Raw genomic sequence first — 115343 nt, 5'->3', positions numbered from 1 at the left:
GGTTCGGCGCGGCCTTGGACAGGGAGACGTTGCCCCCCTTGGCGAGCGTGACGCCCATGATGCTGGTCCTCCCCTGGATGGTGCTTCTTCGGTTGTCCTGCACGTCCGGCGCCGACCGTGTGCAACGGTCGGCGCCGGTCGGGTGAGGGCGTCGGCTCAGACGTTGACGCCGAAGTCCTGCGCGATGCCGCGCAGGCCCGAGGCGTAGCCCTGGCCGATGGCGCGGAACTTCCACTCCGCGCCGTGCCGGTAGAGCTCACCGAAGACCATGGCGGTCTCGGTGGAGGCGTCCTCGCTGAGGTCGTAGCGGGCGATCTCGGCGCCGCCGGCCTGGTTCACCACGCGGATGTAGGCGTTGCGGACCTGGCCGAAGGACTGCTGGCGGTTCTCGGCCTCGTAGATGGAGACCGGGAAGACGATCTTCTCCACCTCCGCCGGGACGCCGGCCAGGTTGACCTTGATGACCTCGTCGTCGCCCTCGCCCTCACCGGTGAGGTTGTCACCGGTGTGCTCGACCGAGCCGTCGGGGCTCTTGAGGTTGTTGAAGAACACGAAGTGCTGGTCGCTGGCGACCTTGCCCGTGTTGTTCAGCAGCAGCGCGCTGGCGTCGAGGTCGAAGTCGGTGCCGGTCGTCGTGCGGGCGTCCCAGCCCAGGCCGACGAGCACCGCGGTCAGGCCCGGGGCCTCCTTGGTCAGCGAAACGTTGCCGCCCTTGCTGAGGCTGACTCCCACGGGGTCCTCCATTGGTGTTCGGGGGCGGGAGCCCCGTCGTGCGTCGGATATCGGATCAACGCGTCGATCCTAGTGACGGGTTCCCGCCCGTCGCAGGCCCTGACGCCGAAGAATCAGAGGGTGTCGAGCGCCGTGACGTACTCGTCCAGGTCCCGGGCGTCGGGCAGGGCGTTGACGACGGTCCAGCGGACCACGCCCTCCTTGTCGATGACGAAGGTGCCGCGCACCGCGCAGCCCTTGTCCTCGGCGAAGACGCCGTAGGCGCGGGAGACCTCGCCGTGCGGCCAGAAGTCGCTCAGCAACGGGTACTCCAGGCCCTCCTGCTCTGCGAAGACGCGCAGGGTGTGGATGGAGTCGTTGGAGACGGCGAGCACCTGGGTCTCGCGGTCGGCGAACCGCGGCAGGTTGTCCCGCACCTCGCACAGCTCGCCGGTGCACACGCCGGTGAAGGCGAAGGGGTAGAAGAGCAGGACGACGTTCTTGCTGCCGTGGAAGTCGGACAGCTTCACGGTCGCGCCGTGGTTGTCCTTGAGCTCGAAGTCGGGGGCCTTGTCGCCGACCTGGATGGCCATCGTCGTGGGATCCCTTTCGTGGGCTGTCCGGGTGAGAACACGCTGGAGGACAGCCTACGGAGCGATCAGCGGGACCCCGCGACCGGACCGCCGCGACGGGACCGGGCCGGACCCGGGAGGGTCCGGCCCGGTACGCGGGGGTGGCGGGGTCACCGCTTCTTGGCGGCACCCTTCGGCGTCGCCAGCCGGCTGCCGCTCCAGTCCTTGCCGACACTGACGCTCTTGGACGCCGTCAGGCCCGCCGTCGTCGAGGCCTCCGAGATGTCGCTCGGCTCGACGTAGCCCGGACGGCCGGTCTTCGGCGTGAGGAGCAGGATCGCGCCGCCCTCTTCGATGTACGTGGTGGCATCCACCAGCGCATCCGTCAGGTCGCCGTCGTCGTCACGGAACCAGAGCACGACGGCGTCGGCCACGTCGTCGTAGTCCTCGTCCATCAGGTCGCCCTCGATGGCTTCCTCAATGGCCTCGCGGAGCTCCTGGTCGACGTCGTCGTCGTAGCCGATCTCCTGGACCACCTGCCCGGGCTGGAACCCCAGCCTGGCGGCAGGGTTCGTCCGCTCCTCCGCGTGGTCCGCGGTCGCGCTCACGGGTTGCCTCCTGATCATGTTTTGGGAATGTCTCAGCCACGCGCGTGCGCGAAGCATTGGCCGTAGTCCACACGGGCGGGGCGGATCGCGCAAGTACCCGGCGATCCGGACCGCCGAAACGGTGACGATACCGGCCGTCTCGCCCCAACTTCAGGCACCCGCCGTCCACCGAGCGTGACACACCCCACACCTTTCTGCCCTGTTTGCGTGTTTGGGAACCGCCTTCGGGTACGAGCTCCTGGTTACCCCACAGTAGAGATGCCGTTCGGCCGCCCGGAGGTACACGATGGGGGCGGTGCAGGCATACCGGAATGTGGCCCCCAGCGGTGCCCTCTGACAGGTAAGGAACAGCGTGGCTTCCGGATCCGATCGCAATCCGATCATCATTGGCGGCCTTCCGAGTCAGGTTCCTGACTTCGATCCCGAAGAGACCCAGGAGTGGCTCGACTCCCTCGACGCCGCCGTCGACGAACGCGGCCGGGAGCGGGCGCGCTACCTGATGCTCCGGCTGATCGAGCGGGCCCGCGAGAAGCGCGTGGCCGTGCCCGAGATGCGCAGCACGGACTACGTCAACACCATCCCCACCAAGAGCGAGCCGTTCTTCCCCGGCAACGAGGAGATCGAGCGCAGGATCCTCAACGCCACCCGGTGGAACGCGGCCGTGATGGTCTCGCGCGCCCAGCGCCCCGGCATCGGCGTCGGCGGCCACATCGCCACCTTCGCCTCCTCCGCCTCCCTCTACGACGTGGGCTTCAACCACTTCTTCCGGGGCAAGGACGACGGGCTCGGCGGCGACCAGGTCTTCTTCCAGGGCCACGCCTCCCCGGGCATCTACGCGCGCGCCTACCTGCTGGACCGGCTGAGCGAGCAGCACCTGGACGGGTTCCGCCAGGAGAAGTCGAAGGCGCCGTACGCGCTGTCGTCGTACCCGCACCCGCGCTCGATGCCGGACTTCTGGGAGTTCCCGACGGTGTCGATGGGCCTCGGCCCGATCGGCGCGATCTACCAGGCGCGGATGAACCGCTACCTGCACGCGCGCGAGATCGCCGACACCTCGAAGTCGCACGTGTGGGCCTTCCTCGGCGACGGCGAGATGGACGAGCCGGAGTCGCTCGGCCAGCTGTCCATCGCCGCGCGCGAGGGCCTGGACAACCTGACCTTCGTGGTCAACTGCAACCTCCAGCGCCTGGACGGCCCGGTGCGCGGCAACGGCAAGATCATCCAGGAGCTGGAGTCGGTCTTCCGGGGCGCCGGCTGGAACGTCATCAAGCTGATCTGGGACCGCACCTGGGACCCGCTGCTGGCGCAGGACCGGGACGGCATCCTGGTCAACAAGATGAACACCACGCCGGACGGGCAGTTCCAGACGTACGCGACGGAGTCCGGCGGGTACATCCGCGACCACTTCTTCGGTGACGACCACCGGCTGCGCGCCATGGTCGAGAACATGACCGACGACCAGATCCTGCACCTCGGGCGCGGCGGTCACGACCACCGGAAGATCTTCGCGGCGTTCAAGGCGGCCGTGGAGCACAAGGGCCAGCCGACGGTCATCCTGGCCAAGACGATCAAGGGCTGGACGCTGGGCCCGAACTTCGAGGGCCGCAACGCCACGCACCAGATGAAGAAGCTGACGGTCGACGACCTCAAGCGCTTCCGCGACCGGCTGCACCTGCCGATCGCCGACAAGGAGCTGGAGTCGGGCGCCCCGCCGTACTACCACCCGGGGCGCGACTCCGAGGAGATCCAGTACATGCACGACCGGCGCAGGTCACTGGGCGGCTACGTGCCCACCCGGGTCGTGCGCGCCGAGCCGCTTCCGCTGCCGGAGGACAAGACGTACGCGACCGTGAAGAAGGGCTCCGGTCAGCAGTCCATCGCGACGACCATGGCCTTCGTGCGGCTGCTGAAGGACCTCATGCGGGACAAGGAGATCGGTCGGCGGTTCGTGCTGATCGCGCCGGACGAGTACCGCACGTTCGGCATGGACTCCTTCTTCCCGAGTGCGAAGATCTACAACCCGCTCGGTCAGCAGTACGAGTCGGTGGACCGCGAGCTGCTGCTCGCCTACAAGGAGTCGCCGACCGGCCAGATGCTGCACGACGGCATCTCCGAGGCGGGCTGCACGGCGTCCCTGATCGCGGCCGGCTCGTCGTACGCCACGCACGGCGAGCCGCTGATCCCGGTCTACGTCTTCTACTCGATGTTCGGTTTCCAGCGCACCGGCGACCAGTTCTGGCAGATGGCCGACCAGTTGTCGCGCGGTTTCGTGCTGGGCGCGACCGCGGGCCGCACGACACTGACCGGCGAGGGCCTCCAGCACGCGGACGGCCACTCCCAGCTGCTGGCCTCGACGAACCCGGGCTGTGTCGCCTACGACCCGGCGTTCGGCTTCGAGATCGCCCACATCGTGCAGGACGGCCTGCGCCGGATGTACGGCGAGACGGCCGACGGCAAGCCAGGCGAGGACGTCTTCTACTACCTCACCGTCTACAACGAGCCGATCCAGCACCCGGCCGAGCCGGCGAACGTGGACGTCGAGGGCATCCTCCAGGGCATCCACCGCTTCAGTGAGGGCACCGCCGGCGAGATCCCGGCGCAGATCATGGCGTCCGGCGTGGCCGTGCCCTGGGCGGTCGAGGCGCAGCGCATCCTCGCCGAGGACTGGAACGTCCGGGCCGACGTGTGGTCGGCGACCTCCTGGAACGAGCTGCGGCGCGAGGCCGTCGAGGTCGAGCGGCACAACCTGCTGCACCCGGAGGAGGAGCAGCGGGTGCCGTACGTGACCCGCAAGCTGAGCATCGCGCAGGGCCCGTTCGTGGCGGTGTCCGACTGGACGCGCGCGGTCCCGGACCAGATCGCGCGCTGGGTGCCGGGCACCTACCAGTCGCTGGGCGCCGACGGCTTCGGCTTCGCCGACACCCGCGGGGCCGCCCGCCGGTTCTTCCACATCGACGCGCAGTCGATCGTGGTCGCGGTGCTCACGGAGCTGGCGCGGGAGGGCGCGCTGGACCGGTCCGTGCTCAAGCAGGCCATCGACCGGTACCAGCTGCTGGACGTCACCGCGGCCGACCCGGGCGCGGCGGGCGGGGACGCGTAGCCGCTCCGGGGCCGGACGGGCCGACGGGGGTGGCGGGGACCGGATCCCCGCCGTCCCCGCCGTCCCCGCCGCCCCCGCCGTCCCTGCCACCCCCGCCGCCCCCGCGCCCCCGGCGGCCGCCTCGCGGTCCCTACGATGCCCGCATGGACCGAGAGACGGCACAGGCCCGGTGGGAGCAGGCCACCCAGCGCCCGCTGTTCGTGCTGGCGGTGCTCTTCGCCGTCGCCTACGCCGTGCCGATCGTCGACACCTCGGCGGGGCACGCGCTCACCCGCGTCTGCACGGTCGTCGAGTGGGTGGTGTGGGGTGCCTTCGCGGTCGACTACCTGACCCGGCTCGGCCTCGCCCCGCGCCGGTGGGCCTTCGTCCGGTCGCACTGGACGGACCTGTGCGCCGTGGTGCTGCCCATGCTGCAGCCGTTGCGGCTGCTGCGGCTGGTGTCGACGCTGATGCTGGTGGGGCGGCGCGCCCGGATGGCCTCGCAGATCCGGCTGACCACGTACGTCGCCGGGGCCGTGGTGGGACTGCTGATGTTCGGCTCGCTGGCCGTGCTGTCGGTCGAGCGGGACGCGCCGCACGGGAACATCCGCACGCTGGGGGACGCGGTGTGGTGGTCCTTCACCACGATGACCACCGTCGGCTACGGCGACCACGCCCCGACCACCGGCCTGGGCCGTGTCCTCGCCGTGGGGCTGATGCTGTCCGGGATCGCCCTGCTCGGTGTGGTGACCGCGAACATCGCCGCCTGGTTCATCGCGCGCTTCGAGAAGGACGACGTGGAGGAGCGGCGGCAGACCGAGGCGATCGAGGCGCTGACCGAGGAGGTGCGCCGGCTGCGGGCGGAGGTCGCCGCGCTGTCCGGGCCGCTCCGGCCGCCCGTCCCGGCGTCCCCGACGGCCCCGGTGGTTCCGACGGTTCCGACGGTTCCGGCGGCTCCGGCGGTCCTCGGCCGGGAACGGGGTCTCGGCCGGGAACGGCCGGTGCTACAGCAGGCCGCCGCCCGGGCCGGCCGCGCCGGCCAGCCAGATGACGGCGAGCAGGGTGTCGATGGCACCCAGGACCACGGCGACCAGGGCCGGCACGGGGCGGGAGCCCGCCCAGGTGCGGCCCATGGCCAGCCAGCCGCAGACGATCGCGGCGGGACCGAGGACGATCCCGAGGGTGAAGAAGCCCGCGACCGCACAGACGAGCCCGATGATGCCGAGCGTCGCGCGATCCGGCCCGGACCGTGACCCCATCCGGCCACGCGTGCGGGGGTACCTGCGCGTCCCGTGCTGCCCGAAGCCCGTCATCGTCAACTCCCAGAACCAGAGGACCAGTTCACAGAAGCGGGTAACCGCACGGGCCCGGATCATGCGCCCCCGGGGCCGGGGCGTCGGCGCGCTGTCCCCCTCCGGCAGCGCGCCGCGGCCCGGTCCGCCCTGCGTTCCGTAGGGCGTGACCCACTGTGACCTGCGGCGCGCGCCGGGAGCGAGCGGCCTTGAGCGTTCTCACCCTGATGAGGGAAATTGCGGCGCCGGCCCCGTCAGTCGGGACCGGCGCCGGGCCGGGAGGCGTCAGGTGTGGCCGGCGCCCGGCCGGGAGGCGTCAGATGTGGCCGACGCCCGCGCCCGCCTCCGCGTTCACGCCGCGCTTGGTCAGCAGCGCGACGAACACGGCGACGACCGCCACCCCGGCCGCGACGAGCGAGGCGAGGCTCATGCCGGAGATGAAGGTGTCGTGGGCGACGTCGGTGATCTTCGCGGCGATCGCCTCGGGCATGTTCGGCTGGACCGGCGCGACACCGACCTGGACCGCCTCGGACGCCTGGTCGAGCTGGCCCGGCGTCAGCGGGGGCAGGCCCGCGTCCTTCCAGTTGCCCGGCAGGTCGCCGTCCACCTTGGAGGCCATCACGGCGCCCAGCACGGCGGTGCCGAGGCTGCCGCCGATCTGCATGGCCGCCTGCTGGAGGCCGCCGGCCACGCCGGACAGCTCCATCGGCGCGTTGCCGACGATGACCTCGGTGGCGCCGACCATGACCGGGGCGAGGCCCAGGCCCAGCAGGGCGAACCAGAGGGACATCAGGGCGCTGCCGGTGCCGGTGTCCAGGGTGGACATGCCGTACATGGCGACGGCGGTGCAGAGCATGCCGCCGGCCAGCGGGACGCGCGGGCCGAGTTTGGTGATCATCGCGCCGGCCAGCGGCGAGCCGACGATCATCATGCCGGTGAGCGGGAGCAGGTGCAGGCCCGCGTCGATGGGGCTCATCCCGTGGACGTTCTGGAGGTAGAACGTCACGAAGAACAGGCCGCCCATGAAGGCGATGGCCATGAGGACCATCAGCACCACGCCCGCGGACAGCGGGACGGAGCGGAACAGCTTCAGCGGGATCAGCGGCTCCTTGACCCGCGTCTCCCAGAAGGCGAAGAGGGCGAAGCCGACCAGGGACACCACGATGAACAGCCAGGTGGTGCCGTCGCCCCAGCCCCAGGTCGGCGCCTTGATCAGGGCCCACACCAGGCAGAACATCGCGCCCGACAGCAGGGCGATGCCCAGCAGGTCGAAGGAGCGCGGGGCGTTCTCGGCGCGGTGGTCGAGCAGGATCAGCACGCCGAGGACCAGCGCGAGGGCGCCGACCGGGACGTTGATGAAGAACACGGACTGCCAGCTGACGTGCTCGACGAGGACGCCGCCGAGGATCGGGCCGCCGGCGGTGGACGCGCCGATGACCATGCCCCAGATGCCGATGGCCATGTTGAGCTTCTCGGCCGGGAAGGTGGCCCGCAGCAGGCCGAGGGCGGCCGGCATGAGCAGCGCGCCGAACAGGCCCTGGAACACCCGGAAGGTGACGACGAGCGCGATGCTGTCGGACAGGCCGATCGCGCCGGACGCGGCGGCGAAGCCGACCACGCCGATCAGGAAGGTCTGGCGGTGGCCGAAGCGGTCGCCGAGCTTGCCCGCGGTGATCAGGGAGACCGCGAGGGCCAGGAAGTAGGCGTTGGTGATCCACTGGACCTCGGCGAAGGTGGCGCCCAGGTCCTTCGCGATCGCCGGGTTGGCGATGGCCACGATGGTGCCGTCGAGGGCCACCATCATGACCCCTACGGCGACGGTGATCAGCGTGAACCAGGGGTGACCGCGCAGGCCCGCGGAGGGCCCGTGGTCCGAACGGCCCGCGGGTGCCCCGTCCCCCGGCCCCTTCGCGTCGATGGTGGTCTGACTAGTCATACCGCGAGGCTAGTGACAGCCGCTGACAATTGACAAACCAATTCACAAGTCGGTTACTGACACATTATGGAAACCCTGCGTGAGCGCAAGAAGCAGCGCACCCGGGAGGCGTTGCTGCGCGCCGCGCTCGAACTGTTCACCACCCGCGGCTACGAGCGCACCACGATCGACGACGTCGCCGACGCGGTCGGCGTCTCGCAGCGCACCTTCTTCCGCTACTTCGCCGGCAAGGAGGAGGCCGCCTTCGCGGTGCAGGACCTGGTCGAGGAGCGGTTCGTGGCGGCCGTGCGGGCGCGCCCGGCCGGTGAGACGCCCCTGGAGGCGCTGCGGCACGCCCTGACGGAGGGCTGGGACAGGCTCAGCGAGGACGTCGAGGACGTCGTACCGGTCGAGCTGTACCTGCGCATGTACCGGCTGATCGAGTCGACGCCGGTGCTGCTCGCCGCCCACCTGCGCCGCTCGGCCGACACGGAGGACCGGATCGCGCGGGTGCTCGCCGAGCGGGAGGGGCTGGACGTGGACGCCGACCCGCGCCCGCGCATCGCGGTGGCCGCGTTCGGCGGGGTGATGCGGGTGACCGAGCGGCAGTGGAGCCTCGGCGAGGACTTCAGCCTGGCCGCGATCCGGGCGCTGACGACGGCGTACCTCGATCAGGTGGGGCCCGCGCTCACGGGGAACTGGCGCGCCCTCTGAGAAGGTGGGCCCCGAAAGCGTTTATCCAAACGTGATCCCTGTCACTCGGGTCTCCCGAGACCCGCCCGTTCTCCTAGTGTGTCCTCCCAGTGACTTCTTTCGACACCTCCCCGCAGCTCAACGTCTGGCGCGCCCTGCTCGCGCTGGCCGTGGTGTTCGTGATGCTGACGACCAGCGGCTGGACCGCCCTGCGCCACCACCGCACCGCCACCGCCCTGCAGACCTCGCTCAGCTCCTGGCAGCACGGCCGGCTGGCGGACCACGCCCTGCCGGACCCCGGCGCTTCCCCGGCCCGCCTGACCCGCTTCTTCGCCTCGCTGAGCGACGCCCAGCGCGCCACGCTCGCCCACCGTTACCCGCTGGCCGTCGGCAACATGAACGGCGCCCCCGTCACCCTGCGCTACCAGGCCAACCGCCGTGCGCTGGCCGAGGCGGTGCGCGCCGAGCGGGCCCGGATGCACGACAGCCGGCTCACCCCGGCCGGCCAGCACGAGGCGGGCCGGCGGATGCACCGCTTCGAGGCGATGGCCGCCCCCGGGCGGCAGATCCTCGCCTTCGACCCCGAGGGCTCCGGGCGGGCCGCCGAGGTCTTCGGCGACCTCGACCGCGCCCAGCGGATCTCCGTGGTCGTCCCGGGCGTCGACACCGACCTGCTCACCTTCCAGCGCACCTCGCGCCGCTGGTCGGCCCCGGTCGGCATGGCCGAGGCGCTGTACGCGGCCGAGCGCACGGCGAGCCCGGGCACCCGCACCGCCGTGATCGCGTGGGCGGACTACACCTCGCCCGACGGCCTCGGCATCGACTCGGCCACCGGACTGCGCGCCGAGAACGGGGCGGTGCGGCTGAACGCGCTGCTGCGGGCCCTGCCGGACACGTCGCCGACCGCACCGGCGGCACCGGTTTCGTTGTTCTGCCACAGCTACGGCTCGGTGGTGTGCGGTGTGGCCGCGCACGCGATGCCGCGCCGGGTGGCCGACATCGCCGTGGCGGGCAGCCCCGGGATGCGGGTGCAGAAGGCCGCCCAGCTGCGCACCGGCGCCCGGGTGTGGGCGATGCGGGACGCCGACGACTGGGTGCGTGACGTTCCCTACCTGGAACTGGGCGGGCTCGGGCACGGCGAGGACCCGGTGTCCCGGGCGTTCGGCGCCCGGGTGCTCGCGGCGAAGCAGGCCCGCGGCCACGGCGGCTACTTCGAGCCCGGCACCGACAGCCTGCGCAACTTCGCCCGCATCGGCGTTGGCGCGTACCCGTCGGTCGTGTGCGCGCGCGAAGACGACGCCTGTCGCACGGGTTTGTCCGCCGCCACGCCGGTCGGACGCGCGTAGAAGAGGAGGAACTGCGGCATGCGCGGGGAGGGTGCGAACGGGCGGGTCCCGCTTACGATGAGCCGCATGGGTGACGTACTGGCCGGATTCCATGCCGCCTGGGAGTTCGATTCCGACTCCGTCCTCATCCGCTACGAGCGGGGTCTGCGGGCCCCGAAGCTGTTCTCGGCGCTGCGCGAGCGGCGGGTGCCCTTCTCGGCGCTGGAGCGCGTCACGCTGGAGCAGGGCAAGCGCGGCACCGTGGTCCTGCGGGCGGTTCCCCGGCCCGGCGCCGACCCGCTGACGGAGGCCGCCGACGGGCAGCTGAAGGAGGCGTGCGACCCCTACAAGCTGGTGCTGCCCGGCGACCGCGAGCTGCTCGCGGAGTACTACGCGGACGAGCTGAAGGGGCTGCTGACCGAGTCGGGGCCGACGGACCGGTTCCTGGTCGAGGCGCCCGAGGTGCCGCTGTCGTTCAAGGCGTACGACGGCAAGGCGTCCTTCGACGGGCGCACGGTGCGCTTCCGCTGGTTCTGGACGGGCGCGTCGTCGGCGAAGTGGAAGGCCGGCGACCAGAGCTTCCCGGTGTCCGAGCTGTGCGGGGTGGAGTGGCGGTCGCCGGAGCTGTTCGAGGGGTACCTGCGGCTGCGGCGCAAGGGCGCCGACGAGCGGCCGGGTCCCGCCGATCAGGACCCGGCCGCCGTGGTGTTCGGGCTGGGCTACGGGGTGGTGCACGAGTCGCTGCCGTTCGCCGCGGCCGTGCTCGCCGCGGTGCGCGGGGCGCGCTGACCGCGTCCCCGGGCCGCTCGCCCCGGACTCCTCGCGCCCGCCCCGGCTACTCGCGCCCGGCCGAGGTGAACGACATGTCGGCGTACCGGTCGCCCGCCACCCGGCCGGCGATCGGCTCCAGCAGGGCGAGCTCCTCGTCGGTCAGGACGATCGCCGTGGCCGCCGTGTTCTCCTCCACCCGGCCGGGCTTGCGGGTGCCCGGGATCGGCACCAGCGGCAGGTCGTGCACGCGGGCCCGCTGGTGCACCCAGGCCAGGGCGATCTGGCCGGGGGTGGCGCCGTGGGCGTCGGCGACGGAGCGCAGCGGCGCCAGCAGGGCGGCGTTCGCCTCGGCGTTCGCGCCGGTGAACCGGGGCTGCCGGCGGCGGAAGTCGTCGGCGGTGAGGTCCGTGTCGGCGTTGGCGAAGGAGCCGGTGAGGAAGCCCCGGCCGAGCGGCGAGTACGGCACCACGGTCACGCCGAGCTCGCGGGCCGCCGGCACCACCTGGCGCTCGATGTCCCGGCTGAACAGGGACCACTCCGACTGGAGCGCGGCGATCGGGTGGACCGCCTGGGCCGCGCGCAGCTCGTCGGCGGTCACCTCGCTGAGGCCCAGGTGCTTCACCTTGCCCTCGCGGACCAGCTCGGCCATCACGCCGACGGTCTCCTCGATCGGCACGTTCACGTCGCGCCGGTGCATGTAGTAGAGGTCGATGACGTCGACGTCCAGGCGCTTCAGGCTCGCCTCGACGGCGTCGCGGACGTAGGGGGCGTCGTTGCGGATGACGCGCCGGGTCGGGTCGTCCGGCGGGATGCTCAGGGCGAACTTCGTCGCGATGACCAGCTCGTCGCGGTGGGCCCGGACGAACGGCGCGAGGAAGCGCTCGTTCTCGCCGGCGCCGTACGCGTCGGCCGTGTCGTACAGGGTGACGCCCAGCTCCAGGGCGCGTTCGAGGGTGGCCCGCGACTGGTCGGCGTCGGAGGGGCCGTAGCCGAAGCTCATGCCCATGCAGCCCAGGCCCTGGACGCCGACCTCGGGGCCGTCGTCGCCGAGCCGGGTGGTGGGGATCCTGGAGTCGGTCATCGGGTGGGGGTCCTCTCGGCTTCGTACGGGCGCGTGGCCCCGGAGTAGAAGGTGATCTTTCGGTCGAGCACCGCCAGCGTGTCCTGGAGCTCCGCGATGCGGGCCTGGACGTCGCGCCGGGTGGCCTCCAGCAGGGCGCGCCGGGCGCCGTAGGTGCTGTCGCCCTCGCGCACCAGCTCGGCGTACCGCACCATGTCGGCGACCGGCATGCCGGTCAGCCGCAGCTTCCCGACGAGGTCGAGCCAGTCCAGGTCGCGGTTGCTGTAGCGGCGCTGGCCGGTGTGGGAGCGGTCCACGTGGGCCATCAGGCCGATCCGCTCGTACCAGCGCAGGGTGTGGGCGGTGAGGCCGGTGAAGGCGACGACCTCGCTGATCGTGTAGCTGTCCTCCCCGTCGGGGCGGGGGTGCCGCGGGGGCGGGGCGGAGCAGACGTCCGCGGGGCGGGTGGTGTGCTCGAGGGGAACGGGCGTGGACTGCATCACCGTCATGGCCCCCACGCTAGGGCCTTGGAGTGCACTCCAAGCAAGGCAGGAGGGTGACCGTCCCGGAGGTAGGCTCGGCCGCATGTCGCTGACGAGCCTCGCGCTGATCGAGAACTGGCCGGTCCCCTCCGCCGCGGCGGGCGTCGTCCGGGCCGACGGGACCGTCCTGGGCACCCACGGCCCGGTGGCACAGCGGTTCCCGCTGGCCTCGGTGACCAAGCCGCTCGCCGCCTACGCCGCCCTCGTCGCGTACGAGGAGGGGGCGGTCGAGCTGGACGAGCCGGCCGGGCCCGCCGGGGCGACCGTACGCCACCTGCTCGCCCACACCTCCGGGCTGGCCTTCGACGAGCACCGGGTGACGGCACCGCCCGGGGAGCGGCGGCTGTACTCCAACGCCGGGTTCGAGCAGCTCGGCGACCACATCGCCAAGGCGACGGACATCCCGTTCGCCGAGTACCTGCGCCAGGCGGTGCTCGAGCCGCTGGGGATGACGGCCACCTCGCTGGAGGGCTCGCCCGCCAAGGACGGAGTGTCGACCGTGGAGGACCTGCTGCGGTTCGCCGCCGAGGTGCAGGCGCCGCGGCTGCTGGACCCGCGCACGGTGGCGCAGGCGATGACCGTGCAGTACCCGGGCACCAAGGGCGTGCTGCCGGGCTACGGCCACCAGAACCCCAACGACTGGGGGCTCGGTTTCGAGATCCGCGACAGCAAGGCGCCGCACTGGACGGGGAGTTCGTCCTCGCCGCGCACCTTCGGCCACTTCGGCCAGTCCGGCACCTTCCTGTGGATCGACCCCGACGCCCGGCTGGCCTGCGTGGCCCTGACGGACCGCGCGTTCGGGCCGTGGGCGGTCGAGGCCTGGCCGCCGTTCACCGACGCCGTGCGGGCAGAGGCCCAGGGGTAGGCCGCAGTTGGGGGTGCGGCTCGGATAACCTCCCTGTGCGTACGCACACTTGCGCGGTACGACACGCGCGGATTCTCGGGGGAGAGCGATGGCAGTCGGGGGACCGGGCGGGCAGTTCCGTCCGCTGGAGAGCGGCGATCCGGCGTCGGTGGCGAGCTACCGGCTCGCGGCGCGGCTCGGCTCGGGCGGCATGGGCACGGTGTACCTGTCGTACACGCCCGGCGGGCACCCGATCGCGCTGAAGACGATCCGCCCCGAGCTGAGCGAGGACCCGGAGTTCCGCCGGCGGTTCCGCCAGGAGGTCGAGGCGGCCAAGCGGGTGCAGGGCCTGTACACCGCCCCGGTCATCGACTACGACGTGGAGGGCACCCGGCCCTGGCTGGCCACCGCCTACGTGCCCGGCCCCTCGCTGGCCGCGGCGGTCGCCGAGCACGGCCCGCTGCCCGCCCCGTCGGTCCTGCTGCTGCTCGCCGGCATGGCCGAGGCGCTGTCGGTGATCCACGGCGCGGGCATCGTGCACCGCGACCTGAAGCCGTCCAACGTGCTGCTGGCCTCCGACGGCCCGCGGGTGATCGACTTCGGCATCGCGCGCGCCGCCGACGCCACCGCGCTGACCGGCACCGGCGTCTCCGTCGGCACGCCCGCGTTCATGTCGCCGGAGCAAGCCGCCGGCAAGGAGATCACGCCCGCCTCGGACGTGTTCGCGCTCGGCCAGGTGGCCGCCTTCGCGGGGCGCGGCCAGGGCGCCTACGGCGACGGCCCGTCGCACGCCGTGCTGTACCGGATCGTCCACGAGGAGCCGGACCTGGAGGGGCTGCCCGAGCAGCTGCGCTTCGTGCGGGAGTGCCTGGCCAAGGACCCGGCCCGGCGGCCCACCCCGGCGCGGATCGTCGAGCTGTGCCAGGAGGCCTCCCCGACGCCGCTGCGCCAGTCCGGCACCTGGCTGCCGGAGGCCATCGCCGCGGACATCACCCAGCGGGTGTCGGCCTCCGCCGCCCTGGCCGCCGCGCCGAAGCCCGCCCCGGCCGGCCCCCCGCCCACCGCGCCGCTCACCCACCTCTCCTCCGCGGCTCCCGCGTCCCCTGCGTCCCACACGCCCCCGCCGCCCGCGCACGCCGCGCCCACGGCGACCGCCGCGCACGTCCCGTCGACCCCCGTCCCGGGCTACGGACCGCCGCCGGTGCCGCACGCCCCCGCCCCCGGGTACGGGCCCCCGACCGGGCCCAGGCCGCCGTACGGCCCGCCGACCGGGCCGCAGCCGCCCTTTGGGCAGCAGCCCTGGCGCCCCACGCCCCTGCCGCCCAGGAGGAACCGGGCCGGCAAGTGGATCGGCATCGGCGTCGCCGCGGTGGCGGCCTTCGTGTGGCTCAGCAGCTGCGCCTCGGTGCTCCTCGACATCACGGGCAAGGCCGACGACGGCGACACCACGAGCTCCTCGTCCTCCTCCCCGGTCGCCGGGGACGGCACCCGGCCGCGGCCAGACCCGAAGCCGGTGACGTACCGGGGGATCAACATCCCCGAGGGCTACTACGTCCGCTTCGCCGACTCCCCGCCCAAGCCCCTCTACGACGACGTCGGCGCCGCCTACGCCGAGGGCTCCGACTTCTACTACCAGGGCGGCGACTTCGGCGGCCCGGCCACGCTGGGCAGCCCCGGCGAGAAGATCGTGCTCCTGAACAACGCCGAGGACGCGTCGCTGACGACGTGCCGGGAGGACACCCGGTACGCCAAGAGCGTCACCCTCACGCAGGTCAGCACCGGCTCGCACCTGTGCGTGCACACCACGTCCGGGCACATCGCCCTGATCACCTTCAAGGGCACCGCGCCCAAGGGCGACCCCAGCGACTACGTCTCGGTCGACCTCACGATCTGGCGCAACGCGGAGGAGCCCACCGACGGCTGATCAGGCCGACAGCTCCCACACCAGCACCTCGGCCGGGCCCTCGGACGCGGACAGCTCGCGGCCCTTCTCGTCGGTGGCCCGCACGGCGTCCCCGGGGCCCAGCTCGTGCGGGCCGAGCCGCACCGTGCCCCGCACGACGTGGACGTACAGCCGCGGCGCGTCCGGCAGCGCGGTCCGCTCCCCCGCCACCAGCCGCCGCACGTGCAGCATCGCGCCCGCCTCCGGGACGGCGTAGGGCGTGGCGTCGGCGATGCCGCGGACGACCTCGTACACCGGGTCGCCGCCCGGGTCCAGCGGGGCCAGCCACATCTGCACGAAGGTCAGCGGCCCCGCGCCGTCGTTGCGCTCGACGTGCCGCACCCCGGCGGCCGCGCTGAGCCGCTGGACGTCGCCGGGCCGCACCAGCGTCCCGTGGCCGCGTGAGTCGCGGTGGGTCAGCTCGCCCTCGACCACCCACGTGACGAGCTCGGTGTGGCTGTGCGGGTGCTCGTCGAAGCCGGCGCCGGGCGCGAGCCGCTCCTCGTTGCAGGCGATCAGGGCGCCGAAGCGGAGGTTGTCCGGGTCGTAGTGGGGGCCGAAGGAGAAGGCGTGACGGGTCTCGATCCCGGCCGCCGGGTCCCCGCCCCTGTAGCGCCCGCCGGCGCGCCGCACGTCCATCACGCACCCCACGGTAGCCGCGCGACCGGCGGGCGGAGGTGCACCGGCACACCCCGGCACCCCACGCCCGCGGACCGATGAGGCAGTCTTGTCCCCGTGCCCGAACCCGAAGCCAGCAAGCCCCCCGCCGCAGCGCACGTCGTCCACCCGCACTCCGCGACCCTGAAGCGGCTGGAGAAGTCCTCCGGGGCGCTCGCCGCGCAGGCCATCGCGCGCATGGACGAGACGCTGCCGTGGTACCGGGCGATGCCCCCGGAGAACCGTTCCTGGATCGGCCTCGTCGCGCAGGCCGGCATCGCCGCCTTCACCGAGTGGTTCCGGCACCCCGACGCCCCGCAGGCCATCTCCACCGACGTCTTCGGCACCGCCCCGCGCGAGCTGACCCGGGCCATCACGCTGCGCCAGACCGTGGAGATGGTGCGCACCACCATCGAGGTCATGGAGTCGGCGATCGACGAGGTCGCCGCGCCCGGCGACGAGTCCGTCCTGCGCGAGGCGCTGCTCGTCTACGCCCGGGAGATCGCCTTCGCCACCGCCCAGGTCTACGCCCAGGCCGCCGAGGCACGCGGTGCCTGGGACGCCCGGCTGGAGTCGCTGGTGGTGAACGCCGTGCTCAGCGGCGAGGCCGACGAGGGCGCCGTCAGCCGGGCCGCCGCCCTCGGCTGGAACGCGCCGGAGCACGTCTGCGTGGTCCTCGGCACCGCCCCGGACGGCGACTCCGAGCTGACCGTGGAGGCGATCCGGCGGGCCGCCCGGCACGCCAAGCTCCAGGTGCTCACCGGGGTGCTCGGGGCCCGGCTGGTGGTCATCGCGGGCGGCAGCGACAACCCGCTGGCGGTGGCGAAGTCGCTGATCGGGCCGTTCGCCGCCGGGCCGGTCGTCGCCGGGCCCGTGGTCCCCGACCTGCTGGCCGCGACCCGGTCCGCGCAGGCCGCCGCGGCCGGGCTCAAGGCCTGCTCGGCCTGGCAGGACGCGCCACGCCCGGTGCTGGCCGACGATCTGCTGCCGGAGCGCGCCATGGCCGGGGACCCCGGCGCCCGGCACCAGTTGGTGGAGGAGATCTACAGACCGCTGGAGGAGGCGGGCTCGGCGCTGCTGGAGACGCTGTCCGTCTATCTCGAACAGGCGAGCAGTCTGGAGGGCGCGGCGCGCATGCTGTTCGTCCATCCCAACACCGTGCGCTACCGGCTCCGACGTGTGACTGACGTCACCGGTTGGTCGCCGTCCGATGTACGCTCGGCCTTCACGTTGCGCATCGCGCTGATCCTGGGGCGCCTGGCCGACGGTGATCCTCAGACCTAGCCTTTTGTCGGGGGCCCACAAATCCCCCTGCCGTTCTTCGTCCTTGTCCCCACGGGCGGCCGTGCCCGTCCCCAAGAGAGAGTGTGAGAGTGCTCGTACTCGTCGCTCCCGGCCAGGGCGCCCAGACGCCCGGCTTCCTGACTCCCTGGCTCGAACTGCCCGGTGCCGCCGACCGCGTCGCCGCCTGGTCGGACGCCATCGGCCTGGACCTCGCCCACTACGGCACCCAGGCCGACGCGGACGAGATCCGCGACACGGCCGTGGCCCAGCCGCTGCTGGTCGCCGCCGGGATCCTGTCCGCCGCGGCACTGGGTGACATCGCGCCCGGCGCCGTCGCCGGCCACTCCGTCGGTGAGTTCACCGCCGCGTCCTTCGCGGGCGTCCTCGACGACACCGACGCGCTGGCCCTGGTCCGCAAGCGGGGCCTGGCGATGGCCGACGCGGCCGCGATCACCGCGACCGGCATGTCGGCGCTGCTCGGCGGCGACCCGGACACCTCGGTCGCCCACCTGGAGAAGCTGGGCCTGACCCCGGCGAACATCAACGGCGCGGGCCAGATCGTCGCCGCCGGCACGCTGGAGCAGCTCGCCGCGCTGGCCGAGGACAAGCCGGAGGGCGTGCGCAAGGTCGTCCCGCTGAAGGTGGCCGGCGCGTTCCACACGCACCACATGGCCCCCGCGGTCGACACGCTGGCCGCGGCCGCGAAGGCCGTCGCGCCGGGCGACCCGAAGGTCACCTACGTGTCCAACAAGGACGGCCGGGCCGTCACCGCGGGCACCGAGGTGCTGGAGCGGCTGGTCGGCCAGGTCGCCAACCCGGTCCGCTGGGACCTGTGCATGGAGACGTTCAAGGAACTGGGCGTCACCGCGCTGGTCGAGGTGTGCCCCGGCGGCACCCTGACCGGCCTCGCCAAGCGTGCCCTGCCCGGGGTGCAGACCCTGGCGCTGAAGACCCCCGACGACCTCGACACGGCCCGCGCGCTCATCGCCGAGCACGCCTGAGACGCCAAGGAGCCGATTCGAACATGGCGAAGATCAAGGCCAGCAAGGGCGCCCCGTACGCGCGCATCATCGGCGTCGGCGGCTACCGCCCGACCCGGGTCGTGCCCAACGAGGTCATCCTGGAGCGGATCGACAGCTCCGACGAATGGATCCGCTCGCGCTCGGGCATCTCGACCCGGCACTGGGCGAACGACGAGGAGACCGTCGCCGCGATGTCCGTCGAGGCGTCCGGCAAGGCCATCGCGGACGCCGGGATCAGCGCCGGGCAGATCGGCGCGGTGATCGTCTCCACCGTCTCGCACTTCAAGCAGACCCCGGCCGTGGCGACCGAGATCGCCGACAAGCTGGGCACCGGCAAGGCCGCCGCCTTCGACATCTCGGCCGGCTGCGCGGGCTTCGGCTACGGCCTGACCCTCGCCAAGGGCCTGATCGTCGAGGGCTCGGCGGAGTACGTGCTGGTCATCGGCGTGGAGCGGCTGAGCGACCTGACCGACCTGGAGGACCGCGCCACGGCCTTCCTGTTCGGTGACGGCGCGGGCGCGGTCGTGGTCGGCCCGTCCCAGGAGCCGGCGATCGGCCCGACGGTGTGGGGCTCCGAGGGCGACAAGTCGGAGACCATCAAGCAGACCGTGCCGTGGACGGACTACCGCTCGGGCACCGTCGAGAAGTTCCCCGCCATCACCCAGGAGGGCCAGGCGGTCTTCCGCTGGGCCGTGTTCGAGATGGCGAAGGTCGCCCAGCAGGCGCTGGACGCGGCCGGCGTCGACCCGGCCGACCTGGACGTCTTCATCCCGCACCAGGCCAACGAGCGGATCATCGACTCGATGGTGAAGACGCTCAAGCTGCCGGAGTCCGTCACGGTCGCCCGCGACGTGCGCACCACGGGCAACACCTCGGCCGCCTCGATCCCGCTCGCGATGGAGCGGCTCCTGGCGACCGGCGAGGCGAGGAGCGGCGACACCGCCCTCGTGATCGGTTTCGGGGCGGGTCTCGTGTACGCAGCGACGGTCGTTACTCTCCCCTAGGCACTCCGTGCCGGACCACGCGTCCGGGACGGGACAGCAACGGCCTGCCGCTGCCGCGGTCAGCGCCACCCCTGAAGAACACCCAGAAGAACACCAACGAAGGAGCGCCGACATGGCCGCCACCCAGGAAGAGATCGTCGCCGGTCTCGCCGAGATCGTGAACGAGATCGCCGGGATCCCGGTTGAGGACGTCCAGCTGGACAAGTCCTTCACCGACGACCTGGACGTCGACTCGCTGTCCATGGTCGAGGTCGTCGTCGCCGCCGAAGAGCGCTTCGACGTGAAGATCCCGGACGAGGACGTCAAGAACCTCAAGACCGTCGGCGACGCGACCGACTACATCCTCAAGCACCAGGCCTGAGCCACTGCTTGGGCCGGAGCCTTCCGGCCCGCCCCGCCACCCGGCGGTGGCGCCGCTGATCCTCGTAAACGTTGGAGAAAGAATTCCCGTGAGCCCGACCAATCACACCGTGGTCGTCACCGGTATCGGCGCAACCACACCGCTGGGTGGCGACGCAGCCTCTACCTGGGAGGGCCTGGTCGCCGGTCGTTCCGGCGTCAAGCCCCTGGAGCAGGAGTGGGCGGCCGAGCAGGCCGTCAAGATCGCGGCCCCGGTCGCCGTGGAGCCCGGCGAGGTCATCCCGCGGCCGCAGGCCCGCAAGCTGGACCGCTCGGCGCAGTTCGCGCTGATCGCGGCCCAGGAGGCCTGGAAGGACGCCGGGTTCGAGGGCCGTGCCGGTGAGGACGGCTCCGTCGACCCCGACCGGCTCGGCGCCGTCATCGCCTCCGGCATCGGCGGCGTGACCACGCTCCTCGACCAGTACGACGTGCTCAAGGAGAAGGGCGTCCGCCGCGTCTCCCCGCACACCGTGCCGATGCTGATGCCCAACAGCCCCTCCGCCAACGTGGGTCTGCTGGTGGGCGCCCGCGCGGGCGTGCACACGCCGGTCTCGGCGTGCGCGTCGGGCGCGGAGGCCATCGGCTACGCCATCGAGATGATCCGCACCGGCCGCGCCGACGTCGTCGTCGCCGGCGGTACGGAGGCGGCCATCCACCCGCTGCCGATCGCCGCGTTCGGCAACATGATGGCGATGTCCAAGAACAACGACGACCCGCAGGGCGCCTCGCGCCCCTACGATGTCGCCCGCGACGGCTTCGTCCTCGGCGAGGGCGCCGGCGTGGTCGTCCTGGAGTCCGCCGAGCACGCCGCCAAGCGCGGTGCGCGGGTGTACGCCGAGGCGGTCGGGCAGGGCATCTCCGCCGACGCGCACGACATCGTGCAGCCGGAGCCGGAGGGGCGGGGCATCTCGCACGCCCTGCAGAACCTGCTGGACCGCACCGACCTGGACCCCGCCGAGGTGGTCCACGTCAACGCGCACGCGACGTCGACGCCGGCCGGTGACATCGCCGAGCTGAAGGCGCTGCGCAAGGTGTTCGGCGACGACACGGACCACATCGCGGTCTCCGCGACCAAGTCCATGACCGGGCACCTGCTCGGCGGCGCCGGCGGCGTGGAGACGGTCGCGACCGTGCTCGCGCTGTACCACCGGGTGGCCCCGCCGACCATCAACGTGGAGAACATCGACCCCGAGGCCGAGGCCAGCGCGGACATCGTGCGCGGCGAGGCGCGGAAGCTGCCCGTGGAGGGCCGCATCGCCGCGCTGAACGACTCGTTCGGCTTCGGCGGGCACAACGTGGTGCTGGCGTTCCGTACGGTCTGACAGTCCCGTGAGCATGCTCGGAGGGCCCCCACCGCAGCGGTGGGGGCCCTTCGGGGTGTCCGGGGTGTTCGAGGTGTCCGGGCTCGGGGTGGCTCAGACCACCTGGTGCAGCCAGCGGACCGGTGCGCCCTCGCCCGCGTAGCGGAAGGGCTCCAGTTCGTCGTCCCAGGGCTTGCCGAGGAGCTTGGCGATCTCGGCCTCCAGGTCCGTCTCACCGCGCTGGGAGCGCTGCAGGGCGGCGCGCAGCCGGTCCTCGGGGATGAGGATGTCGCCGTGGATGCCGGTGACGGCGTGGAAGATGCCGAGGTCGGGGGTGCAGCTGTAGCGCTCGCCCTCGGCGGTGGCGCGGGGCTCGGCGGTCACCTCGAAGCGCAGCAGGTGCCAGCCGCGCAGCGCGGAGGCCAGTTTGGAGGCGGTGCCGGCCTCGCCCTGCCAAGAGAACTCCGAGCGCCAGGTGCCGGGCGCGGCGGGCTGCCGGATCCAGTCGAGGTTGACGCGCGTGCCGAGCACCCCGGCGACGGCCCACTCGACGTGCGGGCACATCGCGCGCGGCGCGGAGTGCACGTACAGAACTCCACGTGTCGTCACCGGGACCTCCGGGCAGGCGGGTCGACTTGCAGGCGGGCACAGGGGCGGCGGCCGGACGGCCGCGTTGAGGGCGAGGCTACCGTGCGGCGGCGCAAGGAGTGTGACGTACCGTCGGTCCCGGTGCCGTGAAACGTCCGCCATTCACCCGGCAGGACGCCTGTACGGGTGGGATGCGCCGTGTCGTGCGGGGTGGTGCGCGCGTCCCGGGAACCCTCGCACGTTGTGAGGGGTGGACCGGTGCGCCGCCCGGGCGGGGTGGACGGGGGCACGGGCGGGCGGGAGCAGGAGTCGAGCAGCGAGGGGACCGGCGAGGGATGCGGATGCGAAGCCGACGGGTGCGGGCCGTGCTCGCGGTCACGACGGCGGCCGTGCTCGGCGTGGCGGGCTGTGACGCGATGGGCGGCGACGCGCACGGCACGTCGGGCACCCAGGCGCGCCGGGCGACGCCGACGGCGCCGGTGTGGGACGTGAGCCCGGCCTCGGTCGCCGCGGTCGGCGACTCCATCACGCGCGGCTTCGACGCCTGTACGGTCCTGCAGGACTGTCCGGCGGTGTCGTGGGCGACGGGCAGCGCCCCGGAGGTGAACAGCCTCGCGGTGCGGCTGCTGGGGCGGGCGAAGGCGGCGACGCACAGCTGGAACTACGCGGTGTCGGGGGCCCGGATGGCCGACCTGCCGGGCCAGATGGCGCAGGCGGCGGAGCGGCGGCCCGCGCTGGTGACGGTGATGGCCGGGGCCAACGACGCCTGCCGGGACTCGGCGGACGCGATGACGCCGGTGGCGGACTTCCGGACCGGTTTCCAGGAGGCGCTGCGCACGCTGCGGCGGACGGCGCCCAAGGCACAGGTGTACGTGGCGAGCGTGCCGAACCTGAAGCGGCTGTGGTCCGAGGGGCGCACCAACCCGCTGGGCAAGCAGATCTGGCGGCTGGGGATCTGCCCGTCGATGCTGGGCGACGCGGACGCGCTGGACGCGGCGGCGACCCGGCGGCGCGAGACGGTGCAGCGGCGGGTGGAGGACTACAACGCGGTGCTGCGGGAGGTCTGCGCGCAGGACGCCCGGTGCCGGTTCGACGGCGGGGCGGTCTACGCGTACCGGTTCGGCACCGACCAGTTGAGCCACTGGGACTGGTTCCACCCGAGCAGGAACGGCCAGGCGAGGCTCGCGGAGATCGCCTACCGCCAGGTCGTCGCCCGGGGCGCGTGACTTAGGGTTCCGCTCATGAGCGAACACTTCGGAACACTTTCCGATGGCACGGAGGTCCACCGCTGGACCCTGGAGCGGGCGGGCACCCGGGTGCGGGTGCTGTCGTACGGGGGGATCGTGCAGTCCGTGGAGGTCCCGGACCGGGACGGGCGGACGGCGAACGTGGTGCTGGGGTTCGCGGACCTGGACGGCTACCGGGACCATCCGGAGCCGTTCCTGGGCGCGTTGATCGGCCGGTACGCCAACCGGATCGCGCGGGCCCGCTTCGAGCTGGACGGTGTGCGGTACGCGCTGGAGCCCAACGGCCCGCCCAACTCGCTGCACGGCGGGTCGCGCGGCTTCGACAAGCGGGTGTGGGACGTCGAGCCGGTCGAGCACGGGCTGCGGCTGAGCCGGGTCAGCCCGCACGGCGAGGAGGGCTTCCCGGGCCGTCTGGAGGTCACGGCGACGTACACGCTGGACGCGTCGGGGGCGCTGCGGTTCGCGTACGAGGCGGTCACGGACGCGCCGACGGTGGTGAACCTGACCAACCACAGCTACTTCAACCTCGCGGGCAGCGGTACGGCGACCGGGCACGAGCTGCGCCTCGCGGCCTCCCGGTACACGCCGGTCGACGCCGACCTCATCCCCACGGGTGACCTCGCCCCGGTGGCGGACACCCGCTTCGACTTCCTGACGTCCCGCAAGCTCGGCGCGGGCTACGACCACAACTACGTGCTCGACAAGGGCGTCACGGCGGCCGCCGAGGAGGTGGCCGAGCTGCACGACCCGGCGTCCGGGCGGGTGCTGACGGTGGCGACGACCGAGCCGGGCCTGCAGCTGTACACCGGGGACCACCTGCCCGCGCCGTTCACGCCGGGCGAGGGCGTGGCCCTGGAGACGCAGCACTTCCCCGACTCCCCCAACCGGCCCGCCTTTCCGAGCACGGTGCTGCGGCCGGGCGAGGTGTACCGCTCGGAGACGGTGTACGGCTTCTCGGCGCGCTAGCGCGGCCTGGGGCCGGGTGGCCGCTGCCGGTCGCTGCCGGTCCCGGCCGGTTTCCTCCCCTCCCCTCCCCTCCCTTCCCCGGAACGGGAGGAGCCCCGGTCCGGGGTCAGGTCCGGGCCGGGGCTGCTCCTGGGGTGTCAGGTCCCTGGTCAGACGGTAATCCCCGGTGCCGGCCGGTGACCGGCGATCGGGCGGCCGGCCCGGATTCCGTACGAACCCTTCACAACCGCCCGGACCGTCCCGGCCCGCCCGTCGCCGCGGCCGTCGCGCCGGGGAGGCACCGTGGCGGGGGCCGCTTCCGTCACGGGATACTTCCGCCGTCCCGCACGCACCCCACTGCGACGGAAGGACCCCTCCCCCCATGGCCCTCGTACGCCTTCGCACCGGCGCCCTCGCCGTCGGGCTCACCCTGGCCACCGCCCTCACCACGCCGGCCGCCACCGCCACCGGGGCCACAGCCACCGGGGCCGCGCCCACCGTCGAGGAGCAGCGGCTCGACCGGACCGTGCCGCGGGAGATCCTGCTGCGGTCCGGGTTCGACGCCCTGGCCGAGCGGTTCGCCCGGCGGCTGGCGGACGCCGACTCCCCCGCGCGGGCCCGCCGGGTCGTCGTGCAGGAGGGGACGGCGCTGTGGCGGCGGGCCGTGGACCGGGCGCAGGGGCGCGGTCCGGCGGGCGGTGACCTGAGCCGGGACGACGACCGGCCGCTGTACTGGGCGCGGCTCGCGATGACCCGCCAGCTGCGCGCCTGGCAGCCCGGCTTCGCCCTGTCGGACGCCCGGCGGGCCGCGCTGCTGGACCAGTTGGAGCGCACTTCGCGGGGCCACACCGACGTGCGGCTGGACGGGGGCGGCAAGGGCGTCCGGCGGGTCCTGGTCACCGGGTTCGACCCGTTCACGCTGGACCGGGACGTGCGCACCTCCAACCCGTCCGGGGCGGCGGCCCTCGCGCTGGACGGCACGGTGATCCACACGGCGGCCGGGCCCGCCCGGGTCGAGACGGTCGTGTTCCCGGTGCGCTGGGAGGACTTCACGCGGGGCACGGTCGAGCGGGCGCTGCGCCCGTACCTGCCGCGGGCCGACCTCTTCGCCACGGTGAGCCAGGGCCGCGTCGGCCGCTTCGACGTCGAGCGGACCAACGGGGCCTGGCGGGGCGGCTCCCCGGACAACGAGAACACCGGCCGCGCGGAGACCGTCCCGGTCGGCGACCCGGCGTCCCAGCCGCAGTGGACGTCGACGACCCTGCCGTACCGGCCGGTCACGGCGGCGGACACGGGCCGCTTCCCGGTGTACGACAACACGAGCGTGACCGAGGTCCCCGCCGGGGGCACGGAGGCCGTGGTGCGCCCCGACGGCCCGACCCCGGGGTCGACGGCGCGCGCCGGGGGCGGCGGGAACTACCTCTCCAACGAGATCGCCTACCGGGTCACGCTGCTGCGCGACCGCCTCGGGCTGCACGACCGCCTGCCCGGCGGCCACCTGCACACCCCGGTCCTGCAGTTCGGCACCGGCAACACCGACCCGGCGACCGGCACGGTCACCGACCCGGAGTTCGTCCGCAACCGCCTCGACATCGTCGCCCAGGTCCGCTCGGTGCTGGCGGTGGCGGTGGCCGCCGGTGCGAGGGAGCGGGCGGGGGGCTGACGCCGGGGCCGGCCGGTCAGGCGGTGACGCCCTGGGCCGTCTGCTCGCCGTCGGTCCCGTCGCCGTCCGCGCGGTCCTCCTCGCCCAGCAGGTCGCGGGCCATCAGCGTGGCGCCCGCGACCGCGCCGGGCATCAGGAACACCGCGACGAACGGCACCACGAACGCCACCGCGAGCGGCGCGCCGAAGCCCCAGACCAAGGTCCGGCGGGAGCGCAGCAGCGCGAGCCGGGCCCGCAGTTCGACCCCGCGGCGCTGGAGGGCGACCGCGGTGAGCTCCTCGGTGAGGAAGAAGCCGGTGACGAAGAAGCCGATCACCGGCACCGCCGTCTGCCCGACGAACGGGACGAACCCGGCGGCGAACAGCAGCACGCCCCACAGCGCGGCCCGCACCACGATCCGCAGGCTGTCCCGCGCCGAGATCCACAGCTCGCGCCAGAGCGGCAGCCCCGACTCGGGCGCGGTCCCGTCGGGCGAGACGTCCCGGTCGACGGCCTCCGAGAGGCTCTCGTAGAAGGGCTGGCCGATCAGCAGGGTCACGGCGGTGAAGGTGACGACGGCGAGGAGCAGTCCGAGGGCGAACAGCACGGCGGTCAGGAGGCCGCGGAACACGCCGTCCCAGGGGCTGGACCAGTCGTCGGCGAACGGGGTCGCCCAGGTCACCACGTCCTCGCCCCACACGCCGAGCGCGACGAGCGCGCCGACGTAGAGGACCAGCGTGATCAGGCCCGGCAGCAGGCCGAACCCGTACTGCCTGCCGTGCCGGCCCACCCACTTCTGGCCCCGCAGGAGATAGCGGAGGCCCGCCCCGAGATCGCGCATGCCGGAACTCTATCGGGCGTTCGATCGCCTGTGCGGGCCCGTCGCGCGCTCCCCCCGGGCGCGGGGGCACACCCGTCCGGTCCTACGCCATCCGGGGCAGGGGCGACACCGACCGCCTGCCGCCGCAGTTGAGTCGAAGGGGTGCGCCCCGCCGTACCGATCTCCGGGGTACTGGCTGTGACGCAGGAGACACTGGCCCCCACGGGTCGTGGGTGAGGAGAGCGGGATGACGACGCAAGCGGTCCAGGGCACGGTCGCCGAGGGGTTCGAGGCGGTGCGCGAGGAGTTCGCCGCGTTCGTGGCGACGGAACGGCCGGACTACGAGGGCCAGCTGTGCGCGTACGTGCACGGCCGGCGGGTGGTGGACCTGTGGGCCGGCGAGGTGGCCGGGCCCGACGCGCTGTACGGGGTGTTCTCCTCCACCAAGGGCGCGGCCCACCTGGTGGTGGCGCTGCTGGTGCAGGACGGCACGCTGGAGCTGGACCGCAAGGTGACCTACTACTGGCCGGAGTTCGCGGCGGAGGGCAAGGGGCAGCTGACCCTGCGCGAGCTGCTGGCCCACCGGGCGGGCCTGATCGGCACCGACACCGGCTTCTCCCTGGCGGAGCTCGCCGACGACCGGCAGATCGCCGAACGCCTCGCGGACCAGCGGCCGTTCTGGCGTCCCGGCACGGCGTTCGGCTACCACGCCCTGGTGATCGGGGCGTTGACCGGCGAGGTGGTGCGCCGCGCCACGGGCCGCACGCTGCAGGAGGTGTACGAGGAGCGCGTCCGGGCCCCGCACGGGCTGGACTTCCACCTGGGCCTGGCGGCAGCCCACGAGCCGCGGTTCCGCCCGACGCAGCCGATGGAGCCCACGCCGAAGCAGCAGGCGCTGCTGGACGCGCTGCCGCAGGGGCCGCACACGCTGGCCGCGATCGCCTTCAACCGGCACGTCGAGGTCCCGACCGACCTGGAGCTGCTGCCCAACGACCCGGTGGTGCGGGCCAAGGGCCCGGCGTCGGCGGGCGGGGTGGCCTCCGCGCGCGGTCTGGCGGGCATGTACGCGGCCGCGCTCAGCGAGCTGGACGGCAAGGCGCCGCTGCTGAAGGAGGACACGGTGGCGGAGTTCGGCCAGATCCACGCGGCCGGCTACGACCTGGTGGCCCGCGGCCACAAGTCGTACGGCCTGGGCTTCCAGGCGACCGCCGACACCTGGCACCCGTTCCTGGGCGCCGGGTCGTTCGGGCACAGCGGCGCGGCCGGCAGCCAGGGCTTCGCCGACCCGCGCAGCGGTCTGGCCTACGGCTACACCCGGCGCCGGTTCGCCTTCCCGGGCGGCGCGGCCCCGGAGAACGGGCGCCTGGTCAAGGCCGTCCACAAGGCGGCCCTGGCCCGGTGAGCGGCCCCGTCGCCGGGTGGGCCGGGGCGGGTCGGTGCGACCGCGCCCCGGCATCCGTCAGCCGAGGGTGACGGTGATGTTCCCGCGGGTCGCCCGGGAGTAGGGGCAGACCTCGTGGGCCTTCTTCACCAGGGCCGCCGCCGTCTCGGCGTCGACGCCCGGGATGTCGGCCGAGATCCGCACGAGGAGCCCGAAGCCCTCCTCGTTCCGGCCGATGCCGACCCGCGCGGTGACCGTGGAGCCGGAGACGTCGGCGCCCTCCTGCCGGGCGACGACGGCGAGCGCGCCCTGGAAGCAGGCGCTGTACCCGGCGGCGAACAGCTGCTCCGGGTTGGTCCCGGCGCCGCTGCCGCCCATCTCGACGGGCGGGTTGACGACGACGTCGAGCCTGCCGTCGTCCGTGGCGACCCGGCCGTCGCGGCCGTTCTCGGCGGTGGCGACGGCGGTGTACAGGACGTCGGACTCGGTGAGGGGCATGCGGGTGTCCTTCGCGTCGGTCCGCCGCGACTCGCGCCCACGATCGCCGACGGATTTCGGAAAGAAGTTACCGCAATCCGGAAACCCTAGGGAAGATCCGGGGGCCCGGGACGCCCTACAGCTTGACGATCATCTTCCCGGTGTTGTCGCCGCGCAGGACGCCGAGGAACGCCTCGAGGTTGTGCTCGATGCCCTCGACCACGGTCTCGCGGTACTTGAGCGCCCCCGAGGCCACCCAGGGGCCCACCTCGGCGACGAACTGCGGCTGGAGGTCGTAGTGGTCGCCCACCAGGAAGCCCTCGATCCGGCCCCGCGTCTGGATCAGCCGGGCGAGGTTGCGCGGGCCGGGGGCGGGCTCGGTGTTGTTGTAGACCGAGATCATGCCGCAGACGGCGATCCGGCCGCCCTGGTTCAGCGAGCCGATGGCCGCCTCCAGGTGGTCGCCGCCGACGTTGTCGAAGTAGACGTCCACGCCGTCGGGCGCGGCGGCCCGCAGCTGCTCGCCCACCGGCCCGTTCTTGTAGTTGAACGCGGCGTCGAAGCCGTACTCCTCGACCAGCAGCTCGACCTTCTCGTCGGAGCCCGCCGACCCGATGACCCGGGAGGCGCCCTTGAGCTTGGCGATCTGCCCCACCTGGCTGCCGACGGCGCCGGCCGCGCCGGAGACGAAGACCGCGTCGCCCTCCGCGAAGGCGGCGGTGCGCAGCAGGCCGGCGTAGGCGGTGAGGCCGGTCATGCCGAGGACGCCGAGGTAGGCGGACAGGGGCGCGGCAGCCGGGTCGACCTTGACGGCGTTCTCCGCGCGGAGGACGGCGTACTCGCGCCAGCCGAGGAAGTGCAGGACGTGGTCGCCGACCGCGAAACCCTCGGCGTTGGAGGCGACGACCTCGCCGACGGCGCCGCCCTGCATGGCCTTGCCGAGCTCGAAGGGGGCGACGTAGGACTTGGCGGCCGACATCCTTCCGCGCATGTACGGGTCCACCGAGAGGTAGGCGTTCCGTACCAGCACCTGACCCTCGCCCGGGGTGGGGACCTCGGCCTCGACCAGGGCGAAGTCCTCGGGCTTCGGCCAGCCGACGGGGCGGCTGAGCAGGTGCCATTCGCGGTTGATCATGGGTGGAGCCCTTCCATTTAGTTCAGTACCTGAAACAACCATGCGACTGAATATTTCAGGATGTCAAGCAAACGGGTACCCTGGTGGACATGGCCACACCCCACCGGACGCGCCGCCCCGACCCCGTGAGCCTGGAGGTCGTCGAGCTGATCGCCGAGGTCGTCGCCCGCTACCACGCGGACTACGAGGAGGCGGCGGCCGAGCACGCCCTCACCGGCGCCCAGGCCAAGCTGCTCGGCCTGCTCTCGCTGGAGCCGCTGCCGATGCGCAAGCTGGCCCACCGGCTCAAGTGCGAGCCGTCCAACGTCACCGGGATCGTCGACCGCCTGGAGGCGCGGGGCCTGGTCGAGCGCCGCCCCGACCCGGCGGACCGGCGCGTCAAGCTCGCCGCCGCCACGGACGACGGCCGCCGCGTGGCCCGCGAGCTGCGCGAGTCCCTGCGCTTCGCCCGCGAGCCCCTGGCCGCCCTGGCCGACGACGAACGCCTCGCCCTGCGCGACCTGTTGAGCCGCATGCTGGAGGCCTGAGGCGAGCACGCCCGCCACTTCCCCGGCGCTTTCAGGGGGACGAGGCTCCGGCGGTCACCCGTACGGTCCACTCCCGGCGGGCGGGCCCCCCGGGCGCCACCCAGGATGGCGGTACCGGGCACGCGCCGCCCCCGGCGTGCCCTCCCCGACCTGGAGGTCCCGTGGTGAGCACCGCCGACAGCGCTCCCGACTTCGCCGACCGCACCGACTTCGAGGACGCCGACCGGGGCCTGGTGGCCGGACCCGCGCACCCGCACATCACGGCGGAGGACGGGCGGGTGGTCTGGGACTTCGGGGCGACCGCGTTCCTGCGGGAGGACTGCCCGGACACGGCGAACCCGAGCCTGTGGCGCCAGTCCCAGCTGTGCGCCCGCGCCGGGCTGTACGAGGTGACCGGGGGCGTCTACCAGATCCGGGGCTTCGACCTGTCCAACATGACCCTGATCGAGGGCCGGCACGGCGTCGTGGTGGTCGACCCGCTCGTGTCACGGGAGTGCGCCGCCGCGGGGATCGCCCTCTACCGGGCCCACCGGGGCGAACGGCCGGTGACCGCGGTGCTGTTCACCCACTCCCACATCGACCACTTCGGCGGCACGCTGGGCGTCATCGGCCCCGACGACGACGTGCCGATCGTCGCCCCCGCGGGCTTCATGGAGAACTCCGTCGCCGAGAACGTCTACGCCGGCACCGCGATGCTCCGCCGCGGCATGTACCACACCGGCGGCGAACTGGAGCCCGGCCCGCGCGGCCTGATCGGCGTCGGCCTCGGCTTCGCCGCCTCCCACGGCCTGCCCAGCCTCCTGCCGCCCACCCTGGACGTCACCCGCACCGGCCAGGAGGAACGCCTGGACGGCGTCCTGTTCCGCTTCCAGCTCACCCCGGGCACCGAGGCCCCCTCCGAGCTGAACTTCCACCTCCCCGAGCTGCGCGCCCTGTGCATGGCCGAGAACGCCACCCACAACCTGCACAACATCCTGACCCTGCGCGGCGCCCTGGTCCGCGACGCCCGGATGTGGTCGCGCTACCTCACCGAGGCCATCGACCTGTTCGCCGCCGACTCCGACGTCCTGTTCGCCTCCCACCACTGGCCCACCTGGGGCACCGAGCGCCTCACCGCCTTCCTGTCCGAACAGCGCGACCTCTACGGCTACCTCCACGACCAGACCCTGCGCCTGCTCAACCAGGGCCACACCGGCACCGAGATCGCCGAGCTGATCGAGCTGCCGCCACGCCTCGCCCGGGCCTGGCACACCCGCGGCTACTACGGCTCGGTCAGCCACAACGTCAAGGCGATCTACCAGCGCTACATGGGCTGGTACGACGGCCACCCGGCCTCCCTGTGGGAGCACCCGCCCACCGCGTCCGCCGAGCGCTACGTCGACTGCATGGGCGGCATCGACTCCGTCCTGGCCAAGGCCCGCTCCTACGTGGACGCCGGTGACCTGCGCTTCGCCGCCCAGCTCCTCAAGCACGCCACCTTCGCCGCCCCCGACGACGCCCGGGCCAGGGAACTGCTCGCCGAGACCTTCGAACGCCTCGGACACGGCGCCGAGTGCGGCACCTGGCGCAACAACTACCTCATGGGCGCCCAGGAGTTGCGCACCGGCGTCCGGCCCGTCCCCATCGCCGCCACCAGCATGGCCACCGCGCTCTCCGTCGACCAGGTCTTCGACTCCCTCGCCATCCGCGTCAACGGCCCCCGGGCGTGGGACCACACCCTGACCGTGCTGTGGCGGTTCACCGACCTCGACCGGACCCACCGGACGAGCCTGCGCAACGGCGTCCTCGTCCACCACCCCGTCACCGGCACCCCCGCGGGCGGCGCCGACCTCACGGTCACCCTGACCGAGCCCCAGCTCCTGGCCGCGCTCACCGGGCAGGGCCTCGACGGCATCGACCACACCGGCGACCCGGCCGTCCTCAGCACCCTGATGTCCGTCCTCGACGAACCCGATCCCGGCTTCGCCATCGTGACTCCCTGAGGCCCCGGGCCGGTTACGGATGCCGTGGGGCTACGTGCACCACCACAGGAAGCGGTCGCAGGACTTCGTCGGGGACGGGGACGGTTTCGGGGTGGGGTCCGCGGTGGTCGGTGCGGTGGTGGGGGTGGGGTCGGGGGCGGGGTCCGTGCCCTGCTCCGGGTCCGTGCCGGGGGTGTCCGGGACCGTGCCGGGGGCCGTCGCCGACTGGGGGTCCGGGGCGGTGCTGCCGGACGGGGACGCCGACGCACTGGCCGACGCGGAGGGCGAGGCCGACGTGGAGGCGGAGGCGGAGGTGCTCGGGGAGGCCGAGGGGCCGTCGGTGCCGCGGGGGCCGTCCTCGGGGTGGTCCGAGCCGCCCGGGGACGGGCCGGCGCCGTCGGTCAGTTCCGCCGACTCGCCGCCGGCCGCCGCCGGGTCGGACGAGGAGAAACCCGGGGCGTCGATGCCGAGTTCCGCGAGGCTCAGGCCCCCGGCCGCGAGGACGAACCCGGCCACGACCAGCACCGTGCGGCGGCGGCGCCTGCGGTGCACGGCGGCTTTGCGGTCGCGACGGCTGAGCCGGGCGGACGCGCTCTCGGGGGGCTCCTCCGCCGTGCCGGGCAGCGCGGGGGCGGGCGCGGTCGCGGGGGGCTCCTCGAAGGCGGCGTCCCCGGGTGCGGTCTCCTCGGGGGCGGGCCGCTGGTGCGGGACGCGCACGACGGGCGCCGTGGGCTCGGGGGCGGGGCCGGCCGGGTGGGCCTGCCCCTCGTACGCCTGGCCCTGGTACGCCTGGCCCGCGTACCCCTCGGGCGCCCGCGCGTACGCGTGGGTCCGGTCGGCGGGGGCGCCGCAGCCCGGGCAGGCGAGGGCGCCGTTCAGGTGCCGTCGGCACGGGGTGCAGTAGTCCATGACGCCGGAAGACTAAGTTCCCGGAGGGTGACGTTCCTAGGGTCGCCTGTGAAAGTTGTGTGGGAGAGCGGCCGTTCAGGTGCAGGAACGGGTGCGAGCCACCCCCCAAGCCGCAGGGAACCACCAACCGGCCCGAAAGCCGCCGTCGAAACTGTCGAAACCGTTCTGCGTTCTCTGCGTTCGACCCATTGACACTCCCGGCACCCCGTCCTTACTGTCACGCCAGCATTTCGAACGTGTGACGAAATCTCGAACAGCTGAGGGGCAATCACCGTGCGCATCACCGGAATCAGCACCCACGTGGTGGGAACGCCGTGGCGGAACCTGACCTACGTCCAGGTGCACACCGACGAGGGCATCACGGGAGTCGGTGAGACCCGGATGCTGGGCCACACCGACGCGCTGATCGGCTACCTCCGGGAGGCCGAGGCCAACCACATTCTCGGCTCGGACCCGTTCGCCGTGGAAGACCTCGTGCGCCGGATGAAGTACGGCGACTACGGCCGCGCGGGTGAGATCGTGATGTCCGGCATCGCCGTCGTCGAGATGGCCTGCTGGGACATCAAGGGCAAGGCCCTGGGCGTGCCGGTGTGGCAGCTGCTCGGCGGGAAGGTCCGCGACAAGGTCAAGGCGTACGCCAACGGCTGGTACACCACCGAGCGGACCCCGGAGGCGTACCACAAGGCCGCGCAAGGGGTCATGGAGCGCGGGTACCGGGCGCTGAAGATCGACCCGTTCGGCACCGGGCACTTCGAGCTGGACCACGAGGAGACGCTGTACGCCGTCTCCCTCATCGAGGCCGTGCGCGACGCCATCGGGCCGGACGCCGAGCTGATGCTGGAGATGCACGGCCGCTTCTCCCCCGCCACCGCCGTCCGGCTGGCCAAGGAGATGGCGCCGTTCAAGCCGGCCTGGCTGGAGGAGCCGGTGCCGCCGGAGAACCTCAAGGCGCTGGAGAAGGTCGCCGCCAAGGTGGACCTGCCGGTCGCGACCGGTGAGCGCATCCACGACCGGATCGAGTTCCGCGAGCTGTTCGACAGCCAGTCCGTGGACATCATCCAGCCCGACGTCGGCCACCTCGGCGGCATCTGGGAGACGCGCAAGCTGGCCGCCACCGCCGAGACCCACTACGTGCTGGTCGCACCGCACAACGTGGGCGGGTCCGTGCTGACCGCCGCCTCCCTCCAGGTCGGTTTCACCGCGCCGAACTTCAAGATCCTGGAACACTTCAACGACTTCGCGGACGCCGAGATCAAGAAGGTGGTCAAGGGCGCCCCGCAGGTCGACCCGGAGGACGGCTGCTTCCACCTGTCCGACGCCCCGGGCCTCGGCGTCGAGCTGGACGTCGACGCGGCGGCCGAGTTCCCGCAGCAGCAGGCCCGGTTCGACCTGTGGGCCGAGGGCTGGGAGCAGCGCAAGCCGAAGGCCGGCCGGTGAGCACGGCGGTCGTCGTCGAGGCACCCGGCGCGCACCGGCTCGTCCCGCACGAGCCGCGCCGTCCGGAGCCCGGCGAGGCCCTGGTCCGGGTGCACGCGGTCGGCATCTGCGGCAGCGACCGTGAGCTGTACCAGGGCAACCGGCCCGAGGGGTACGTCCGTTACCCGCTCACCCCCGGCCACGAGTGGTCGGGCACGGTGGAGGCGGTCGGCGCGGGGGTGCCGGGTGCGCTGGTGGGCCGCAAGGTCGTCGGCGAGGGCTTCCGCAACTGCCAGGTCTGCGACCGCTGTCACGCGGGCGAGACCACGCTGTGCACGGACGGGTACGAGGAGACCGGGTTCACCCAGCCGGGGGCGATGGCCCCGACGCTCACGCTGCCGGCCCGGCTGCTGCACGTCCTGCCGGACGACGCGGACCTGACCGCGGCCGCCCTGCTGGAGCCCGCCGCCTGCGTCGCGGCCGCCGCGGTGAAGGCCCGCGCCCTGCCGGGCGAGCGGGTCGGCGTGGTGGGCACGGGCACGCTCGGGATGTTCGCCGTGCAGTTCCTGAAGGCGGGCTCGCCGGCCGAGCTGCTGGTGGTGGGCACCCGCCGGGACCGGGAGGAGCTGTCCAGGCGGTTTGGGGCGAGCGACTTCCGCACCCGGGACGAGGAGCTGCCCCACGACCTGGACGTGGTGATCGAGACGGCCGGGTCGGCGTCGGCCGCCCGCACCGCCGCCTCCCTGCTGCGCCGTGGCGGCCGGCTGGTGCTGACCGGCATCCCCGCGCCGGGCGCGGACGGGCTGGACCCGACCGACCTCGTCGTACGGCAGCTGGAGGTGCACTCCGTCTTCGGGGCGCCGCCGGACGCCTGGTCGCACACGGTGCGGGTGTTCGGCGCCGGGCTGCTCGATCCGCTGCCGCTGGTCACCCACGAGCTGCCGCTCGCCGGCTTCACCGAGGCGATCGAGCTGGTCGGGTCCGGCGATCCCACGGTGGGCAAGGTGCTGCTCCGCCCGTAGACGTGCGCCGGGGCGACCCGGCGGTTTCCGTACCGGCGCACCCCGAGCCCCCCACGCCTTGAGCCGCGAACTCCGTCCGACATCTCGAACACTAAGGACAGCTTGTGACCGACGCTTCCGCCACGGCAGCCCGCAGGCCCGGTGAGCAGGCCCTCGCCGCGCTCGGCCTGGGCGCGCCCGCCCTCGACCCCTCCGACGCCTCCGCCCACTCCTTCCCCGGCGGCGGCCGCTGGCGCACCGAGATCCCCTCGTGCGAGGGGCCCGAGGCGCTGGCCGTCGTCCTGAAGGAGTCCTCGCGGCTGGACGTGCCGATCCACCGGATCAGCCAGGGCAGCGGGGTGTGGATGCTGACCGACGCCGAGATCACCGAGATGGTCGAGGCGACGGCCGCGCGGGACATCGAGCTCTGCCTGTTCACCGGCCCGCGCGGCACCTGGGACATCGGCGGCTCGGTGCGCAGCGACTCGCGGGGGGCCGGTCTGCGCGCCCGTGGCCACGACGCCGTGGCCGGCTGCGTGGAGGACGCCCTGCGCGCCACCGAACTGGGCGTCAAGTGCCTGCTGGTGGCCGACGAGGGCGTGCTGTGGACGCTGCACCGGGCCCGCGAGGCGGGCATCCTCCCGGCCGACACCACGCTGAAGGTGTCGGCGCTCATCGGGCCCGTGAACCCCGCGAGTTACGCGGTGTACGAGCGGCTCGGCGCCGACTCCGTCAACGTGCCCAGTGACCTGACGCTGGACCACCTCACGGAGATCCGGCGGGTGTCGGCCGCCCCGATGGACATGTACATCGAGGCCCCGGACGACCTGGGCGGCTACGTGCGGATGTACGAGGTCGCCGAGCTGATCCGGCGCGGCGCCCCGCTCTACCTGAAGTTCGGCCTGTCCAAGGCGCCCGGCATCTACCCGTGGGGCACCCACCTGCGGGACGTGACCCTGGACACCGCCCGTGAGCGGGTGCGGCGCGGCCGGCTCGCCCTGGACCTGCTCGCCCGGCACGGCGCGGACGCCGACATGGCGCCGCTCGGCTCCCGTTCGCCGGGGACCCTGAACCGGTTCCCCACCGGGAACGCCACCGACTGACCGACGCGGCAGCGGGCCCCCCGGGACCGCTCGCGCCGCTCCCCCGCCCTCCGGGGCACCTCCGCCGACCCCGCCAGCCATCTCGACGAAGAGAAGAACAGGGACGATGACCATGCGCACTCGCAGAAGCGCCCTCGCCGCCATAGCCGGAGCCGCCTCCCTCGCGCTCACCCTGACCGCGTGCGGTCAGAGCGGGGAGGGCGGCAGCAAGGAGGACAAGGACTCCGGCAAGGGCGGCACCATCGGCATCGCGATGCCGACGAAGTCCTCCGAGCGCTGGATCGCCGACGGCAACAACGTCGTCAAGAACCTCCAGGCCAAGGGCTACAAGACCAAGCTGGTCTTCGGCGAGGACGACCCCGACCAGCAGGTCTCGCAGATCGAGAACCTGATCACCCAGGGCGTCAAGGCGCTGATCGTCGCCGCCATCGACAACAAGTCGCTGAACAACGTCCTGCAGCAGGCCAAGGACGCGGACATCCCGGTCATCGCCTACGACCGCCTCATCCTGGGCACGCCCAACGTCGACTACTACGCGTCGTTCGACAACGAGAAGGTCGGCGAGCTCCAGGCCAACTACATCGTCGACAAGCTGGGCCTGAAGAGCGGCAAGGGCCCCTTCAACATCGAGCTGTTCGCCGGCTCCAACGACGACAACAACACCAAGTACTTCTTCAACGGCGCGATGACCGTGCTCAAGCCGTACATCGACAGCAAGAAGCTGGTGGTGCGCTCCGGGCAGACGCAGCTCAACCAGGTCACCACCCTGCGCTGGGACGGCGCCACCGCGCAGCGCCGCATGGACGACATCCTCACCAAGTCGTACAAGAGCGAGAAGGTCGACGCGGTGCTCTCGCCGTACGACGGCATCTCCATCGGCATCCTGTCCGCGCTGAAGTCGGACAACTACGGCTCCGCGAACAAGCCGCTGCCGGTGGTCACCGGCCAGGACGCCGAGCTGGCCTCGGTGAAGTCGATCATCGCGGGCGACCAGACCCAGACCGTCTACAAGGACCTGCGCGAACTGGCCAAGGTCGCCGCGAACATGGTCGACGCGGTGCTCAACGACAAGAAGCCCGAGGTCAACGACACCAAGACCTACGACAACGGCAGCAAGGTCGTCCCGGCGTACCTGCTGGAGCCGGTCAGCGTCGACAAGACGAACTACGAGAAGGTCCTGGTCGGCGGCGGGTTCTACACGGCCGGTCAGCTCAAGTAGCGGACCCGGCCCCAGCAACCGTCGAACCTCACGGATTGGAAGGCACGACCATGGCGGGACCCGTCCTGGAAATGCGCTCGATCGTCAAGACCTTTCCCGGTGTCAAGGCGCTGTCGGACGTCACGCTCACCGTCCGGCAGGGCGAGGTCCACGCCATCTGCGGGGAGAACGGCGCCGGCAAGTCCACCTTGATGAAGGTGCTCTCCGGCGTCCATCCGCACGGCACCTACGAGGGCGAGATCCTCTTCGAGGGGGAGGTCTGCCGCTTCCGGGACATCCGGGCGAGCGAGCAGCACGGCATCGTGATCATCCACCAGGAGCTCGCCCTGGTGCCGTACCTCTCCCTGGCGGAGAACATCTTCCTCGGCAACGAACACGCCCGGGGCGGGCTCATCGACTGGAACCGGACCCTGCGGCACGCCTCGGAGCTGCTGCGCCGGGTGGGGCTCGCGGACCACCCGGAGACCCGCGTCGCCGACATCGGCGTGGGCAAGCAGCAGCTGGTGGAGATCGCCAAGGCGCTGTCCAAGAAGGTCAAGCTGCTCATCCTGGACGAGCCGACGGCCGCGCTGAACGACGAGGACAGCGGCAAACTCCTGGACCTGATCCTGGAGTTGAAGAAGCAGGGCATCACCTCGATCATCATCTCCCACAAGCTGAACGAGATCCGCAGGGTCGCCGACTCGGTGACGATCCTGCGCGACGGGCGGACCATCGAGACGCTCGACGTGACGGCGCCGGAGACGACCGAGGACCGCATCATCAGCGGCATGGTGGGCCGCGACCTCGACCACCGCTTCCCGGAGCGCACCCCGCACCGGGCCGAGGAGGGCGCGGCGCCGGCGCTGGAGATCCGCAACTGGACCGTGCTGCACCCGATCGACCAGCAGCGCAGGGTGGTCGACGACGTGTCGGTCCACGTGCGGCGCGGGGAGATCGTCGGCATCGCGGGCCTGATGGGCGCCGGCCGCACCGAACTCGCGATGAACGTCTTCGGGCGGGCCTACGGCCGGTACGCGGGCGGCACGGTCCTCAAGGACGGCCGGGAGATCCGCACCCGGACCGTGTCCGAGGCGGTCCGGCACGGCATCGCCTACGTCACCGAGGACCGCAAGCACTACGGCCTCAACCTCATCGACACGATCAACCGCAACATCTCGCTGACGGCGCTGGACAAGGTGGCCCGGCACGGGGTCGTCGACGAGCACGAGGAACGCCAGGTCGCCGAGGGCTACCGCACCTCCATGAACATCAAGGCGCCGACCGTCTTCGAGCCGGTGGGCAAGCTGTCCGGCGGCAACCAGCAGAAGGTCGTCCTCAGCAAGTGGATCTTCGCGGGTCCCGACGTGCTGATCCTGGACGAGCCGACGCGGGGCATCGACGTGGGCGCCAAGTTCGAGATCTACACGGTCATCGACCAACTGGCCGCCCAGGGCAAGGCGGTCGTCTTCATCTCCTCCGAGCTGCCCGAGCTGCTCGGCATGTGCGACCGCATCTACACCATGGCCGCCGGGCGGCTGACCGGCGAGGTCCCGCGGGCCGAGGCCACGCAGGAAGTGCTGATGCGCCAGATGACGAAGGACAAAGAGGTAACGCGATGAGCACCGATGTGACCGACAAGAGCCCGGCCGCCGCCCCGCCGGGCAAGGGCGGCGGCGCGGCGGGCGACGGCCTGCTCCGGCTGGTGCTGGACGGCCTGCGCCGCAACATGCGGCAGTACGGCATGCTGCTCGCGCTCGGCCTGATCGTCGCCGTCTTCGCGGTGTGGACCGACGGCGACCTGCTGCTGCCGCGCAACGTCTCCAACCTGGTCCTGCAGAACAGCTACGTGCTGGTCCTGGCGATCGGCATGATGCTGGTGATCATCGCCGGGCACATCGACCTGTCGGTCGGCTCGGTCACGGCGTTCGTGGGCGCCTTCGCGGCCGTGCTGACCGTCGAGCACCACGTGCCCTGGCCGGTGGCGGTGGTGCTGTGCCTGGCCGCCGGGGCCCTGGCGGGCGCGGCGCAGGGCTTCTTCATCGCCTACCTCGGCATACCGTCGTTCATCGTCACCCTGGCCGGCATGCTGATCTTCCGCGGCTTCACGGAGATCCTGCTCCAGGGCCAGACCCTCGGCCCGTTCCCCGACGGCCTGCAGAAGATCGGCAACGGCTTCCTGCCGGAGGCCGGCCCGAGCACCAACTACCACAACATCACCCTGCTGCTGGGCCTCGCGCTGATCGTGTTCGTGGTGGTGCAGGAGTTCCGGGACCGCAAGCGCCAGCAGGAGTTCTCGCTGGACGTGGTGCCGCGCAACATCTTCCTGCTGAAGCTGGTGGCGATCGTCGCGGCGATCCTCGTGGTGACGATGCTGCTGGCCAGCTACAAGGGCGCGCCGATCGTGCTGCTGGTCCTCGGCGCGCTGGTCGTGGGCTACGGCTACGTGATGCGCAACTCGGTGTTCGGACGGCACATCTACGCGATCGGCGGCAACCTGCCGGCGGCCAAGCTGTCCGGCGTGAAGGACAAGAAGGTCACCTTCTTCGTCTTCCTGAACATGGGCGCGCTCGCGGCCCTGGCGGGTCTGGCGATCGCCGCCCGGCTGAACGCGGCCTCCCCGAAGGCGGGCCTGAACTACGAACTCGAGGCGATCGCCTCGGCGTTCATCGGTGGCGCGTCCATGAGCGGCGGTGTGGGCACCGTCCTCGGCGCGATCATCGGCGGTCTCGTCCTCGGTGTGCTGAACAACGGCATGAACCTCCTCAGCGTCGGTACCGACTGGCAGCAGGTGATCAAGGGCTTCGCCCTGCTCGCGGCGGTCGGCTTCGACGTGTGGAACAAGCGCAAGTCCGGTTCGTAAGTCAGCTGGGCCCCACCGGACGGTGGGGCCCCTTCCCTTCCGGGAGCCGCACATGGAACTGAACAGACGCACGGTCATCGCGGGCGCCGCGGCCGCGGGGGTGGCCGCCACCGCACTCGGCGGCACGGCCCGAGCCGCCACGGGCAGGGGCCCGGTCAAGGAGCTCTTCGGCACTCTCGCGGACGGCACCAAGGTCCACCGCTGGTCCCTCCAGAACGGCGGCACCCGCCTGAAGGTGCTGTCCTACGGCGGGATCGTGCAGTCCCTGGAGATCCCCGACAAGCACGGCCGCTACGCCAACGTCTCCGCGGGCTTCGCCGCCCTGGAGGACTACGTCGCGAGCAGCCCGTACTTCGGTGCGCTGATCGGCCGCTACGGCAACCGCATCGGCAAGGGCCGGTTCACCCTGGACGGCACGGCGTACCAGCTGTCCGTGAACGACGGCGAGAACAGCCTGCACGGCGGGGCCAAGGGCTTCGACAAGCGGGTGTGGGACGTCGAGCCGTTCACCCACGGCTCGGACGTCGGGCTGCACCTGTACTACACCAGCGTCGACGGCGAGATGGGCTACCCCGGCACGCTGCGCACGAAGGTCACCTACACGCTGAACCGGCACGGCGACTGGCGCATCGACTACACGGCCACCACCGACAGGGCCACGGTCGTCAACCTCACCAACCACACGTACTGGAACCTCGCGGGTGAGGGCAGCGGCAGCATCGAGGACCACGAACTGACCATCGCCGCCTCCCGCTTCACGCCGACCGACGCGGGCCTGATCCCCACCGGCGAGCTGGCCGGGGTCGCCGGCACGCCCTTCGACTTCCGCCGGGCCAAGCCGGTCGGCCGGGACATCCGCGCCGGCCACGAGCAGCAGGTGCTGGCCAAGGGCTTCGACCACAACTGGGTCCTGGACAAGGGCGTCACGGCCACCCCGGTGCACGTGGCGACGCTGCGCGACCCGCGCTCCGGCCGCACCCTGAGGATCGCCACCGACCAGCCGGGGCTGCAGTTCTACTCCGGCAACTTCCTCGACGGCACGCTGACCGGGACCAGCGGGCGCACCTACCGGCAGGGCGACGCGCTCTGCCTGGAGACGCAGCACTTCCCGGACTCGCCGAACCAGCCGTCGTTCCCGTCGACCGTGCTGCGGCCGGGGCAGACGTACCGGACGTCGACGGTGCACACCTTCGGCCGCTGACCGCGCGCCGTCCGACCGCGGGTTGAACACGGCTCCACCCGCGTCCGTATGGAAGGGCGGCCCGCGCTCCCCCGCGCGGGCCGCCCACACACGACGGGCCCGGCCCTCCCCACCGGGCCCGCCTCATACGGAGGTTCGATGGCCGACAACGTCACCTCGTTGTTCCGCAGCACGGCGGCGCACAGCCCGTCGATGGCGGCGCTGACCCGCGAGGGCGGCGACGGAGCCGGCCCGGTGGACTTCTGCATCCCCTGCAACCCGTACTTCCCCACCCCGGCGATGTTCGAGGAGATGGCCGCGCGGCTGCGGGACATCGTCACGTACTACCCGAGCAGCGCCGACACCATCACGGCCGAGCTGTGCACCCTGCTGCAACTGCCCCCGCAGGCCGTGGCGATGGGCAACGGCTCGACCGAGCTGATCACCTGGATCGACCACCTGCTGGTCCGGGAGTCCCTCGCGGTCCCGGTGCCCACGTTCGGGCGGTGGACCGACCAGCCGATGGAGACCGGCAAGCGCGTCGACATGTTCCCGCTCCAGGAGTCCAGCGGCTTCGCCCTGGACCTCGCCGCGTACGCCGAGTTCATCCGGGCCCGCGGGACGCGCGTCGCGGTGGTCTGCAACCCGAACAACCCCGACGGCGGGTTCCTGCACCGGCACGCGCTCGTGCAGTTCATGGACGCGATGGCCGACCTGGACCTCATCGTGATCGACGAGTCGTTCCTGGAGTTCGCGGACGCGGAGGCCGAGCCCAGCGTCGTGCAGGAGGCGATGCTGCGGCCCAACGTGATCGTGCTGCGCAGCCTCGGCAAGAACTTCGGCCTGCACGGCATCCGTTTCGGTTACCTGGTCGCCAACCCGGCGCTGGCCGGGCGGGTGCGGTCCATGCTGCCCAAGTGGAACCTCAACTCCTTCGCCGAGCACGTGGTGTTCATGCTGAGGGAACACGGCGAGGAGTACGCCCTGAGCCTCCAGCAGGTGCGGCGGGACCGGCTGGACATGGCCTCGCAGCTGTCGGCGCTGCCGGGGCTGACCGTGTACCCCTCGCAGGGCAACTTCCTCTTCGTACGGCTGCCCGTCGGGGCGGAGGGCACGGTCGTGCGGGACCGCCTGCTGACCGAGCACCGGATCCTGGTGCGGGAGTGCGGCAACAAGATCGGTTCGTCCAGCCGCTTCCTGCGGCTCGTGGTGCGCCCCCAGGTGGACGTGCGTCGCCTGGTGTCCGGCCTGGAACAGGTGCTCTACGGGACCAGGAGGGGAGCCGCCGTGCCCGAGCCGGGGGCCGTGACCGGCTACAGCTCGGGCACGGCGGCGGTGGACCGGCTGGTGGGCGCGACGAACGGGGCGGGGGTGCGGGGGCTGGCGGCGCAGGCGATGGCCACGCCGGCTCCGTCTCCGGCGTCGGCTCCGGCGTCGGCTCCGGCGTCGGCTCCGCTGCCGGCCGCCGCGTCGCACGGCGCGGGCGTGCCGCTGCCCGCGGCGGCCGCCGCGCAGTCGTACCCGCAACCGGTGGCGGCATCCATACCAGCACCAGCACCGATACCGGCCCAGATACCGACCCCCGCTCCTCCCCCGATCCCGGCGCCGATGCCGCAGCCGGTCGCGGCGCCCGTGCCCCCGATGGCCCCGGCCGCCGCGATGCCGGCGGGCCCCACGCCGCCCGGTGTCCCGGCGCGGGGCGGCCTGACGGCGGCGCAGGTCCGCGGCACGAACGGCCTCACCCCGGCCCCGGCGACGGGCTGGCCGAACGCGGGGGCGTGGCCCGCGGCGGCGGGCTGACGGTGCGGCGGGCGGGGATCATGGACGCGTGAACAGGTGGACGAGGAAGACGGGGCCGGGCGGGCAGCCGGAGCACGGTCCCCTGCCCGAGCTGACGGAGTACCAGCGGACCCTGCGGGACCGGCTGCTCGCTGCACCCGTGGTGCCCGCGCCCGACCCCTGGCAGCCGGTCTTCGAGCACACCCGCGGCGCCGCCGTCGGCGGTCTGCTCGGGATCGGCTTCGCGACGCACCCCGACAGCGGCCGTGACCTGGTGATGGTCGTCTCCTCCGCCGGTCACGGCCTCTTCGACGCCGTCACCGGGGACCGGATCGCCAGGGAGCGCGACCCCGACCCCGAGGACAGCACCCCCGACGCGGTGCCCGACCTGTCCTGCCCGGGGCTCGGACCGGTCGCCGGGAGCCGGGTGCGCATCGCGGGGCTCTTCGGCGGCGGGCTGCACACCACCACCGGGGACGGCTGGACCCTGGAGGTCGTCACCCCGGCCTGGCCGCACGAACGCGTCCTGCTGTCCCGCGACGGCGGACTGCCCCACGCCGGCCCGCACGCGGAGCAGTGGTGGCACGTCCACCACTGCTCGTACTCCACGTTCCGCGCGGCGGGTTTCTCGCCCTCGGGACGGACCCTGGCCGTGGCGACGAGCAGCGACCTGGTCCTGTGGAGGCGCGAGCCGGACGACGGGAGCGGGCCGGTCCGCGCGGCGTAGGTGCGCGCGCCCGTCACGTGCGCGGCGGGCACTCCTTCCACGCCAGGTGGTAGACCGTGCTGATGTCCCCGTCCGTCGAGTCCATCGTCATGAAGCTGACCTTGCCCGGTGACTGGCTGCCCGCCGTCACGCGGAGTTCCGTGTTGATGTTGAAGTTGCGCTGGACCCCGCAGGGGGCCCAGACCAGCTGGGCCCAGTCGGTGGTGTCCGTGGCCTGCCAGTTGTCGTTGAGGGCGCCGGTGAAGGTGTGGCTCTTGTACGCCGTCTGCGAGGAGCCCTGGAAGTAGTACGAGGCCCGTTGCAGGCCGGTCGCGCCGGGCTGGAGTGCGGCGAAGCCGCGGTAGTCGGCGCTGGCGACGGCGTAGGTGAAGCCCTGGGGGACGTGGACGACCAGGTTGAGCTGGCAGTTGCGGCGGAAGGCGGTCGGGTCGGAGGTACCGCCGGCCTGCGCGAGGTAGTCGCTGTAGGTGACGGTGAAGGCGGTGTTGTCCTCGGAGACGGCGACGGCGGTGGTACCCGCGGGACAGCCGGAGCCGTTCACGGTGGCGAGGTTGATGACGATCTTGTCCGGGGGCGGGTCGTCGAACACCGGCGACGACGGGTTCGCGGGTGTCACGGCCGTGGCGAGCAGGGCGGCGGTCGCGCCGCTCAGCAGGAGTCCGGCAGGCATGGCCCCTCCAGGGGGTGGGAGTGGGGGGTGGACCTCTCGCCCGGCGGCCTGTGGAGGACGTGTGTGCTTCCTGTGGAGGCCGGGGCGTTGGCATCGTAGGAAGGGCCCCGCACCCCGGTCAGGGGGAACTCAAGCCATTCGCTTCCCGCCTTTCACATCCCAACTCCGTTGAAAACGAAGTGAGTTGGGGGCTGAATGCCCCGCGCGTGGGTCAGGGGTTCTCCCAGGCCGCCGGTTCCGCGGCCAGGGCACGGACCGGCTCCGGGAGGGCGTCCGCCGCGATGTCGGCGACGGTGACGCCCTCCAGGATGCGGCGCACGTTGGCGCGCAGCGCGATCCACAGCGGGAGCAGCGGCTCGGCCGAGCCGGCGTAGGACAGGCCGGTGGGGCGGACCCCGCGCACGGACACGATGGGCCCGTCGACGGCGCGGATGACGTCGGCGACCGTGATCGCCTCGGCGGCCCGGGCCAGCCGGTAGCCGCCCCCGCCGCCGCGCCGGCTGTCGACGACACCGGCGCGGCGCAGGTCGCCGAGGATCCCCTCGAGGAACTTGTGCGGGATGTCCTGCGCGGCGGCGATCGACTCCGCCTTCACCGGGTCGCCCCCGCCCTGCCGTACGGCGAGCTCCAGTACCGCCCGCACCGCGTAGTCCGCCCGTGCCGAGATCCTCATGCGCCCATTGTGGGGCAGCGGTGCGGCCGCCCCGCGTCAGGCCAGCCGGATCACGTTCCAGGACAGGGGCTCCAGCGTGGCGGTGAGCGTGCCGTCGGCCACCGCCGTGCCCGTCACCTCGTGCGGGACGACCCGCCCCGGTTCGGTGAGCGTGTTGCGGGCGTCCGGGTCGGCGTCGGCGAGCGCGCTGTGCCCGGTGACCCGGGTGACGCCGAGCCGGCCGAGGGCGACCTCCAGCGGCAGCGGCGCCGTACGGTCCCGGTTGACCGCGAACACGGTCACCGAGCCGTCCTCGGCCCGCACGGCCGTGGCGTGCAGCAGGTCGGCCTCGCCGTACTTGCGCGTCTCGTACGTCGGGGAGTCCACCCGTACGTCCAGGACCTGGCCGCGGCCGTGGCGGGCCGCCTGGGCGAAGGGGAAGAACGTCGTCTGGCGCCAGGCGGGGCCGCCCGGCTCGGTCATGATCGGGGCGATCACGTTGACGAGCTGCGCGAGGCAGGCCACCGCGACCCGGTCGGCGTGCCGGAGCAGGGCGATCAGCAGCGAGCCGAGGACGACGGCGTCGGTCACGCTGTACCGGTCCTCCAGCAGCCGGGGCGCCTCGGGCCAGTCGTCCCGCGCGAACTCCTGGGACCGCGCCTCCCACTCGGGCAGGTACCAGACGTTCCACTCGTCGAAGGAGAGGGTGATCCTCTTCTCCGACTTCAGTCGGGCGCCCACGTGGTCGGCGGTCGCCACGACGCGGGCGATGAAGGCCTCCATGTCGACGGCGGAGGCGAGGAAGGAGTCCACGTCGCCGTCCTCGGGCCAGTAGTAGGCGTGCAGGGAGATGTGGTCGACGAGGTCGTACGTCTCCTCCAGGACCGTCGCCTCCCACGCGGCGAAGGTCGGCATGGCCTGGCTGGAGGAGCCGCAGGCGACGAGTTCGACGCCGGGGTCGAGCTGGCGCATCGCGCGGGCGGTCTCGGCGGCGAGGCGGCCGTACTCCCGTGCCGTCTTGTGGCCGGTCTGCCAGGGGCCGTCCATCTCGTTGCCGAGGCACCACAGCCGGATGCCGTAGGGGTCCTCGTCGCCGTGGGCGATCCTCAGGTCCGACAGGGCGGTGCCGCCGGTGTGGTTGGCGTACTCCAGGAGCTGGAGCGCCTCGGCCACCCCGCGGGTGCCGAGGTTGACGGCCATCATCGGCTCCGCCCCGGGGCCGAGCCTGCGCAGGAAGCCCATGTACTCGGACAGGCCGAAGCGGTTGGTCTCGGTGGAGTGCCAGGCCGGGTCCAGGCGGCGCGGGCGGGAGGCGGCGGGGCCGACGGAGTCCTCCCAGCGGTAGCCGGAGACGAAGTTGCCGCCCGGGTAGCGGATCGTGGTGACACCGAGTTCGCGCACCAGCTCCAGGACATCCTGGCGCAGGCCCTGGTCGTCGGCGGTGGGGTGGCCCGGTTCGAAGATCCCGGTGTAGACGCAGCGGCCGAGGTGCTCGACGAAGGACCCGAAGAGCCGGGGGCCGGCCGTGCCGACGGTGAAGGCGGGGTCGAGGGTGAAGCGGGCGGGGCGGTGGCTCATGGGGACCTTCCGGGACACGGGGCGCGGCCCTCGGGTGCGGTTGCCGTCCCCTTCTCCTGACTGTTCGACATATCGGATCACGCTCGTGGCTTCGAACGGGAAGGTAGATTCGTGACGCGTGGGCGTCAATGGTTCCGGCGGGACTCACGGAAGCGTCCCGGAAGCACTCGCCGTCGTCGCCTTCTGCGAACTCGCCTGACGTGGACACCTCCGGACGCGTAACCTCGGACGAGCTGCCAGGGCCGGCGGACGGAGGGGCCCGATGATGTACGTCCTCCCGACCGCGGTCCTTCTCGCGGCGCTCGTCATCAAGCTGCCCACGATCGTCCGGCTGTGGCAGGACCCGCTGCTGCGGGCCGTCGGCGGGCTGCTGCTCCTCGCCTGCGCGGTCTTCGTCTTCGTCACCCCGGCCACCATCCGCTGGACCAACCGCGTCACCGGTGTGCCCAACTTCTCGGCGCCGCTGGTGTATTCGCTGCTCACCGCGTTCAGCGGCTCGGGCCTGCTGCTCATCCTCGCCTGGCGGGACGGCCTGGCGGGACGCTCGGCCGCCACCCGCCGCGCCATGCGCCGGGTCGTGTGCGGCTACGCGGCCGTCGTCGTCGCCCTGTGGGTGCTCTTCGCCCTCGCCGACGCCCCCGTGGAGCGCGTGCGCGACCTCGACACCTACTACGCCACCACGCCGTTCCTGCGCGAGGAGATCCTGCTCTACCTGCTCGCGCACACCGTCGCCGTGCTCGTCACCGGCCGGCTGGTGTGGAACTGGGTCCGCGCCGACGGCCTCGACGCCTGGCTGCGCTGGGGGCTCACCTCGCTCGGCGCCGGGTACGCGCTCAACCTGTGCTTCGACGCCTGCAAGTTCACCGCCGTGGGCGCCCGATTGACCGGCCACGACCTGGACTGGCTCAGCACCCGTGCGGCCCCGCCCGCCGCCTGCCTGTCCGCCGTGCTCATCGCCGTCGGCTTCATCCTGCCGCACGCCGGCCAGTACCTGCACGAGCGGTGGCTGCTGCGCCGCGCCCACCGGCACCTGCGGCCCCTGTACGCCCTGATGCGGTCCGCGGGCGGGGGGCGCGCGCCGCTGCTGCTGCGGGCGTCCGCCGAACTGCGGCTGACCCGCCGGGAGACGTACATCCGCGACGCGCTGCTGCCGCTGGCCCGGCGCCTCGACGAGGAGTTGCACGCCCGCGCCCACGACGCGGCCCTCGCGCTCGGCCATCCCCCGTCCCGCGCCCGGGCGTTGGCCGCCGCGGTGGCCGTCCTGGACGCGGTCGCCGCCGGGGACCGCAGGCCCGCGCACGGCACCGGCGCGGACCGCGACACCACCGCCCTGCTGCGGGAGATCGGCCCGATCTCCCGGGCCCTGCGCGACACCGACGCGCTCGCGGCGGTCCGGGCCCGGGCGACCGGGGGCGAGGGCACGGGTCGCCGGGGCGGGCGGAGGACACGGGCCCTGGAGGGGCTCCGGCGCAGGGGATCCGGGCGGCCGGCACCCGAACGCACCAGGGGTGGCCGCCCGGTGCACGAGGGGTCCGCCCGGGAACGGTCGGGGCACGAGCGATCGGGGCGTGAGTACCATGCGAACGGTGCGTAGGAAGAGGGAGATGCGACGGCTGGCGGACATCCTCGTCGAGCCGTTGCGGGGGCCGGTCCCCGACGATCCCGAGGCCCTGTTCGACGCGCTCGTGGCCTCCGTGAGCCGGTGGCGCGGGCGCCCCGTCGTCGTGCGCCGCGAGGTGTTCCCGCCGCACACCGCCAGCGGCCTGTGGCTGGAGGGCGACGACCACGACGTGGTCGTCGTCGACCGCCGCGCCGCCGCCTGGCACCAGGTCGTCATCTTCTGCCACGAGGTCTGGCACATGCACCGGCGGGAGTCGGCCGCCCCCGCGCCGGCACCCGGTCGGCTGGTGCCCGCCGCCGCGCGCACCGACTTCGACCTCGCCGAGGAGCAGGAGGCGGACCGCTTCGGCATGCTGATGGGCCAGCGGCTGCGCGACTGGCTCGACGCACCGCCCGAACCCGGCCCCGACGGACCCGGCGACGGCGAAGCGGACCTCGCCCGCCGCATCGGCGCGGCCCTCAACTACCGCGGGACACGCAGATGAACGGCCTGATCAACTACCTCAGTTGCGGACTGCTCTGGCTCGGCCTGATCGTGCGGGCCCCCGACCTGGTGCGCCACCGGCACGACCCCTACCTGCGGGCCATCTGCGCCGTCCTGGGCCTGGCCGGCGCGTGCTTCTTCCTCGGCGCCCCGCCGACCGTCGGCGCGGTCAACCACCTCAGCGGCACGCCCAACCTGGCCGCGCCCCTGACGTACGCGTCGATCACCGCGTACAGCGCGGCCTCCCAGGTGCTCATCGTCTACTGGCGCGGCGGCCCCCACGTGCACCGGGTCACCCGGCGCTGGATCGTCACCTACGCGTTCGTGCTGCTGGGCATCGCCGTGACGTTCGGGCTGGGCGACGCGCCCGTGGAACGGCGCACCGACTTCGACACCTACTACGCGACCACGCCGTTCGTCGCCGAGATGATCGTGCTGTACCTGGTCGGGCACCTCGCGGCGGTCGCCGTCACCACCGTCTCCGCGCTGCGCTGGGCCCGCCAGGTCGACGGCTGGCTGCGCGCGGGCCTGGTCACGCTCGGCGTCGGCACCCTGTGCAACGCCGGGTACAGCATCTCCAAGCTGGTCGCGGTGGTGGCCCGTTGGTGCGGACGGGACTGGTCGGCGCTCGGCACCACGATCTCGCCGGTGGCCGCGGGGCTGGGCGCGTTCGTCACGGTGACCGGTGTGCTGATCCCGCTCGCCGGGCCCCGGGCCGCCGCGTGCCTGCGCGCCCTGCGGACGTACGGCCGCCTGGAGCCCCTGGAGCGCGAACTGGACGAGCTGCTCACCCGGCGCGCGCTGCGGCTGCCCCGGCCGCGCTGGGCGTCGCCGGGCACCCGGCTGGTGTGGCGCCAGACCAGCATCCACAACGCGCTCGGCCACCTCGACGCCCTCTTTGACCGGACCCTGTACGACCGGACGCACGAGGCCGTGCTGCGCGACACCGGTGACCCGGCGCGGGCCGAGGCGACGGCCTGGGCGGCGGTCGTGGCGGCCGCCGTGCGCGAGGAGCGGGAACGGGCCGGCGGACCGGAACGCCCGGTGCCCGTCCCCGACGTCAGCGACCTGCTCCAGGACCGCACGCCCGACCCGGCCCTCCTGGTCCGCGTCGCCGCCGCCCTCACCACCTCCCCGTACGTCACCGCCGCCCGGCTGGCCCCGCGGGGCACGGCGGCGTCGGGCACGGCGTGAGCGGGGGCGCGTGATGAGTCTCGTCGTCTACCTCGCGGCCCTGGTGCTGGCGCTCGCCTGGCTGCTGCTGTTCCGCCGGCCCGGCCCCGGGCGGCGCGACCCGCTGGCCATGTCGACCTGCGCGGCCGTCGCGCTCGGCGCGCTGGTCTTCGCGTGCGCCGCCCCGCCCACGCTGTCCGCCGTCAACCGCCTCACCGGCGTCCCCAACTTCGGCGCCCCGCTGACGTACGGCGTGATGTCGGCGTACAGCTGCTCGCTGGTCATCCTGCTCATCAACTGGCGCGGCGGCTCCCGCGAGGTGGTCCGGCGGCGGGTGGGGCGGGCCGTCGCCGCCTACGCGGCGCTGATCGTCGCCATCGTCGTGCTGTTCGCGCTCGCCGACGCGGACACCGAGCGGCTGACCGACCTCGACACCTACTACGCCGACACGCCCGGCATGCGCGAGATGATCGTGCTGTACCTGCTCGGGCACAGCGCCGCCACGCTGGTGATGAGCGTGATGTGCCGCCGGTGGGCCCGCGAGGTCACCGGGCTGCTGCGCACCGGGCTGCGGCTCATCATGGCCGGCGTGCTGCTGGACGTGGTGGGCTTCCAGCTCACCAAGTACACGGCGGTGGCGGCCCGGTGGACCGGCCACGACCTCGACGTGCTGTCGACGGTCGTCGCGCCTCCGCTGGCCTCGCTCGCCGCGCTGCTGTGCGCCGCGGGCTACGTCCTGCCCCGGCTGGCGCCCCTGGTCGCCGCCCACTGGCACAGCATCGGCGACTACCGCGTGCTGGGCGTGCTGTGGGACGGCGTGCGGTTCGCCTCGACCGCGCCGAGGCAGCCGCGCACCTGGTGGCGGCCGCCCCGGGCACGGCTGCACTGGCGCGAGGTGTCCATCCACGACGCCCTGCTGGCGCTCGCGCCGTACTTCGACGACGGGGTGCGCGAACGCGCCCTGGCCGCCGCGCTGGAGGAGGGCCGGGACGCCCACGGCGCCCGGGTCGCCGCCGAGGCCGCGATGGTCGCCGACGCGGCGCGGCGGGCCGCCGCCGGGGCCGTGCCGACGGACCCGCCCAGCGGGTACCGGCTGTACGCCACGGAGGTGTCCGGCACCAGTGGACTCGTCGACCTGGCACGGGAGTTCGCCCGATCTCCCCTCGTCACGGGCGCTTGTGAAGGTACGGTGAGGGCCACCCCCCGCTGACCCGCCGACACCGAGGAGTCCCATGCCCCGCAGAGCTGTCGTCATCGGTGCCGGGCTGGCCGGCATGCTGGCCGCCGCCGCGCTGGCCGGAGCGGCGGACGAGGTGGTCGTGCTGGACGGCGACGCGCTGCCCGACGGCCCGGAACACCGCAAGGGACTCCCCCAGGGCCGGCACGCGCACATCCTCATGGCCGGGGGCCTCGCCGCGATGGAGGAGCTGGTGCCGGGGGCGGGCGTGCGCAAGCGGCTGCTGGCGGCCGGCGCCCATGAACTCTCCCTCGGCCGGGACATGGTGGTGCTCACGCCGGAGGGCTGGTTCCGCCGCTGGCGCGACGAGGGGCCCGCCCTGCTCGCGTGCACCCGCGCACTGCTCGACTGGACGGTGCGGGACGCCGTGGTGACCCAGGCGCCGGTCCGGGTGGAGGTGCGGCCCGGCACCCGGGTGACGGGGCTGCTCGGCGGGGCGGGCCGGGTGACGGGGGTGCGCTTCCACGACGGCCGGGAGGGCGGCGACGGCGGGAACGGCGACGGCGGCGAGGACCGGGAGCTGACCGCGGACCTCGTGGTCGACGCGAGCGGCCGGGGGTCGCGGGTGACGCACTGGCTGGCCGCCCTCGGGGTGACCGGCGTCCGCGAACGCACCGTGGACACCGGGCTGGTGAACGCCACGCGCCTGTACCGGGCGCCGGAGGGGGCCGGGCGGTTCCCGGTGACGATGGTGCAGGCCGACCCGTACGTCGGGCGGCCCGGGCGCAGCGGGATGATCCTGCCGGTCGAGGACGGGCGGTGGATGGTGAGCCTGGCCGGGACGCGCGGCGCGGAGCCGCCGGCCGACGCGGACGGGTTCCTGCGCTACGCCATGGAGCTGGCCGACCCGCTCGTCGGGCGGTTCATCGCGCGGGCCGAGCCGCTGACGGACGTGCGGATCAGCCGCAGCACCCACAACCACCGGCGGTACCTGGAGAAGGTGCGGGACTGGCCCGAGGGCCTGGTGGTGCTGGGCGACGCGCTGGCGACGTTCAACCCGGCGTACGGACAGGGGATGTCGGTGGCGGCGCTCGGGGCGCGGCTGCTGGCTCAGGAGGTACGGCGGGCCGGCGACGGGCCGGGCTCCGCCGGGCTCGCGGCGCGGGTGCAGCGCGGGGTGGTGCCGTGGGTGGACGCGGCGTGGCGGGCGGCGGTGGGGCAGGACGTGTGGTACCCGCAGACCCGCGGGGCGCGGCCGACGCCGGCGGACCGGCTGGTCACGGGGTACTCGCGCCGTCTGACGAGGGCGGCGACCGGGGCCCACGGGGCGGCGGCCGCGCTGTGGGAGGTGACCAGCCTGCTGGCCCCGCCGGCCCGGCTGTTCGCGCCCGGCACACTGCTGTCCGTCGCCCTGGGGCCCCTGCTGCCGCCGCAGGCCGGGGCCCCGCTGACGGCGGCCGAGCGGTCGCTGCTGGCCCCCTGAGCCCAGGGGGCCGGCGGCGGCTCCCTCACCCGGCGAACGCCGTCGGCACCTGGCCCTTGCCCGCCCCGGGCACCACCAGCAGCGAGCCCGCCAAGGGGTGCGGGTCGGCCAGGCCCACCCGGGCCGTCGTGACGTACAGGTCCGTCAGGTCCGGGCCGCCGAAGGCGCACGCCGTCACCCGTGGGGTGGGCAGCTCGACCACCTGGTCCAGCTCACCGGCCGGGGTGTAGCGGCGCACCGCGCCCCCGTCCCACAGGGCCACCCAGACGCAGCCGTCGGCGTCCACCGTGAGCCCGTCCGGGAAGCCGGCGCCGTCCTCGATCTCCACCAGGGGCCGCCGGCCGCTCACCCGGCCACCACCGTCGGCGTCGGCCTCGTAGGTGAGGACGTCCACCCGTCGGGTGGGCGAGTCGATGTAGTACATCAGCCGCCCGTCCGGGCTCCACCCGGTGCCGTTGCTCACCGCCACGTCGTCGAGGACGGTCCGTACGGAGCCGTCCCCGGTGAACCGGGACAGCGAACCCCCGCCCGGCGCCTCGTCGTAGCGCATGGTGCCCGCCCAGAGCGAGCCGTCGGGCGCGACCGCGGCGTCGTTGGCCCGGCGCCCCGGCACCGGCTCGTGGTGCAGCCAGCGGAACGTCCCGTCGGGGTCCAGCAGGCCCACGCCGTCACGGAGGTTGAGCACCAGGCCGCCGCCCGCCCGCGGCTTGACCGCGCCCACGTGCTGGCCGGTGACCCGCACGCCGCGCCGCCCCGTGGCGGGGTCGAAGGTGTGGACGCGTGAGCCGAGGATGTCCAGCCACAGCAGCCGCCCCGTGGCCGGGTCCCACGTCGGACCCTCCCCGAGCGCCGCCCACGCCCGTACGGCGACCTCGTACCGCGGCGGCGTCACGCCACGCTCCGGTAGCCGAGCCGCTCGGACAGCTCGGCGGCGCCCTTGGCCGCGAGCTGCTCCAGCTCGCCGAGGCGGTCGTCGCTCCACCGGATCATCGGCACCGAGATCGACAGCGCGGCGACCACCTGCCCGGTGCGGTCCCGCACCGGCGCGGCGACACAGCTCACGTCCGGGTTGGATTCGCGGCTCTCCACGGCGATCCCGCGCTGCCGGATCCCGGCCAGGGTCTCCCGCAGCGCGCCCGGGTCGGTGATGCTGTTGGGAGTCATGGCGGCGAGCGCGGCGTCGTCGGGGATCCGCGCGGCGAGCTCCGGCTCGGGGAGGGAGGCGAGGAGCATCTTGCCGACGGAGGTGCAGTGCGCGGGGAGCCGGCGGCCGGCCGCCGACACCATCCGCACGGCGTGCGTGGAGTCGACCTTGGCGATGTAGATGACGTCGGTGCCCTCCAGGATCGCCACGTGCACCGTCTCGTCGCAGGTCTCGGCGACCGAACGGGCCACCTGCTGGCCCTCGGCGGCGAGGTCGAGCTGCTCGGCGTACCGGCTGCCGAGCTGGTACGGGCGCACGCCGAGCCGGTAGCGTCCCGGCTGGCCGGGCACCTGGACGATGTAGGACCGGGCGGCGAGCGTGGTGACGAGTTCGTGCACGGTGGTGCGCGGCAGCTGGAGCCTGCGCACGATGTCGGGGGCGGAGAGCGTCCCGTCCCCGTCGAGGAACAGCTCCAGGATGTCCAGAGCCCGGGTCACGGCAGGTACGAGGCGTCCCACGGCCGGCCCCCTCCCTTGTGGTCGACGACGACTGCGTTCGAGATTTCAACTGACGATCGGGATGACGAACACAGGCTAGTCACAAGGGGTCGGAGCGGGCAATGGTCGTGAAGGGTGGGCCACGATGGGGGACATGCCGCCCGAGAAGCGCCCTGCCGGCCCGTTCACGCCCCTGCACTTCCAGCTGGTGCTGCTGCGCCGCATGGCCGACCACAACCCGGACCTGGTGGAGGACGCCCGCCGCGAGCTGGGCGTGACGCTCGCCGAGATGCGCGAGGCCAACAAACGGTGGCAGGCGATGCTCCGCTCCCCCCGTCCCCGCCCCGCAGCGTCGCGGTACCGCTCGGTCCTCGGGACCCCGGAGTCGACGCGGGCCCGTCGCGTCGGCGACCTGGACTGCGAGGCGTGGCAGTGGCCCCTCCCCCTCTGGCCCGACCTGCGCTTCGAGGTGCTGGTCGGCGACCGGGGCGCGGTCTGGACCGAGTGGCTGGTCCGCGCGCCCGGCGCACCGGCGCCCGCCCTGCGCAGTCTCGACGACCTCACGCCCTGGTCCTGCACCCTCGACGAGGCCGCCCGCGCCTTCGCCCCGGCCCGCCCCCTGCAGGGCACCGCCCCCACCCGCTGGGGCCTCGCCTTCACCGCGCCGGACGGCGGGGGCGTGCCCCGGGCGGTGACCGCGGAGTTCACCTGGGGCCTCCTCCAGCGCACGGCGACGACCGGCACACCGGACCAGGCGCCCTCCGCCTGACGCCTCCCCGCGCCCGCCTCACGTCCCCCGGGCGTCCGCCCCACGTCCCCCCGGGCGTCCGCCTCACCTCTCCCCCCGCCTCCGCCTCGCGTCCGCCCCAGGCGCCGGCGACCGGCACACCGGCGCGGGCCCCCGCCCGGCGTCTCCCCCGCGTCCGCCTCAGGCGCCGCCCGCCGCCGCCAGGACCGCCTCGACCACTCGCGGCAGCGAGCCCGGGTGCAGCCACAGGAACAGGTTCGGCTCGACCAGTTCCAGCTCCATCAGGCGGGGCGTGCCGTCGTCGCCGTCGACCAGGTCCACCCGGGCGTACAGCAGGCCGGAGGAGTCGGGCACGGCGGCCAGGGCCCGTTCCGCCACGGCGAGTTCGGCGGGCGTCGGCTCCCAGGGCTCCAGGTCGGGGTGGGCCACCTTGTCGGCGTCGTAGGGGGTGCCGGGGGCGAGGACGGCGCCCTTGCGGCTGGCGTGCAGCAGCCGGCCGCCGAAGAACTGCAGGGCCCGCTCGCCGCCCGTCTCGATGCCCCGGACGTACGGCTGGAGCATCGCCGTGAAGCCCTCGGCGTGCAGGTGCTCCAGGTGCCGTACGGCCGTGGCGTGGTCGCCGGGCGTGTAGCGGGCGGCGAAGCGGGCGCCCGCGCCGGAGGTGGGCTTGATCACGTAGTCGTGGCCGTCGGGCAGGTCGGCCGGGTCGCCGGGGGCGAGGTAGCGGGTGGGGACGGTGGGGACACCGGCCCCGGCCAGCTCGCCGAGGTAGCGCTTGTCGGTGTTCCAGCGCACCACGCGCAGCGGGTTTACCAGCCGGGTCAGCCCGGCGCAGCGCTCCAGCCAGGCCGAGAACTCCGCGGCCCGCCAGCTGTAGTCCCAGGTGGAGCGCAGGACGGCGAGGTCGAAGCCGGCCCAGTCGGCGTCCGGGTCGTCCCAGGCGACGGCGCGCGCGTCGGCGCCGGCCGCGGTCAACGCGTCGACCAGGACGGGCAGGTCGGTGTCCCTGCTGGGCACCGGCCCGGGGTCGTAGGTGACGAGCGCGATACGGGGCACGGCGGGGACCTCCTCGGACGGCTGTGCGACAGCCGCAGGCTAACCGGCGCGCCGGGAACCGGGACGGCCGCCTTGACCTTCCCCTTCGGTGAAGCCCCAGCATCGACGACAGGCCGGCGGGGGGAGACCCGGACGCCGGCGGAACGACCACGTCCACGGACGCGCACTCAGGAACGGGGGTGGGCCGGGCATGACGACCCTGCTCACGATCGGGGCCTTCGCGAAGGCCACCCGGCTCTCGCCGAAGGCCCTGCGCCTCTACGACGAGCTGGACCTGCTGCGGCCGGCCCGGGTCGACCCGGACACCGGCTACCGCTACTACGCGGCCGACCAGCTCGACCGCGCCCGGCTGGTGGCGTGGCTGCGCCGGCTCGGCATGCCGCTGGCCCGGATCCGGGGGGTGTGCGCGCTCGACGCGGCCTCCGCCGCCCGGGAGGTCCGCGCGTACTGGGCGCGGGTCGAGGCCGAGACGGCCGTGCGCCGGGACCTGGCCGCCTTCCTCGTCGACCACCTGTCGGCACCACCGTCCACCGAGGAGGACACCGTCATGCTGGAACTCCGTTACGCCGCCCACTCCGACCGGGGCCTGGTACGGCCCGCCAACCAGGACACCGCCTACGCCGGGGCCCGGCTGCTGGCCGTCGCCGACGGCTTCGGGCCCCGGGGCGGCCCCGCGAGCACCGCCGCCGTGGAGGCGCTGAAGGTGCTGGACTCCGAGGAGGTGACCGCGGGGAACGTGCTGGGCCTGCTGGAGGACGCGGTGCGCGGCGCGGGCGAGGCCGTGCGCGGCGTGGCCGGGGACTCCGACGAGGTCGGCACCACGCTCACCGCCCTGCTGTGGACGGGCTCCCGGCTGGCCCTGGCCCACATCGGGGACACGCGCGCGTACGTGCGGCGCGCGGGGGGCCTGTTCCGCATCACGAACGACCACACGGTGGTGCAGTCGCTGCTGGACGAGGGGCGCCTGACCCCGGAGGAGGCCGGTGTGCACCCGCAGCGCGCCCTGCTGCTGAAGGCCCTCTCGAGGACCGGCGCGCCCGCCCCCGACGTCCGGCTGCACGACGCCGTGGCGGGCGACCGCTTCCTGCTCTGCTCGGACGGCCTGTCGGGCGTGGTCCCGGACGCGGAGGTCGACCGGCTGCTGGTCGCGGCCGACGACCCCGGGACGGCCGTACGGTCGCTGGTCGGGGCGGCCCGGGACGCCGGGGCGCCGGACAACGTCACCTGCGTGGTGGCGGACGTGGTGGACCCGGCGGCGTGAGCGCGCCGGACGCGGGGGCCGGGCCGCACGCGGGAGGCCGGGCGCCCGACGGGGCGCGAACGTGACGGGAGTCAAACGGCGCGGCGGTCCGACGGGCCCCGCGGTGGGGTAGGAACGGGGTGTCGTTGGCGTCCGGCGCTAGGAGTGTCCCGCGTGTCCTCTCTCTTCCCCGCCCTGACCGGTGCACCGGGTGACCGGGTCGCCCTGCGGTTCGGCGAGCGGTCCCTGACGTATGCGGAACTCGCGGCGGCGGCCGGCGCCGTGGGCGGACGGATCGGCGGGGCCCGGCGGGTCGCCGTGTGGGCCACTCCGTCGGTGGAGACCGCCGTCGCCGTGGTCGGGGTGCTGCTCGCCGGGGCCGCCGCCGTGCCGCTCAACCCGAAGTCCGGCGAGAAGGAGCTCGGGCACATCGTGTCCGACAGCGCGCCGGGCCTGGTGCTGGCGGCGGCCGGGGACCGGTTGCCCGGTGCGCTGGCCGGACTCGAACGCCTCGACGTGGACCCGGCGGCCCGGGGTCCGGTGCCGGGCGCCCCGGACGGCTCCGGGGCGGGCGACGAGGACCCCGCGCTGGTCGTGTACACCTCCGGGACCACCGGGCCGCCCAAGGGGGCCGTGCTGCCGCGCCGGGCCCTCGCCCACACCCTGGACGCCCTGGCCGACGCCTGGCAGTGGACGGGGTCGGACGTGCTGGTGCACGGGCTGCCGCTGTTCCACGTGCACGGGCTGGTGCTCGGCGTGCTGGGCCCGCTGCGGCGCGGCGGCTCCGTGCGGCACCTCGGCCGGTTCTCCCCCGAAGGCGTGGCCCGGGAGCTCGGCGACGGCGCGACCATGCTGTTCGGCGTGCCGACGATGTACCACCGCCTGGCCGAGGCCCTGCCGGGCGACCCCGCCCTGGCCGGGGCCCTGGGCCGGGCGCGGCTGCTGGTGTCGGGGTCGGCCGCGCTGCCCGTGCACGACCACGAGCGGATCGCGGCCGCCACCGGACGGCGCGTCATCGAGCGGTACGGGATGACCGAGACGCTGATGAACACGGCCGTGCGGGCCGACGGCGAGGCGCGTCCGGGCACCGTCGGGCTGCCGCTGCCGGGCGTGGAGCTGCGGCTCGTGGAGGAGGACGGCTCACCGGTCGCCGCGTACGACGGGGAGAGCGTCGGGGAGATCCAGGTGCGCGGGCCGAACCTGTTCACCGAGTACCTCAACCGGCCCGAGGCGACCGCGGCCGCGTTCACCGCCGACGGCTGGTTCCGCACCGGGGACATGGCGGTGCGCGAGCCGGACGGCTCGGTGCGGATCGTCGGCCGCAAGGCCACCGACCTGATCAAGAGCGGCGGCTACAAGATCGGCGCCGGGGAGATCGAGAACGCGCTGCTGGAGCACCCCGGGGTCAAGGAGGCCGCCGTCACCGGGGAGCCGGACGCCGACCTGGGCGAGCGGATCGTCGCCTGGATCGTCCCGGCCGACCCCCAGGACCCGCCCGGCGCCGACGCGCTGGCCGACCACGTGGCCGCCCGCCTGGCCCCGCACAAGCGTCCCCGCACCGTCCGCTACCTCGACGCCCTGCCCCGCAACGACATGGGCAAGATCATGAAGCGGGCCCTGACCGCGTGACCGCCGCCCGCCCCGCCGCCCGGGAACTCCTCGCCCTCGTCACCGACCCGTCGACCTTCACCGAACTGCCGTACCCGGAGCGCGAGTCGGCCCCCGACGGGCCCCTCGGCTGGCCCGGCTACGGCGCGGCGCGGGCCCGTGCCGCCGAACGCACCGGCGAGTCCGAGTCGGTCGTCTGCGGCACCGCGGAGATCGAGGGCACCCGGGCCGTGCTGATCGCCTTCGAGTTCGGCTTCCTCGGCGGCTCGCTCGGCCGACGCACCGGCGACCGGCTGGAGGCGGCCCACCGGCACGCCCGCGCCCACCGCCTCCCCGTCGTCCCGCTGGTCGCCACCGGCGGCAGCCGGATGCAGGAGGGGATGCTCGCGCTGACCCAGCTCCAGCGCGTGGCGCGGGAGTCGGCGCTCACCCGGGAGGCCGGGCTGGCGCAGGTCGCGGTGGTGCGGGACCCGACGACCGGCGGCGGCTGGGCCACGCTGGGCGCGGGCGCCGACGTGGTGCTCGCCCTGCCGGGCGCCCAGGTGGGCTTCGCGGGCTCGCGGGTGCGGCCGCCGGACGCCGACCCGGCCGCGTACACCGCCGAGGCGCAGGTCGCGGCGGGCTCGGCCGACGCGGTCGTACCGCCCGGGGAGCTGCGCCGCACGCTCGGCCTGTGGCTGCGGCTGCTGACCGGCCGGTCCGGGGCCCCGGCGCCGGTGCCCGCGCCGCTGGGCGCCACGGACCCGCCGGCCACCGGCTGGGAGGCCGTGCTGCGCGCCCGCGACCCCCGGCGCCCGCGCGCCGGACGCTACCTGGACGCCTACTTCACCCGGCGGGCCGCGATCGTCGGCGACCGCTGCGGCGGCACCGACCCCGAGGGCATCCTGTGCGGCTTCGGCGTCACCGCGCACGACGGGCGGACCGTCGCCTACGCCGCCCAGACCGGCGCGGCGACCCGTCCGGCCGGCTACCGCACCGCGACCCGGCTGATCCGCCTCGCCGACCGGCTGGGCATCCCGGTGCTGACCCTGGTGGACACCCCGGGCGCCGCGAACGACGCCGAGGCGGAGCGGCAGGGCGTGGGCGCGGCGATCGCGGAGCTGTTCGGCGCGGTGGCCGGCACCCGGATCCCGGTCACCACGCTGGTCGTCGGCGAGGGCGGCTCCGGCGGCGCCCTCGCCCTGGCCGCGCCCGGCCGCACCTGGGCCGCCCCGGACAGCTACTTCTCCGTCATCGCACCGGAGTCGGCCGCCGCCATCCTGAAGCGACCCGCCGACCAGGTCCCGGCGACGGCGGACCACCTGCGCCTGCGCCCGCAGGACCTGGTGGCGCTGGGCGTGGTCCGCGCGGGGGCGGACGACGGGGAGGCGCACCGGCCGTAGGGGCTGACGCCGGGATCGTCGCGGCATCTCGGCGGCCCTGCGACCGGTGACCGGTGACCGCCGGCCGTGACCGGCAGCCCGGGGCCCGGCGGCCCGGCGTGACAACAGGCCCGGCATCGCAGCAGCCCGGCCGCCCGGCGACCCCGCCGGCCGTGACCGGCGGGCGGACGCCCCCGGTTCACCGCACCCCGACCGCCCGCACCAGCGTCTGGGTCACGGACCCGCCCCGGTCGTCGTGGGCCGACGCCCGCAGGGACACGGACGCCGCGTCGCGCGGTACGGCGAGCGTCCCGCGCCAGGTGCCCGCGCCGCCGGTCAGCGGGACCGGCCGCCAGGTCGCCCCGTCGTCGTACGACACCGCGAGGGTGCCGCCGCCGAGGGTGCCGGTGCCGGCCGCGCCCACGACGTACCGCGCGCCGAGGCCGACCGGGACGCGGGTGCCGCCCCGGACGTCGCCGGCCAGGTCGGTGTCCACGGCGAAGGACAGGTTGACCAGCGGCAGGTACGTCCAGTGGTCCTCGGGTGTGGCGGAGGAGCGCACGGTCCACTCGGCGTGGCCCTCGGTCGCCCGGGACCAGCGGCCGGCGTCGAGCGCGGTGTCCGTGACGACGGTGTAGGTGTGGGCGTCGGCGGGCGCGTCCTGGACGGAGACGCCGCTGCCCCGGCGCCGGTCGACGAGGGCGCCATCGAGGAGGACCGAGGTGGTCTGCGTCATGCCGCTCTCCTCGCTCCACACGTCGCCGGACCCGGTGTGGTCGGGCCCGGAGTCGCCCCAGCCGGGCACGTTGAACTGCAGGGTGTTCCCGGCCCGCTGCTGGCCCCAGCCGAGCCCGGTGCCCAGCCACGGGTGCCACACCGGCCGGAACCAGTTCCGCACCGGGTGGCTGCCACCCCGGTAGGTGACCAGCCCGGACCGCTCCTCCAGGGCGCCGTCCGCCGCGGTGACCGACTCGTGCCAGAGCTGGCCGGGTCCGGTGGAGACGTGGTCGGTGCGCACGGCCGGGAGGCCGACCCGCTCCAGGAAGCCGATGCCGAGGGGGAAGGCGTCGGTCAGGGAGTAGCGGAACTCGCCGCCGCTCTTCGGGCCGGGCGCGTGGAACCGGACGTCCACGCGGGCGAGTTGGCGTGCGCCGGGCGCGTAGGTCAGGTCGCGGTCCGGGACGGCGCCGGGGTGGCCCTGCGACAGGTCGTACACCCAGGGCGTGTCGGGGGTGCCGGTCAGGTCGGCCGTGTGCCGGGCGCGCAGCCGCGCCGCGTCGGCCGTGTCGAGCGTGGCGACCGGGAACGGCCGGTCGCCCCCGTCGTCCGTGCCCCACCAGGCGGACAGCCGGCCGGGCACGTCGTCGGTGACGAACAGCGCGGCCACGCCCGCCTCCTGGGCCGCCTGCGCGAGGGCGAGGGGGTCGGCGCCGTCGGCGAGCCGCACCAGCACCGCCCTGCCCCCGGCTCCGGCGAGCGCCCCCGGGTCCGGGCCGGGCCACTCCCCCGCGTCGGCCAGCGGGAGGGTGCGGTGCCCGGCCGGCCGCGCCCCGCCCGGCTGGACGACCGCCTCCCGGACGCCGGACACCCGCAGCGCGGGCGCGCCCAGCCGCCACACCGTGCGGTACTCGAAGCGGCCCCGGGTGACCCGGTCGGTGGGGGCGGCGAAGACGCTGTCGTACGTCACCGGCACCTGGACGGCGCCGAACAGGTCGGTGCCGTTCGCGCTGCGGTCGTACTCCATGAGGAGCTGCCGGGTCTCGGTGCGCCGGCCGACGTCGGCCCGCACCTCGCGCAACCGGCGCCCGTCCAGGGTGACCTCGCGGTCCCGGTCGAGGACGACCTCGGGCGCGGCGAGGAAGCCGAGGCCGAGGGAGTCGGCGCCGTGGCTGCCGCGCACGTCGAGGAACGAGGCCAGGCTGTACGTGCCCGGCGGCAGCCGCAGCGCGAGGGTGCCGGTGTCACCGACGTGCTGGGGGGTGGCGTCCGCGCCCGGCGCGAGCAACTGGACGGCGAGGTCGGCGGCCGCGGGGGCGCCGTCGCGGTCGGTGACGTGCACGGTGAGCGTGTACCGCTCGTCCTCCTTGACCAGGCCGAAGGCGGTGTGGGCGAGGGGGGTGCCGGCCGCGTCCACGGCCTCGACGCGCCCGCTGGTGAGGCCGGCCGGGGCGCGGGTGGCGTCGCCGGTGACGGTCGTGGACGCGGTGCCGTGGGCGGGCACGGTGAGCGTGGTGTCGGCGAGCGTGACGACACCGTCCGGGGCGCCGGTGGCCGACAGCCGCACCACGGTGTCCGTGCCGGAGGAGTTGGCGTAGGTGAGGGTCCGGGTGACCGGCCGGTCGGTGGCGGGGGGCCAGCGGTGGAAGCCGAGGTCGGCGCTGCCGGTGGCGGTGACGCGGGCGCGGATCGCGTCCGGCACGCTCACCCGGCCGGCGCCCACCGTGTAGGCCGGGGCGTCCAGCCGCGCGGACGTCGACATCAGGGCGTCCTTGAGGCGGGCGCCGGTCCACTCGGGGTGCTGCTCGGCGAGGAGCGCGGCCACGCCCGCGACGTGCGGGGTCGCCATCGACGTACCGCTCAGGGTGGTGTAGGGGCCGCTGCCGTCGGTGAGGTGGGAGCGGGCGGCGAGGATGTCGACGCCCGGGGCGGACAGGTCCGGCTTGAGGGCGTTGTCGCCGTGGCGGGGGCCGGCGCTGGTGAAGGACGCGGGCCGGTCGGCGGGGTCGACGGCGCCGACCGTGAGGGCCGCGTCGGCGGCGCCGGGCGAGCCGATGGAGGACGGTGTGCCGGTGTTGCCGGCGGCGACGACGAACAGCGCGCCGGTCTCGGCGGACAGCGCGTCCACCGCGCGGGCCATCGGGTCGGTGCCGTCGCTGGGTTCGGTGGTGCCGAGGCTCAGGGAGATCACGTCGGCGCGCACCTCGCGGGCCGCCCACTCCATGCCCGCGATGATCTGCGACTCGCTGCCGGAGCCCTGGTCGCCGAGCACCTTGCCGACGGCGAGGGTGGCGCCGGGCGCGACGCCCTTCTCCCGGCCGTCGGAGGCGGCCCCGCTGCCGCCGACCGTCGAGGTGACGTGCGTGCCGTGGCCGTTGCGGTCGGCGACCCCCTCCCCCTCCTCCCCCTCGACGAAGCTGCGGCTCACCGCCACCCGGTCCGCCAGGTCGGGGTGGTCCGCGTCCACGCCGGTGTCGAGGACGGCGACGGTGACGCCCTTGCCGGTCAGCCCCGCCTCCCAGGCCGCGGGCGTCCCGATGCGGGCGTTGCTTTCGGCCATGTCGGCGGTGACGCGCCCGTCCAGCCAGACCGCGCCGATGCCGCTGCCGTGCCGGGTGAACCCGTCCCACAACTCCCGCCCCTTGGCCGCCTCGACGGCGATCCCGTGGATGCTCGGCAGGGCTCGGGTGCGCTCGGCCGACCGCGGGGTGACGGCCCGCGCGCCCGGGGCACGGGTGAGGATCAGCGGCAGCTCGCCGGTGGCGGAGTCGCCGAGTCCCTGGCGCAGCAGCGCGCTGACGTCGAACAGCCGCCGGTCGAGCGTCCCGGCCCGCAGGTACGGCCGGGCCTCGTCCGGTACGACGGTGATCTCGCCGTCGTCCGACTGGGTGCGCACGGCCCCGGCGGCACCCCGGGGGCGCTCCACGGTGACCGTCCGGTGCCCGCCCGCGAGGCCGGTGACGGTGACCCGGTCCCCGGTGACCAGGGTGACGGTGCGGGCGGCACCGGCGGCCGGCGGGGACGGGGCGTCCGCGGCCCGGGCGGGGCCGGCGGCCCGCGGGGAGGGCGTGTCCGCGGCCCGCGCGGGGCCGGCCACCGGGAGCACCCCGGCCACCAGTCCGGCCGACAGGACGGTGACCGCCGCGCGCCTGACGGATCGTCTGCTGATCCCGCTCATCCCGCTCCTCCACGCCTTGTCCACCGCAGTGCGTCGTGCGTGCCCGACGAGTGTCACGGGCCCCGCGCGGCCCGGGAGTTGGCGGGACGCGGCGAGAAGGCGACGTGGCGGGTTCCCGCCAGTGCGGGGGCGGTGGCGGACGGGACGGGAGGACAACCACGAGCACCGTCCGTAACAATGAGGCCGCACTGAGCCGCAGTACCGACGGGGGCACGATGGCAGCACTGGTGGAGTTCACGACCGCGGACGGCGCCGCGGTCGCCGTGGAGGCGGCCGAGCCGCCCCGGCCCGGGTCCCGGCTGGTCGCCCGGGACAACGGCGTCGTCCAGGCGTCGCGCACCTTCGAGGGCGCCCTGGAAGGGGTCCGCGCCGCCGCCGAGTCGGCCCTGCGGGTCTTCCGCGACGGCTCGCTGCGGCCGGACGGCGTGGAGATCGAGTTCGGGGTGAAGCTGTCGGCGGAGACGGGCGCGATCATCGCCAAGGGCACCGCGGAGGGCCACCTGGTGGTGAAGCTGAGCTGGACCCCCGCCGCGTCGGTCCCGGAGCCGGGGCCGGGACCGGCGCCCGACGGCGCGGCCGTCGTCCCCGCGCCCGCGGGTGCGCCCGGGGACGGGCACGGGGACCGCGCCTGACGTGCGGCCGCTGAAGAGCGCAACCTGGCAGGCCCGCATCGAACGCCTCGGCGGCGGTGTGGCCGGGGCGGGTTTCCTCGTGGCCCCGCGCACCGTGCTGACCTGCGCGCACGTCGTGCACGACCTGCCCGCCGGTGAACTGGCCGTGTCCTTCGCCGCGTTCCCCGGCCGTCCCGCCGTGCCGGCCCGGCGCGTCGCGGGCGGCGAGTGGGACGAGTTCGCCGCCACCGACCTCGGCGACCTCGCGGTCCTGGAGCTGGACGAGGACGCGCCGAGCGCCCCGGCCGCCCTGGCCCCCGCGGACACGGCGTACGGCACACCGCCGCGCAAGCTCGTCGTGTACGGCTTCCCGGACGGCTTCGACGAGGGCACGCTCGCCGAGTACCGCGTCACCGCACCCCAGTTGATCAGCGGCGAGTGGCTCCAGCTGGAGGCCTGGCAGCTCGGCGGGCAGCCGCTCGCCCCCGGGTTCAGCGGCGCCGCCGTCACCCTCGTCGACACCGGCGAGGTGGTCGGCATGGTCACGGCGGACGCGGGCGCCCAGGGCGTGCGCACCGGGCGGATGATGCCGACCGAGGTGATGGCCCGGCACTGGCCCGCGCTGGAGGGGCTGGTCCCCACCTCCGACCACCGCGGCGCCGACCGGGCGCGGCTGCGCGGGCTGGTCGAGCGGGCGGTGCGCACCGGCCTGGACTGCGACCCCGTACGGCTGTACCGGGCCGCCGCCGGGGAACTGGCGCCCGAACCGCCCGAGGAGGGCTTCGACTCGCTGTGGTCGGCGGCACTGTTCGTGCTGTGCGAACTGGACGGGCCGGACGCGGCGGAGACCGTCGCCCGGTTCGCGGACCTGCTGGCGGACCTGGTGCGGGAGAAGTCCCCGGCGCCCGTGGAGCGCCCCGGGACGCCCGAGTGGTCGCCCATCCTGGTCGACCTCCGGCACAGCGGCGCGGGCGACGACCTGGTGCGCGTGGAGGTGTCGGCGTACAGCGGCGGGCGCCGGCACCCGGTGGACTCGGGCACGGTGCCGCGCTCCCGGCTGCCCGGCTACGTGCAGGACCGCATCGACGCCGCGTTCCAGTACCTGACCCCGGGCTGCGACGAACTGATCGCGTTCGCGCTGCCGCGCGACTGGCTGGACCTGCCCGTGGACCGCTGGCACCTCGGCCCCGACGACGAGACCCCGCTCGGCTGCCGGCACCCGCTGGTCGTCACCGACCAGGCGCGCCGCAAGGCCGGCACCCGGCACGTCCTCACCCGCGCCTGGAACCGGCTCGACACCCTGCCCGGCGCCCGGATGCACCGGGTGGAGTGCACCGAGCAGGAGGCGGCCGGCCGGCTGCGGCTGAAGCTGCTCCGGGACGACAGCTGCCTGGTGGGCTTCGGGGCGGCGCCCTCGGCCGTCCGCGCCCACTTCACCACCTCGCTCACCGCGCCCGCGCCGCTGGTGGCCTGGTCGCGGCGGGGCTGTCCGGGCGGCGCCCCGGGCCCGCACCCCTGCACGGGCGGCGACGGCTGCACGGGCAAGACGTTCCTGGACGCGCTGGACGCCTGCCTGGCCGACCGGCCGCCCGCCGAACTCCCGCGCCGGGTCTGGGAACTGCGCCTGGAGGCCGACGCCGAGGACGACCACTGGGCGCGCGACCTCCAGCTGCTGTGGGACGACCCCCGCGCCTTCCCCGACCCGCACGCCACCGGCCCGGCCCACGCCCGCTCGCCCGTGGCCTGAACGGCCGCGCGCCGCGGCCGACTTGGCCCCCGCGTCCGCACACACAGCCCTCACCCACCCGCACCCGATCGTCGGAGACCGAGAACCGCCCATGCCGCACTGGTCCGTCTACACCGGCAACAGCGAGCCGCACGACGGCATCGACCGCCTGCCCGCCCCGCCGCCCTGGCGGGCGTTCGACGGCGCGCCCGTCCTGCCCCCGCCCCGGGACGCCGACGACGAGGCGGCCGTCTCCCCCGACCGCGTGCACCGCGCCCGCACCTACGTCGCCACCCCGGAGGCGGTCCAGCTCGTCAACGCCGCCCTGGTGCTGCGCCGTCCGCTGCTGGTCACCGGCCCGCCCGGCACCGGCAAGTCCTCGCTCGCCTACGCCGTCGCCCGCGAGCTGCGGCTCGGCCCGGTGCTGCGCTGGAACATCACCAGCCGCAGCACCCTCGCCGACGGCCTCTACCAGTACGACCCGCTGTCCCGCCTGTACGCGGCCCGCCAGGCGACCCTGGCCGGCGGCGCGACGGACGCGACCGGGGTGGAGGACCACCTGCGCCTCGGCCCGCTGGGCACCGCGCTGCTGCCGTACGCCCGCCCCCGGGTGCTGCTCGTCGACGAGATCGACAAGAGCGACCTCGACCTGCCCAACGACCTGCTGAACGTGCTGGAGGAGGGGCAGTACGAGATCCCCGAACTGATGCGCGCCACCCGCCGGTCGACGGGCGGGGAGGCCGGCGCGGGGACCGGCGGGGAGGCCGTCGAGGTCCTGGCCGACGGCACCGGCGCCCCGGTCCCGGTCCGCCGCGGCCGGGTCCGCTGCCGGGCGTTCCCGTTCGTCGTGCTGACCAGCAACGGCGAGCGCGAGTTCCCGCCCGCCTTCCTGCGCCGCTGCGTGCGGCTCGCGCTGCGCCGCCCGGACGGCGAGCGGCTCGCCGAGATCGTGCGCGCCCACCTCGGCACGGCCACCGGCGGGGCGGGCCGGCTGATCGACCGGTTCGTGGAGCGCGCCAAGGACGGCGAACTGGCCACCGACCAGCTGCTGAACGCCGTCTACCTGACCGGCGTCGCGGGCCTGGACGCCGACTCGCGCGACGCGCTGGCGGAACAGCTGATGCCCTACCTGAGCGCCCCGGCGGACGGCGATGGCCTCTGAGGCGTCCGACGACCCGGCGGCCGTTGCCCGGCTGGCGGCCCTGCTGACCGCCGCCGCGGGCACGGCGCCGACCCCGCGCGAGCTCGCGGAAGTGCTGTGGCTGGCAGGCCAGTCGGAGGCCGCGGAGGTGGCGGGCCCGACGCCCCCCGGCCCACCGCGGCAGGCCGCCGAGCCGGTCCCGCACGCCCCCGACGGGCAGGTCCCCGGCCCGCCGTCCCCGGCCGTGCGGCAGGCCCCGCCCGACCCCCGGGTCCCCCTGCACCTCCCGGCCCCCGACGCCCGGCCGGACCCACAGCCGTCCCCCGGCACCCGCCCCCCGGCCGGCGGGCCGTCCCTGCTCGCCCCGGCCCCGCCGATGCTGCACCGCCCGCTCGCCCTCCAGCGCGCGCTGCGCCCGCTGAAGCGGCGGGTGCCCGAGCCCCGGACCCGGGTGCTGGACGAGCGGGCCACCGCGGACCGCATCGCCCGGCTCGGCGCCCACCCGGACGTGTGGCTGCCGGTGCTGCGCCCGGCGCACGACCGCTGGCTGCGGCTGAACCTGGTGCACGACACCGGCCCGACCATGCCGCTCTGGCGGCCGCTGGTGCGCGAACTGCACGCCGTGCTCGCCCAGTCGGGCGTCTTCCGCACGGTCACCCTGCACCCGGTCGGCCCCGACGGGCGGGCCCGGCACGTCCCGGTCCCGGCGGACGGCCGTACCGTCACGCTGGTGCTCAGCGACTGCATGGGCCCGCAGTGGCGCCCCGGCGCGGCGGGCGCCCGCTGGTACGCGACCCTGCGGCACTGGGCGGCGCACGTGCCGCTGGCCGTCGTCCAGCCGCTGCCGGAACACCTGTGGGCCACGACCGCGCTGCCCGCCGAACCGGGCCTGCTGTCGGCGCGGTCCGCGGCGGCCCCGACGGCCACCCTGGCGTTCACCCCGTACGACCCGGATCCCGACCCCGACGCCGATGACGGCTCCGGTCACGCGGCCCGTCCGCCCGGGTCCCTGGCGCTGCCGGTGCTGGAGCCGGGTGCGCGCTGGCTGGCCAACTGGGCGTCCCTGCTGGCCGATCCGGGCGGTGCCCGGCTGCCGGGCGCGGCCGCCCGGCTCGCCCCCGCGCCGCCGGAGCCCGCCGCACCGGCCGGCGGACCCGGCCCGTCGTCCCCGCAGGACCTGGTGCTGCGCTTCCGCGCCACGGCCTCGCCGGAGGCGTTCCGGCTGGCGGGCCACCTGGCGCTCGCCGTGCCCTCGGTGCCCGTGATGCGGCTCGTGCAGCGGACCGTGGAGCGCGACCCGCGTCCGCAGCACCTGGCCGAGGTCGTCCTCAGCGGCATGCTCACGGCCACACCCGGCAGCCCCGGCCACTACGCCTTCCGCCCCGGTGTGCGCGAGGTGCTGCTGCGCACGCTGCCCCGTACCGTCCGCGCCCGCACCCGCGCCTTCCTCGCCCGGGTGGGCGGCCTGATCGACGACCGCGCGGGCCTCGCGGCGGGCGAGTTCCGCACCCGCACGGCCGGCGTCGACACCCCGGCCCCCGCCGACGCCCCCGACACCCCGCCGGGCGAGCCGTTCGCGACGGTGACCGAGGAGACGGTACGGCGCCTGGGCGGGCCGGACGGGACCGGGAGCGAGGCAGCAACCACGGCCGAGGCCTACGCAGACGCCGGGGCGGGAACCGCGACCGGTCCCGGCCCCCTCGACGGCCTCCTCGACGCCCCCGCGACCGACGATCCCCCACCGACCGGCCACACCTCCGGCGCCCCCGGAACCCACGACACCCCCGAAGCCTCCGACTCCCCCACCGACCCCGCCATCCTCATCGCCGGCCGCTACCGCCTCCAGGGCCCCCGCGGCCACGGGCGGCGGGTGCGGGAGGCCGTGGACACGCGGACGGGCGAGCGCGTGGTCGTCCACCTCTACCCGCCGCAGCCCTCCGGTGCCGAGCAGTTCCTGCGCGAGGCGCGGGTCCTCGCCGGGACCGACAGCCCGCACCTGGTCCGGGTCCTGGACCACGGCCTGCACGACCCGCACCCCGGGTCGCCCGGCCCGGTCACCCCGTACCTGGTCGCGCGGTTCGAGCACGGCGTGACCGTCGCGGAGCTGCTCGCGGGCAGCGGCCCCGGGGTGTCCCTGCCGGTGTTCGCCCGGCTGGTGTGCGACGGCACGGCCGCGCTCGCGGCGCTGCACGCGCACGGCCTGGTGCGCGGGCAGCCCGGCCACGACGGGCTGCTGCTGCGGCCCGACGGCACCCTCCTGCTGAGCCGGTACGCACTGGGCGAGCAGTCCGAGGGCCTGGACGCCCGCGGGGACCGGGGGGCGTTCGAGCGGTGGCTCGGGGAGCTGGCGGCCCTGGTGCCGGACGTGCCGCCCGGCCTGCGGCCGCTGCTGGACGAGATCCGCGGCGGACGCGTGCCGCCCGCCGCGCGGGACCGGCTGGCCGCCGTACGGGACTCCGACCGCCTGCGGGTGCGGCTGTTCGGACGGCCCCGGCTCGACCGCGGCGACCGTCCCCTGGAGCTGCCCGGTCCCGAGGCGCGGGCGCTGCTGTGCATGCTGGTCCTCACCCCCGGCCACCGCCTGACGACCGCTCAACTGGCCGAGGGGCTGGGGGGCCGGCCGGCCCCTGACGACGTCGACGGCTCCGACGGCCCCGACGGCCCCGAGCGGCGCGTCGACGCGGCGGCCCGGGAGCTGGCCCGGGTCCTCGGGCCGGGCACGGTGGCCGCCACCCGCGACGGGTACGCCCTGCACCTGGCGGGCGCGTGGGTCGACGTGTTCGCGGCCGAGGCGGAACTCGACCACGCCGAGCACGGCCACCGGGCGCGTCCGGCGCACCCGCTGTCCGAGGACGAGGTGGCCGCCTTCTTCGCCGAGGAGCCCCTGCGCGGCGTCCCCGGCCCCGCGGCCGCGGCGGCGCGGGGCCGGCTGCGGGGGGTGCTCCGGCGGCTGGACGTCCTGTACGGCGCCCGCACCCTGCACGTCACGGCCGGCTCCGACCTCACCGGCCGGCCGGAGACCCGCATCACCCTGGAGTACGCCGTCCACCAGGTCCTCTCCCGGGGCGGTCTCGCCCCCGGGCAGTACGCGGTGGACGTCCGTGCCGACGGCTACACCGTCCGCGCGGACGCCGGGACCGCGCTGCTGCCGGTGCTGATGGCGGTGCTGCGCTGGCTCCCGGACCACTGGGCCACACTGCGCCAGGCACCGCCGCTGCGGGTGGCGTTCGGGCGGCCCCGGCCCGCCGTGGACGGCGCCGGACCCGTCGAGGTCGTCGTACCGCCCGCCCTCTACGACGAGTTCACCGCCAGCTCCGCCGCCGCGGGCCCGCACCGCTTCCACCCGCTGTACGAGGGGCCCTCACCGGCCGCCTGGTACTGGCCGGGCGCGGGGCGGCGGGACCTGGTGGACGGGCCGCACGTCACCCCGGACCTCGGCCGGCTGGGCGTCCCCGCGCCGGGGCGCGCCGCCGTCGTGCACACCCGTCCCGGCGGCCCGCTCACCCTGCTCGACCCGGCCGCCCCCTACGGCGGTGGCCCGCCGCTGCCGGTGACGTACTACGAGGTCGACCTGGCCCCGCAGCGCACCGCGCGCCGGCTGACCCTGCCCAGCTCCGGCAAGGGCGGCTTCACGGCCGCCGTGGAGCTGTCCTGGCGGGTCGCCGACCCGGTGGCGTTCGTCCGCGGCGGCCCGGCGGACGTGGCGGAGCGGCTGTTCGCGCACCTCGCGGAGCGGGCGCCGGGGATCACCCGCCGGCATCCGCCGCGCCGGGCGGTCGGCGCCCAGCGCGCGCTGGGCGCCGAACTCGGCGACTGGCCCGTGCCGGGGCTCGCGGTGAGCTGCGCGGTGACCCTGGCCCCGGAGTACGCCCCGCCGCCCGAGGTGCCGGGGCCGGCCCCCGCGCCGCGCACGCCCGGCGACCTCCTCGCCGGGGTGCGGACGGTGCTGCTCGGCTTCGACGGGCCGCTGGTGCGGCTGTTCACCGCGCCCCGGGCCCGGGAGGCGGCGCTGGAGCTGCTCGCGCTGGCCGTCGAACACCGCGACGTCGAGGACGCGCTGACGGGCCGTCCCCTGGCGGTCGCCGCGGCGCGCGAGTCGCTGGTGCACCCGCTGGACGTGCTGCGGGTGTTCGCCCGGGACCCGGTGGGCCCGCTGCTGCGCCGCCGGCTGGACGAGCTGGAGCTGGCCGCGGTCGCCGACGCGCCCACCACGCACCGCTCCGTCGCCCTGGTCCGCACCCTGCACGCGGCCGGCCTCCGGGTGGGTGTCGTCACCGACGTCTGCGCGACCGCCGTCGCCGCCCACCAGGAACGCCACCGGCTGCCGCTCACCGGGTGGCACGGCCGGGGCGAGGACCTGACGCGGCTGATGCCGCACCCCGACGCCCTGGTGCGGGCCCTCGCCGGCCAGGACGGGCCGGCCCTGCTGGTGGGCTCGACGCCGGCCGAACTGGGCGCCGCCCAGCGGCTCGGGATCCGCTTCGTCGGACTGGCCCGCAACCAGACGGTCGAGCAGTCGCTGCGCGCGGCCGGCTGCGAGAGCACCGTGCCGTCCCTGACGCCGTTGCTGGAGGCGGCCCAGGCCCCCTGACGGGCCGTCGGGCCGTCGGACCGGGCGGGCGGCACAACCGCCCGTTCAGCGGTGCCCCGCCCAGCCCATCCGGAAGGGCGGCCCGGACCCGGTCCCCCGACGATGGGAGAGGCCGTCCGCCCGGCGGCCCACGCCACCGCGTCTCGGGAGGACCCCGCCAATGACCGCCAGTCTGGAGCAGCTGCGCCGCTGTCACTTCGCCGTCGACCTGGGCGCGGCGCGGACGCGGGTGTACGTCAAGGGCGCCGGGCTCGTCGTCGACCAGCCCTCCGCCGCGGCCGTCAACACCCGCACCGGCGCGCTGATCGCGGTCGGGGAGCTCGCCGAGAAGATGACCGGCCGCACGCCCCACTACATCCGGGTGGTGCGGCCCGTGTCCGGCGGCACGGTCGTCGACATCGAGATGGCCCAGCGCATGCTGCGCCACCTGCTCGGCGACCGGATGCGTCGTCAGCTGCGCCGCAAGCCCCGGCTGCGGGCCGCCGCCTGCACCCCGCACGACGCCGACCCGCTGGCCCAGCGGGCGGCCATCGAGACCCTGGTCGGCCTCGGTGCCCGGCGCGTGGAGCTGGTCGACACCCTGATCGCCGCCGCCGTGGGCTGCGGGCTGCCCGTGGAGCGGCCCGAAGCCACGATGATCATGGTGTGCGGGGCGGCCGCGACCCAGGTCGCCGTGCTGTCCCTGGGGTCGATCGTCACAGCCGAGCGCGTCCCGGTGGGCGGCGAGGCCGTGGACCACGCGATCGTGCAGCACCTGCGCCACGAGCACGAGCTGATGCTGCCCAGCCAGTCCGTGCGGCCGCTGCAGATCGCCCTGTCGGGCAACGGCCTGACCCCGCACGGACCGGCGTCCACCGAGATCCACGGGCGGGACGTCGCCACCGGCCTGGCCCGTTCGGTGCGGATCGACACCGCCGCCGTGCGGGACGCCATCCAGACCCCGCTGACCGCCGTGCTGGACGGCATCGGCAAGGTGCTGCGGGACTGCCCGCCGGACCTGGTGGCCGACCTCGCCGACCGCGGGATCACCATGGTCGGCGGCTCGGCGCTGCTGCCCGGCTTCGACCAGATGCTGCGCCGGGCCACGGGGATGCCGGTGCACATCGCCGAGCGGCCCGACGTGTGCGCCGCGCAGGGCCTGGGCGCCATGCTGGAGGGGAAGATCCAGCCGCTCGCGCTGAACCCGATGGGCTCCTGAGCGGCCGCTGGTGCGGAGCGGCCGGGACGGTCAGCGGGCGAACCAGGCCCGTACGGCCGTCCCCCGGTCGCCCGTGTGCAGGCGGACCAGGTCGGCGACCAGGTTGACCAGCAGCAGGCCCCGGCCGCCCAGCTGGTCGCGCCGCGGGGGGCGGCGGCCGGCGAGCGGGTCGGTGATGCGGCCGCGGTCGCGCACCTCGCACACCACGTGCTCGTCCTCGGCCCACACCCGCAGCTCCCCGCTGCCGCCGCCGTGCAGCACGCTGTTGGTGCTGAGCTCGGAGGCGGTCAGTGCGAAGTCGCCGAGCCGGGTGCCGGTCAGGCCCAGCCGCTCGCCCTCGGCCACCGCGTGGTCCCGGGCGGTCGGCAGGCACGCCGCGTCGAAGTGCCGGACGGGCACACTCGGCACGGCGGGCAGCGGCAGGTTGTAGGAGGCGACGACGCCGTCGGGGTCGTAGGCCCCGCTGGGCCGCTCCTCGGTGGAGCCGGCCGGGATGACCACGGGGTGGGTGGCGTGGGCGTCGGTGAGCACCCGGTCGTCGAGCCGGCTCTCGTCGTAGGGGCACAGGATGCTGACCTCGCGCCCGGTGAACGCGGCGTTGATCAGCGCCTCGTGCTGGGCGCACGCCGGGTACTCGGCGGCGCTGCGGCCGGCCCAGATCGGCTCGCCGATGATGCGCACGCGCCGGCCGGACGGCTGGGCGTCGGCGAAGGCCCGCAGCACCCCGGGGATGATCCGGCCGGGGTTGCGGCCCGCCTCCCGCATGTCGAGCAGCAGCACGGCGTCCGCGGCGGGGCCGAGTCCCTCGCGGATCAGCCGCAGGTTCGCGCCGGGCACGGCGACGGCGACGGGCTCCCCGGCGGCCAGTCCGGCCTCCAGGAAGGGCAGCGTCCCGGCCAGGTACTCCTGCTCGTCGCGGTAGAACAGCGCGGGATGCACGAAGGGGTCAGTGGCGGTCGTGCTCACGTCCTCGACACCTCCCTTTCCGGCGCACCCGCTCTCCGGCGTGGCGGCCCACGTCCCTCCGGTGACCCCGCTTCCGTCCCCGGGAGCACCGAAGTCGACCGCCCGGCTCCCGGTCGGCTACCCGAGGCGCCGCGGCTCATGCCCCGCCCGGGGTGTGACCGCCCGCGCGGCGGGCACGCGCACGACGAGCGGACATCTGGCCTTACCGATGGTAAGGCCGGACGGGTGGCGGCCCACGGGCGGGCCGCCACGGGACGCCACCGGGCCCGGCGGGCGGACGGCCGGGAACCCCGGAGGACCGGACACGGACGAGGCGGTGGGATGACGGCGGTGGCCGGGACGCGGCACGAGGCGGACGGGGTGCCCCTGGTCGTCGACGGCCGGGTGGAAGCCGGCCACGCGCTGCTCACCGCGCGGGGCGAGCTCGTCCGGGGCAGCGCGGCGGTGCTCGCCCGGGAGCTGGACGCCCTGCCGCCGGACACCCGCCGGGTGGAGCTGGACCTGTCCCGGGTGGCGTTCATGGACACGGCGGGCCTGCAGTTCCTGGACGTCCTGGAGGCGTACCGGCGCCGCACGGCGGTACCGGTGACGACCCGGGACTGGCGGGACCAGCCGCGCCGCGTCCTGGAGCTCGCCGGACGGGACCCCGCCGACCCGCTGCGCCCGGTGCCCCGGCCGCGGGTGCCGCGCCCGCAGGCCGGGCCGGTGGCCTCGCCCGTGGCGCTGGAGCGGGCCGAGCGGCTGCGGGAGCTGTCCGAGGAGGTCGAGCAGCTGCGCCGGGCGATGACCTCGCGGCCGGTGATCGACCAGGCCCGCGGGGTGCTGATGGCCGTCCACTCCTGCACCCCGGACCAGGCGTGGAGCATCCTGCGGGAGACCTCCCAGCTGTCCAACACCAAGCTGCGCACGGTCGCGGAGGTGGTCGCCGCCGGTGCGACCGGCACGCCCCCGCCGGTGGACGTGCGGGCGGCCCTGCGCACGGCGGTCGCCCGCCACACGCGCTGACGCTCCCCTCGGAGCAGCCGGCCCGTATGCCGTGCCGAAGCGGTGGGGCCGTGGAAAAATCGGACCGGCACTCGACGAAGAGGGATGTCCGTGACCAACGAGCTCGAGCACGACCGCCCCGGCCCCGCCGGCTACGGGGCCCTGCCGCCCGACCGCACGGGGCAGGCCGAGGCGTTCGACGCCATCGGCGGCCGGTACGACGAGGCCTTCCCCCACAAGGAGGGACAGGTCGAGGCCACCGACTGGATCGTCGACGCCCTCGCCGCCGGGTCCCGGGTCCTGGACCTCGGCTGCGGCACCGGCCTGCCGACCGCGCGCCGGCTCGCCGACGGCGGCCTGGACGTGGTCGGCGTCGACCTGTCGGCCCGGATGGTCGCGCTCGCCCGCGAGCACGTGCCCGGGGCGACCTTCCACCAGGCGGACCTCGCCGACCTGCGCCCCGGCGGCCCGCTCGACCTCGGCCGCTTCGACGCGGTGACGGCCTTCTTCTGCCTGCTCATGCTGCCCCGCGCGGAGATCCCGCTGGCGCTGCGCACGATCCACCACCTGCTCGTGCCGGGCGGGCGGCTCGCCCTGTCGATGGTGGAGGCCGACGTGGACGAGTTCGCCATCCCGTTCCTCGGCAGCACCATCCGCGTGTCCGGCTACCTCCGCGACGAGCTGCGCGAGGTGGTCGACGGCGCCGGTTTCGACATCGCCGACGAGACGTCGTACACCTACGCGCCGTCCAGCGCGGACGTGCCGCCCGAGGTCCAGATCTTCCTGCGGTGCACACGGCGCGAGTGAGGCGGCCGAGGTGAGACGGCAGCCCGCGGGCGGCCCGCACCCGGCCGTGGACGCGCCCACCGGCCGGCTGCGCTACCTGGACGCGGCCACCCGGCGGATCGCCCGGGGCATGGACCTGGACGAGACGCTCGAGGAGCTGTGCGGGGCCGCCGTGCCGGAGTTCGCCGACGCGGCGTTCGTCCACCTCTGCGACCCGCTCCCGGTGGGCGACGAGCCCACCGGACCGGCGCCCGTGCTGCGCCTGCGCGCGGCCGCCCCGCCCACCGGCGCCCCGCCGGGCGTGGTGGACCTCGACCCGGACGGGCCGCTGTGGGCGCTGCTGCGGGCCGGGCGGCCGGTGTCCGGCGACGCCCCGGCGACCGCGGCCGCCGCGGCCGGTCTGCTCGGGTCGGTGCCGCCGGGCCGCCGCCTGGTGGTGGCCCCGCTGCACGGCCGGACCCACGTCATGGGCAGCGTCACCCTGCTGCGCGGCGCCGACCGCCCGCCCTTCACCGGCGACGACCTGCTGGTCGCCTCGCAGCTCGCCACGCACACCGCGCTGGGCATCGACAAGGCGGTGCTCTACGCGCGGGAGGCGTCGGTGGCCGACGCGCTCCAGCGCACCATGCTCCCGTCGTCCCTGCCCGAGCCGACCGGGGTGCGGCTGGCCAGCCGCTACCTGCCCGCCTCCCGGACGGCCCAGGTCGGCGGCGACTGGTACGACGCGATCCCGCTGCCGGGCAACCGGGTCGCCCTGGTCATCGGCGACGTCATGGGCCACTCGCTGACCTCGGCGGCGATCATGGGCCAGCTGCGCACGATCGTGCAGACCCTGGCGGGCCTGGACCTGCCCCCGGACGAGGTGCTGCACCACCTCGACGAACAGGCGGAACGGCTCGGCAGCCTGCACATGGCGACCTGTCTGTACGCGCTGTACGACCCCGTCCTGCACCGGCTGCTGATGGCGAACGCCGGCCACCCTCCCCCGCTGCTGGTGCACCCGGACGGCCGCGCGGTGATCCTCGGCATCCCGCCGGGCTCGCCGGTCGGCGTCGGCGGCGGCGTGTTCGCCTGCACGGAGATGCACGCGCCCGCCGGGTCCACGCTGCTGCTCTACACGGACGGCCTGGTGGAGTCCCGCGACTGGGACGTGCTGACCGGCGTCGAGCGGCTCAGGTCCCGGCTGGCGGCGGCGCCCCGGTCGGCGCCGGCGTCGCTGCAGACGCTGTGCGACGAGGCCCTCGGCACCGCGGGCAGCGGCGACCGGGACGACGACATCGCCCTGCTCGCCGCCCGCTTCGAGGGCGTCCAGCCGGAGACCGTCGCCCAGTGGTACCTCGCCCCGCACCCGCGCACCGCCCGCCAGGCCCGCTCCCTGACCCGCCGCACCCTGCTGCGCTGGGGTCTGGACGCCCTGGTCGACACCGCCGAGCTGCTGGTCAGCGAGGTGGTCGCGAACGCCGTGCGGGTGGCCTCGCGGCCGATCACCCTGCGGCTGCTGCGCGGCGGGGTACTGCGCGTGGAGGTGGCCGACGACTCGCCGCAGGTGCCGCGGATGCGCCACGCCCGCCTGCACGACGAAGGCGGGCGCGGGCTGTTCCTGGTCGACCGGCTCGCCCTCGGCTGGGGTGCGACGAGGGTGAGCACCGGCAAGGTGGTGTGGTTCGACCTGCGCCTGTCGGGCGACCCGTTCTAGCCGTCGTTCTCCGGGGACGGCAGGGAGGCGCCCGGGACGTCGGCGGGGGCGTAGACCCGGTGGTCGCCGGGGTAGGGCTCGCTCCAGTCGTGGGTCTGGTACCAGGTGTAGCGGTTCATCTGCTCGGCGTTGGCGTAGTCGGGCACCGCGTGCGGGCCGGTCAGACGCTGGTGGGAGGCCCAGGTCCGCCACTGCGCGGCGAGCGCGCGCCGGGCCGGCGGGACCGCGGCGGAGGTCGGTGCGGCGGCGGCCGCGGTGTCCTGGGGGGCGGGGGTGTCGGGGCCGCAGGCGGGCTGGGGGCTGACGCCGAGGGTCAGGGACGTGCGGTTGGGCACGGTGGTGAACGGCGTGGCGTCCGGGGTGCGGCGGAACGCGCCGTACATCGGGGTGGCCGCGCTGTCCTTCTGGTTCATCGGGTGGATGCCGAGGATCTGCTCGACGGTGCGGATCATCGTGATCTGCGAGTAGTAGCGGTGGTCGACGCCGCCGTGCACGGCCCAGGGGCTGATGACCTGGACGGGCGCGCGGTGGCCGTCGACGTGGTCGAGGCCGTTCTGGGAGTCGTCCTCGACGACGAAGACCGCCGAGTCCTTCCAGTACGGGCTGTGCGAGAGGGTGTCGACCATGCGGCCCACCGCGAGGTCGTTGTCGGCGACCGCGGCGGCGGCGTTCGCGGGGCCGCCGGTGTGGTCGTTGGAGAACCAGAACATGTTGAGGTCCGCCGGGCCGTTCTTCGCGAAGTCCTGCTCCCAGACCTGCTCCTTGTAGACGTCCGGGACGTCCAGGTCGAACATCGGGAAGCCCTGGACGGACACCTCGTTGAGCGAGGGGATCGCGGAGCCGGTGCGGATGGGGTACTGGGTGGACGCGCCGGTCGAGCGCATGGTCCGCGCGTCGCAGTACAGGTTCTGCCAGGTGGCGCCGGCCGGCTTGGTCTCCAGCGACTGGAACTCGCCGAAGTCCTTGACCGACCTGCCCGCCGCCTGGGCGCCGGTCCACAGGAACCCGGTCCTCTGGTGGCCGAGGGCGTCGTTCTCGGTGTCGTAACTGCGCTGGTACTCCCCGGCGGAGGACTCGGTGTACTCCGGGTTGTCCGACTGCATCAGCCAGTTGTGGCCCTCGGCGGAGTTGGTGCCGACGTCGTAGAAGTTGTCGTAGAGCCCGAACTGCCGGGCCAGGGCGTGCTGGTTGGGGGTGACGTTCGCGCCGAAGGCGGTGAGCGCGGGCCGGCCGTCGCCCCGGGGGTCGTCGCCGAGGACCTGGTCGTAGGTGCGGTTCTCCTTGACGAGCAGGAAGACGTGCTTGATCGTCGAGGGGTCGCCGAGCCGTACCGGGACCGGCACCGGCTTGGCGTGGCCCGCGTCCTTGCCCGTGCGCACCGAGCCGGGCGTCCAGCCGTTCTGCTGGAACACCTTGGCGGTCTGCGCCCGTACGGTCCGGTCGTCCGGCAGGGTGAACCGCGTCAGGCTGGACGTCGTGTCGTGGGTGCCGTGCCCGGTGGCGGTGGTGGGGCGGCGGGCGTCGATGCCGCGGGTGTTCGAGACGACGACCTGCCCGCCGACGGTGGCGATCTGCGCGGGGAAGTAGTCGGTGGGCAGCAGGCCGACGTACCGCGCGGGCTCCTGCGCGGACGTGTAGCGGTAGACGGCGACGGCGTTCGCGCGGCCCAGGGTCACCAGCAGGCGGCCGTCGGCGGTGAGCGCGACCGCGTTCGGCTCGTAGCCGACCGACGCCTCGGGCCAGGGCCGGGTGGCGATGGTCTGGACGACCTGGTCGCGGCGGGTGTCGATGACCGAGACGGCGTCGTCGGCGGTGTCGGTGACGAACACCGCGCCCTTCGCCGCGTACACCGCGGTCGGGTGCAGGCCGACGTCGAGGGTGCCGACGGGGGCGGCCGGGTCCGCCGGGTCGATGACGCTGACGGTGCCGGTGGTGGTGGCGCCGGTGTCCGGGTCGGCGACCACCTGGGTGCCGTAGGAGGTGAGCGTCGTGTCGCCGGCCCGCGCCGGGCGACCGCCCTCGTTGCTGACGTACAGCCGGCCGCCGGCCAGGGCGATGCCGCGCGGGGCGTTGCCGACGGCCCAGCTGTGCCGGACGGCCCCGGTCTCCGCGTCGAGGGCGACGACCCGGTTCTGGCCGTTGACGGCCGCGTAGACGGTGGAGCCGTCGGGCGAGAGGACCGCCCCCGCGACCAGTGCGTGCCGGGAGCCGTCGGCCGGGACCGGGACGCTCACCGGGTCGGACAGGGTGCCGTCGGCGGCCACGGTGAACCGGGTGAAGCCGTCGGTCTGGCCGAGCCACAGCCGGGTGCCGTCCGGCGAGTAGGCGGGGCCCTCCTGGCCGACGGCGGCGCTCTTGATGCGCAGGTCGTCCGCGGCGTTGGTGCCGACCTTCTGCTGCACCTGCCCGGTGGCCGCGTCCAGGACGACCAGGGCGGCGTCGCCGTCGGCGAGGGCGGCGGCGATGCGGGTGCCGTCCGGGCTCACCGCGGAGGACATGATCTTGCCGTCGTTCACGACCGTGCGGGTGCCGTACGGCTTGAGGTACTGGTCGGCGGAGACGACCTGGCCGCGCGCGGTCTGCTGCCCGACCTGCCGGGTGCCGAAGCCGTACGTCGAGGCGACTGCGGTGCCGGTGAGGCCGAGGGCCACCGCGATGCCCGCCGCCACGAGCGCGCCCCGCCGCCCGACGGGTCTGCCGAACAGGCTGGTCCGCTCCCTGTGCCGGGTGCGGCGCTGACGGGTTACCTGCATGGGCTATCCCTTCGGAGGCGGGGTGGGGAGCAGCCCGACGGTGCCGTCGAACTGCCAGAGGGGGTTCGGGGCGTCCCCGAGCGGGGTGCGCACCAGGAAGTAGCCGTTGACCTCCTTGGGCCCGTCGCCGTCGGCGACGTACCGCCCGTCGGAGGCGACGTCGAGCTGGTAGACGGCCTGCCCGGTGAGCCGCACGCCCGGCAGGTGCCAGGACACGACGCACCGCCAGTCGTTGCCCGGCCCTTCCTGCGCCTGCCGCCCGTCGCCCTTGGTGCAGGCCGCCGTGACGGCCAGCTGCTCCTCGGTGACGGCGGGCCGGTGCAGTTGCCCGGTCTGGATCCGGTACAGGTGCGCGAACGCGGTGGCGACCGACCGCTGCACCTTCTCCTGGCCGATCCCGGACCCCAGCGGGTCGGTCGTGCCGGCGATCACCGCGACCGTGACGGCGACGAGTCCGGCGAGGGGCAGCAGGCCGACGGTGACCGCGCGGCGGCCGGAGCCGTCGTGGGCCGGGTTGGTGAAGTCCCGGCGCAGGAAGAGCAGCAGGGCGAGCGCGGTGGCGAGCACGGCCCACACCAGGCCGACCGCGACGCCGACGAGCAGCGGGCGCAGCTGGGCGGGTTCGGTGAACAGGCCGTTCCAGGACAGGAAGGCGTACCCGGGCAGGGCGAGCCGTACGGCGACCGGCAGCGGCAGCGTCTGGGCGACCTGCAGCGCGAGGGCCACCAGCGCGGGCAGCAGCAGGCCCGTCGGGGACCGCCCGAGCGCGACCGAGCCGAGCAGTCCGAGCGCGGCCAGCGCCAGGGTCGGGGCGAGGGCGCAGGTCCAGGCGAGCAGGACGCGCAGGGCGGCGTCGCCCGGTGCCAGCAGGTGGCCGTCGAGGCCGACCAGCGGCTGGTTCCCGACGGCGAGGAGCCCGCCGGCCGTGCTGGAGCAGGCCAGTCCGGCCACCAGCAGCAGCACCACGGTGAGCCCGGCCAGCGCCTTGGCGGCGAAGATCCGCCGGGGGGAGCGCACGGCCACCAGCAGGTGGCGCCAGGTGCCGAGCCGGTCCTCACAGGCGAACACGTCACCGGTGACCACCGAGGTGAGCAGCGGCAGCGCCCAGGTGCCGGCGAAGCCCAGCATCACCAGCGGTCCGGCCCAGCCCGTGGCGTGCATCCAGCGGCCGAAGAGGGTGTCGGTGGGCAGCGTGCTCTGCCGGCTCACCCCGGCGACGAACAGCGCGGGCGCGGTCCAGCAGGCCAGGACGAGCAGCCGGATCCGCCACTGGGAGACCAGTTTGACCAGCTCGAAGCGGTAGGCGCGCGCCACGGGGACACGGCGGGCGGCCGGGGTGCCGCCGGTGCTGTCGGTGCTGTCGGTGCCGCCGGTGCTGTCGTCGAGGTCGTCCGGGCGGTCGACGGCGGTCGCGGTCATCGGTCGGCCTCCTGCTGCTGCCCGGCGGTCAGGGCGAGGAAGGCCGCCTCCAGCGGCGAGACGACCGGGGTGAGTTCCCGCACCGCGACACCGGCCTGGACGAGGGCCGCGACGAGGGTGTCGAGGGCGGGCACGGGCGCGCGCACCACGAGCCGGCCGGGGTCGCGGGGCGCACCGGTGTCGCACGGTGGACCGGTCTCGTGAGGCGGGCGGGTGGCGTCGAGCACCCGTACCCCCGGGGTCCCGGCGGCGAGGCGGCGGGCGGCCGGCGGGTCGGAGGTGACGAGCCGGTAGTCGAGCGGGCCGTGCGCGGCGGCGAGCTCGCCGACCGGGCCGGAGAACACGGCCCGTCCCCCGGCGAGGACGGTGACCTCGGAGCACAGGGCCTCCAGGTCGTCCATGCGGTGGCTGGAGAGGACCACGGCGGTCCCGTCGGCGGCGAGCCGGGTGAGGACGCCGTGGACGTGCTGCTGGCCGGCCGGGTCGAGGCCGTTGGACGGCTCGTCGAGCACCAGCAGCCGGGGCCGGGCGAGCAGGGCGGCGGCCAGGCCCAGCCGTTGGCGCATGCCGAGGGAGAAGCCACGGGCGCGGTCGTCGGCGACGTCGGTGAGCCCGACCTGGTGGAGCACGTCGTCCACGCCGGCCGTGCGCGGGCCCTCGCCGTGCAGCGCGGCGAGCGCGGTGAGGTTCTGGCGGGCGGTCAGCGAGGGGTACAGGCCCGGCCCGTCCACGAAGCCGGCGACCCCGTCGGGTGCGGCGAGCGCCCGCCCGACGGGCACGCCCAGGATCTCCAGGCTGCCGCTGTCGGCGACGGCCAGGCCGAGCAGCAGGCCCAGGAGGGTGGTCTTGCCCGCGCCGTTGGGTCCGACGAGACCGTAGATCCGCCCGCGTGTCACCTCCAGGTCGACGCCGTCGAGGGCGACGACGTCATCGAAGCACTTGCCGATCCCGCGTGCCCGAACGGCGAGGAGTGTGCCCATGAGCCCCTTCTTTCGCGCCGGTGAAGGAACTTAGGCGCGTCACACGCCCGGCACGGGGACGCCCGACTGAACACGCACGGAACGGATCGTCAAGGCATGGGCAAGGGGGGCGGCCGCCGGGGGAGGGCCGGGGCGCCGGGCGCCGGGCGCCGGGCGCCGGAAAAATATTCAGGTGGCGCTGTCGATCCGGCGGTTTCCCGTTCGACACCCTGGTGACGGACGCCCCGCCGCACGAGGGGGCGACAGGACCTGATGACGGATCAAGGGATCACATGGAACAGCTGCTGCGCGTGCAGAACTTCACCGTCTCCCGCGACGGCGTCGCCGCGGGCGAGGACCAGAGCCTGGAACGGCCCTTCGGCACCCGGATCGACCCGCGGGAGCTCTTCACCTGGGCCGGCGCCACGGCGAGCTGGCCCAACCGCACCGACCCGGGCGGGAGCCGGGGCCTGGACGACTACTTCACCCGGGACTTCGGCCACCACATCGGCGCCGAGATCATGGGCCGCAACAAGTTCGGGCCCCAGCGCGGCCCGTGGCAGGACCACGAGTGGCAGGGCTGGTGGGGCGAGGAGCCGCCCTTCCACACGCCGGTGTTCGTGCTGACCCACCACGAGCGCCCCTCGTTCACGCTCTCCGACACCACGTTCCACTTCGTGAACGCGGACCCCGCCACGGTGCTGGCGCAGGCACGCGAGGCGGCGCAGGGCAAGGACGTGCGCCTGGGCGGCGGGGTGAGCACGATCCGCGAGTTCCTCGACGCCGACCTGGTCGACACGCTGCACGTGGTGGTCGCCCCGGTGGAGGTCGGCTCCGGCCTGCGCTTGTGGGACTCCCCCGACGACCTGCGCGACCGCTTCCACCTGGAGGTCGTGCCGAGCCCGAGCGGGGTGACGCACCACGTGTTCTGGCGCAGGTGACGGGCGCGCACAGTGGGGCGGGTGGGACTCGAACCCACGGCCGACGGATTATGAGTCCGCTGCTCTAACCGGCTGAGCTACCGCCCCATAGCGGCGTGTCGCGTACATGTGTGCGCGTCGTCTGCCGCAGCATAGCCGCTCATACGATCTCCTGCTTCGGATGGTCGGCTTCCGTGCTGACATGAAAAAGGACCCCTACGGGGTCCTCGTTCAGCATGCTCCCCCGACTGGACTCGAACCAGTAACCTGCCGGTTAACAGCCGGCTGCTCTGCCAATTGAGCTACGGAGGACCGAGCTCCCCCGACTGGACTCGAACCAGTAACCTGCCGGTTAACAGCCGGCTGCTCTGCCAATTGAGCTACGGAGGAATGCCTCGTTGCATCGAACGTGCCGTCCTGGGTATCCGCCAGGGGGCGCCCGCTCGCTGCGACACATACATTAGCGCAAGCAGGGGGGTGCTTAGCCAATCGGTACCCCCGGCACCGATGCCGCACCGCCGACCGACACGAGGGAAGGGTGGCCGTCATGCGCTACCGGCTGATGTTCCTCTCCGGGCTCGCCCTGGGCTACGTGCTGGGCACGAGGGCCGGACGCGAACGCTACGAGCAGCTGAAGAAGTCCGCGCGCCGGCTCTCCGAGAACCCCGCCGTCCGCAACACCGCCGAGACGGCGGCCCAGCAGGGCCGCCAGTACGCCGGCAAGGCCTACCACGCCGTGAGCGACAAGCTCGGCGACCGGGTCCCCGACTCGGTCACCCAGCGGGTCCGCTCGCTGCGTGAGCGGAACGGCTCCGCCCCCGCCGACGACTGGGGCACCAGCACCACCTGAGGCCCGCCCGGGGCCGTCCCCAGGGGCGCGGGAACCGTGCGGTCGCACGGTGTCCGCGCCCCTGTGCCGTGCCCGGCCCGACCCGGCGCGCCGATGCGGCAGAATTTTCGCCATGGGGATAGTCGCCGGGCTGGACAGTTCGCCCGATTTCACTCGCATCGTCGTCTGCGACACCGACACGGGTGCCGTGCTCAGGCAGGGCTACGCGCCGCACCCGGTCGACGGTCCGGCGGGCGGCGGCCGGCCGAGCGACGTCGACCCGCAGGCCTGGCTGCTGTCCCTCGGTGAGGCCGCCGGCGGCGGACTGCTGGAGGGCGTGCAGGCCATCGGTGTGTCCGCGCAGCAGAACGCCGTCGTCCCGCTGGACGCGCAGGGCAACACCGTGCGCCCGGCGATGGTCGGCGGGGACAAGCGGGCGCAGGTCGCGGCCGCCGACCTGGTGGACGCGCTCGGGGGCCGGGAGGCGTGGGCGCAGGCGGTCGGGTGCGTGCCGCAGGCCGCGCAGCCGGTGACCAAGCTGCGCTGGCTGGCGAAGAGCGAGCCGGACGCCGCGCAGCGCACGGCCGTGCTGCTCCAGGCCCACGACTGGCTGGTGTGGCAGCTGCTGGGGCGGCCGGCACGCCGGACCACCGACCGGGGCGGCGCCTCGGGCACCGGCTACTGGTCGGCGGCGACCGGCGGCTACCGGCCCGACCTCGTCGAGCTGGCGCTCGGCCACCAGGCGGTGCTGCCCGAGGTGATCGGACCCGCGGAAGCGGCCGGTACGACGCCGGAGGGGCTGCTGATCTCCGCCGGCACCGGCGAGACCATGGCCGCGGCGCTGGGCCTGGGGCTGGGCACCGGCGACGCCGTGGTGTCCCTGGGCGCCTCCGGGTCCGTGATGGCCGTCCACCCCGAGGCCCTGATGGACGGCACCGGGACGATCACCGCCCTGGCCGACGCGACCGGCATGCACCTGCCCGTCGTCACCACCCTGAACGCCGTGCGCACCCTGCGCGGCGCGGCCGAGCTGCTGGGGCTGCCCGACCTGGAGACCCTGTCGGACCTGGCGATGAAGTCGACGCCCGGGTCGCACGGGCTGGTGCTGCTGCCCTACCTGGAGGGCGAGCGCACCCCGAACCTGCCGCACACCGCCGGGACGCTGGCCGGGCTGCGGCGCGAGTCGATGAAGCCCGAGCACCTGGCGCGGGCCGCGTTCGAGGGCATGCTGTGCGGGCTCGCCGACGCGCTGGACGTGCTGCGCGGGCGGGGCGTGGAGGTACGGCGGGTCTTCCTGCTGGGCGCGGCGGCCGAGCTGCCCGCGGTGCAGGCGGCGGCGCCGGCGCTGTTCGGGGCGCAGGTCGTCGTGCCGCAGCCCGCGGACTACGCGGCGATCGGCGCCGCCCGGCAGGCGGCCTGGGCGCTGGGGGCCACCCAGGGCACGCTCGACCCGCGGACACCGCCCGCCTGGCAGGGCGCGGCGGCGCAGGTGCTGGAGCCGGGCGAGGAGCTGGCGGTCGGGCAGGCGGTGCGCCAGCAGTTCGTGTCGGTGCGCGAACAGACACACCCGGGGGCGTTCCGCTCGTAGCGGACGCGGCGGGGCCGCGCCGACGGGTTAATCGGTTGAGGTAACACGGGTGGAGTGCCCGACGATAGGTGCCAGGGGCAAGCGACCGCCCCTTTCGCCGACTCCGAGAGACCAGCGTGCTCATACGACTCCTGCGGACCTGTCTCAGGCCCTACAAGAAACCCATCGCCCTGCTGGTGCTGCTGCAGTTCCTGCAGACCTGCGCCACCCTCTACCTGCCCACGCTGAACGCGGACATCATCGACGACGGCGTCGTGGAGGGCGACACCGGCTACATCCTGTCCTACGGCGCCCTGATGATCGGCATCTCGCTGGTCCAGGTCGTGTGCAACATCGGCGCCGTGTACTACGGCGCCCGCACGGCCTCCGCGCTCGGCCGTGACGTGCGGGCCGCCGTCTTCGACCGGGTGCAGTCGTTCTCCGCCCGCGAGGTCGGCCACTTCGGCGCGCCGTCCCTCATCACCCGTACGACCAATGACGTCCAGCAGGTCCAGATGCTGGTGCTGATGTCGTTCACCCTGATGGTGTCGGCGCCCATCATGTGCGTGGGCGGCATCGTGCTCGCGCTCGGTCTGGACGTGCCGCTGTCCGGGGTACTGGTCGCCGTCGTCCCGGTGCTGGGCATCTGCGTGACGCTGATCGTACGGCGGCTGCGACCGCTGTTCCGGGCCATGCAGGTGCGGCTGGACACGGTGAACCGGGTGCTGCGCGAGCAGATCACCGGCAACCGCGTCATCCGCGCCTTCGTCCGCGACGAGTACGAGCAGCAGCGCTTCCGCAAGGCCAACACCGACCTGACCGCGATGGCGCTGGGCACCGGAAACCTGCTGGCGCTGATGTTCCCCGTGGTGATGACGGTAGTGAACCTGTCGTCCATCGCGGTGGTGTGGTTCGGCGCGCACCGCATCGACAGCGGTGAGATGCAGATCGGCGACCTGACCGCGTTCCTCGCCTACCTGATGCAGATCGTCATGTCCGTGATGATGGCGACCTTCATGTTCATGATGGTGCCGCGCGCCGAGGTGTGCGCCGAGCGCATCCAGGAGGTCCTGGACACCGACTCCAGCGTGGTGCCGCCGCTCGCGCCGGTCACCGAGCTGCGCCGGCACGGGCACCTGGAGCTCCGCGGGGCGGGCTTCCGCTACCCGGGCGCCGAGGAGCCGGTGCTGAAGTCCGTGGACCTGGTCGCCCGGCCGGGCGAGACGACCGCCGTCATCGGCTCGACCGGCAGCGGCAAGTCGACGCTGCTGGGCCTCGTGCCGCGGCTGTTCGACGCCACCGAGGGGGAGGTGCTGGTCGACGGCGTGCCGGTGGCCGAGCTCGCCCCGCGGCTGCTGGCCCGGACCGTGGGCCTGGTGCCGCAGAAGCCGTACCTGTTCGCCGGGACCGTGGCGACGAACCTGCGCTACGGCAACCCGGACGCCACCGACGAGGAGCTGTGGCACGCGCTGGAGGTGGCGCAGGCCAAGGACTTCGTGACGAAGCTGGAGGGCGGCCTGGACGCGCCGGTCGCGCAGGGCGGCACCAACGTCTCCGGCGGTCAGCGCCAGCGCCTGGCCATTGCCCGGACGCTCGTGCAGCGCCCGGAGATCTACCTCTTCGACGACTCCTTCTCCGCGCTCGACTACGCCACGGACGCCGCCCTGCGCACGGCGCTCGCCGAGGAGACCGCCGAGGCGACCGTGGTGATCGTCGCGCAGCGCGTGGCGACCATTCGGGACGCCGACCGCATCGTGGTGCTCGACGAGGGCCGCGTGGTCGGCACCGGCACCCACCACGAGCTGATGGCGGACAACGAGACCTACCGGGAGATCGTGCTCTCCCAGCTGACGGAAGCGGAGGCTGCCTGATGGCGGGGCCGATGGGGCGGATGATGGCCGGGGGCGGCCCCGACACCCGCTCGCTGGACTTCAAGGTGTCGGGCCGGCGGCTCGTCGCCCGGTTCGGGCCGGAACGGCTGACCATCTACACGCTGCTGGCGTGCGTGGTGGTCAGCGTCGGGCTGAACGTCGTCGGGCCGAAGATCCTCGGCCGGGCGACCGACCTGGTGTTCTCCGGCATCGTGGGGCGGCAGATGCCGGCCGGTGCCACCAAGGAGCAGGTGCTGGAGTCGATGCGGCAGCGCGGCGACGGCGACGTGGCCGACATGCTGCGCAGCACCGACTTCACGCCGGGCGAGGGGATCGACTTCACCGCCGTCGGGCACGTGCTGCTGCTGGCGGTGGCGGTGTTCCTGGTCGCCGGCCTGCTGATGGCGGTGGCGACGCGGCTGGTCAACCGGGCCGTGAACCGCACGATGTTCCGGATGCGCGAGGACGTCCAGACGAAGCTGTCGCGGCTGCCGCTGTCGTACTTCGACCAGCGGCAGCGCGGTGAGGTGCTGTCGCGGGCGACCAACGACATCGACAACATCGGGCAGACGCTCCAGCAGTCGATGGGCCAGCTGATCAACTCGCTGCTGACGATCATCGGCGTGCTGGCGATGATGTTCTGGGTCTCCTGGATCCTGGCGCTGGTAGCGCTGGTGACCGTGCCGCTGTCGTTCGTGGTGGCCACCCGGGTCGGCAAGCGGTCGCAGCCGCACTTCGTGCAGCAGTGGCGCACCACCGGCAAGCTGAACGCGCACATCGAGGAGATGTACACCGGCCACACCCTGGTGAAGGTGTTCGGCCGGCAGGAGGAGTCGGCGCAGCAGTTCGCCGAGCAGAACGACGCGCTGTACGAGGCCGGGTTCAAGGCGCAGTTCAACAGCGGGATCATGCAGCCGCTGATGTTCTTCGTGTCGAACATCAACTACGTGCTGGTCGCGGTCGTCGGCGGGCTGCGGGTCGCCTCGGGCGCGCTGTCGATCGGTGACGTGCAGGCGTTCATCCAGTACTCGCGGCAGTTCTCGATGCCGCTGACGCAGGTCGCGTCGATGGCCAACCTGGTGCAGTCCGGCGTGGCCTCGGCCGAGCGGGTCTTCGAGCTGCTGGACGCCGAGGAGCAGGAGGCGGACCCGGTGCCGGGCGCCCGGCCCGAGTCGCTGCGCGGGCGCGTGGCGCTGGAGCACGTGTCGTTCCGCTACGACCCCGGCAAGCCGCTCATCGAGGACCTGTCGCTGACCGTGGAGCCCGGGCGGACCGTCGCGATCGTCGGCCCGACCGGCGCGGGCAAGACCACGCTGGTCAACCTGCTGATGCGGTTCTACGACGTCTCCGGCGGGCGGATCACCCTGGACGGCGTGGACATCGCCGCGATGTCCCGGGACGAACTGCGCGCCGGCATCGGCATGGTGCTGCAGGACACCTGGCTGTTCGGCGGCACGATCGCGGAGAACATCGCGTACGGCGCCTCCCGCGAGGTCACCCGCGGGGAGATCGAGGAGGCGGCCCGGGCGGCCCACGCGGACCGGTTCGTGCGGACGCTGCCCGACGGGTACGACACCGTGATCGACGACGAGGGCTCCGGGGTCAGCGCCGGTGAGAAGCAGCTCATCACCATCGCGCGGGCGTTCCTGTCCGACCCGGTGATCCTGGTGCTGGACGAGGCGACGTCGTCGGTCGACACCCGCACCGAGGTGCTGATCCAGAAGGCGATGGCCAAACTCGCCCACGGGCGCACGTCGTTCGTGATCGCGCACCGGCTGTCGACGATCCGGGACGCGGACACCATCCTGGTGATGGAGAACGGCTCCATCGTGGAACAAGGCACGCACCACGACCTGGTGGAGGCCGGCGGGGCGTACTCCCGGCTGTACGAGGCGCAGTTCGCCCAGGCCGTGGCCGAGGTGGACTGAGCGGGCGGCCCGGCCCGGGGTGCCGTCGCGGTGCGGCGGCCCCCCGGTGGGGGTCAGTCGAGGTAGCCCCGCAGCTGGTCCGCGAAGGCGTGGTCGCGGAGCTTGTTGAGGGTCTTGGACTCGATCTGGCGGATGCGCTCGCGGGTCACGCCGAAGATGCGCCCTATCTCCTCCAGCGTGCGGGGGCGGCCGTCGGCCAGGCCGTAGCGGAGCTGGACGACCTTGCGCTCGCGCTCGCCGAGGGTGGACAGCACGGCCTCCAAGTGCTCCCTGAGGAGCAGGAACGCCGCCGACTCCACGGGACTCGCGGCGTCGCCGTCCTCGATGAGGTCGCCGAGCGCGACGTCGTCCTCCTCCCCCACCGGCGCGTGCAGCGACACCGGTTCCTGCGCGAGGCGCAGCACCTCGCCGACCCGCTCGGGCGCCAGGTCCAGCTGGGCGGCGACCTCCTCGGGGGTCGGCTCGTAGCCGCGTTCCTGGAGCATGCGGCGCTGGACGCGCACGACCCGGTTGATGAGTTCGACGACGTGCACGGGGACGCGGATGGTGCGGGCCTGGTCGGCGAGCGCACGGGACATCGCCTGGCGGATCCACCAGGTGGCGTAGGTGGAGAACTTGTAGCCGCGGGCGTAGTCGAACTTCTCGACGGCGCGGATCAGGCCGAGGTTGCCCTCCTGGACCAGGTCGAGCATGGTCAGGCCGCGGCCGACGTAGCGCTTGGCGACCGACACCACGAGCCGCAGGTTGGCCTCGATGAGGCGGCGCTTGGCCATCCGGCCCATGACGACCAGCCGGTCCAGGTCGAGGGCCAGTTCGCTGTCCAGGTCGGGGGTGGTGCCCAGCTTCTCCTCGGCGAACAGGCCGGCCTCGACGCGCCGGGCGAGCTCGACCTCCTCGGCCGCGGTGAGCAGCGGGATGCGGCCGATCTCGCGCAGGTACTGGCGGAACAGGTCGGCGGAGGGGCCGCCGCTCTCGGTGCGGGTGGGAGCCCGCCCGGCGGTCCCGGGGAGCACGGCGCTCACGGCGTCCAGGGCGTGGGCGGCGTCACCGGCGTCCAGCGGGTCGGCGGCCTCCCCCGCGTCCACGGCGTCCAGCGCCTCGGCGGGCGGTTCGCCCGGCTCACCCGGCTCGGGGGGCGGCTCCACGGACGGCTCCAGGGACGGCTCGGGGCCCGGCCCGGCGTCCGGGTCGGCTTCCGGGTGGTGCGCGGCACGGTCCTGCGGGGGCACCGCGACCAGGAGGTCGCTCTCGGTGCCGGACTCCGGGCCGTCGGTACGGGTGTCGGTCGGGACGAGGGTGCGGGTCTGCACGGGGGCGACCTCCAGGATGGTCGCTGCCGAGGGGGGCGGCAGCGGTACTTCGGGGCGGAGGCGGCTGCCTCGCCGCTGTCCGTCCCGTACGCGATGAGCGCGCCCGCGGGGGTCTGTGACCCGTGGGAAACGGATCGGCCGCGCTCCGAGGACTCAGGCACCGGACCCCAGTGTGGGGTACGACACATCTCCGCCACGAGGGGCGTGCGGTGACTTTTTGAGTCCGGTCCGTGACCCAGCGGTGACCGCGGGGGCCGTCCCGGCGGGTCAGAGCGCGGCGGCCCCGTGCTCGCGCAGCGCCTGGTCGTACTGCTGGAGGATCCACAGCTCGTTCTGCACGGCGGCCAGCTGGGCCTGGTCACCGCCGGTGGACAGGCGGGTCATCTGCGACTGGACGTCCCGGATGCGGCGCTCCACCGCGCGGCGGCGGACCTGGACCAGGACCGTGCCCGCGTACACCTCGTCCACCGCGCGCTTCATGATCGGCTCGACGGCGAGCTCGGTGACCATGGCGCGGACCGTGTCGTCGGGGGCGGCCTCGCGGACCCGCACCAGGTACTCCTGCGGGTCCTGCACGCCGTACTCCGCGCCGCCCGCGTCCAGGACCGCCTGGCGCACGGCCGCGTAGGGCGGGGCGGTGAACTCGTCGATGCCGTACGCGTCGAACGCCGGGGAGACCAGCTCGGGGCGCTGCAGGGCGAGCTTGAGCAGCTCGCGCTCGGTGGCGAAGACCGGGTTGCGCAGGGTGAGGGCCGGGCCGGAGGGTCCGGAGCGGGGGGCCTGCGCCGCCCACTGCTGCTGCGGGGCGCCCCGGTCGGCGGGGCGCGGGTCGCGGCCGCCGCGCTCGCGGGCCCAGCGGGCCAGCTGGGCCACCCGCTTGACCACGAACTGGGTGTCGAGGATGCCCAGCAGACCAGCCAGCTGGACGGCGACCTCGTGCTGCGCGCCGGTGTTCTTGATCCGGGCGACGACCGGCGCGGCCTCGTCGAGGGCGGCGGCCCGCCCGGCCGGGGTGTCCAGGTCGTAGCGGCCGACGATCTGGCGCAGCGCGAACTCGAAGAGCGGGGTGCGGGGTTCGACCAGGTCGGCGACCGCCTCGTCGCCCTTGGCCAGGCGCAGGTCGCAGGGGTCCATGCCGTCGGGCGCGATCGCGATGTAGGTCTCGGCGGCGAACTTCTGGTCGTCCTCGAAGGCGCGCAGGGCCGCCTTCTGGCCGGCCGCGTCGCCGTCGAAGGTGAAGATCACGCGCGCCGAGCCGTTGTCCATCAGCAGGCGGCGGAGGATCTTGATGTGGTCGCCGCCGAAGGCAGTGCCGCAGGTGGCGATGGCGGTGGTGACGCCGGCCAGGTGGCAGGCCATGACGTCGGTGTAGCCCTCGACCACGACCGCGCGGGACGTCTTGGCGATCTCCTTCTTCGCCAGGTCGATGCCGTAGAGGACCTGGGACTTGCGGTAGAGCGCCGTGTCGGGCGTGTTGAGGTACTTGGGGCCGTTGTCCGCCTCGTAGAGCTTGCGCGCGCCGAAGCCCACGACGTCGCCGCCGATGTCGCGGATGGGCCACATCAGCCGGCCCCGGAAGCGGTCGATGGGGCCGCGGCGGCCCTCCTGGGAGAGCCCGGAGAGGACCAGCTCCTTGTCGGTGAAGCCCTTGCCGCGCAGGAACCGGGTGAGGTGGTCCCAGCCCTGCGGGCTGTAGCCGACGCCGAAGTGCTGGGCGGCGGCCTGGTCGAAGCCGCGCTCGGCGAGGAAGACCCGGCCGGCCTCGGCCTCCGGGGAGAGCGCGAGCTGTTCCGCGTACCACTCGGCGGCGATCTTGTGGGCCTCGACCAGGCGGATGCGCTCGCCGCGCTGGTGGGCGGGGTTGTAGCCGCCCTCCTCGTAGCGCAGGGTGATGCCGGCCTGGGCGGCCAGGCGCTCGACCGCCTCGGAGAAGGTGAGGTGGTCGATCTTCATCACGAACGTGATGGTGTCGCCGCCCTCCTGGCAGCCGAAGCAGTGGAACAGTCCCTTGCCCGGGCTGACCTGGAAGGAGGGCGACTTCTCGTCGTGGAACGGGCACAGTCCCTTGAGGTTGCCGCCGCCCGCGTTGCGCAGCTGGAGGTACTCGGACACCACGGCGTCGATCGGGACCGCGTCCCGTACCGCCTTCACGTCCTCGTCGTTGATCCGTCCTGCCACGCGTGAAGTCTACGGGGACGGACCGACACTCACGGTGCGAGGTTTTCCAGCGGAACGTGCGGGTCGGCCAGGGCGTCGGTGTCGACCGGCGCCTTCGCGCGGATCAGCCGCTGGATCGGCTCCGTGACGTCCCACACGTTGACGTTCATCCCGGCCAGCACCCGGCCCTCGGCGACCCAGAACGCGATGAACTCGCGCTTGCCGGCGTCCCCGCGGATCACCACCTGGTCGTACGAGCCCGGCGGCGCCCACCCGCTGTACTCCATGCCCAGGTCGTACTGGTCGGTGAAGAAGTAGGGGACGCGCTCGTGGGCGGCGCCCTCGCCGGGCTTGCCGAGCATCGAGCGGGCGGCGGCCGGGCCGCCGTTCAGGGCGTTGGCCCAGTGCTCGACCCGGACCCGGGTGTCGAACAGGCCGAGCGGCACCGAGGCCACGTCGCCGGCCGCGTACACGTCCGGGTCGGAGGTGCGCAGGCCCGCGTCCACCACGACCCCGCCGCCGTGCGCCCGGTCGGCGAGTTCCAGCCCGGCCGCCTCGGCGAGCGCGACCCGCGGCGCGGCGCCGATCGCGGCCAGCACGTCGTGCGCCGGGTGTTCCTCGCCGTCGTCCGTGCGGGCCGCGAGGACCATGCCGTCCTGGCCGACGATCTCGGTCAGCCGGGCCCCGAAGTGGAAGCGCACCCCGCGCTCGCGGTGCAGCTCGGCGAACAGCTCGCCCAGCTCGGGCCCGAGGACGCCGTGCAGCGGGGTCGGCGAGGGGTCGACGACGGTGACCTCCGCGCCGTACTCGCGGGCCGCCGCCGCGACCTCCAGGCCGATCCAGCCGGCGCCGGCGATCACGAGGTGGCCGTTGTCACGGCCGAGGGCGGCCAGCACGCCCTTGAGGCGCTCGGCGTGGGCGAGCCGGCGCAGGTGGTGGACGCCCGCGAGGTCCGTGCCGGGGATGTCCAGGCGGCGCGGCTCGGCGCCGGTGGTGAGCAGCAGCTTGTCGTAGTGGACGAGGGTGCCGTCCTCGCCGAAGCGGACGGTCTTCGCCGTGCGGTCGATCGCGTCGACGGTCTGGCCCAGGTGCAGCTCGACGTCGTTCTGCGCGTACCAGGCGGGCTCGTGCACGAAGACGCTCTCGCGGGCGTCCTTGCCGAGCAGGTAGCCCTTGGACAGCGGGGGCCGCTCGTAGGGGTGGTCGCGCTCGTCGCCGATCAGTATCACGCGGCCGGTGAAGCCCTCCGTCCGGAGCGTCTCGGCCGCCTTGGCGCCGGCCAGGCCACCTCCGACGATGACGAATGTCTGATCCGCGTCGACCACGTGAAGCCTCCTCGTAAACGTACGGCCACATGAGCGTCCCGCACGCCGGGGGGCGGGGGAAGGGGGAGTGACCCGATCAGGCCACGGGGGGTCGCCCACCGGCCGCTCCCGCGGTCCGGGTGGCGTCGATGGTCACAGGTGCGCCGTCAGGCGGGCGTGAAGGGAGCGCGCCGAGGCGTCCGTGAGGGAGGCGATCTGGTCGACGATCACCCGTTTGCGGGCCCGGTCGTCCGGCGCCCCCGCGAACAGCGCGCGGAACTGCGGGTCGAGTCCGTCGGGGGCGCGCGCGGTCAGCACCTCGGCCAGCTCGGCGATCACCACGCGCTGGTCGGCGCGCAGCCGCTCCTGCTCGGCGCGCTGCATGACGTACAAGTCGGCGACCGCCTTGAGGACCGCGCACTCCAGGCGGGTGTCGCGCGGGACGACGAGCTCGGCCGCGTACCGGCTCAGCGGCCCGCTGCCGTACGCCTCGCGCGTGGCGGTCTCGGCGGCCAGGCAGAAGCGGCCGATGAGCTGGCTGGTGGCGTCCTTCAGCCGGGCCTGGGCGACCGCGGTGCCGTCGTAGCCGTGCGGCCACCACTCCTGCTCCTGGAGCCGGTCCAGGGCGGCGGCCAGCTCCTCGGGGTCGGTGTCCGCCGGGACGTACCGGCGGGCGGCGACCGCGAAGACCTCCCGGCGCTCCGGCTCGGCGTGCAGGCAGGCGGGGTCGACGTGACCGGCGTGCAGGCCGTCCTCGACGTCGTGCACCGAGTACGCCACGTCGTCCGACCAGTCCATGACCTGGGCCTCGAAGCACGTGCGCGTGCCGGGCGCGTCGGCGCGGACCCAGTCGAACACGGGCCGGTCGTCGTCGTACACGCCGAACTTGCGCGAGTCCGGGTCGGTGGGGTGGGCGCCGCGCGGCCAGGGGTACTTGGTCGCGGCGTCGAGGGTGGCCCGGGTCAGGTTGAGGCCGACGGAGCCCTCCGGGGTGAAGCGCTTGGGCTCGATGCGGGTGAGCAGCCGCAGCGACTGGGCGTTGCCCTCGAAGCCGCCGCAGTCCCGCGCGAAGTCGTCGAGCGCCCGTTCGCCGTTGTGGCCGAACGGGGGGTGGCCCAGGTCGTGGGCGAGGCAGGCCGCCTCCACCAGGTCGGGGTCGCAGCCGAGAGCCGCGCCCAGCTCCCGGCCGACCTGGGCGCACTCCAGGGAGTGCGTGAGCCGGGTGCGGGGGCTGGCGTCCCAGGCGGGGCCCCGGGTGCCGGGCGTGACGACCTGGGTCTTGCCGGCCAGTCTGCGCAGTGCGGCGGAGTGCAGGATGCGGGCGCGGTCGCGCTGGAACGCGGTGCGTCCCGGCCGCTTGTCGGGCTCGGGCGCCCAGCGCTCGGCCGCGGTGTCGTCGTACGGGGTGCCTGCCATGGCTCGACAGTACGGGTCGCCGCTGACAGAACGGGCGGGGCGGGCCTGCGCGGGCGGGACCGGGGTGGTGCGGGTGGAGTTCCTGGACGTGGTCGGGTCCGTGCGAGGCCGCGTCCGGCAGCCGGGCCGGGCCGGGTGCCCGGCCGCGTCCACGGGCGGGGCGGAGCCGGTGAGGGCCGCGCGGGCGGGCCGGCCGGCGGGTGCGGGCGCGCGTGCGCGGGCGGTCCGGGGCCGGGCGGGCCGGACCGGGCCCGCAGGTCGGCCGAGGCCGCGTTCTACGCGGCGTGGGACGCGTCGTGCGCGGCGGTGAGGGCCTCGTCGTAGCGGGTCAGGACCAGGCGGGCCATCGCCGGGTGGGCGCCGAGGGGGGCCGAGGCCAGCCAGGGGGCGTGGGCCGCGCACTGGGTCGCGAAGCGGCCGGGGGCCGTGAAGTACGACGCGACCGCCACCCGGTGGCGGCCCCGGGCCGCGAGGTCGCGCAGCGCCGACTCCACGGTGGGTGCCGCGGCGGAGGCGTAGGCGGGGACGACCGGGACGCCGAGGCGCCGCGCCAGGAGGCGGGCCGTGCGGTCCGTGTCGGACGCGTTGTCGGGGTCGCGGGAGCCCGCCGCGGCGAGCACCACCGCGCCGGCGCGGCGCTCGGCGTCCGTCGGGTCGGCGGGCCAGCCCGCGTCCACCAGCCGGGCGTGGAGGGTGTCCACCAGCAGGGGGTGGGGGCCGAGCGGGCGCGCCACGCGCGTGTGCAGGCGCGCCCCGGCCGCCATGCCGGGGATGTCGTGCTTCACGTGGTGGCCGCGGCCGAGCAGCAGCGGCACCAGCACGGCGTCCGTCGTGCCGCGCGCGTCGAGGGCGGCGAGGGTGTCGGGCAGCAGCGGCTCGTTCAGCTCGATGTGGCCGAGGTGCACGGACAGGCCGGGCCGCAGGCCGCTCACCCGCGCGAGGAGCTCACGGACGGTGGCCAGGGCCCGCGGGTCGCGGCTGCCGTGCCCGACGAGGACCAGCGCGGGCGGCTCGGGGCGCCGGCGGCCGTGGGGGCCGGCCGGGCCGGGCCGGCCGGCGGGCGAGGGGCTGACCGGGCGCATCAGGGGCGCCGGGCCGTCGGGGAGAGCGTCATGGGGACCGATCCTGCCGGGGCGAGGTTGCCCGGCTGTTGCGCGTCCGTCACGGGACTTTTCCGGTGGTTCACCTTCCAGGGAACCACGGTGTGAGGTCCGGCGGGCGGGGCCGGGGGTGAACCGGATGATCGCGGGACGCGTCCTCCTGGCCGGGACCAGGAAGGTTCCCCTTGACACGAGGAGGTGGCGCCGTGCGCCGACCCTGGCGCCGACCGCGGCTGCCGCGCACCCGGACGGGGTGGCGACGGCTGGTGCAGGGCGTGGTGGCGGGGTGCGTGCTGGCGCTGCTGCCGTCGACGTGGCTGTTCGTGTCCACCGCGGACCGGCTGGTGACCACCGCCTCCGCGCCGCGCACCGACGTCGCCGTGGTGTTCGGCGCGGGCCTGTGGAACGGCGAGCCGTCGCCGTACCTCGCGCACCGGCTGGACGCGGCGGCGCGGCTGTACCGGGACGGCACGGTCAAGGTCGTCCTGGTCACCGGCGACAACAGCCGCGAGGACTACGACGAGCCGGACGCCATGCGCGCGTACCTCACCCGGCACGGCGTGCCCGACGGGCGGATCGTCGGCGACTACGCCGGGTTCGACACCTGGGACTCCTGCGTACGGGCCCGGAAGATCTTCGGCGTCCACCGGGCCGTGCTGATCAGCCAGGGCTTCCACATCCGGCGCGCGGTCGCCCTGTGCGAGGCGGCCGGGATCACCTCGTACGGCGTCGGGGTGGACGCCAAGCACGACGTCACCTGGTACTACGGCGGTGCGCGGGAGGTGCTCGCCGCCGGCAAGGCCGCGCTGGACGCGGTCTTCGAGCCGGACCCGCGGTTCCTCGGGCGGAAGGAGACGGGAGTGGCGTCGGCGCTGGCGGGAGCGCGCTGACCCGCCGCCCCCGGGTGCGGCGCACGCACCTCACCGGGCGCGCGGGCCGGCGGGGAGGTCGTCGTGCCGGGGGCGTAACAGGGGCCGTCGCGGCACGTAACACGGCCGCCGCACGCTGGGGCGCATGCCGAGCACCCCGACGCCCACCCACTGCCCGTACTGCGCCCTGCAGTGCGGGATGAACCTCACGCCCGCGCCGCAGGGCGGCGTCGAGGTGAGCGAGCGCGCCGACTTCCCGGTGAACCGGGGGGCGCTGTGCGCCAAGGGCCGTACGGCGCCCGCGGTGCTCTCCGAGCGGGTGCGGCTGACCTCCCCGTGGGTGCGCTCGCCCGCCGGGACGCTGGAGCCGGCCACCTGGGAGGAGGCGCTGGACCGGATCGCCCGCGAGCTGGCCCGGGTGCGCGCCGAGGCGGGGGCCGACGCGGTCGGCGTGTTCGGCGGGGGCGGGCTGACCAACGAGAAGGCGTACGCGCTCGGCAAGTTCGCCCGCGTGGTGCTGGGCACCTCGCAGATCGACTACAACGGGCGGTTCTGCATGTCGTCGGCGGCCGCCGCCGGCACGAAGGCGTTCGGGGTGGACCGGGGGCTGCCGTTCCCGCTGGAGGACGTCCCGCGGACCGGCTGCGTGATCCTGGTCGGCTCCAACCCCGCCGAGACCATGCCGCCCGCCCTGCGCTACTTCCGCGAACTGCGCGAGAACGGCGGCACGCTGATCGTCGTCGACCCGCGCCGCACGAAGACCGCCGAGCAGGCCGACCTGCACCTGGCACCCCGCCCCGGCACCGACCTGGCGCTCGCGCTCGGCCTGCTGCACCTGGTGGTGGCGGAGGGCCGCACCGACGAGGAGTACGTCCGGGAGCGGACCAGCGGCTGGGAGGAGGCGCGGGCCGCGGCGATGGCGCACTGGCCGGAGTACGTGGAGCGGATCACGGGGGTGTCCGTTCCCGAACTGCGCGAGGCCGTACGGCTGTTCTGCGAGCCCGAGGCCGCGATGGTGCTCACCGCGCGCGGGCCCGAGCAGCAGTCCAAGGGGACGGACACCGTCGGCGCCTGGATCAACCTGTGCCTGGCGACCGGCCGGGCGGGCCGCGCGCTGTCGGGGTACGGCTGCCTGACCGGACAGGGCAACGGGCAGGGCGGGCGCGAACACGGCCAGAAGGCCGACCAGTTGCCCGGCTACCGCAAGCTGGACGACCCGGCGGCGCGGCGGCACGTGGCCGAGGTGTGGGGTGTGGACCCGGACGCGCTGCCCGGACCGGGGCGCAGCGCCTACGAGTTGCTCGACGCCCTCGGCACGGACGTCCGCGCGCTGCTGCTGATGGGCTCCAACCCGGTGGTGTCGGCGCCGCGCGCCGCGCACGTCGAGGAGCGCATCCGGTCCCTGGACTTCCTCGCCGTGTGCGACGTGGTGCTGTCGGAGACGGCCGCGCTGGCCGACGTGGTGCTGCCCGTGACGCAGTGGGCGGAGGAGACCGGTACCACGACCAACCTGGAGGGCCGCGTGCTGCTGCGGCGCCGGGCGGTCTCCCCGCCCGAGGGCGTGCGCAGCGACCTGGAGGTCCTGCACGGACTCGCCGCCCGGCTGGGCGTGGAGAAGGGCTTCCCGACGGACCCCGAGGAGGTCTTCGAGGAACTGCGCCGGGCGAGCGCGGGTGGCGCGGCGGACTACTCCGGCATCAGCTACCGCCGACTGGCCGAGGGGGACGGGGTGTTCTGGCCGTGCCCGGCGGAGGGCACGGCGGTGGCGGCGGGCTCCGGTGCGCAGGGGGACGCGCCCGGACACCCCGGCACCCCGCGCCTGTTCCTCGACCGGTTCGCCACCCCGGACGGCCGGGCGCGGTTCGTGCCGGTCGCGCACCGGCCCGCGGCCGAGGAGCCGGACGAGGAGTTCCCGGTGCTGCTCACCACGGGCCGGGTGGTGGCCCAGTACCAGTCGGGCGCGCAGACCCGGCGGGTCGGCGAGCTGAACGCCGCCGCGCCGGGCCCGTTCGTCGAGCTGCACCCCCGGCTCGCGGCACGGCTCGGGGCCGCCGAGGGCGACCCGGTGGCCGTGGTGTCCCGCCGCGGCCGTGCGGTGGCACCGGCCCGCATCACCACCGCCATCCGCCCGGACACGGTGTTCATGCCGTTCCACTGGCCGGGCGAGGGCCGCGCGAACACCCTGACCAACCCGGCCCTGGACCCGACGTCCCGGATGCCGGAGTTCAAGGTGTGCGCGGTGCGGCTGGAGGCGGTGGAGGGGTAGGGCGAGGGGCCGGCGCCCGGGTGTCGGGCGCCGGCCCCCGCTCGGACGAGGTGCGGGTCAGGTGACGTTGACCGCCGTCCACGCCGCCGCCACCGCCGCGTACTCCGCGCTGGTCGCGCCGTAGAGGTCCTTCGCCGCGTTCAGGGTGGCCGTGCGGGCTCCCTTGTAGTTCGTGGAGGACGTCATGTAGACGGTCAGGGCGCGGTACCAGATCTTGCCGACCTTGTCGCGGCCGATGCCGGTGACCGTCGAGCCGTTGTAGGTGGGCGAGTCGTAGCTGACGCCGTTGATGGTCTTGGCGCCGCTGCCCTCGGCGAGGAGGTAGGCGAAGTGGTTGGCGACGCCGGAGGAGTAGTGGACGTCGAGGTTGCCGACCGAACTGCTCCAGTAGTCGGCCGAGTTGCCGTCCTTGGAGGGCTTGTCCATGAAGCGCAGGGCGGCCTTGCCGAAGCCGGGGCGGACGATCTTCTCGCCGATCAGGTAGTCACCGGCGTCGGCACCGTTGCCGGCGTACCACTCGACCATCGTGCCGAGGATGTCCGAGGTGGCCTCGTTCAGGCCGCCCGACTCGCCCGAGTAGGTCAGGGCGGCCGTCTTCGACGTCACGCCGTGGCTCATCTCGTGGCCCGCGACGTCCAGCGCGACCAGCGGGCCGAACGTGGTGCCGTCGCCGTCGCCGTACGTCATGCAGAAGCAGCTGTCGTCCCAGAAGGCGTTGTTGTAGTTGCTGCCGTAGTGGACCCGGTTGTAGGACCCCTTGCCGTCGCCCGCGATGCCGTTGCGGCCGTGGACGTTCTTGTAGTAGTCCCAGGTCTCGTCGGTGCCGTACTGGGCGTCGACCGCGGCGGAGGAGCGGTCGGCGGTGGTGCCGGTGCCCCAGTGGTTGTCGGCGTCGGTGAAGACGGTCGCGGGGGCGCGGCTGAAGCAGATGCCGAAGATGCACAGGTCGGTCTTGTTGGCCGCGTCGCCGGTGTAGGTGTTGCCGCGGGTCGGGTCCTTGAGCTGGTACGTGGAGCCGGAGGCCGTGGTCTCCAGCGGGACCGTGCCGCCGTACAGGGAGGCGCCGTCGCCGGTCGCCGTCTCGATCAGGTCCCAGGCGTCGATCTGCGCGCCGGTGCGGGCGTCGGTCAGGACGGCGCGGGCGACCGGGTTGCCGAGCGTGTCCAGGCCGACCGCGTCGGTCCGCCAGGCCAGTCTCGGGGTGCCGTGCAGGGCGTCGACGACGAGGTGCGGCTTGGCCTTGACCTGCTTGAGGGTGGTGCCGCGGCTCGCGGCGCGCAGGGCGGCCAGGGCGGCGTCGGCGGCCTCGGGGGCGGGCACCCGCGGGGTGATGGAGGCGAGCGAGACCGTCCCGGTGGTCGCCCGGTCGGCGCCGCGGTAGGAGCCGTCGGAGGCCAGGTGGACCACGAAGTCGCCGCCGAGGACGGGCAGTCGGCGGAAGGTGCGGTCGTAGCGGACGTGCTGGGTGCCGTCCTCGTCGACGACGACGTCCCGGACGGACGTGTCCTGGGTGGCGGTCAGGCCGAGGCCCGCGGCGTGGTCCGCGACGGCGGACGCGGCGTTGGCGAGGGCGGTGGCGCGGCTCGGCCCGTCGGCCGCGTCGGCGGCGGGCGAGAGCGCGGCGGCCAGCAGGGTGGCCGCGGTGGCGGCGATGCCGGCGGTGGCGAGACGGGAACCTCGGACGTGCGGCCGTATCCGACTCATCGGACTCCTCGGTCGGGGCGCCGACGGGCGCGTGGGGGTGGCGCTGATGTCCCCTGAGATTTAAGGGGCCATGACATGTCATGTCCATAGCGCCTTCACCGGGACGTGTGAGGATGCCGGGGAGGAGAGAATCGTTTCTGTGACCGCACTCCTCCCTTTCTTCGTCTACGGCACCCTGCGCCCCGGCGAGGTCAACCACGACCTCCTCCTGCGCGGCCGTACCCGCGCCGAGGAACCCGCGCTGCTCCCCGACGCGGTGCTCTACGCCGGCCCCGGCTACCCCTTCGCCGTGCACGCGCCCGGCGGCGGCACCGTCACCGGCGACCTGGTCACCGCGCACCCGTGGGCCCACGACGCCCTCCTCGCCGAGCTGGACCGGCTCGAGGAGTACCGGCCCGGCGACCCGCACACCCTCTACGAGCGCGTCGAGCGGGCCACCGTGCTGCGCGCGGCCGGGGGCCCGCCCGTGCGCGCCTGGGTGTACCTCGCCGGGCCCGTCGTCGCGGCCCGGCTGCGGGCGCACGGGGAGCCGATCGAGGGCGGCGACTGGCGGGCGCAGGGGGTGTCTTGTCGATCAACCCGGCCTGATCGGCAAGACACCCCCTAGGCGTCGCTGACTCGCCGTCACCCGTTCACCCGCTCGTCCGGCGCCTTTGTGGCGCGCTCCGCCACGGCCGCCGTGACCTGCTGAAACGCCGGCCGGGCCGGGCGGCGGGCGACACCCGTTCATCCCCTTTCTGACGCGCCCTCAGGAAGCGGGCTCGCGCCGGTGCCACTTACCTCGGAAGGGCAGGACCCACCGAACAGCTCGAAGGAGCACCGATGCGACGTACCGCCCGTCTGCTGACCGGCACCGCGCTCGCCGTCACCGCCGTGAGCGGTCCCGTCGCCACCGCGTACGCCGCGCAGTCCGGCGGCCTCGAGGTGTACCCCTCGACGGCCGTGCCGGGTGACCGGGTCAGTGTCGGCACCTCGGCGTGCGGACCCGAGGGCACCGCCGCGGGCGACGCCGGCGCGGTCGGCGCGGGCCGGTTCACCCTGGCGCCGACCACCCACGACGGCGACGTCGTCGGGGAGTTCAGGGTGCCGCCCAGCGCGCAGCCCGGGACGTACGAGATCGTCGCGGAGTGCGCCGAGGGCGGCCGGCGGGTCAGCGGGGACCTCGTGGTGTCCCTGACCGCGACGCACCAGCGGGTCCCCCCGCGGGGGAGCGTGAAGACGGGGGTCGGCGGCGCTCTGGGCCCCGACCCCGTGCAGACCGCGGCCGGCGTGGCGGCTCTCGCCGTCGCCGCCGCGGGCGGTACCTGGCTCCTGCATCGCCGGGCGAGAGGCGATGCGTTCTGACGGACACCCTCCGCTGTCCGTCCGCCGGTACCGCACCATCCCTCCCCCTCCGGGTCCGACGCCCCTCGCGGCCCGGAGGGGGACCGGGCCGCCCAGCTCACCAGGAGGCTCCCATGCACAGGCTGGGCGACACCGCGATAGCCGCCGTGACCGTCACCGCGCTGTGCTCCGGCGCGTGGCTGCTGCACGACGGCGCCGAACGGCACGCCCCGCCGCAGCCGTCCGCCGCCCAGGCCCGGCCCGGCGGTACCGACCCGCGCTCCGCGCCCGCGCTGCCCCCGTCCCCGCCGGACCGCGTCCGCATCCCCGCGATCGGCGTCGACGCGCCCCTGACCGGCCTGCGCCTCACCCCCGGCGGCAGCCTGGAGGCACCGCCCGCCGCGCGCAAGAACCTGGCCGGCTGGTACGAGGCCGGCACCACCCCCGGGGAGACGGGCACCGCGATCGTCGCGGGCCACGTCGACAACGCCGACGGCCCGGCCGTGTTCTACGCGCTCGGCGCGCTGAAGAAGGGCGCCCGCATCGAGGTCGACCGCCGGGACGGCGGCACGGCCGTGTTCACCGTGGACGCGGTGGAGGTCTACCGGGCGGGCGCCTTCCCCGACGCCAAGGTCTACGGCGCCGCGCCGCGGCCGGAGCTGCGGGTGATCACCTGCGGGGGCGGCTACTCGCGGGACACCGGCTACCAGGGCAACGTGGTGGTGTTCGCGCACCTCACCGGGAGCCGCTGAGCCGGCTCCCCGAGCCCCCTCCCCCACCACGTTCCGGCCGGTGCGACCTCACACCTCTCCCCCGCCCCCGCTGAGGGCAGCGTTCCGCACGGGAAACAGGGGTGATGCGGCCGGGTAACGTCGGCACCGCAGGCTCGACGGCATGACCTCGAATACGCGTGTGGTGGTGATCGGCGCCGGCCTCGCGGGCGTACGGCTCGCCCGGCGGCTCGGTGAGCTCGGCACGCCCGCGCTGGTCGTCGGCGAGGAGGAACACCGGCCCTACAACCGGGTCCTGCTCGCCGAGGTGCTGGCCGGCCGTTACGCGCCCGAGGTGATCGCGCTGCCCGCGCCCGCCGACCTGGTGCGGGCCCGGGTCACCGGCATCGACCGCGACCGGCGCACGGTGACGTGCGCGGACGGCACGGAGATCGCCTACGGGACGCTGGTCCTGGCGACCGGGTCCAACCCGGTGCTGCCGCCGCTGCGCGGCCTGTTCACCCCGGACCGCGAACTCCCGGAGGGCGTGCACGCGTTCCGCACGATGGACGACTGCCTGGGCCTGTCGAAGGCGGTCCGGCCGGGCGTGCGGGCGGTGGTGATCGGCGGCGGGCTCCTCGGGGTCTCCGCGGCCCGCGCCCTCGCCGTGCGCGGCGCCCAGGTCGTCCTCGCCCAGCAGGCCGAGCGCCTGATGGAGCGTCAGCTCGACCCGGAGGCCTCGCGGCTGGTGCTGCGGCACCTGGAGGACCTCGGCGTCGAGGTGCACCCCGAGTGCCGGGTGCGCGACGTGCGCTGCGTGGGCGGCGCGGTCCGCTCGGTGGAGATGGCCGACGGCTACGCGCTCGACGCCGACCTGGTGGTGCTGGCCTGCGGGGTCCACCCGCGGGTCGGTCTCGCCCAGGACGCCGGCCTCGCCGTCGACAAGGGCGTACTGGTCGACGACGCCCTGCGCACCTCCGACCCGCACGTGCGCGCCGTCGGCGACTGCGCGCAGCACGCCGGGCAGGTCTACGGCCTCGCCGCGCCCGCCCTGGAACAGGCGGACGTGCTCGCCGCCCTGCTGGCCGGCCGCGACGACGTCCGCTACACGGGCACCCGCGCGCTGACCCGGCTGACGCTCACCGGCGACGGCGTGCTCGACCTCGCCGCGTTCGGCGACACGGTGGCGCGGCCCGGCGACGACGTCGTGCGGCTCACCGACGCCACCCGCGGCACCTACCGCAAGGTCGTCGTCCGCGACGACCGCCTGGTCGGCGGGGTCCTCGTCGGCGAACTCGGCACCGTCGGCGCGCTCGCCCGCGCCTGGGAGGGAGCAGAGCCGCTCCCCGGCGACGGCCCCCTGCTCCACCTGCTCACCAACGATGGAGGCTCCTGAATGTCCGCCACCCCGGAGGCCACCCCCACGATCGTGCTCGTCGGCCACGGCATGGTCGGCCAGCGCTTCCTCGAAGCGCTCGCCGAGCGCGGCCTGACCGCCACGCACCGCGTGGTCGTGCTGTGCGAGGAGCCGCGCCCGGCGTACGACCGGGTCGCCCTCACGTCGTACTTCTCGGGCCGCACGCCCGAGGAACTGTCCGTGACGGACCCGGAGTTCATCACCACGCACGGCATCGAGCTGTACGTCGGCGACCCGGCCGTCACCGTCGACCGCGTGGCCCGCGAGGTGACCGCGCGCTCCGGGCGGGTGTTCGGCTACGACACCCTCGTCCTCGCCACCGGCTCCTACCCGTTCGTGCCTCCGGTCCCGAACAAGGACGCCGAGGGCTGCTTCGTCTACCGCACGATCGAGGACCTGCTCGCCATCGAGGAGTACGCGCGGACCCGGGCCACCACCGGCGCCGTGGTCGGCGGCGGACTGCTCGGCCTGGAGGCCGCTGGCGCCCTGAAGGGCCTCGGACTGACCGCCCACATCGTGGAGTTCGCGCCGCGTCTGATGCCGGTGCAGGTCGACGAGGGCGGCGGCGCGGCCCTGCTGCGCACCATCGAGGGCATGGGCCTGAGCGTCCACACCGGCGTCGGCACCCAGGAGATCGTGGTCGACGCGTCCGGCGCCGTCACCGGCATGAAGCTGTCCGACGGCTCCGAACTGGCCACCGACCTGGTGGTGTTCAGCGCCGGCGTCCGGCCCCGCGACCAGCTCGCCCGGGACTGCGGACTGACCGTCGGGGAGCGCGGCGGCATCGCGGTCGACGAGCAGTGCCGCACGGTGGCCGACCCGCACGTGTTCGCGATCGGCGAGTGCGCGCTGGCCGCCGACGGCCGGGTGTACGGGCTGGTCGCGCCGGGCTACGACCAGGCGGAGACGGCCGCCGCGACCATCGCCGCGGACGAGGCGTCGTTCACCGGGGCCGACCTGTCCACCAAGCTGAAGCTGCTCGGCGTGGACGTGGCGTCCTTCGGCGACGCGCACGGCACCACCGGGGACTGCCTGGACGTCGTCTACTCCGACTCCCGCGCGGGCCTGTACAAGAAGCTCGTGATCGGCCGCGACGGCACGCTGCTCGGCGGCATCCTGGTCGGCGACGCGGAGGCCTACGGCACGCTGCGCGCGCTGACCGGCTCGGTGCCGCCCGTCGCGCCGGAATCGCTGGTGCTGCCCGCCGGGGCCGGCGCGGGCGCCGAGGGGCTCGGACCGGCCGCGCTGCCGGACGACGCGATCATCTGCTCCTGCAACAACGTCCGCAAGGGCACGATCCGCGAGGCCGTCTCGGAACACCGCTGCACCACCGTGCCCGAGGTGAAGAAGTGCACCAAGGCCGGGACGACGTGCGGCAGTTGCGTCAAGGTCCTCGGCCAGCTGGTCGCCGCGGAGCTGGAGGCGTCCGGCGTCGAGGTCGACAAGGGCCTGTGCGGCTGCTTCTCACAGACCCGCGAGGAGCTCTACGAGATCGTCCTCGCGCTGCGGATCACCACCTACCAGGACCTGCTGGACCGCTACGGCCGCGAGGAGGCCCGCGGCACCGACGGCTGCGAGGTCTGCAAGCCCGCGGTGGGGTCGATCATCGCCTCCCTCGCCCCGGTGATCGGCGCGAGCGGCTACGTCCTGGACGGCGAACAGGCGGCGCTGCAGGACAGCAACGACCACTTCCTCGCCAACCTCCAGAAGAACGGCTCGTACTCCGTCGTCCCGCGCATCCCCGGCGGTGAGATCACCCCGGAGAAGCTGATCGTGATCGGCGAGATCGCCCGCGACTTCGGCCTCTACACGAAGATCACCGGCGGCCAGCGCATCGACCTGTTCGGCGCCCGTGTCGAGCAGTTGCCGCTGATCTGGACCCGGCTGGTGGACGCCGGCTTCGAGTCGGGCCACGCCTACGGCAAGGCGCTGCGCACCGTGAAGTCCTGCGTGGGCTCCACCTGGTGCCGCTACGGCGTCCAGGACTCGGTGCGCATGGCGATCGACCTGGAGCTGCGCTACCGGGGCCTGCGCTCCCCGCACAAGCTGAAGTCGGCCGTCTCGGGCTGCGCCCGCGAGTGCGCGGAGGCCCAGTCGAAGGACTTCGGCGTGATCGCCACGGCCGGCGGCTGGAACCTCTACGTCGGCGGCAACGGCGGCGCCACCCCGCGCCACGCGGACCTGCTCGCGCAGGACCTCTCCGACACCGAGCTGGTCCGGCTGATCGACCGCTTCCTGATGTTCTACATCCGCACCGCCGACCGCCTGGAGCGCACCTCGGCCTGGCTGGAGCGGCTTCCCGGCGGCCTGGACCACGTCCGCGAGGTGGTCGTCGAGGACTCCCTCGGCATCTGCGCCGAGCTGGAGTCGCTGATGGCGGCGCACGTCGCGCACTACCGCGACGAGTGGGCCGAGACCATCAACGACCCCGAGAAGCTCGCCCGCTTCGTGTCCTTCGTCAACGCGCCCGACACGCCCGACCCGGTGGTCGGCTTCGTCCCGGAGCGCGACCAGATCAAGCCCGACCTGCCGCTGCTGGCCATTGGCCACCGCCCCTTGGAAGGAAGCGCCCAGCGATGACCCTGGCACTCGAGACGACCGACCTGAAGGTCCAGCTCAGGCTGGACGGGGACTGGCTCACGCTCTGCGACCTGAGCCGGCTGCTGCCCGGCCGGGGCGTGGCCGCCCTGCTCCCCGACGGCCGGCAGGCGGCCCTGTTCCGCGACCGCGCGGGCGAGCTGTACGCGGTCGACAACCGCGACCCGTTCGCCGGGGCCGCGGTCCTCTCCCGCGGCCTGCTCGGCACCCACCGGGGCCGCCCGTACGTCGCGTCCCCGCTGCTCAAGCAGCGGTTCGACCTGCTGGACGGCCGGTGCCTGGACGACGAGACGGTACGGGTGCGGACCTACGAGGTCCGGGCCGCCTGAGCCGTGTCTTTCGGATCACCCCGGGGCCACGGGGCTTGGCACGCACATCTGCCGCGTTGTCGTCGGTCCCCGACGCTCCGCGTCGACTCCCTCCTCCGCCTTGCAGCTGCACGCACCAAGCCCCGCTCACCGGCACTGTCAAGGCGCCGCCGCTCCGAGTCGGGCTGATCCGAAAGACACGGCCTAGGCCGCGCGGTCCACGAGGTCGTAGGTGACCCCGGTGAGCCGTGCGGAGGCGTCCCACAGGCGCTGCCCGAGGGTGTCGTCGAGGGTCCAGGGCGCCCGCCAAGAACGGGAGGGCGCCCCGCGCCACATCGCGAGGGCCGGGCCGGTGAACGAGTCGGGCCGCACGCCGGGCGCGGTCGCCGCGTACAGCGTGGGCAGGGCACCGTCCTCGGCCGGCTGGGCGAGGACCCGGTCGCCCGCCACCAGCAGCCGCCGGGTGGCCGCGCCGCCCACGCCGGCGGTGAGCCCGGTGGCGGCGTACCCCGGGTGCGCGGCCACCGCCACGACCGGCGTTTCGCTCGCCGCGAAGCGCCGCGCGAGCTCGTGGGTGAAGTGCAGGTTGGCGCTCTTCGAACGGGCGTAGGCGGTCCAGCGGCCGTAGCTGCGCAGGCTGTTGAGGTCGCGCAGGTCCACCTTGCCCAGGGCGTGCAGCATGCTGGACACGGTGACGACCCGGGCCGCGGGCGCCGCGAGCAGCCGGGGCAGCAGCAGCCCGGTCAGCGCGAAGTGCCCGAGGTGGTTGACCCCGAACTGCGTCTCGAACCCGTCGGCGATCGTCCCGTACGGCACCGCCATCACGCCCGCGTTGTTCACGAGCAGGTCGAGCCGGTCGTGGGGGTACCAGGCCGCGAACTCCCGCACGGACCGCAGGTCCGCCAGGTCCAGGCGGCCGAACGTGACGTCGGCGCCCGGCACTTCGCCGCGCAGCCGCTCCACGGCCCGTTCCCCGCGCCCCGCGTCCCGGCAGGCGACGACGACCCGGGCGCCCGCGCGGGCCAGTTCGCGGGCGGTGACGAGGCCGAGTCCGCCGTTCGCGCCGGTGACGACGGCGATCCGGCCGCCCTGCTCCGGGATGTCCCGCGTGGTCCAGCCGCCCATGGCCGTTGCTCCCTCCGATGGTGCCCCCAGCGTAGGAGCGCCCGTGTTCGCCCGGCGTATGCCCGCCGGCACGCGGGGTCACCCGTCGACGGGCACGGGGCCGGCCTGTCGGCTCCGCGGGCGTCCGGTGCATCATGACCCCATGACGATCATGACGCCCGACCGAAAGGCCGGTGCCGCGTAGGCGGCCCGGCGCCCTGCGCGCCCCCCGGTCACGGCACCCGGCGCCCCGCACGCGGGCGGAACCGCCCCCGCCCCGCATCCCGGGCCTGTCCCCCGCGACCACCCTGGCGGTCCACCGGGTGGAGGCGACGTACCCGGACGTCCTCCTCTTCCCGGGCGCGACCAGCACCGCGCTCTTCCGCTACCGCGCCTTCCTGGTCCCGGGCCGGCGCCCCCTGTACCCGCGCACGGCGGTCTGCCCGTCCTGCCCCGGCTGCGCCCTGGACGACGTCCGGGAGGCGAGGGACACCCTGGCGGAGGTGCTGCGCCGCCTGCCCCCGCGCCCGGCGGCCGAACTGGCCTCGGTGCTGGCCGCCCTCGACGGCAAGTACGCGGCGAGGACCCTGCCGGACCCGCGGGCGCCGGCGACGGGCGGGGGTGGTGGCACGGGCGGCTGGGGGAAGGGGCGGAGGGGTGGTGAGCGGGGTGGCTAGCGGTGGGGCGCTCCCCCGTGTCCGGCGGGTGGGGGCGGCGGGGCGGGGTGGTGGATCGCCGCCAGGTCCGCCGTGAGGTCGTCCAGCCAGACCTCGACGTCCACCAGGTACGGCAGGAGGCCGGGGGGCACGGGGGGTGCCGGGGGCGGGGGGTCGGGCGGGTCGGCGGGGGGCGGGGGGAAGGCCGCCGTGCGGGACATGGTCGCCGAGACCCGGTCCGCCGTGTCCGCGGCCCAGCGGCGGGCCACGGGCGGCATCTCCCCCGGCGCCCGCTCCTGCGGCAGCCAGTGCGCGCCCACCAGGACCCGGGTCGCGCAGTTCAGGACGGCCAGCCAGTCCGGGTCGCCGGGCGCCGGGGCGGCCGACGGCTCCGTGCGGTACTGCGCGTACACCGCCTCAGCGATGCGGAGCCGGTGCCGGGTCAGCCGTACGGCCTCGTCCGCCGCCCGGCGGCGGAGGCGGGCGTCGGCCGGGTCGCACGCGGCCTCCACCGTCAGGCCCACCAGCGGCGCGGTCGACCGCAGCAGGGCCGCCATGCCCCTGCGGATCTCCGCCCGCGCCCCCGCCGGCCAGGCCAGCAGCCCGCACAGCAGCCCCACCGCGCTGCCGGTCAGCACGTCGACCACCCGGACCTCGGCCAGCCGCCACGTCACCGGCGCCAGCTGCGCGAACGCCGTCGACACCACCAGGGTGAACATCCCCTGCGCCCAGGCGGGACCGCCCAGCGGACCCACCGTGAACGCCGCCGCCATCACCGGCACCAGCAGCGCCGCGTAGACGTCCGTGGAGCCGCCCGCCTCCGTCAGCAGCAGCCCCGCCGCCACCGCGCCCGCCAGCGTGCCGAGCGCCGCGGCCCGCACCGCCGACCAGGTGGCGACCGCCGTCGTCCGGCCCAGCGTCAGCACCGCGAGCAGCACCCAGAACCCGTGCGCCAGGTCCAGCGACCCGGCCACCAGCCGCGCCACCGCCAGGCCCAGGGCCGTGCGGACGGCGTTCTGGAGCACCACGGAGCGCACGGTGAGGTTGCCGGCCAGCCTGATCGCCCACAGGCGCGGTCCCGACAGCCCCGCGTACCAGAACTGGGCCGGCGGCAGCCCCGGCACCCGGCGCGCACTCCCCCGCGCCACGGCCACGGCGGCCGCCACGGTCAGCGCCGACAGGGCGGTCGACAGCACGGCGGAGCGGGCCGTGAGCCGCGCGTGCCACGCGGTACCGGTCGGGTCCGCGGCGGCCGCCGCCTTTCCGTCCTCGCCCCTCGTCTCCAGGAACGCGCCCGTCATCTCCAGCAGCCGGTCCGGGCCCCGCGCCGGCTGGTCGCCCCGCACCGCCTCGGCCGTCTCGGCGCAGCAGTCGGCGATGCCGTCGAGGAGCCGGCGGGTCGGCGCGTCCTCGGGCGGCGGGGCCGGCCGCGCCGCGAGGGCGGCCAGTTGCTCCAGCAGGCGGCGGGCCGCGCCGCCGGTCTGGGCCAGGGCCCGGTGGGTGCGGCCGGCGCCGGTCGGACTCGTGCCGGGCGGCTGCCGGGAGAAGCGCAGGCCCTGCGCGGCGGCGTGCAGGGCGCGCGGGCGGGACAGGGAGACGGGCGGCCGGTCGCAGGGGCGGGACAGGGAGACGGGCGGCGGGTCGCAGGGGCGGGACGGGGAGACGGGCGGCCGGTCGCAGGGGCGGGACGGGGAGGCGGCCGGTGGGTCGTCTCCGTGCCCCCGCGCCAGGGCCCTCGCCGTGGCCGCCGCCTCGCGCAGCGCGTGGGCCACGTGGTCGGCGTAGTGCGGGGCGGTGGGCTCGGGCAGGAGCCGGAGTTCGGCCGCGGCCAGCAGCAGCGCACCGGCGGCCAGGCCGGCCAGGCGTTGCGGGAGGGTGCCGGGGGCGTACGGCGGGAAGCAGGCCAGGATGTAGAAGAGCTGGAGCCCGGGGGCCGCCCCCGCCACCCTCGGTCCGCAGGCTGAGGCGAACGCCAGCACGAAGCCGACGACCAGCATCCCGGCGACGGCCGGCGCGGTGGCCACGGCCAGCGCGGTGCCGAGGGCGGTCAGCGCCGCGGCGGGCGGAAGGGCGTACAGGACGGCGCGCGCCCGCTCCCGCCCCGAGCCCGGCAGCGGCGACAGCACGCCGAACGCGACCGCCGCGAACAGGGCGTAGATCGCCACCACCGGACGGTCGAACGCGTACAGGGCCGGATAGAACCCGGCGGCGGCCGCCACGGTCACCCGCACGGCCCGCCGGGCTGCCCGCCGGTACGTCGGACCGGGCGAGGGGGACGGGGACGCCGGTGAGGTCGGCCGCCGTGGACGCACCTGCGCTCCTCTCCGGCGCCCACCCCGGCCTCCGGCACGGCCCGCGCCGCCACGTCCCCATGGTCGCCGAGCCGGGCCGCGCCCACCTGCCGCGCGGCCCCGCACGGATCGGGTCGTGTGGCCGGAGGAAGATCATCGCTTTCCGGACGTTCACTTCCGGCCCTTCGCCACCTCACGGCCGCCGACGCGGGCCCACTGGCGCCGGTTCACCCCATCCGCACCTTTTGCCGACACGTAGCGGACGGGCTGATTCCTGCGCGAATGCGCTGGAACTTCGCGGGCACCGGGCGGATCTTTGTGCGAATCCTGTGACAGGTTGTGGGCGCCCAGCGGCCACGGGGGCCGCTGGGATCAGTCTTCCAACGGGGGGAAGTCATGCACACGCGTGCCTTCGGCACGCCGTTCCGGCGTGCCCGCAAGAGATCAGCCACCGCCCTGTCGATCGCGGCGCTCACCTCCGCCGCGCTGGCCGCGTCCGTACTGCCCGGCGCGACCGCGGCCGTCGCCGACGACCGACCGGTCTCGAAATGGGGCGCGAACAGCCCCGACTTCTCGATGCCGGCGGTGAAGGTCGGCGCCAACCGCCCGGTGCCGTCACGGACGTCGAAGGTCCCGACGGACGAGGTGTACGTGCCGTGGCTGCGCGAGCAGCGCGCGCACGCCAAGGACCCCGGCCGAGCGGGCGGCGGGACCAAATCGCCCTCGGCCAAGGGCTCCACGGCGGACGCCTCGGTGCTCAGCCTCGTGCCCGAGGGCCAGGGCAACGTCCCCTGGCACCGCTCCACGAGCTTCGCCATCACCGACGCGCTCAAGGCGAAGATCGACTACTCGACCGGCAACCTGATGCTGACGGCGACCGACTTCGACGTCGCCGGGGTCGGCCAGGACCTGCGCCTGGCGCGGACGTACAACTCGCTGGACGCGCCGTGGGGCAGGGTCTCCCAGCGCTGGTGGCAGGAGTACGAGCGCTACCTGTCCGTCTCCTCCGGCGAGGTCGTCTTCTACGACGCCTCCGGGGCCACCGTGCGCTTCACCAAGAACAGCGACGGCTCCTTCACCACGCCCAAGGGCTGGTCCGAGGACCTGAAGAAGAACGCGGACGGCACCTACACCCTGACGAAGTGGAAGTCGGGGGCGAAGGAGACCTACAACCAGTACGGGTCCCTGACGAAGGTCACCGACCGCAACCACGGCACGATCAGCGTCACCCAGCACGACGAGAACGGCGAGAACAAGGGCTTCAAGCTCCTGGAGACCCGCTCGGGCCGCTTCCTCGACCTGTACAAGACGTACCCCTCGCAGTGGCAGGCCAAGGACAACACCGGCCGCACCGCCGTGTTCAACCTCGACGCGAGCGGCAACCTGGCCACCACCACCGACACCGAGGGCAAGACGGTCACCTTCCGCTACGACACCTCCGGCCGCGTCGACAAGATCACCACCGCGGAGGGCCGCGTCACCGTCTTCACCTACGACGACGTCAACCGCGTCACCTCCATGCTGCGCGGCACCGGCTTCAACAGCGACGGCCACACCGGCCCCACCTGGACCTACGCCTACAGCAGCGCCTCGGCGACCGCGTCCGGCACCACGACGGCCAAGGACCCGGAGCTGCACTCCACGAAGTACGCCCACGACGGCGACGGCCAGGTCACCGACGTGACCGACCACCTGCAGCGCAACCGGTCGACGAAGTTCGACGCCAACCACAACATCGACACCGCCACGGACGCGATGGGCTCGGGCACCACCCCGGGCAACGTCACCGACTACGGCTTCGACTCCCGCAACAACCTCCAGACGGTGACCCGGCCCGGGCAGTCGGCGACCCAGCCGGGGCCCACGTCGGTCAGCAGCTGGCAGACCATCGCCGGCGGTGACGTGCCGAAGGACTCGACCAACGCCGACGGCGAGAAGACGTCCTTCACCTACGACACCGTCGGCAACACCACCTCGGTCGCCCAGACCGGCACCGGTGGCGGCAGCGTCTCCTACGACTACAACCCCGCCACCCCCACCTGCGGCGGCTTCGAGGGCCAGCGCTGCGCGGCGAAGACGAAGACGACGTCGACGAAGACGGTCCAGGCCGACTTCCACTACGACGCCCGCGGCAACCTGGAGTGGGCCAAGGCCCCCTCCCCGCTGGGGAAGACGACGTACACCTACGACGAACTCGGCCGCACCACGAGCGTCACCGACGCCCGCGGCGTGAAGGTCGCCTACACCTACGACAACCGCGACCGCGTGCGCACCGTCACCTCACCGAACACGGTGAAGGTGGAGTACTGGTACGACGGCGACGGCAACCTCGTCCAGCGCTCCGACGGCACGGGGACGACGAAGTACGAGTTCGACCCGCTGCAGCGCGAGACGGTCCGCCACCTCCAGGACGGCTCCCAGACCCTGCTCGCCTACACCCCGGCCGGCAACGTCGACTACTACCAGGACCCCGCCGGGAAGACCGACTACACCTGGAACGAGGTCAACAAGCTCACCGAGCTGAAGGACCCGCGCGGCGCGGTGACGACGTACGACTAC

The 115343-nt window shown here is 74.4% G+C and carries 90 protein-coding genes, 3 tRNA genes and 2 pseudogenes (1 of these 95 running past the window's edge); 59 read left to right on the top strand and 36 right to left on the bottom strand.

Translation table 11 applies throughout. The annotated features are described in order from the left end of the window. The 4 genes from AQJ30_RS09520 to AQJ30_RS09505 all read right to left on the bottom strand — a co-directional run. On the bottom strand, positions 1 to 58 hold the 5' end (the start) of the coding sequence (locus tag AQJ30_RS09520) for a TerD family protein (RefSeq protein WP_067231246.1). 518 nt of this gene lie to the left of the window's left edge; the window shows 58 of its 576 coding nt (coding positions 1-58); it begins with the start codon at positions 56 to 58; its stop codon lies off the left edge, out of view. 98 nt (positions 59 to 156) lie between these two features. Continuing rightward, complete coding sequence (locus AQJ30_RS09515; RefSeq protein ID WP_067232590.1) at positions 157 to 732, bottom strand: TerD family protein; 576 nt, start codon at positions 730 to 732, stop codon at positions 157 to 159. Between the two features lie 113 nt (positions 733 to 845). Next, the gene (locus AQJ30_RS09510) at positions 846 to 1304 is read right to left on the bottom strand and encodes a peroxiredoxin (RefSeq protein WP_067231243.1); all 459 of its coding nucleotides are present in this window, start codon (positions 1302 to 1304) and stop codon (positions 846 to 848) included. Between the two features lie 149 nt (positions 1305 to 1453). Next, on the bottom strand, positions 1454 to 1891 hold the full coding sequence (locus AQJ30_RS09505) for a DUF3052 domain-containing protein (RefSeq protein ID WP_067231239.1): 438 nt from the start codon (positions 1889 to 1891) through the stop codon (positions 1454 to 1456). A gap of 352 nt (positions 1892 to 2243) precedes the next feature. Between AQJ30_RS09505 and aceE the strand changes: the two genes are divergently transcribed. After that, on the top strand, positions 2244 to 4991 hold the full coding sequence (gene aceE, locus AQJ30_RS09500) for a pyruvate dehydrogenase (acetyl-transferring), homodimeric type (protein WP_067231236.1): 2748 nt from the start codon (positions 2244 to 2246) through the stop codon (positions 4989 to 4991). Between the two features lie 143 nt (positions 4992 to 5134). Next, positions 5135 to 5849 (top strand): annotated as a pseudogene (locus AQJ30_RS09495) (potassium channel family protein); the annotation flags it as partial. A gap of 125 nt (positions 5850 to 5974) precedes the next feature. Here the strand turns inward: AQJ30_RS09495 and AQJ30_RS39285 are convergent. Continuing rightward, the gene (locus AQJ30_RS39285; protein ID WP_079083984.1) at positions 5975 to 6283 is read right to left on the bottom strand and encodes a small hydrophobic protein; all 309 of its coding nucleotides are present in this window, start codon (positions 6281 to 6283) and stop codon (positions 5975 to 5977) included. Positions 6284 to 6578: 295 nt separating this feature from the next. Beyond that, entirely contained in the window at positions 6579 to 8198 is a 1620-nt protein-coding gene (locus tag AQJ30_RS09490) for an MFS transporter (RefSeq protein WP_067231234.1), read from the bottom strand. A 66-nt stretch (positions 8199 to 8264) separates the two neighbouring features. Here AQJ30_RS09490 and AQJ30_RS09485 point away from each other — a divergent pair, with 66 nt between their 5' ends. From AQJ30_RS09485 to AQJ30_RS09475, 3 genes and pseudogenes are all read left to right on the top strand, one after another. Continuing rightward, positions 8265 to 8891, top strand: a complete 627-nt coding sequence (locus AQJ30_RS09485; RefSeq protein ID WP_067231231.1) for a TetR family transcriptional regulator — start codon at positions 8265 to 8267, stop codon at positions 8889 to 8891. Between the two features lie 89 nt (positions 8892 to 8980). Beyond that, positions 8981 to 10216: an alpha/beta hydrolase gene (locus AQJ30_RS09480; RefSeq protein WP_067231228.1), complete on the top strand. Its 1236-nt coding sequence runs from the start codon at positions 8981 to 8983 to the stop codon at positions 10214 to 10216. Positions 10217 to 10273: 57 nt separating this feature from the next. Continuing rightward, positions 10274 to 10972, top strand: a pseudogene (locus tag AQJ30_RS09475) (DUF4429 domain-containing protein); the annotation flags it as partial. A gap of 58 nt (positions 10973 to 11030) precedes the next feature. Here AQJ30_RS09475 and AQJ30_RS09470 read toward each other — a convergent pair. Further along, positions 11031 to 12047 (bottom strand): aldo/keto reductase, encoded by a 1017-nt coding sequence (locus AQJ30_RS09470; protein ID WP_067231226.1) that lies wholly within the window; start codon positions 12045 to 12047, stop codon positions 11031 to 11033. After that, positions 12044 to 12535, bottom strand: coding sequence for a MerR family transcriptional regulator (locus tag AQJ30_RS09465; protein ID WP_067231223.1), 492 nt, complete (start codon positions 12533 to 12535; stop codon positions 12044 to 12046). The genes AQJ30_RS09470 and AQJ30_RS09465 overlap by 4 nt, the downstream gene beginning before the upstream one ends. A gap of 76 nt (positions 12536 to 12611) precedes the next feature. Here AQJ30_RS09465 and AQJ30_RS09460 point away from each other — a divergent pair, with 76 nt between their 5' ends. Both AQJ30_RS09460 and AQJ30_RS09455 read left to right on the top strand, forming a co-directional pair. Continuing rightward, positions 12612 to 13433, top strand: a complete 822-nt coding sequence (locus tag AQJ30_RS09460) for a serine hydrolase domain-containing protein (RefSeq protein ID WP_067231220.1) — start codon at positions 12612 to 12614, stop codon at positions 13431 to 13433. Between the two features lie 88 nt (positions 13434 to 13521). Further along, positions 13522 to 15336 (top strand): serine/threonine-protein kinase, encoded by a 1815-nt coding sequence (locus AQJ30_RS09455; RefSeq protein WP_067231217.1) that lies wholly within the window; start codon positions 13522 to 13524, stop codon positions 15334 to 15336. On the opposite strand, the gene AQJ30_RS09450 is transcribed toward AQJ30_RS09455, so the two are convergent. Beyond that, positions 15337 to 15996, bottom strand: a complete 660-nt coding sequence (locus AQJ30_RS09450) for a pirin family protein (protein ID WP_067231215.1) — start codon at positions 15994 to 15996, stop codon at positions 15337 to 15339. It lies immediately after the preceding gene. Between the two features lie 93 nt (positions 15997 to 16089). Here AQJ30_RS09450 and fasR point away from each other — a divergent pair, with 93 nt between their 5' ends. From fasR to fabF, 5 genes are all read left to right on the top strand, one after another. Continuing rightward, on the top strand, positions 16090 to 17295 hold the full coding sequence (fasR, locus tag AQJ30_RS09445; RefSeq protein ID WP_067231212.1) for a fatty acid biosynthesis transcriptional regulator FasR: 1206 nt from the start codon (positions 16090 to 16092) through the stop codon (positions 17293 to 17295). An 89-nt stretch (positions 17296 to 17384) separates the two neighbouring features. Beyond that, the gene (locus AQJ30_RS09440; RefSeq protein WP_067231209.1) at positions 17385 to 18296 is read left to right on the top strand and encodes an ACP S-malonyltransferase; all 912 of its coding nucleotides are present in this window, start codon (positions 17385 to 17387) and stop codon (positions 18294 to 18296) included. A 23-nt stretch (positions 18297 to 18319) separates the two neighbouring features. Beyond that, positions 18320 to 19321: a ketoacyl-ACP synthase III gene (locus AQJ30_RS09435; RefSeq protein ID WP_067231207.1), complete on the top strand. Its 1002-nt coding sequence runs from the start codon at positions 18320 to 18322 to the stop codon at positions 19319 to 19321. 112 nt (positions 19322 to 19433) lie between these two features. Beyond that, complete coding sequence (locus AQJ30_RS09430) at positions 19434 to 19682, top strand: acyl carrier protein (RefSeq protein ID WP_030341284.1); 249 nt, start codon at positions 19434 to 19436, stop codon at positions 19680 to 19682. A gap of 88 nt (positions 19683 to 19770) precedes the next feature. Beyond that, on the top strand, positions 19771 to 21042 hold the full coding sequence (fabF, locus tag AQJ30_RS09425; protein WP_067231204.1) for a beta-ketoacyl-ACP synthase II: 1272 nt from the start codon (positions 19771 to 19773) through the stop codon (positions 21040 to 21042). Positions 21043 to 21135: 93 nt separating this feature from the next. Here fabF and AQJ30_RS09420 read toward each other — a convergent pair whose 3' ends face one another. Continuing rightward, positions 21136 to 21630 (bottom strand): DUF3145 domain-containing protein, encoded by a 495-nt coding sequence (locus AQJ30_RS09420; protein WP_067231203.1) that lies wholly within the window; start codon positions 21628 to 21630, stop codon positions 21136 to 21138. 314 nt (positions 21631 to 21944) lie between these two features. Here AQJ30_RS09420 and AQJ30_RS09415 point away from each other — a divergent pair, with 314 nt between their 5' ends. From AQJ30_RS09415 to AQJ30_RS09405, 3 genes are all read left to right on the top strand, one after another. Continuing rightward, positions 21945 to 22835 (top strand): SGNH/GDSL hydrolase family protein, encoded by an 891-nt coding sequence (locus AQJ30_RS09415; RefSeq protein ID WP_067231200.1) that lies wholly within the window; start codon positions 21945 to 21947, stop codon positions 22833 to 22835. Between the two features lie 15 nt (positions 22836 to 22850). Next, positions 22851 to 23822, top strand: a complete 972-nt coding sequence (locus AQJ30_RS09410; protein WP_067231197.1) for an aldose epimerase family protein — start codon at positions 22851 to 22853, stop codon at positions 23820 to 23822. Between the two features lie 361 nt (positions 23823 to 24183). Then, positions 24184 to 25464, top strand: a complete 1281-nt coding sequence (locus tag AQJ30_RS09405) for a C15 family peptidase (protein ID WP_107119539.1) — start codon at positions 24184 to 24186, stop codon at positions 25462 to 25464. Between the two features lie 16 nt (positions 25465 to 25480). Here the strand turns inward: AQJ30_RS09405 and AQJ30_RS09400 are convergent, their stop codons facing one another. Next, positions 25481 to 26284, bottom strand: coding sequence for an EI24 domain-containing protein (locus AQJ30_RS09400; protein ID WP_067231195.1), 804 nt, complete (start codon positions 26282 to 26284; stop codon positions 25481 to 25483). A 226-nt stretch (positions 26285 to 26510) separates the two neighbouring features. Here AQJ30_RS09400 and AQJ30_RS09395 point away from each other — a divergent pair, with 226 nt between their 5' ends. Beyond that, on the top strand, positions 26511 to 27665 hold the full coding sequence (locus AQJ30_RS09395) for a serine hydrolase domain-containing protein (RefSeq protein ID WP_067231192.1): 1155 nt from the start codon (positions 26511 to 26513) through the stop codon (positions 27663 to 27665). Positions 27666 to 27722: 57 nt separating this feature from the next. On the opposite strand, the gene AQJ30_RS09390 is transcribed toward AQJ30_RS09395, so the two are convergent. Further along, entirely contained in the window at positions 27723 to 28142 is a 420-nt protein-coding gene (locus AQJ30_RS09390; RefSeq protein ID WP_067231189.1) for an organic hydroperoxide resistance protein, read from the bottom strand. A 115-nt stretch (positions 28143 to 28257) separates the two neighbouring features. Then, a complete protein-coding gene (locus tag AQJ30_RS09385; RefSeq protein WP_067231186.1) occupies positions 28258 to 29256 on the bottom strand; it encodes an NADP-dependent oxidoreductase in 999 nt (332 codons plus the stop codon). Positions 29257 to 29345: 89 nt separating this feature from the next. On the opposite strand from AQJ30_RS09385, the gene AQJ30_RS09380 reads away from it, so the two are divergent. Continuing rightward, on the top strand, positions 29346 to 29783 hold the full coding sequence (locus AQJ30_RS09380; RefSeq protein WP_067231184.1) for a MarR family winged helix-turn-helix transcriptional regulator: 438 nt from the start codon (positions 29346 to 29348) through the stop codon (positions 29781 to 29783). A gap of 161 nt (positions 29784 to 29944) precedes the next feature. Then, positions 29945 to 31765, top strand: a complete 1821-nt coding sequence (locus tag AQJ30_RS09375; RefSeq protein ID WP_245726869.1) for an alkyl/aryl-sulfatase — start codon at positions 29945 to 29947, stop codon at positions 31763 to 31765. A gap of 30 nt (positions 31766 to 31795) precedes the next feature. On the opposite strand, the gene AQJ30_RS09370 is transcribed toward AQJ30_RS09375, so the two are convergent. After that, entirely contained in the window at positions 31796 to 32653 is an 858-nt protein-coding gene (locus AQJ30_RS09370; protein WP_067231181.1) for an SCO2400 family protein, read from the bottom strand. A 273-nt stretch (positions 32654 to 32926) separates the two neighbouring features. Here AQJ30_RS09370 and AQJ30_RS09365 point away from each other — a divergent pair, with 273 nt between their 5' ends. From AQJ30_RS09365 to AQJ30_RS09325, 9 genes are all read left to right on the top strand, one after another. Next, positions 32927 to 34090 (top strand): mandelate racemase/muconate lactonizing enzyme family protein, encoded by a 1164-nt coding sequence (locus tag AQJ30_RS09365; RefSeq protein ID WP_067231178.1) that lies wholly within the window; start codon positions 32927 to 32929, stop codon positions 34088 to 34090. Beyond that, entirely contained in the window at positions 34087 to 35091 is a 1005-nt protein-coding gene (locus tag AQJ30_RS09360; protein WP_067231175.1) for a zinc-dependent alcohol dehydrogenase, read from the top strand. The genes AQJ30_RS09365 and AQJ30_RS09360 overlap by 4 nt, the downstream gene beginning before the upstream one ends. A 104-nt stretch (positions 35092 to 35195) precedes the next feature. After that, complete coding sequence (locus AQJ30_RS09355) at positions 35196 to 36173, top strand: hypothetical protein (protein WP_067231172.1); 978 nt, start codon at positions 35196 to 35198, stop codon at positions 36171 to 36173. A gap of 112 nt (positions 36174 to 36285) precedes the next feature. Next, positions 36286 to 37392 carry a multiple monosaccharide ABC transporter substrate-binding protein gene (chvE, locus tag AQJ30_RS09350; protein WP_067232582.1) on the top strand — a complete coding sequence of 369 codons (1107 nt, stop codon included), beginning with the start codon at positions 36286 to 36288 and terminating at the stop codon, positions 37390 to 37392. 50 nt (positions 37393 to 37442) lie between these two features. Beyond that, positions 37443 to 38993 carry a multiple monosaccharide ABC transporter ATP-binding protein gene (gene mmsA / locus AQJ30_RS09345; RefSeq protein ID WP_067231169.1) on the top strand — a complete coding sequence of 517 codons (1551 nt, stop codon included), beginning with the start codon at positions 37443 to 37445 and terminating at the stop codon, positions 38991 to 38993. Further along, positions 38990 to 40234: a multiple monosaccharide ABC transporter permease gene (gene mmsB / locus AQJ30_RS09340; RefSeq protein ID WP_067231167.1), complete on the top strand. Its 1245-nt coding sequence runs from the start codon at positions 38990 to 38992 to the stop codon at positions 40232 to 40234. Before mmsA ends, mmsB begins: the two co-directional genes overlap by 4 nt. A gap of 52 nt (positions 40235 to 40286) precedes the next feature. After that, complete coding sequence (locus AQJ30_RS09335; RefSeq protein WP_067231164.1) at positions 40287 to 41435, top strand: aldose epimerase family protein; 1149 nt, start codon at positions 40287 to 40289, stop codon at positions 41433 to 41435. Between the two features lie 138 nt (positions 41436 to 41573). Then, positions 41574 to 43214, top strand: a complete 1641-nt coding sequence (locus AQJ30_RS09330) for a pyridoxal phosphate-dependent aminotransferase (RefSeq protein WP_067231161.1) — start codon at positions 41574 to 41576, stop codon at positions 43212 to 43214. 82 nt (positions 43215 to 43296) lie between these two features. Beyond that, entirely contained in the window at positions 43297 to 43920 is a 624-nt protein-coding gene (locus AQJ30_RS09325; RefSeq protein ID WP_067232578.1) for a hypothetical protein, read from the top strand. A 13-nt stretch (positions 43921 to 43933) separates the two neighbouring features. Here AQJ30_RS09325 and AQJ30_RS09320 read toward each other — a convergent pair whose 3' ends face one another. The 3 genes from AQJ30_RS09320 to arfA form a co-directional block, all read right to left on the bottom strand. After that, positions 43934 to 44590: a DUF4360 domain-containing protein gene (locus AQJ30_RS09320; RefSeq protein WP_067231158.1), complete on the bottom strand. Its 657-nt coding sequence runs from the start codon at positions 44588 to 44590 to the stop codon at positions 43934 to 43936. Between the two features lie 211 nt (positions 44591 to 44801). Then, positions 44802 to 45263, bottom strand: coding sequence for an RrF2 family transcriptional regulator (locus tag AQJ30_RS09315; RefSeq protein ID WP_067231156.1), 462 nt, complete (start codon positions 45261 to 45263; stop codon positions 44802 to 44804). 36 nt (positions 45264 to 45299) lie between these two features. Next, on the bottom strand, positions 45300 to 46820 hold the full coding sequence (arfA, locus tag AQJ30_RS09310; protein ID WP_067231151.1) for an arabinosylfuranosidase ArfA: 1521 nt from the start codon (positions 46818 to 46820) through the stop codon (positions 45300 to 45302). A 262-nt stretch (positions 46821 to 47082) separates the two neighbouring features. On the opposite strand from arfA, the gene AQJ30_RS09305 reads away from it, so the two are divergent. Genes AQJ30_RS09305 through AQJ30_RS09285 form a run of 5 tightly spaced genes read left to right on the top strand, consistent with a single transcriptional unit; the run spans position 47083 to position 52757 of the window. Continuing rightward, complete coding sequence (locus AQJ30_RS09305; RefSeq protein WP_245726867.1) at positions 47083 to 48414, top strand: MAB_1171c family putative transporter; 1332 nt, start codon at positions 47083 to 47085, stop codon at positions 48412 to 48414. Continuing rightward, entirely contained in the window at positions 48407 to 48925 is a 519-nt protein-coding gene (locus tag AQJ30_RS09300) for a toxin (RefSeq protein ID WP_245726866.1), read from the top strand. The genes AQJ30_RS09305 and AQJ30_RS09300 overlap by 8 nt, the downstream gene beginning before the upstream one ends. Beyond that, positions 48922 to 50118: an MAB_1171c family putative transporter gene (locus AQJ30_RS09295; protein WP_067231147.1), complete on the top strand. Its 1197-nt coding sequence runs from the start codon at positions 48922 to 48924 to the stop codon at positions 50116 to 50118. Before AQJ30_RS09300 ends, AQJ30_RS09295 begins: the two co-directional genes overlap by 4 nt. 13 nt (positions 50119 to 50131) lie before the next feature. Further along, positions 50132 to 51307, top strand: a complete 1176-nt coding sequence (locus AQJ30_RS09290; protein WP_067231145.1) for an MAB_1171c family putative transporter — start codon at positions 50132 to 50134, stop codon at positions 51305 to 51307. Between the two features lie 22 nt (positions 51308 to 51329). Further along, the gene (locus tag AQJ30_RS09285) at positions 51330 to 52757 is read left to right on the top strand and encodes an NAD(P)/FAD-dependent oxidoreductase (protein WP_067231143.1); all 1428 of its coding nucleotides are present in this window, start codon (positions 51330 to 51332) and stop codon (positions 52755 to 52757) included. A gap of 25 nt (positions 52758 to 52782) precedes the next feature. Here AQJ30_RS09285 and AQJ30_RS09280 read toward each other — a convergent pair whose 3' ends face one another. Together AQJ30_RS09280 and AQJ30_RS09275 are read right to left on the bottom strand one after the other, a co-directional pair. Beyond that, the gene (locus tag AQJ30_RS09280; RefSeq protein WP_067231140.1) at positions 52783 to 53649 is read right to left on the bottom strand and encodes an SMP-30/gluconolactonase/LRE family protein; all 867 of its coding nucleotides are present in this window, start codon (positions 53647 to 53649) and stop codon (positions 52783 to 52785) included. Beyond that, entirely contained in the window at positions 53646 to 54419 is a 774-nt protein-coding gene (locus tag AQJ30_RS09275) for an IclR family transcriptional regulator (protein WP_067231139.1), read from the bottom strand. Before AQJ30_RS09275 ends, AQJ30_RS09280 begins: the two co-directional genes overlap by 4 nt. A 124-nt stretch (positions 54420 to 54543) precedes the next feature. Between AQJ30_RS09275 and AQJ30_RS09270 the strand changes: the two genes are divergently transcribed. Further along, entirely contained in the window at positions 54544 to 55167 is a 624-nt protein-coding gene (locus AQJ30_RS09270; protein ID WP_067231136.1) for a hypothetical protein, read from the top strand. A gap of 159 nt (positions 55168 to 55326) precedes the next feature. On the opposite strand, the gene AQJ30_RS09265 is transcribed toward AQJ30_RS09270, so the two are convergent. Beyond that, the gene (locus tag AQJ30_RS09265) at positions 55327 to 56202 is read right to left on the bottom strand and encodes an ATP-grasp domain-containing protein (RefSeq protein WP_067231133.1); all 876 of its coding nucleotides are present in this window, start codon (positions 56200 to 56202) and stop codon (positions 55327 to 55329) included. A gap of 190 nt (positions 56203 to 56392) precedes the next feature. Between AQJ30_RS09265 and AQJ30_RS09260 the strand changes: the two genes are divergently transcribed. From AQJ30_RS09260 to AQJ30_RS09250, 3 genes are all read left to right on the top strand, one after another. Next, positions 56393 to 57463: a MerR family transcriptional regulator gene (locus AQJ30_RS09260; RefSeq protein ID WP_067231131.1), complete on the top strand. Its 1071-nt coding sequence runs from the start codon at positions 56393 to 56395 to the stop codon at positions 57461 to 57463. Between the two features lie 153 nt (positions 57464 to 57616). Continuing rightward, a complete protein-coding gene (locus AQJ30_RS09255) occupies positions 57617 to 59071 on the top strand; it encodes an acyl-CoA synthetase (protein ID WP_067231129.1) in 1455 nt (484 codons plus the stop codon). Beyond that, positions 59068 to 60432, top strand: a complete 1365-nt coding sequence (locus tag AQJ30_RS09250; RefSeq protein WP_067231126.1) for a carboxyl transferase domain-containing protein — start codon at positions 59068 to 59070, stop codon at positions 60430 to 60432. The genes AQJ30_RS09255 and AQJ30_RS09250 overlap by 4 nt, the downstream gene beginning before the upstream one ends. A gap of 178 nt (positions 60433 to 60610) precedes the next feature. On the opposite strand, the gene AQJ30_RS09245 is transcribed toward AQJ30_RS09250, so the two are convergent. After that, positions 60611 to 64297, bottom strand: a complete 3687-nt coding sequence (locus tag AQJ30_RS09245; RefSeq protein WP_067232575.1) for a S8 family serine peptidase — start codon at positions 64295 to 64297, stop codon at positions 60611 to 60613. A gap of 224 nt (positions 64298 to 64521) precedes the next feature. On the opposite strand from AQJ30_RS09245, the gene AQJ30_RS09240 reads away from it, so the two are divergent. From AQJ30_RS09240 to AQJ30_RS09220, 5 genes are all read left to right on the top strand, one after another. Then, positions 64522 to 64938 carry a CU044_2847 family protein gene (locus tag AQJ30_RS09240; protein WP_067231124.1) on the top strand — a complete coding sequence of 139 codons (417 nt, stop codon included), beginning with the start codon at positions 64522 to 64524 and terminating at the stop codon, positions 64936 to 64938. Between the two features lie 10 nt (positions 64939 to 64948). Further along, positions 64949 to 66664, top strand: coding sequence for a VMAP-C domain-containing protein (locus AQJ30_RS09235; RefSeq protein ID WP_067232573.1), 1716 nt, complete (start codon positions 64949 to 64951; stop codon positions 66662 to 66664). A 91-nt stretch (positions 66665 to 66755) separates the two neighbouring features. Beyond that, on the top strand, positions 66756 to 67805 hold the full coding sequence (locus AQJ30_RS09230) for an AAA family ATPase (RefSeq protein ID WP_067231122.1): 1050 nt from the start codon (positions 66756 to 66758) through the stop codon (positions 67803 to 67805). Beyond that, positions 67795 to 72375, top strand: a complete 4581-nt coding sequence (locus tag AQJ30_RS38945; RefSeq protein WP_067231120.1) for an SAV_2336 N-terminal domain-related protein — start codon at positions 67795 to 67797, stop codon at positions 72373 to 72375. Before AQJ30_RS09230 ends, AQJ30_RS38945 begins: the two co-directional genes overlap by 11 nt. Positions 72376 to 72535: 160 nt before the next feature. After that, entirely contained in the window at positions 72536 to 73573 is a 1038-nt protein-coding gene (locus AQJ30_RS09220) for a rod shape-determining protein (RefSeq protein ID WP_067231117.1), read from the top strand. A gap of 30 nt (positions 73574 to 73603) precedes the next feature. Here AQJ30_RS09220 and AQJ30_RS09215 read toward each other — a convergent pair whose 3' ends face one another. Continuing rightward, on the bottom strand, positions 73604 to 74539 hold the full coding sequence (locus AQJ30_RS09215) for an anti-sigma factor RsbA family regulatory protein (protein WP_067231115.1): 936 nt from the start codon (positions 74537 to 74539) through the stop codon (positions 73604 to 73606). A 321-nt stretch (positions 74540 to 74860) separates the two neighbouring features. On the opposite strand from AQJ30_RS09215, the gene AQJ30_RS09210 reads away from it, so the two are divergent. From AQJ30_RS09210 to AQJ30_RS09200, 3 genes are all read left to right on the top strand, one after another. Next, positions 74861 to 75544, top strand: a complete 684-nt coding sequence (locus AQJ30_RS09210) for an ANTAR domain-containing protein (protein ID WP_067231113.1) — start codon at positions 74861 to 74863, stop codon at positions 75542 to 75544. Between the two features lie 84 nt (positions 75545 to 75628). After that, positions 75629 to 76330: a class I SAM-dependent DNA methyltransferase gene (locus AQJ30_RS09205; protein ID WP_067231110.1), complete on the top strand. Its 702-nt coding sequence runs from the start codon at positions 75629 to 75631 to the stop codon at positions 76328 to 76330. Between the two features lie 109 nt (positions 76331 to 76439). Then, positions 76440 to 78005, top strand: coding sequence for an ATP-binding SpoIIE family protein phosphatase (locus AQJ30_RS09200; RefSeq protein ID WP_079083983.1), 1566 nt, complete (start codon positions 76440 to 76442; stop codon positions 78003 to 78005). Here AQJ30_RS09200 and AQJ30_RS09195 read toward each other — a convergent pair. From AQJ30_RS09195 to AQJ30_RS09185, 3 genes are read right to left on the bottom strand one after another with little or no spacing between them, the layout of a single operon-like run. After that, positions 78002 to 80758, bottom strand: coding sequence for an alkaline phosphatase family protein (locus AQJ30_RS09195; RefSeq protein ID WP_067231108.1), 2757 nt, complete (start codon positions 80756 to 80758; stop codon positions 78002 to 78004). The two genes, AQJ30_RS09200 and AQJ30_RS09195, sit on opposite strands and share 4 nt — an antisense overlap. A gap of 3 nt (positions 80759 to 80761) precedes the next feature. Beyond that, positions 80762 to 82177, bottom strand: coding sequence for an ABC transporter permease (locus tag AQJ30_RS09190; protein WP_245726864.1), 1416 nt, complete (start codon positions 82175 to 82177; stop codon positions 80762 to 80764). After that, positions 82174 to 83157 carry an ABC transporter ATP-binding protein gene (locus tag AQJ30_RS09185; protein ID WP_067231106.1) on the bottom strand — a complete coding sequence of 328 codons (984 nt, stop codon included), beginning with the start codon at positions 83155 to 83157 and terminating at the stop codon, positions 82174 to 82176. The genes AQJ30_RS09190 and AQJ30_RS09185 overlap by 4 nt, the downstream gene beginning before the upstream one ends. 272 nt (positions 83158 to 83429) lie before the next feature. Between AQJ30_RS09185 and AQJ30_RS09180 the strand changes: the two genes are divergently transcribed. Continuing rightward, entirely contained in the window at positions 83430 to 84077 is a 648-nt protein-coding gene (locus AQJ30_RS09180; RefSeq protein ID WP_067231104.1) for a dihydrofolate reductase family protein, read from the top strand. A gap of 13 nt (positions 84078 to 84090) precedes the next feature. On the opposite strand, the gene AQJ30_RS09175 is transcribed toward AQJ30_RS09180, so the two are convergent. The 3 genes from AQJ30_RS09175 to AQJ30_RS09165 form a co-directional block, all read right to left on the bottom strand. Then, positions 84091 to 84164: transfer RNA gene (locus tag AQJ30_RS09175), tRNA-Ile, on the bottom strand. A 131-nt stretch (positions 84165 to 84295) separates the two neighbouring features. Next, a tRNA-Asn gene (locus AQJ30_RS09170) sits at positions 84296 to 84368 on the bottom strand. A 5-nt stretch (positions 84369 to 84373) separates the two neighbouring features. Next, positions 84374 to 84446 (bottom strand) — tRNA-Asn (locus tag AQJ30_RS09165). A gap of 157 nt (positions 84447 to 84603) precedes the next feature. Here AQJ30_RS09165 and AQJ30_RS09160 point away from each other — a divergent pair. From AQJ30_RS09160 to AQJ30_RS09145, 4 genes are all read left to right on the top strand, one after another. Beyond that, on the top strand, positions 84604 to 84906 hold the full coding sequence (locus tag AQJ30_RS09160; RefSeq protein ID WP_067232565.1) for a hypothetical protein: 303 nt from the start codon (positions 84604 to 84606) through the stop codon (positions 84904 to 84906). 112 nt (positions 84907 to 85018) lie between these two features. Then, the gene (locus AQJ30_RS09155) at positions 85019 to 86473 is read left to right on the top strand and encodes a xylulokinase (RefSeq protein ID WP_067231101.1); all 1455 of its coding nucleotides are present in this window, start codon (positions 85019 to 85021) and stop codon (positions 86471 to 86473) included. A gap of 116 nt (positions 86474 to 86589) precedes the next feature. Beyond that, a complete protein-coding gene (locus AQJ30_RS09150; protein ID WP_067231098.1) occupies positions 86590 to 88323 on the top strand; it encodes an ABC transporter ATP-binding protein in 1734 nt (577 codons plus the stop codon). Next, positions 88323 to 90251 (top strand): ABC transporter ATP-binding protein, encoded by a 1929-nt coding sequence (locus AQJ30_RS09145; RefSeq protein WP_067231095.1) that lies wholly within the window; start codon positions 88323 to 88325, stop codon positions 90249 to 90251. The genes AQJ30_RS09150 and AQJ30_RS09145 overlap by 1 nt, the downstream gene beginning before the upstream one ends. A gap of 53 nt (positions 90252 to 90304) precedes the next feature. Here AQJ30_RS09145 and AQJ30_RS09140 read toward each other — a convergent pair whose 3' ends face one another. From AQJ30_RS09140 to AQJ30_RS09120, 5 genes are all read right to left on the bottom strand, one after another. Then, entirely contained in the window at positions 90305 to 91696 is a 1392-nt protein-coding gene (locus tag AQJ30_RS09140; RefSeq protein WP_425424141.1) for an RNA polymerase sigma factor, read from the bottom strand. Between the two features lie 132 nt (positions 91697 to 91828). Further along, on the bottom strand, positions 91829 to 93739 hold the full coding sequence (dnaG, locus tag AQJ30_RS09135; RefSeq protein WP_067231091.1) for a DNA primase: 1911 nt from the start codon (positions 93737 to 93739) through the stop codon (positions 91829 to 91831). 29 nt (positions 93740 to 93768) lie between these two features. Beyond that, positions 93769 to 95043 carry an NAD(P)/FAD-dependent oxidoreductase gene (locus tag AQJ30_RS09130; RefSeq protein WP_067231089.1) on the bottom strand — a complete coding sequence of 425 codons (1275 nt, stop codon included), beginning with the start codon at positions 95041 to 95043 and terminating at the stop codon, positions 93769 to 93771. Positions 95044 to 95175: 132 nt separating this feature from the next. Beyond that, entirely contained in the window at positions 95176 to 96438 is a 1263-nt protein-coding gene (locus tag AQJ30_RS09125; RefSeq protein WP_067231087.1) for a deoxyguanosinetriphosphate triphosphohydrolase, read from the bottom strand. A 275-nt stretch (positions 96439 to 96713) separates the two neighbouring features. Then, positions 96714 to 97520, bottom strand: a complete 807-nt coding sequence (locus AQJ30_RS09120; RefSeq protein ID WP_067231084.1) for a sirohydrochlorin chelatase — start codon at positions 97518 to 97520, stop codon at positions 96714 to 96716. A gap of 224 nt (positions 97521 to 97744) precedes the next feature. On the opposite strand from AQJ30_RS09120, the gene AQJ30_RS09115 reads away from it, so the two are divergent. Beyond that, complete coding sequence (locus AQJ30_RS09115) at positions 97745 to 98428, top strand: SanA/YdcF family protein (RefSeq protein ID WP_067231082.1); 684 nt, start codon at positions 97745 to 97747, stop codon at positions 98426 to 98428. 124 nt (positions 98429 to 98552) lie between these two features. Continuing rightward, the gene (locus AQJ30_RS09110) at positions 98553 to 100673 is read left to right on the top strand and encodes a molybdopterin oxidoreductase family protein (protein WP_067231080.1); all 2121 of its coding nucleotides are present in this window, start codon (positions 98553 to 98555) and stop codon (positions 100671 to 100673) included. Between the two features lie 57 nt (positions 100674 to 100730). Here AQJ30_RS09110 and AQJ30_RS09105 read toward each other — a convergent pair whose 3' ends face one another. Beyond that, the gene (locus AQJ30_RS09105; RefSeq protein WP_067231078.1) at positions 100731 to 102377 is read right to left on the bottom strand and encodes a M4 family metallopeptidase; all 1647 of its coding nucleotides are present in this window, start codon (positions 102375 to 102377) and stop codon (positions 100731 to 100733) included. A gap of 139 nt (positions 102378 to 102516) precedes the next feature. Here AQJ30_RS09105 and AQJ30_RS09100 point away from each other — a divergent pair, with 139 nt between their 5' ends. The 6 genes from AQJ30_RS09100 (at position 102517) to nirD (ending at position 108754) form a co-directional block, all read left to right on the top strand. Further along, positions 102517 to 102984: a gamma-glutamylcyclotransferase family protein gene (locus tag AQJ30_RS09100; protein ID WP_067231075.1), complete on the top strand. Its 468-nt coding sequence runs from the start codon at positions 102517 to 102519 to the stop codon at positions 102982 to 102984. 215 nt (positions 102985 to 103199) lie between these two features. After that, positions 103200 to 103721, top strand: coding sequence for a hypothetical protein (locus tag AQJ30_RS09095; RefSeq protein ID WP_067231073.1), 522 nt, complete (start codon positions 103200 to 103202; stop codon positions 103719 to 103721). Between the two features lie 113 nt (positions 103722 to 103834). Beyond that, positions 103835 to 104452: a class F sortase gene (locus tag AQJ30_RS09090; protein ID WP_067231071.1), complete on the top strand. Its 618-nt coding sequence runs from the start codon at positions 103835 to 103837 to the stop codon at positions 104450 to 104452. Between the two features lie 142 nt (positions 104453 to 104594). After that, entirely contained in the window at positions 104595 to 105806 is a 1212-nt protein-coding gene (locus AQJ30_RS09085) for an NAD(P)/FAD-dependent oxidoreductase (RefSeq protein WP_067231069.1), read from the top strand. Further along, the gene (gene nirB, locus AQJ30_RS09080; RefSeq protein ID WP_067231067.1) at positions 105807 to 108407 is read left to right on the top strand and encodes a nitrite reductase large subunit NirB; all 2601 of its coding nucleotides are present in this window, start codon (positions 105807 to 105809) and stop codon (positions 108405 to 108407) included. It abuts the gene before it with no gap. Further along, positions 108404 to 108754: a nitrite reductase small subunit NirD gene (nirD, locus tag AQJ30_RS09075; protein WP_067231065.1), complete on the top strand. Its 351-nt coding sequence runs from the start codon at positions 108404 to 108406 to the stop codon at positions 108752 to 108754. Before nirB ends, nirD begins: the two co-directional genes overlap by 4 nt. Positions 108755 to 108937: 183 nt before the next feature. Here nirD and AQJ30_RS09070 read toward each other — a convergent pair whose 3' ends face one another. After that, complete coding sequence (locus AQJ30_RS09070) at positions 108938 to 109858, bottom strand: oxidoreductase (protein WP_067231063.1); 921 nt, start codon at positions 109856 to 109858, stop codon at positions 108938 to 108940. Between the two features lie 173 nt (positions 109859 to 110031). Here AQJ30_RS09070 and AQJ30_RS09065 point away from each other — a divergent pair, with 173 nt between their 5' ends. Beyond that, positions 110032 to 110514 carry a hypothetical protein gene (locus AQJ30_RS09065; RefSeq protein ID WP_245726863.1) on the top strand — a complete coding sequence of 161 codons (483 nt, stop codon included), beginning with the start codon at positions 110032 to 110034 and terminating at the stop codon, positions 110512 to 110514. Here the strand turns inward: AQJ30_RS09065 and AQJ30_RS39770 are convergent. Further along, complete coding sequence (locus AQJ30_RS39770) at positions 110511 to 112724, bottom strand: FUSC family protein (protein ID WP_425424140.1); 2214 nt, start codon at positions 112722 to 112724, stop codon at positions 110511 to 110513. The two genes, AQJ30_RS09065 and AQJ30_RS39770, sit on opposite strands and share 4 nt — an antisense overlap. 456 nt (positions 112725 to 113180) lie before the next feature. On the opposite strand from AQJ30_RS39770, the gene AQJ30_RS09055 reads away from it, so the two are divergent. Beyond that, the coding region (locus AQJ30_RS09055) for a DUF6531 domain-containing protein (protein WP_169808466.1) at positions 113181 to 115343 on the top strand (2163 nt) is incomplete at its 3' end.

The sequence above is a fragment of the Streptomyces longwoodensis genome (assembly GCF_001514125.1).
Classification (GTDB): domain Bacteria; phylum Actinomycetota; class Actinomycetes; order Streptomycetales; family Streptomycetaceae; genus Streptomyces; species Streptomyces longwoodensis.
This window is presented reverse-complemented; position numbering and strand designations above follow the sequence as displayed.

Bases quoted from the DNA above. Each gene is read 5' to 3' on its own strand.
- AQJ30_RS09510 (WP_067231243.1), bottom strand. From the start codon at position 1,304: ATGGCCATCCAGGTCGGCGACAAGGCCCCCGACTTCGAGCTCAAGGAC.
- AQJ30_RS39285 (WP_079083984.1), bottom strand. From the start codon at position 6,283: ATGACGGGCTTCGGGCAGCACGGGACGCGCAGGTACCCCCGCACGCGT.
- AQJ30_RS09490 (WP_067231234.1), bottom strand. From the start codon at position 8,198: ATGACTAGTCAGACCACCATCGACGCGAAGGGGCCGGGGGACGGGGCA.
- AQJ30_RS09485 (WP_067231231.1), top strand. From the start codon at position 8,265: ATGGAAACCCTGCGTGAGCGCAAGAAGCAGCGCACCCGGGAGGCGTTG.
- AQJ30_RS09470 (WP_067231226.1), bottom strand. From the start codon at position 12,047: ATGACCGACTCCAGGATCCCCACCACCCGGCTCGGCGACGACGGCCCC.
- AQJ30_RS09465 (WP_067231223.1), bottom strand. From the start codon at position 12,535: ATGACGGTGATGCAGTCCACGCCCGTTCCCCTCGAGCACACCACCCGC.
- AQJ30_RS09460 (WP_067231220.1), top strand. From the start codon at position 12,612: ATGTCGCTGACGAGCCTCGCGCTGATCGAGAACTGGCCGGTCCCCTCC.
- AQJ30_RS09455 (WP_067231217.1), top strand. From the start codon at position 13,522: ATGGCAGTCGGGGGACCGGGCGGGCAGTTCCGTCCGCTGGAGAGCGGC.
- AQJ30_RS09435 (WP_067231207.1), top strand. From the start codon at position 18,320: ATGGCGAAGATCAAGGCCAGCAAGGGCGCCCCGTACGCGCGCATCATC.
- AQJ30_RS09430 (WP_030341284.1), top strand. From the start codon at position 19,434: ATGGCCGCCACCCAGGAAGAGATCGTCGCCGGTCTCGCCGAGATCGTG.
- AQJ30_RS09415 (WP_067231200.1), top strand. From the start codon at position 21,945: ATGCGGATGCGAAGCCGACGGGTGCGGGCCGTGCTCGCGGTCACGACG.
- AQJ30_RS09410 (WP_067231197.1), top strand. From the start codon at position 22,851: ATGAGCGAACACTTCGGAACACTTTCCGATGGCACGGAGGTCCACCGC.
- AQJ30_RS09405 (WP_107119539.1), top strand. From the start codon at position 24,184: ATGGCCCTCGTACGCCTTCGCACCGGCGCCCTCGCCGTCGGGCTCACC.
- AQJ30_RS09400 (WP_067231195.1), bottom strand. From the start codon at position 26,284: ATGCGCGATCTCGGGGCGGGCCTCCGCTATCTCCTGCGGGGCCAGAAG.
- AQJ30_RS09395 (WP_067231192.1), top strand. From the start codon at position 26,511: ATGACGACGCAAGCGGTCCAGGGCACGGTCGCCGAGGGGTTCGAGGCG.
- AQJ30_RS09390 (WP_067231189.1), bottom strand. From the start codon at position 28,142: ATGCCCCTCACCGAGTCCGACGTCCTGTACACCGCCGTCGCCACCGCC.
- AQJ30_RS09385 (WP_067231186.1), bottom strand. From the start codon at position 29,256: ATGATCAACCGCGAATGGCACCTGCTCAGCCGCCCCGTCGGCTGGCCG.
- AQJ30_RS09380 (WP_067231184.1), top strand. From the start codon at position 29,346: ATGGCCACACCCCACCGGACGCGCCGCCCCGACCCCGTGAGCCTGGAG.
- AQJ30_RS09370 (WP_067231181.1), bottom strand. From the start codon at position 32,653: ATGGACTACTGCACCCCGTGCCGACGGCACCTGAACGGCGCCCTCGCC.
- chvE (WP_067232582.1), top strand. From the start codon at position 36,286: ATGCGCACTCGCAGAAGCGCCCTCGCCGCCATAGCCGGAGCCGCCTCC.
- mmsA (WP_067231169.1), top strand. From the start codon at position 37,443: ATGGCGGGACCCGTCCTGGAAATGCGCTCGATCGTCAAGACCTTTCCC.
- mmsB (WP_067231167.1), top strand. From the start codon at position 38,990: ATGAGCACCGATGTGACCGACAAGAGCCCGGCCGCCGCCCCGCCGGGC.
- AQJ30_RS09335 (WP_067231164.1), top strand. From the start codon at position 40,287: ATGGAACTGAACAGACGCACGGTCATCGCGGGCGCCGCGGCCGCGGGG.
- AQJ30_RS09330 (WP_067231161.1), top strand. From the start codon at position 41,574: ATGGCCGACAACGTCACCTCGTTGTTCCGCAGCACGGCGGCGCACAGC.
- AQJ30_RS09320 (WP_067231158.1), bottom strand. From the start codon at position 44,590: ATGCCTGCCGGACTCCTGCTGAGCGGCGCGACCGCCGCCCTGCTCGCC.
- AQJ30_RS09315 (WP_067231156.1), bottom strand. From the start codon at position 45,263: ATGAGGATCTCGGCACGGGCGGACTACGCGGTGCGGGCGGTACTGGAG.
- arfA (WP_067231151.1), bottom strand. From the start codon at position 46,820: ATGAGCCACCGCCCCGCCCGCTTCACCCTCGACCCCGCCTTCACCGTC.
- AQJ30_RS09305 (WP_245726867.1), top strand. From the start codon at position 47,083: ATGATGTACGTCCTCCCGACCGCGGTCCTTCTCGCGGCGCTCGTCATC.
- AQJ30_RS09295 (WP_067231147.1), top strand. From the start codon at position 48,922: ATGAACGGCCTGATCAACTACCTCAGTTGCGGACTGCTCTGGCTCGGC.
- AQJ30_RS09290 (WP_067231145.1), top strand. From the start codon at position 50,132: ATGAGTCTCGTCGTCTACCTCGCGGCCCTGGTGCTGGCGCTCGCCTGG.
- AQJ30_RS09285 (WP_067231143.1), top strand. From the start codon at position 51,330: ATGCCCCGCAGAGCTGTCGTCATCGGTGCCGGGCTGGCCGGCATGCTG.
- AQJ30_RS09270 (WP_067231136.1), top strand. From the start codon at position 54,544: ATGGGGGACATGCCGCCCGAGAAGCGCCCTGCCGGCCCGTTCACGCCC.
- AQJ30_RS09260 (WP_067231131.1), top strand. From the start codon at position 56,393: ATGACGACCCTGCTCACGATCGGGGCCTTCGCGAAGGCCACCCGGCTC.
- AQJ30_RS09240 (WP_067231124.1), top strand. From the start codon at position 64,522: ATGGCAGCACTGGTGGAGTTCACGACCGCGGACGGCGCCGCGGTCGCC.
- AQJ30_RS09230 (WP_067231122.1), top strand. From the start codon at position 66,756: ATGCCGCACTGGTCCGTCTACACCGGCAACAGCGAGCCGCACGACGGC.
- AQJ30_RS38945 (WP_067231120.1), top strand. From the start codon at position 67,795: ATGGCCTCTGAGGCGTCCGACGACCCGGCGGCCGTTGCCCGGCTGGCG.
- AQJ30_RS09220 (WP_067231117.1), top strand. From the start codon at position 72,536: ATGACCGCCAGTCTGGAGCAGCTGCGCCGCTGTCACTTCGCCGTCGAC.
- AQJ30_RS09210 (WP_067231113.1), top strand. From the start codon at position 74,861: ATGACGGCGGTGGCCGGGACGCGGCACGAGGCGGACGGGGTGCCCCTG.
- AQJ30_RS09205 (WP_067231110.1), top strand. From the start codon at position 75,629: ATGTCCGTGACCAACGAGCTCGAGCACGACCGCCCCGGCCCCGCCGGC.
- AQJ30_RS09200 (WP_079083983.1), top strand. From the start codon at position 76,440: ATGGACCTGGACGAGACGCTCGAGGAGCTGTGCGGGGCCGCCGTGCCG.
- AQJ30_RS09195 (WP_067231108.1), bottom strand. From the start codon at position 80,758: ATGCAGGTAACCCGTCAGCGCCGCACCCGGCACAGGGAGCGGACCAGC.
- AQJ30_RS09190 (WP_245726864.1), bottom strand. From the start codon at position 82,177: ATGACCGCGACCGCCGTCGACCGCCCGGACGACCTCGACGACAGCACC.
- AQJ30_RS09185 (WP_067231106.1), bottom strand. From the start codon at position 83,157: ATGGGCACACTCCTCGCCGTTCGGGCACGCGGGATCGGCAAGTGCTTC.
- AQJ30_RS09180 (WP_067231104.1), top strand. From the start codon at position 83,430: ATGGAACAGCTGCTGCGCGTGCAGAACTTCACCGTCTCCCGCGACGGC.
- AQJ30_RS09160 (WP_067232565.1), top strand. From the start codon at position 84,604: ATGCGCTACCGGCTGATGTTCCTCTCCGGGCTCGCCCTGGGCTACGTG.
- AQJ30_RS09155 (WP_067231101.1), top strand. From the start codon at position 85,019: ATGGGGATAGTCGCCGGGCTGGACAGTTCGCCCGATTTCACTCGCATC.
- AQJ30_RS09145 (WP_067231095.1), top strand. From the start codon at position 88,323: ATGGCGGGGCCGATGGGGCGGATGATGGCCGGGGGCGGCCCCGACACC.
- AQJ30_RS09125 (WP_067231087.1), bottom strand. From the start codon at position 96,438: ATGGCAGGCACCCCGTACGACGACACCGCGGCCGAGCGCTGGGCGCCC.
- AQJ30_RS09120 (WP_067231084.1), bottom strand. From the start codon at position 97,520: ATGCGCCCGGTCAGCCCCTCGCCCGCCGGCCGGCCCGGCCCGGCCGGC.
- AQJ30_RS09110 (WP_067231080.1), top strand. From the start codon at position 98,553: ATGCCGAGCACCCCGACGCCCACCCACTGCCCGTACTGCGCCCTGCAG.
- AQJ30_RS09105 (WP_067231078.1), bottom strand. From the start codon at position 102,377: ATGAGTCGGATACGGCCGCACGTCCGAGGTTCCCGTCTCGCCACCGCC.
- AQJ30_RS09095 (WP_067231073.1), top strand. From the start codon at position 103,200: ATGCGACGTACCGCCCGTCTGCTGACCGGCACCGCGCTCGCCGTCACC.
- AQJ30_RS09090 (WP_067231071.1), top strand. From the start codon at position 103,835: ATGCACAGGCTGGGCGACACCGCGATAGCCGCCGTGACCGTCACCGCG.
- AQJ30_RS09085 (WP_067231069.1), top strand. From the start codon at position 104,595: ATGACCTCGAATACGCGTGTGGTGGTGATCGGCGCCGGCCTCGCGGGC.
- nirB (WP_067231067.1), top strand. From the start codon at position 105,807: ATGTCCGCCACCCCGGAGGCCACCCCCACGATCGTGCTCGTCGGCCAC.
- nirD (WP_067231065.1), top strand. From the start codon at position 108,404: ATGACCCTGGCACTCGAGACGACCGACCTGAAGGTCCAGCTCAGGCTG.
- AQJ30_RS09070 (WP_067231063.1), bottom strand. From the start codon at position 109,858: ATGGGCGGCTGGACCACGCGGGACATCCCGGAGCAGGGCGGCCGGATC.